This is a genomic window from Leucobacter aridicollis (genome assembly GCF_013409595.1).
GTDB classification, from domain to species: domain Bacteria; phylum Actinomycetota; class Actinomycetes; order Actinomycetales; family Microbacteriaceae; genus Leucobacter; species Leucobacter aridicollis.
On record NZ_JACCBD010000001.1, the window covers coordinates 3,017,906 to 3,132,409 of the forward strand.

Annotated in this window: 108 protein-coding genes (2 of these 108 only partly in view); 45 read left to right on the forward strand and 63 right to left on the reverse strand. The window is 68.1% G+C overall.

Annotated features, from left to right (window positions below; genetic code table 11):
• Positions 1-488: the beginning of a UDP-glucose 4-epimerase GalE gene (gene galE, locus BJ960_RS13935; RefSeq protein ID WP_185987730.1), read on the reverse strand. 526 nt of this gene lie to the left of the window's left edge; only the first 488 of its 1,014 coding nucleotides appear in the window; its start codon is at positions 486-488; its stop codon lies beyond the left edge, outside the window.
• A 142-nt stretch (positions 489-630) separates the two neighbouring features.
• On the opposite strand from galE, the gene BJ960_RS13940 reads away from it, so the two are divergent.
• A complete protein-coding gene (locus BJ960_RS13940; protein ID WP_121076787.1) occupies positions 631-1,764 on the forward strand; it encodes a glycosyltransferase family protein in 1,134 nt (377 codons plus the stop codon).
• A 38-nt stretch (positions 1,765-1,802) separates the two neighbouring features.
• Here the strand turns inward: BJ960_RS13940 and purE are convergent, their stop codons facing one another.
• Genes purE through BJ960_RS13960 form a run of 4 tightly spaced genes read right to left on the reverse strand, consistent with a single transcriptional unit; the run spans position 1,803 to position 10,856 of the window.
• Complete coding sequence (gene purE / locus BJ960_RS13945) at positions 1,803-2,315, reverse strand: 5-(carboxyamino)imidazole ribonucleotide mutase (RefSeq protein WP_185987731.1); 513 nt, start codon at positions 2,313-2,315, stop codon at positions 1,803-1,805.
• Between the two features lie 36 nt (positions 2,316-2,351).
• A complete protein-coding gene (locus BJ960_RS13950; RefSeq protein ID WP_185987732.1) occupies positions 2,352-3,533 on the reverse strand; it encodes a 5-(carboxyamino)imidazole ribonucleotide synthase in 1,182 nt (393 codons plus the stop codon).
• A 24-nt stretch (positions 3,534-3,557) separates the two neighbouring features.
• A complete protein-coding gene (locus BJ960_RS13955; RefSeq protein WP_121076781.1) occupies positions 3,558-4,508 on the reverse strand; it encodes a YihY/virulence factor BrkB family protein in 951 nt (316 codons plus the stop codon).
• A 60-nt stretch (positions 4,509-4,568) separates the two neighbouring features.
• Positions 4,569-10,856 carry a DUF5979 domain-containing protein gene (locus BJ960_RS13960; protein ID WP_185987733.1) on the reverse strand — a complete coding sequence of 2,096 codons (6,288 nt, stop codon included), beginning with the start codon at positions 10,854-10,856 and terminating at the stop codon, positions 4,569-4,571.
• A gap of 295 nt (positions 10,857-11,151) precedes the next feature.
• Here BJ960_RS13960 and BJ960_RS13965 point away from each other — a divergent pair, with 295 nt between their 5' ends.
• Entirely contained in the window at positions 11,152-12,846 is a 1,695-nt protein-coding gene (locus BJ960_RS13965) for a sigma-70 family RNA polymerase sigma factor (protein WP_185987734.1), read from the forward strand.
• 84 nt (positions 12,847-12,930) lie between these two features.
• Here BJ960_RS13965 and BJ960_RS13970 read toward each other — a convergent pair whose 3' ends face one another.
• From BJ960_RS13970 to sdhC, 4 genes are read right to left on the reverse strand one after another with little or no spacing between them, the layout of a single operon-like run.
• Positions 12,931-13,698 carry a succinate dehydrogenase iron-sulfur subunit gene (locus BJ960_RS13970; RefSeq protein ID WP_121076775.1) on the reverse strand — a complete coding sequence of 256 codons (768 nt, stop codon included), beginning with the start codon at positions 13,696-13,698 and terminating at the stop codon, positions 12,931-12,933.
• Positions 13,699-13,701: 3 nt separating this feature from the next.
• Entirely contained in the window at positions 13,702-15,534 is a 1,833-nt protein-coding gene (gene sdhA / locus BJ960_RS13975) for a succinate dehydrogenase flavoprotein subunit (protein ID WP_121076773.1), read from the reverse strand.
• A gap of 47 nt (positions 15,535-15,581) precedes the next feature.
• Positions 15,582-16,025: a succinate dehydrogenase hydrophobic membrane anchor subunit gene (locus tag BJ960_RS13980; RefSeq protein ID WP_119282765.1), complete on the reverse strand. Its 444-nt coding sequence runs from the start codon at positions 16,023-16,025 to the stop codon at positions 15,582-15,584.
• A gap of 19 nt (positions 16,026-16,044) precedes the next feature.
• Positions 16,045-16,461: a succinate dehydrogenase, cytochrome b556 subunit gene (sdhC, locus tag BJ960_RS13985; RefSeq protein ID WP_121076771.1), complete on the reverse strand. Its 417-nt coding sequence runs from the start codon at positions 16,459-16,461 to the stop codon at positions 16,045-16,047.
• A gap of 186 nt (positions 16,462-16,647) precedes the next feature.
• Between sdhC and BJ960_RS13990 the strand changes: the two genes are divergently transcribed.
• On the forward strand, positions 16,648-17,769 hold the full coding sequence (locus tag BJ960_RS13990) for a mannose-1-phosphate guanylyltransferase (RefSeq protein WP_185987735.1): 1,122 nt from the start codon (positions 16,648-16,650) through the stop codon (positions 17,767-17,769).
• Positions 17,770-17,984: 215 nt separating this feature from the next.
• Positions 17,985-19,328, forward strand: coding sequence for an aspartate--tRNA(Asn) ligase (gene aspS / locus BJ960_RS13995; RefSeq protein ID WP_220663779.1), 1,344 nt, complete (start codon positions 17,985-17,987; stop codon positions 19,326-19,328).
• A 41-nt stretch (positions 19,329-19,369) separates the two neighbouring features.
• Here the strand turns inward: aspS and BJ960_RS14000 are convergent, their stop codons facing one another.
• From BJ960_RS14000 to BJ960_RS16880, 6 genes are all read right to left on the reverse strand, one after another.
• A complete protein-coding gene (locus tag BJ960_RS14000) occupies positions 19,370-19,906 on the reverse strand; it encodes a hypothetical protein (RefSeq protein WP_185987736.1) in 537 nt (178 codons plus the stop codon).
• A complete protein-coding gene (locus BJ960_RS14005; RefSeq protein ID WP_185987737.1) occupies positions 19,903-21,141 on the reverse strand; it encodes a signal peptidase I in 1,239 nt (412 codons plus the stop codon). The genes BJ960_RS14000 and BJ960_RS14005 overlap by 4 nt, the downstream gene beginning before the upstream one ends.
• A gap of 58 nt (positions 21,142-21,199) precedes the next feature.
• Entirely contained in the window at positions 21,200-21,772 is a 573-nt protein-coding gene (locus tag BJ960_RS14010) for a SipW-dependent-type signal peptide-containing protein (RefSeq protein WP_307814549.1), read from the reverse strand.
• 71 nt (positions 21,773-21,843) lie between these two features.
• Positions 21,844-22,425, reverse strand: coding sequence for a SipW-dependent-type signal peptide-containing protein (locus BJ960_RS14015; RefSeq protein ID WP_185987739.1), 582 nt, complete (start codon positions 22,423-22,425; stop codon positions 21,844-21,846).
• A gap of 77 nt (positions 22,426-22,502) precedes the next feature.
• Positions 22,503-23,255 (reverse strand): class I SAM-dependent methyltransferase, encoded by a 753-nt coding sequence (locus BJ960_RS14020; protein WP_185987740.1) that lies wholly within the window; start codon positions 23,253-23,255, stop codon positions 22,503-22,505.
• Complete coding sequence (locus BJ960_RS16880; protein WP_185987741.1) at positions 23,252-24,241, reverse strand: NAD(P)/FAD-dependent oxidoreductase; 990 nt, start codon at positions 24,239-24,241, stop codon at positions 23,252-23,254. Before BJ960_RS16880 ends, BJ960_RS14020 begins: the two co-directional genes overlap by 4 nt.
• Before the next feature lie 86 nt (positions 24,242-24,327).
• Here BJ960_RS16880 and BJ960_RS14030 point away from each other — a divergent pair, with 86 nt between their 5' ends.
• On the forward strand, positions 24,328-24,957 hold the full coding sequence (locus BJ960_RS14030; protein ID WP_121076753.1) for a helix-turn-helix domain-containing protein: 630 nt from the start codon (positions 24,328-24,330) through the stop codon (positions 24,955-24,957).
• Positions 24,941-26,101, forward strand: a complete 1,161-nt coding sequence (locus tag BJ960_RS14035; RefSeq protein WP_121076751.1) for an FAD-dependent oxidoreductase — start codon at positions 24,941-24,943, stop codon at positions 26,099-26,101. The genes BJ960_RS14030 and BJ960_RS14035 overlap by 17 nt, the downstream gene beginning before the upstream one ends.
• On the opposite strand, the gene BJ960_RS14040 is transcribed toward BJ960_RS14035, so the two are convergent.
• On the reverse strand, positions 26,043-26,858 hold the full coding sequence (locus BJ960_RS14040; RefSeq protein ID WP_121076749.1) for a helix-turn-helix domain-containing protein: 816 nt from the start codon (positions 26,856-26,858) through the stop codon (positions 26,043-26,045). The two genes, BJ960_RS14035 and BJ960_RS14040, sit on opposite strands and share 59 nt — an antisense overlap.
• 76 nt (positions 26,859-26,934) lie before the next feature.
• Between BJ960_RS14040 and BJ960_RS14045 the strand changes: the two genes are divergently transcribed.
• Positions 26,935-27,438, forward strand: coding sequence for a VOC family protein (locus BJ960_RS14045; protein ID WP_121076747.1), 504 nt, complete (start codon positions 26,935-26,937; stop codon positions 27,436-27,438).
• 92 nt (positions 27,439-27,530) lie between these two features.
• Here the strand turns inward: BJ960_RS14045 and BJ960_RS14050 are convergent, their stop codons facing one another.
• From BJ960_RS14050 to BJ960_RS14065, 4 genes are read right to left on the reverse strand one after another with little or no spacing between them, the layout of a single operon-like run.
• Positions 27,531-28,916 carry an MFS transporter gene (locus BJ960_RS14050; RefSeq protein WP_237463441.1) on the reverse strand — a complete coding sequence of 462 codons (1,386 nt, stop codon included), beginning with the start codon at positions 28,914-28,916 and terminating at the stop codon, positions 27,531-27,533.
• 19 nt (positions 28,917-28,935) lie between these two features.
• Positions 28,936-30,090 (reverse strand): M20 family metallopeptidase, encoded by a 1,155-nt coding sequence (locus BJ960_RS14055; RefSeq protein ID WP_307814547.1) that lies wholly within the window; start codon positions 30,088-30,090, stop codon positions 28,936-28,938.
• Positions 30,080-30,757 (reverse strand): DUF1028 domain-containing protein, encoded by a 678-nt coding sequence (locus tag BJ960_RS14060; protein WP_185987742.1) that lies wholly within the window; start codon positions 30,755-30,757, stop codon positions 30,080-30,082. The genes BJ960_RS14055 and BJ960_RS14060 overlap by 11 nt, the downstream gene beginning before the upstream one ends.
• Complete coding sequence (locus tag BJ960_RS14065; RefSeq protein WP_259126124.1) at positions 30,754-31,185, reverse strand: RidA family protein; 432 nt, start codon at positions 31,183-31,185, stop codon at positions 30,754-30,756. Before BJ960_RS14065 ends, BJ960_RS14060 begins: the two co-directional genes overlap by 4 nt.
• 136 nt (positions 31,186-31,321) lie before the next feature.
• Here BJ960_RS14065 and BJ960_RS14070 point away from each other — a divergent pair, with 136 nt between their 5' ends.
• Positions 31,322-32,251 (forward strand): LysR substrate-binding domain-containing protein, encoded by a 930-nt coding sequence (locus tag BJ960_RS14070; protein ID WP_185987743.1) that lies wholly within the window; start codon positions 31,322-31,324, stop codon positions 32,249-32,251.
• A 230-nt stretch (positions 32,252-32,481) separates the two neighbouring features.
• Entirely contained in the window at positions 32,482-33,795 is a 1,314-nt protein-coding gene (locus tag BJ960_RS14075) for a flavin-containing monooxygenase (protein WP_185987744.1), read from the forward strand.
• A gap of 83 nt (positions 33,796-33,878) precedes the next feature.
• Here the strand turns inward: BJ960_RS14075 and BJ960_RS14080 are convergent, their stop codons facing one another.
• The 5 genes from BJ960_RS14080 to BJ960_RS14100 form a co-directional block, all read right to left on the reverse strand.
• Positions 33,879-35,234: a GntP family permease gene (locus tag BJ960_RS14080; RefSeq protein ID WP_185987745.1), complete on the reverse strand. Its 1,356-nt coding sequence runs from the start codon at positions 35,232-35,234 to the stop codon at positions 33,879-33,881.
• Positions 35,235-35,293: 59 nt separating this feature from the next.
• Positions 35,294-36,463, reverse strand: a complete 1,170-nt coding sequence (locus tag BJ960_RS14085) for a glycerate kinase (protein WP_185987746.1) — start codon at positions 36,461-36,463, stop codon at positions 35,294-35,296.
• 114 nt (positions 36,464-36,577) lie between these two features.
• Positions 36,578-37,723, reverse strand: a complete 1,146-nt coding sequence (locus tag BJ960_RS14090) for a CdaR family transcriptional regulator (protein ID WP_185987747.1) — start codon at positions 37,721-37,723, stop codon at positions 36,578-36,580.
• 3 nt (positions 37,724-37,726) lie between these two features.
• Positions 37,727-38,029, reverse strand: a complete 303-nt coding sequence (locus tag BJ960_RS14095; protein WP_121076731.1) for a Dabb family protein — start codon at positions 38,027-38,029, stop codon at positions 37,727-37,729.
• An 87-nt stretch (positions 38,030-38,116) separates the two neighbouring features.
• Positions 38,117-38,407, reverse strand: coding sequence for a glutaredoxin family protein (locus tag BJ960_RS14100; RefSeq protein ID WP_185987748.1), 291 nt, complete (start codon positions 38,405-38,407; stop codon positions 38,117-38,119).
• Positions 38,408-38,500: 93 nt separating this feature from the next.
• Here BJ960_RS14100 and BJ960_RS14105 point away from each other — a divergent pair, with 93 nt between their 5' ends.
• The gene (locus tag BJ960_RS14105; RefSeq protein ID WP_185987749.1) at positions 38,501-39,094 is read left to right on the forward strand and encodes a hypothetical protein; all 594 of its coding nucleotides are present in this window, start codon (positions 38,501-38,503) and stop codon (positions 39,092-39,094) included.
• Between the two features lie 68 nt (positions 39,095-39,162).
• Here BJ960_RS14105 and BJ960_RS14110 read toward each other — a convergent pair whose 3' ends face one another.
• Together BJ960_RS14110 and BJ960_RS14115 are read right to left on the reverse strand one after the other, a co-directional pair.
• On the reverse strand, positions 39,163-39,261 hold the full coding sequence (locus BJ960_RS14110) for a 30S ribosomal protein bS22 (protein WP_005504750.1): 99 nt from the start codon (positions 39,259-39,261) through the stop codon (positions 39,163-39,165).
• 100 nt (positions 39,262-39,361) lie between these two features.
• Positions 39,362-39,826, reverse strand: a complete 465-nt coding sequence (locus BJ960_RS14115; protein ID WP_121076725.1) for an ArsR/SmtB family transcription factor — start codon at positions 39,824-39,826, stop codon at positions 39,362-39,364.
• Positions 39,827-39,967: 141 nt separating this feature from the next.
• Here BJ960_RS14115 and BJ960_RS14120 point away from each other — a divergent pair, with 141 nt between their 5' ends.
• A complete protein-coding gene (locus tag BJ960_RS14120) occupies positions 39,968-41,335 on the forward strand; it encodes a TrkH family potassium uptake protein (RefSeq protein ID WP_220663775.1) in 1,368 nt (455 codons plus the stop codon).
• On the forward strand, positions 41,328-41,993 hold the full coding sequence (locus BJ960_RS14125; RefSeq protein WP_119282741.1) for a potassium channel family protein: 666 nt from the start codon (positions 41,328-41,330) through the stop codon (positions 41,991-41,993). The genes BJ960_RS14120 and BJ960_RS14125 overlap by 8 nt, the downstream gene beginning before the upstream one ends.
• Positions 41,994-42,121: 128 nt before the next feature.
• Here BJ960_RS14125 and proC read toward each other — a convergent pair whose 3' ends face one another.
• Positions 42,122-42,973, reverse strand: coding sequence for a pyrroline-5-carboxylate reductase (gene proC / locus BJ960_RS14130; RefSeq protein ID WP_237463440.1), 852 nt, complete (start codon positions 42,971-42,973; stop codon positions 42,122-42,124).
• Positions 42,974-43,178: 205 nt separating this feature from the next.
• Here proC and BJ960_RS14135 point away from each other — a divergent pair, with 205 nt between their 5' ends.
• Positions 43,179-44,141: a cation diffusion facilitator family transporter gene (locus BJ960_RS14135; RefSeq protein WP_185987750.1), complete on the forward strand. Its 963-nt coding sequence runs from the start codon at positions 43,179-43,181 to the stop codon at positions 44,139-44,141.
• Positions 44,142-44,145: 4 nt separating this feature from the next.
• Positions 44,146-44,415, forward strand: a complete 270-nt coding sequence (locus BJ960_RS14140; RefSeq protein WP_185987751.1) for a DUF4031 domain-containing protein — start codon at positions 44,146-44,148, stop codon at positions 44,413-44,415.
• Here BJ960_RS14140 and BJ960_RS14145 read toward each other — a convergent pair.
• Positions 44,412-45,140, reverse strand: coding sequence for an ArsR/SmtB family transcription factor (locus BJ960_RS14145; RefSeq protein WP_185987752.1), 729 nt, complete (start codon positions 45,138-45,140; stop codon positions 44,412-44,414). The genes BJ960_RS14140 and BJ960_RS14145 overlap by 4 nt on opposite strands.
• A 66-nt stretch (positions 45,141-45,206) precedes the next feature.
• On the opposite strand from BJ960_RS14145, the gene BJ960_RS14150 reads away from it, so the two are divergent.
• The 5 genes from BJ960_RS14150 (at position 45,207) to BJ960_RS17065 (ending at position 50,112) form a co-directional block, all read left to right on the forward strand.
• Positions 45,207-45,812 carry a flavin reductase family protein gene (locus BJ960_RS14150; protein ID WP_185987753.1) on the forward strand — a complete coding sequence of 202 codons (606 nt, stop codon included), beginning with the start codon at positions 45,207-45,209 and terminating at the stop codon, positions 45,810-45,812.
• A gap of 246 nt (positions 45,813-46,058) precedes the next feature.
• A complete protein-coding gene (locus BJ960_RS14155) occupies positions 46,059-47,201 on the forward strand; it encodes an ABC transporter substrate-binding protein (RefSeq protein WP_185987754.1) in 1,143 nt (380 codons plus the stop codon).
• Positions 47,202-47,262: 61 nt separating this feature from the next.
• A complete protein-coding gene (locus BJ960_RS14160) occupies positions 47,263-48,108 on the forward strand; it encodes an ABC transporter permease (protein ID WP_185987755.1) in 846 nt (281 codons plus the stop codon).
• A complete protein-coding gene (locus BJ960_RS14165) occupies positions 48,105-48,983 on the forward strand; it encodes an ABC transporter permease (protein ID WP_307814545.1) in 879 nt (292 codons plus the stop codon). The genes BJ960_RS14160 and BJ960_RS14165 overlap by 4 nt, the downstream gene beginning before the upstream one ends.
• Positions 48,973-50,112 (forward strand): ABC transporter ATP-binding protein, encoded by a 1,140-nt coding sequence (locus BJ960_RS17065; protein ID WP_185987756.1) that lies wholly within the window; start codon positions 48,973-48,975, stop codon positions 50,110-50,112. Before BJ960_RS14165 ends, BJ960_RS17065 begins: the two co-directional genes overlap by 11 nt.
• 175 nt (positions 50,113-50,287) lie before the next feature.
• Here BJ960_RS17065 and BJ960_RS14175 read toward each other — a convergent pair whose 3' ends face one another.
• Positions 50,288-50,752, reverse strand: coding sequence for a nucleoside deaminase (locus BJ960_RS14175; protein ID WP_483403579.1), 465 nt, complete (start codon positions 50,750-50,752; stop codon positions 50,288-50,290).
• Between the two features lie 26 nt (positions 50,753-50,778).
• Here BJ960_RS14175 and upp point away from each other — a divergent pair, with 26 nt between their 5' ends.
• Entirely contained in the window at positions 50,779-51,414 is a 636-nt protein-coding gene (upp, locus tag BJ960_RS14180; RefSeq protein ID WP_121076705.1) for a uracil phosphoribosyltransferase, read from the forward strand.
• A gap of 81 nt (positions 51,415-51,495) precedes the next feature.
• Here the strand turns inward: upp and BJ960_RS14185 are convergent, their stop codons facing one another.
• From BJ960_RS14185 to BJ960_RS14200, 4 genes are all read right to left on the reverse strand, one after another.
• Positions 51,496-52,449, reverse strand: a complete 954-nt coding sequence (locus BJ960_RS14185; protein ID WP_185987757.1) for an aldo/keto reductase — start codon at positions 52,447-52,449, stop codon at positions 51,496-51,498.
• Between the two features lie 43 nt (positions 52,450-52,492).
• Positions 52,493-53,410 carry a glycerophosphodiester phosphodiesterase gene (locus BJ960_RS14190; RefSeq protein ID WP_185988319.1) on the reverse strand — a complete coding sequence of 306 codons (918 nt, stop codon included), beginning with the start codon at positions 53,408-53,410 and terminating at the stop codon, positions 52,493-52,495.
• Between the two features lie 187 nt (positions 53,411-53,597).
• The gene (locus BJ960_RS14195) at positions 53,598-55,772 is read right to left on the reverse strand and encodes an ATP-dependent Clp protease ATP-binding subunit (protein WP_185987758.1); all 2,175 of its coding nucleotides are present in this window, start codon (positions 55,770-55,772) and stop codon (positions 53,598-53,600) included.
• Positions 55,773-55,899: 127 nt separating this feature from the next.
• The gene (locus BJ960_RS14200; protein WP_307814543.1) at positions 55,900-56,625 is read right to left on the reverse strand and encodes an AAA family ATPase; all 726 of its coding nucleotides are present in this window, start codon (positions 56,623-56,625) and stop codon (positions 55,900-55,902) included.
• Between the two features lie 263 nt (positions 56,626-56,888).
• Between BJ960_RS14200 and BJ960_RS14205 the strand changes: the two genes are divergently transcribed.
• Positions 56,889-57,932 (forward strand): threonine aldolase family protein, encoded by a 1,044-nt coding sequence (locus BJ960_RS14205; protein ID WP_307814542.1) that lies wholly within the window; start codon positions 56,889-56,891, stop codon positions 57,930-57,932.
• A gap of 59 nt (positions 57,933-57,991) precedes the next feature.
• On the opposite strand, the gene BJ960_RS14210 is transcribed toward BJ960_RS14205, so the two are convergent.
• Positions 57,992-58,603, reverse strand: a complete 612-nt coding sequence (locus BJ960_RS14210; RefSeq protein ID WP_185987759.1) for a LysE/ArgO family amino acid transporter — start codon at positions 58,601-58,603, stop codon at positions 57,992-57,994.
• Positions 58,604-58,694: 91 nt separating this feature from the next.
• Between BJ960_RS14210 and BJ960_RS14215 the strand changes: the two genes are divergently transcribed.
• On the forward strand, positions 58,695-59,600 hold the full coding sequence (locus BJ960_RS14215) for a LysR family transcriptional regulator ArgP (RefSeq protein ID WP_185987760.1): 906 nt from the start codon (positions 58,695-58,697) through the stop codon (positions 59,598-59,600).
• Positions 59,601-59,665: 65 nt separating this feature from the next.
• Positions 59,666-60,241: a nitroreductase family protein gene (locus tag BJ960_RS14220; RefSeq protein ID WP_185987761.1), complete on the forward strand. Its 576-nt coding sequence runs from the start codon at positions 59,666-59,668 to the stop codon at positions 60,239-60,241.
• Positions 60,242-60,279: 38 nt separating this feature from the next.
• On the opposite strand, the gene BJ960_RS14225 is transcribed toward BJ960_RS14220, so the two are convergent.
• From BJ960_RS14225 to BJ960_RS14285, 13 genes are all read right to left on the reverse strand, one after another.
• Positions 60,280-60,699 (reverse strand): hypothetical protein, encoded by a 420-nt coding sequence (locus tag BJ960_RS14225; protein WP_185987762.1) that lies wholly within the window; start codon positions 60,697-60,699, stop codon positions 60,280-60,282.
• Between the two features lie 2 nt (positions 60,700-60,701).
• Positions 60,702-61,484, reverse strand: a complete 783-nt coding sequence (locus BJ960_RS14230; RefSeq protein ID WP_121076689.1) for a uroporphyrinogen-III synthase — start codon at positions 61,482-61,484, stop codon at positions 60,702-60,704.
• Positions 61,485-61,687: 203 nt separating this feature from the next.
• Positions 61,688-61,954, reverse strand: coding sequence for a DUF3618 domain-containing protein (locus BJ960_RS14235; RefSeq protein ID WP_121076687.1), 267 nt, complete (start codon positions 61,952-61,954; stop codon positions 61,688-61,690).
• On the reverse strand, positions 61,951-62,412 hold the full coding sequence (locus BJ960_RS14240; RefSeq protein WP_121076685.1) for a phage holin family protein: 462 nt from the start codon (positions 62,410-62,412) through the stop codon (positions 61,951-61,953). The genes BJ960_RS14235 and BJ960_RS14240 overlap by 4 nt, the downstream gene beginning before the upstream one ends.
• A complete protein-coding gene (locus BJ960_RS14245; protein ID WP_185987763.1) occupies positions 62,409-62,714 on the reverse strand; it encodes a YtxH domain-containing protein in 306 nt (101 codons plus the stop codon). The genes BJ960_RS14240 and BJ960_RS14245 overlap by 4 nt, the downstream gene beginning before the upstream one ends.
• 112 nt (positions 62,715-62,826) lie before the next feature.
• Positions 62,827-64,200: a hypothetical protein gene (locus tag BJ960_RS14250; protein ID WP_185987764.1), complete on the reverse strand. Its 1,374-nt coding sequence runs from the start codon at positions 64,198-64,200 to the stop codon at positions 62,827-62,829.
• A complete protein-coding gene (locus BJ960_RS14255; protein ID WP_185987765.1) occupies positions 64,197-65,444 on the reverse strand; it encodes a CPBP family intramembrane glutamic endopeptidase in 1,248 nt (415 codons plus the stop codon). The genes BJ960_RS14250 and BJ960_RS14255 overlap by 4 nt, the downstream gene beginning before the upstream one ends.
• An 11-nt stretch (positions 65,445-65,455) precedes the next feature.
• Positions 65,456-66,841, reverse strand: coding sequence for a glycine--tRNA ligase (locus BJ960_RS14260; RefSeq protein ID WP_121076679.1), 1,386 nt, complete (start codon positions 66,839-66,841; stop codon positions 65,456-65,458).
• Between the two features lie 78 nt (positions 66,842-66,919).
• Positions 66,920-67,882, reverse strand: coding sequence for a class C sortase (locus BJ960_RS14265; protein WP_185987766.1), 963 nt, complete (start codon positions 67,880-67,882; stop codon positions 66,920-66,922).
• A 121-nt stretch (positions 67,883-68,003) separates the two neighbouring features.
• The gene (locus BJ960_RS14270) at positions 68,004-69,452 is read right to left on the reverse strand and encodes a SpaH/EbpB family LPXTG-anchored major pilin (RefSeq protein WP_237463496.1); all 1,449 of its coding nucleotides are present in this window, start codon (positions 69,450-69,452) and stop codon (positions 68,004-68,006) included.
• Positions 69,453-69,549: 97 nt separating this feature from the next.
• Entirely contained in the window at positions 69,550-73,740 is a 4,191-nt protein-coding gene (locus BJ960_RS17280) for an Ig-like domain-containing protein (protein WP_185987768.1), read from the reverse strand.
• A 410-nt stretch (positions 73,741-74,150) separates the two neighbouring features.
• Complete coding sequence (locus tag BJ960_RS14280; protein ID WP_185987769.1) at positions 74,151-75,086, reverse strand: 2-hydroxyacid dehydrogenase; 936 nt, start codon at positions 75,084-75,086, stop codon at positions 74,151-74,153.
• A 71-nt stretch (positions 75,087-75,157) separates the two neighbouring features.
• The gene (locus BJ960_RS14285; protein ID WP_237463439.1) at positions 75,158-76,114 is read right to left on the reverse strand and encodes an alpha/beta hydrolase; all 957 of its coding nucleotides are present in this window, start codon (positions 76,112-76,114) and stop codon (positions 75,158-75,160) included.
• A gap of 40 nt (positions 76,115-76,154) precedes the next feature.
• Here BJ960_RS14285 and BJ960_RS14290 point away from each other — a divergent pair, with 40 nt between their 5' ends.
• Positions 76,155-77,039 (forward strand): alpha/beta fold hydrolase, encoded by an 885-nt coding sequence (locus BJ960_RS14290; protein WP_185987770.1) that lies wholly within the window; start codon positions 76,155-76,157, stop codon positions 77,037-77,039.
• A gap of 38 nt (positions 77,040-77,077) precedes the next feature.
• Here BJ960_RS14290 and BJ960_RS14295 read toward each other — a convergent pair whose 3' ends face one another.
• Positions 77,078-77,764 (reverse strand): GntR family transcriptional regulator, encoded by a 687-nt coding sequence (locus tag BJ960_RS14295; protein WP_185987771.1) that lies wholly within the window; start codon positions 77,762-77,764, stop codon positions 77,078-77,080.
• 146 nt (positions 77,765-77,910) lie between these two features.
• On the opposite strand from BJ960_RS14295, the gene BJ960_RS14300 reads away from it, so the two are divergent.
• Genes BJ960_RS14300 through BJ960_RS14320 form a run of 5 tightly spaced genes read left to right on the forward strand, consistent with a single transcriptional unit; the run spans position 77,911 to position 84,254 of the window.
• On the forward strand, positions 77,911-79,203 hold the full coding sequence (locus tag BJ960_RS14300; protein WP_185987772.1) for an NRAMP family divalent metal transporter: 1,293 nt from the start codon (positions 77,911-77,913) through the stop codon (positions 79,201-79,203).
• Positions 79,204-79,228: 25 nt separating this feature from the next.
• Positions 79,229-80,002, forward strand: coding sequence for a LamB/YcsF family protein (locus BJ960_RS14305; protein WP_185987773.1), 774 nt, complete (start codon positions 79,229-79,231; stop codon positions 80,000-80,002).
• Positions 79,999-81,627 carry a 5-oxoprolinase subunit B/C family protein gene (locus BJ960_RS14310; RefSeq protein WP_185987774.1) on the forward strand — a complete coding sequence of 543 codons (1,629 nt, stop codon included), beginning with the start codon at positions 79,999-80,001 and terminating at the stop codon, positions 81,625-81,627. The genes BJ960_RS14305 and BJ960_RS14310 overlap by 4 nt, the downstream gene beginning before the upstream one ends.
• Positions 81,624-83,399 (forward strand): ATP-binding protein, encoded by a 1,776-nt coding sequence (locus BJ960_RS14315; RefSeq protein ID WP_185987775.1) that lies wholly within the window; start codon positions 81,624-81,626, stop codon positions 83,397-83,399. The genes BJ960_RS14310 and BJ960_RS14315 overlap by 4 nt, the downstream gene beginning before the upstream one ends.
• A gap of 51 nt (positions 83,400-83,450) precedes the next feature.
• Complete coding sequence (locus BJ960_RS14320; RefSeq protein ID WP_185987776.1) at positions 83,451-84,254, forward strand: putative hydro-lyase; 804 nt, start codon at positions 83,451-83,453, stop codon at positions 84,252-84,254.
• Positions 84,255-84,306: 52 nt separating this feature from the next.
• On the opposite strand, the gene BJ960_RS14325 is transcribed toward BJ960_RS14320, so the two are convergent.
• Complete coding sequence (locus BJ960_RS14325) at positions 84,307-85,515, reverse strand: MFS transporter (protein ID WP_185988323.1); 1,209 nt, start codon at positions 85,513-85,515, stop codon at positions 84,307-84,309.
• Positions 85,516-85,899: 384 nt separating this feature from the next.
• Between BJ960_RS14325 and lplAB the strand changes: the two genes are divergently transcribed.
• Both lplAB and BJ960_RS14335 read left to right on the forward strand, forming a co-directional pair.
• On the forward strand, positions 85,900-86,949 hold the full coding sequence (gene lplAB / locus BJ960_RS14330; protein WP_121076661.1) for a lipoate-protein ligase LplAB: 1,050 nt from the start codon (positions 85,900-85,902) through the stop codon (positions 86,947-86,949).
• A 36-nt stretch (positions 86,950-86,985) separates the two neighbouring features.
• Complete coding sequence (locus tag BJ960_RS14335) at positions 86,986-87,342, forward strand: VOC family protein (RefSeq protein WP_185987777.1); 357 nt, start codon at positions 86,986-86,988, stop codon at positions 87,340-87,342.
• A 197-nt stretch (positions 87,343-87,539) separates the two neighbouring features.
• Here BJ960_RS14335 and BJ960_RS14340 read toward each other — a convergent pair whose 3' ends face one another.
• Both BJ960_RS14340 and BJ960_RS14345 read right to left on the reverse strand, forming a co-directional pair.
• On the reverse strand, positions 87,540-88,742 hold the full coding sequence (locus tag BJ960_RS14340; protein WP_185987778.1) for a cobalamin-independent methionine synthase II family protein: 1,203 nt from the start codon (positions 88,740-88,742) through the stop codon (positions 87,540-87,542).
• Between the two features lie 82 nt (positions 88,743-88,824).
• Complete coding sequence (locus BJ960_RS14345; RefSeq protein ID WP_185987779.1) at positions 88,825-89,799, reverse strand: quinone oxidoreductase family protein; 975 nt, start codon at positions 89,797-89,799, stop codon at positions 88,825-88,827.
• Positions 89,800-89,889: 90 nt separating this feature from the next.
• Here BJ960_RS14345 and BJ960_RS14350 point away from each other — a divergent pair, with 90 nt between their 5' ends.
• Positions 89,890-91,218 (forward strand): MFS transporter, encoded by a 1,329-nt coding sequence (locus BJ960_RS14350; protein ID WP_185987780.1) that lies wholly within the window; start codon positions 89,890-89,892, stop codon positions 91,216-91,218.
• Here the strand turns inward: BJ960_RS14350 and BJ960_RS14355 are convergent.
• Positions 91,215-91,544 carry a hypothetical protein gene (locus BJ960_RS14355; RefSeq protein ID WP_185987781.1) on the reverse strand — a complete coding sequence of 110 codons (330 nt, stop codon included), beginning with the start codon at positions 91,542-91,544 and terminating at the stop codon, positions 91,215-91,217. The genes BJ960_RS14350 and BJ960_RS14355 overlap by 4 nt on opposite strands.
• A gap of 59 nt (positions 91,545-91,603) precedes the next feature.
• Here BJ960_RS14355 and BJ960_RS14360 point away from each other — a divergent pair, with 59 nt between their 5' ends.
• Positions 91,604-92,815, forward strand: coding sequence for an MFS transporter (locus BJ960_RS14360; RefSeq protein ID WP_185987782.1), 1,212 nt, complete (start codon positions 91,604-91,606; stop codon positions 92,813-92,815).
• Positions 92,816-92,893: 78 nt separating this feature from the next.
• On the opposite strand, the gene BJ960_RS14365 is transcribed toward BJ960_RS14360, so the two are convergent.
• Entirely contained in the window at positions 92,894-94,063 is a 1,170-nt protein-coding gene (locus BJ960_RS14365) for an acetyl-CoA C-acyltransferase (protein WP_185987783.1), read from the reverse strand.
• A 243-nt stretch (positions 94,064-94,306) separates the two neighbouring features.
• Between BJ960_RS14365 and BJ960_RS14370 the strand changes: the two genes are divergently transcribed.
• The gene (locus BJ960_RS14370; protein WP_185987784.1) at positions 94,307-95,527 is read left to right on the forward strand and encodes a D-alanyl-D-alanine carboxypeptidase family protein; all 1,221 of its coding nucleotides are present in this window, start codon (positions 94,307-94,309) and stop codon (positions 95,525-95,527) included.
• On the opposite strand, the gene BJ960_RS14375 is transcribed toward BJ960_RS14370, so the two are convergent.
• The 6 genes from BJ960_RS14375 to BJ960_RS14400 form a co-directional block, all read right to left on the reverse strand.
• The gene (locus BJ960_RS14375) at positions 95,520-96,581 is read right to left on the reverse strand and encodes an FUSC family protein (RefSeq protein ID WP_185987785.1); all 1,062 of its coding nucleotides are present in this window, start codon (positions 96,579-96,581) and stop codon (positions 95,520-95,522) included. The genes BJ960_RS14370 and BJ960_RS14375 overlap by 8 nt on opposite strands.
• Positions 96,582-96,728: 147 nt before the next feature.
• Positions 96,729-97,979: a M20 family metallo-hydrolase gene (locus BJ960_RS14380; RefSeq protein WP_185987786.1), complete on the reverse strand. Its 1,251-nt coding sequence runs from the start codon at positions 97,977-97,979 to the stop codon at positions 96,729-96,731.
• A gap of 20 nt (positions 97,980-97,999) precedes the next feature.
• Positions 98,000-99,694, reverse strand: coding sequence for a thiamine pyrophosphate-dependent enzyme (locus BJ960_RS14385; RefSeq protein WP_185987787.1), 1,695 nt, complete (start codon positions 99,692-99,694; stop codon positions 98,000-98,002).
• 91 nt (positions 99,695-99,785) lie between these two features.
• A complete protein-coding gene (locus BJ960_RS14390; protein ID WP_185987788.1) occupies positions 99,786-100,430 on the reverse strand; it encodes an RraA family protein in 645 nt (214 codons plus the stop codon).
• Between the two features lie 3 nt (positions 100,431-100,433).
• The gene (locus BJ960_RS14395) at positions 100,434-100,814 is read right to left on the reverse strand and encodes a RidA family protein (RefSeq protein ID WP_185987789.1); all 381 of its coding nucleotides are present in this window, start codon (positions 100,812-100,814) and stop codon (positions 100,434-100,436) included.
• Positions 100,811-102,163 carry an MFS transporter gene (locus BJ960_RS14400; RefSeq protein WP_220663757.1) on the reverse strand — a complete coding sequence of 451 codons (1,353 nt, stop codon included), beginning with the start codon at positions 102,161-102,163 and terminating at the stop codon, positions 100,811-100,813. The genes BJ960_RS14395 and BJ960_RS14400 overlap by 4 nt, the downstream gene beginning before the upstream one ends.
• Before the next feature lie 212 nt (positions 102,164-102,375).
• Between BJ960_RS14400 and BJ960_RS17285 the strand changes: the two genes are divergently transcribed.
• Together BJ960_RS17285 and BJ960_RS14410 are read left to right on the forward strand one after the other, a co-directional pair.
• Positions 102,376-103,551, forward strand: coding sequence for a PucR family transcriptional regulator (locus BJ960_RS17285; protein WP_185987790.1), 1,176 nt, complete (start codon positions 102,376-102,378; stop codon positions 103,549-103,551).
• 62 nt (positions 103,552-103,613) lie between these two features.
• Entirely contained in the window at positions 103,614-104,054 is a 441-nt protein-coding gene (locus BJ960_RS14410) for a TFIIB-type zinc ribbon-containing protein (RefSeq protein ID WP_121076622.1), read from the forward strand.
• 21 nt (positions 104,055-104,075) lie between these two features.
• Here BJ960_RS14410 and BJ960_RS14415 read toward each other — a convergent pair whose 3' ends face one another.
• Positions 104,076-104,957, reverse strand: a complete 882-nt coding sequence (locus tag BJ960_RS14415) for an SDR family oxidoreductase (protein ID WP_185987791.1) — start codon at positions 104,955-104,957, stop codon at positions 104,076-104,078.
• Positions 104,958-105,169: 212 nt separating this feature from the next.
• On the opposite strand from BJ960_RS14415, the gene BJ960_RS14420 reads away from it, so the two are divergent.
• On the forward strand, positions 105,170-105,439 hold the full coding sequence (locus BJ960_RS14420) for a GlsB/YeaQ/YmgE family stress response membrane protein (protein ID WP_121076618.1): 270 nt from the start codon (positions 105,170-105,172) through the stop codon (positions 105,437-105,439).
• Positions 105,440-105,441: 2 nt separating this feature from the next.
• Positions 105,442-105,693, forward strand: coding sequence for a hypothetical protein (locus BJ960_RS14425; protein WP_185987792.1), 252 nt, complete (start codon positions 105,442-105,444; stop codon positions 105,691-105,693).
• A 121-nt stretch (positions 105,694-105,814) separates the two neighbouring features.
• Here BJ960_RS14425 and BJ960_RS14430 read toward each other — a convergent pair whose 3' ends face one another.
• Complete coding sequence (locus tag BJ960_RS14430; protein WP_185987793.1) at positions 105,815-107,536, reverse strand: long-chain-fatty-acid--CoA ligase; 1,722 nt, start codon at positions 107,534-107,536, stop codon at positions 105,815-105,817.
• A gap of 78 nt (positions 107,537-107,614) precedes the next feature.
• Positions 107,615-108,559, reverse strand: a complete 945-nt coding sequence (locus tag BJ960_RS14435) for a DMT family transporter (protein ID WP_185987794.1) — start codon at positions 108,557-108,559, stop codon at positions 107,615-107,617.
• 382 nt (positions 108,560-108,941) lie between these two features.
• Between BJ960_RS14435 and BJ960_RS14440 the strand changes: the two genes are divergently transcribed.
• The 7 genes in view from BJ960_RS14440 to BJ960_RS14470 are tightly spaced (at most 57 nt apart) and all read left to right on the forward strand, a layout consistent with a single transcriptional unit that may run on beyond the window.
• Positions 108,942-109,838, forward strand: coding sequence for an ABC transporter substrate-binding protein (locus tag BJ960_RS14440; protein ID WP_185987795.1), 897 nt, complete (start codon positions 108,942-108,944; stop codon positions 109,836-109,838).
• Positions 109,839-109,895: 57 nt separating this feature from the next.
• The gene (locus BJ960_RS14445; RefSeq protein ID WP_185987796.1) at positions 109,896-110,639 is read left to right on the forward strand and encodes an amidohydrolase family protein; all 744 of its coding nucleotides are present in this window, start codon (positions 109,896-109,898) and stop codon (positions 110,637-110,639) included.
• A complete protein-coding gene (locus BJ960_RS14450) occupies positions 110,636-111,430 on the forward strand; it encodes an ABC transporter ATP-binding protein (RefSeq protein ID WP_202229108.1) in 795 nt (264 codons plus the stop codon). Before BJ960_RS14445 ends, BJ960_RS14450 begins: the two co-directional genes overlap by 4 nt.
• Entirely contained in the window at positions 111,423-112,193 is a 771-nt protein-coding gene (locus BJ960_RS14455) for an ABC transporter permease (RefSeq protein ID WP_185987797.1), read from the forward strand. Before BJ960_RS14450 ends, BJ960_RS14455 begins: the two co-directional genes overlap by 8 nt.
• Positions 112,190-112,978 carry an ABC transporter permease gene (locus BJ960_RS14460; protein WP_185987798.1) on the forward strand — a complete coding sequence of 263 codons (789 nt, stop codon included), beginning with the start codon at positions 112,190-112,192 and terminating at the stop codon, positions 112,976-112,978. The genes BJ960_RS14455 and BJ960_RS14460 overlap by 4 nt, the downstream gene beginning before the upstream one ends.
• Positions 112,975-114,357: an amidohydrolase family protein gene (locus tag BJ960_RS14465; protein WP_185987799.1), complete on the forward strand. Its 1,383-nt coding sequence runs from the start codon at positions 112,975-112,977 to the stop codon at positions 114,355-114,357. The genes BJ960_RS14460 and BJ960_RS14465 overlap by 4 nt, the downstream gene beginning before the upstream one ends.
• A gap of 5 nt (positions 114,358-114,362) precedes the next feature.
• Positions 114,363-114,504: the 5' end (the start) of an SMP-30/gluconolactonase/LRE family protein gene (locus BJ960_RS14470; RefSeq protein ID WP_185987800.1), read on the forward strand. 713 nt of this gene lie beyond the right edge of the window; only the first 142 of its 855 coding nucleotides appear in the window; its start codon is at positions 114,363-114,365; its stop codon lies beyond the right edge, outside the window.

Genomic DNA, 114,504 nt, shown 5'->3' on the forward strand with positions numbered 1-114,504 from the left:
TCGCGGATGATCTGCTCGATCATCGCCTTCGACCAGCCGTACGGGTTCGTCAGGCCGAGTCCCGCCGGGTGCTCCTCGTCCTGGGGAACGTACTGCGGGTCGCCGTACACCGTGGCGCTCGAGCTGAAGACGAGCCTGGCGATCCCGCGCTCGCGCATGAGATCAAGCAGGTTGAGCGTCGAGTCGATGTTGACGCGGTAGTAGCGCGTCGGCTGCGCCACCGACTCCCCCACGGCCTTGAGCCCGGCGAAGTGGACGACGGCGTCGACTTCGAGCCCATCGAACGCTGCCTCGGCCGCGGCGCGATCGGCCAGGTCGGCCTCGATCACTGGGATCTCCCGCCCCGTCAGCTCCTCGACCCGGCGCACCGCCTCGCGGCTACTGTTTGAGAAGTCGTCAAGCACGACGACATCGTGGCCGCGCTCGAGGAGCACAAGGGCAGTATGGGAGCCGATGTAGCCGGCCCCTCCGGTGAGCAGAACACGCATAGCAAGAGGCTACTTCACGTGATTGTGGAGAACCATGAGGCACTCCGTGAACTCTCAGGGCGCGCCGCACAGAAACTGCAATGACGGCCCCGTAGAATGGCTCAAGGCCAACAGTAAGTGAAGACACGTTTCGGAGGTGGGCATGGCGACTCTCAGCCTCATCGCCGAGCCCTTTCCCGATTGGGAAGCCCGCGTGCACTTCGCGGCAGCCGAGGATCTCGCGAACGCGCTCGCTGCGACAGCACCGCGCAGTTGCAGCGCACGTTTCCTGTCCGCCCGTGGGACGGTCCCGCCCGAGTTCAACTCGCCGCGGATCTCCTCGGAGCACCTGCCCATGGGCGCGAACGCGCTGCCCATCCTGTGGCAGTCGAGCACCACGGCTCGCCCGCTCGACGGGGAGATGACGCACTCGGTGACCCCGATGATCCCGCTGCGCTCCCGCGCAGAGGACGACGGCACGCAGACAACAGTGACGGTCCCGAACGGGCTTGCCTGGGAGGCCCCCGACCTGTTGACTCCGGCACAGGCTCGGCTCACCCGGTCGTTCGTGAAGCGGGCCGCGCGCTACGCAGACGTGCTCATCACGACCTCACACTCGACCGCGTCGCTGCTGCAGGAGCACTACGGGCACGACCTACCGGTGCAGGTCATCCCCCCGGTCGCGCCGTCCGCGTTTCTCGCGACCGACGAGTCCGCAGCGCGCCGCGAGCGCCTCGGCCTCCCCGAGCAGTACCTCGTGACGACGGCGAACCTTGACGACTACGGCAGGCTGCAGTGGGTGCTCGACGCCTACGAGTCCGACCCGTCGCTCCCGCATCTTGTCGTGATCTCCGGCCTCGACCCGGTGCTGCACGTGAAGGGCTCGCCGCAGCCCGGCGACGTCGTCGCCCAGCTGTCCGCGGCCATCCGTGAGCGCGTGACCGTCGTGCCAGTTGAAGATCTCTCCGATGTCGGGGCAGTTATCTCGGGGGCGACGATGCTCCTGCAGCCGCAGTCCTTCGCTGGCACCGGCTACACGATCGCCGCGGCGCTCATGGCGGGCGTTCCGGTCCTGCACGCCGGCTCGACCGCGTTCGACGAGCAGGTGCTCGACGCCGGGATCGCCGAGCCGGAGGCACAGGGGTTCATCACAGCGCTGTCGCGGCTCTGTATCGCGAGCTCCGGCGACGGCACGAGCGAGCTCGAGCGGTTGACCGTTCACGCGGCAGACCGCGGTCGGAGCTACTCATGGAACTCGGTCGCGTGGCAGCTCTGGGAGACCCACGCCTTGATCTAGCTGAGATCCGCGCGGGCGGATTACGGCCCTGCCTGAGGCTATGCCGTGCCCGCGACCCGCGCCTGCAGCGCCGCGTTCTTCTCCGCGACCATGTCAGTAAGCCCCTGGGCGTACTCGTCGAGCGTGGCCCGCAGCGCGTCGTCGCTCGTCGCGAGGATGCGGGCGGCGAGGATGCCGGCGTTCTTCGCCCCGCCAATCGAGACGGTGGCGACGGGGATCCCGCCCGGCATCTGCACGATCGAGAGCAGCGAGTCCATCCCATCGAGCCGCGCGAGCGGCACCGGGACGCCGATGACGGGCAAAGATGTCATCGAGGCGACCATTCCGGGGAGATGGGCGGCGCCGCCGGCACCCGCGATGATGACGCGCACGCCGCGACCGGCGGCCTCACGGGCGTAGCTCACCATCTTGTCGGGCGTCCGGTGCGCGCTCACGACCTCAACCTCGTGGGAAATGCCGAACTCGCGAAGCATCAGCACCGCGTCTTCCATCACGCTGAAGTCTGAATCGGAGCCCATGATGACGCCGACGAGGGGTGCAGATTCGCTCATGCCCCTATCGTACCGGGCCACCCGGCCCGCTTCCGTCTAGGCGAAGCCGTCAGCAGCGGCGCGCGCCTCGGCGAGCGCCGTGTCAAGCGAGTCGCCGACAACGGTGACGTGCCCGACCTTGCGACCGGGTCGCGGCAGCTTGCCGTAGCTGTGGATCTTCGCGGCGGGGTGAGCGGCGAGCACTGCCGGGTAGCGCACCGGCATCGGGCCTTCGGCTGGGCCGCCGAGCACGTTCACCATCACCGCGTACGGCGCGGCCATCGCCGGGTCCCCGAGCGGCAGATCGGTGACGGCGCGGAGGTGCTGCTCGAACTGGCTCGTGATCGATCCCTCGATTGAGAAGTGGCCCGAGTTGTGCGGGCGCATCGCGAGCTCATTCACGAGCACGCGCCCGTCGCGCGTCTCGAACATCTCGACGGCGAGCACGCCGGTCGCGTCAACGCCCTCGGCGACGATCGCGCCGATGCGCGCAGCCTCGGCCGCGGTTTCGGGGTCGGAGACCGGGGCGGGCGCGAGCACGACGTCGCAGACGCCGTCGCGCTGAATCGTTTCGACGAGCGGCCACGCACGGGCCTCTCCTGAGGGCCGCCGCGCAATGAGCTGGGCGAGCTCGCGCGTGAAGTCGACGAGTTCCTCGGCGAGCAGGAACCCGCCGCGCGCGTCCTCGGCCAGCGCCGCGAACCAGTCGCGTACTTCGTCGGCCTGCGACACGACACGCACGCCCTTGCCGTCGTAGCCGCCGCGGGCGGTCTTCACGACGGCGCGGCCGCCGTTCGCGTCGATGAAGGTCTGCAGCGCCGCCTCGTCGGCGACGGCGGCCCACGCGGGAATTGGCACGCCGAGCTCGGCGAGCTTCTCGCGCATCAGGATTTTGTCTTGCGCGTACTGCAGGGCGTGCGGGCGCGGGTGCACTGCGATGCCGCGGCGCTCGAGCTCGTTCAGGATCTCGTGCGGAACGTGCTCGTGGTCGAACGTGACAACGTCAACGGTCTCCGCGAACGCGTAGACAGTCTCCGGGTCGCGATAGTCGCCGACCATGTCCGCTGCCCGCTGAGCGCTCATGCCCTCGGTCTCTGCGAGCACAGAGATGTCGAGGCCGAGGTGGATCGCCGGCGGCACCATCATTCGGGCGAGCTGGCCGCCGCCGATGACGCCTACACGGATTGAGGTCTTCGCAGCAGGTTCCTGGTTCTCGCTCACCCCACCATTCTGCCGCATCCGCGCTGGGCGCGGAGCCACCCGCTACTCGAATAGCCGGAACGCGTCGCTTGGCTCCGCCGCCTCCGGCGTTCCGAGCTTGGAGTCCAGGCCGGTCGCGATCCAGGAGGAGGTCAGCAAGAGGGCCCGGCAGATGAAGTTGAACCACAACAGCAGGCCGACGAAAATGGCGAACGGCGCGAGCAGCGGGTTGCTCGTCGCTCCGCCAAGCAGTGCGGTGCCCAACAGCTTGAGTCCGAAGAGCGCGGCGGCGCCGACCATGCAGCCCGTCACGAGGTTCCACCAGCCGATCCGCACCTCGGCGAGGTACCGATGGATTGCGACGAGCACGAGCACGTCAAACACGTACATCGCGCCGTAGCGCACGACGGTGCCGACCCCGCCGAAGAACCAGTTGTCGGAGCTCACACCGAGCCACGAGAGCAGCAGGTCGGTGAGGTTCGAGCTCACGAGCACGAGCGCCGCGGAGACGATGATCGCGAGGAAGAAGCCGACGGCGAGCGCGAAGTCGCGCACCTTCAGCAGGATGGCGTTGCGGTACTCCTTCACCTCGAGGCCGAAGATAATCCGGATCGAGCGACGCGTGCCGGTGAACCAGTTGATCGCGACCCATACGAGAGAGAGGCCTGCGACGAGCGTCGTCCAGTCGAGCGCTCGGGTCTCCAGCAACGTTTGCACGGGCACCGCGGCATCGGCGCCGCCCTCGCCAAGCAGCCCAGGCACGAAGATGTTGATCTGTTCGATGATCGTCGCGAGCAGCTCCGGCTGGCCCCGGAGCACGATACCGAAGACGCTGAACCCGACGACGAGCCCGGCGAACACGGCGAACAGCGCCTGGTAGCTCATCCCGCCGGAGAGGACGCTGCCTCCGACGTCGGTGAAGTGGGAGAACGTTCGATACGGTCGGGTCCGTTGGACGCGTTGCCAGAGGCTCATCCCGCGGGCAATGACACCTGGCTGCGGGGTTGCATTCATGTGAGCGAGTGTAGCGCGGGCGGGAACACGTTGCGTGTCCCCGCCCGCGCGTCATCCGAGCTACACCGATTCTCGCGCGGCGCGCTTGGCTCGAGCGGTGCCCACGAGTGCGGCCCCCGCCCCGATAACCATCGCCAGTGCTGCCAGAGCGATGAACGCCGCGAGCCCCGCGCTGCCGGTCTCTGGCAGCTTCGGTGGCGCCGGGGTCACCGGCGGCGTCGGGTCGACGGGAGGCGTGGGATCAACCGGCGGCTCCGGATCGACCGGCGGCTCGGGCTCCACCGGGGTGTAGCCGTTCACGAACTGGACGCGCGTGGGCGACGCCTCGGCACGCTCACGGATCTGCACCTCAGCTCGCGAGCCGTCCGCGGTGGGGAACACGCCGTCGCCGACGTCGATCGCTCGCACGTTCTCCCCGAAAGCGCCGAGCGCTCCGGCCTCGGTCACCGAGCAGTTGGCACCAACCGGGATACCCTCGACGGTGACAGCGCCGTCGCGCGGCACCCAGACCCGCGCCTGGTCGCCCAGGTCGAGCGCGACCCGCTCGGGCCCGCCCGCGCCACCACTCGGCACGGTGCAGGCGAGGTCGATCGCGAAGCGCTCTGGCGCGCGGTCTGCGCCGAGCCCCGTGACAACCTTGCCGATCTCAAGCGTTCCCGTCTTCACGGTGACGCCGGCACGTTGCGGAGCGGCGGGGAGGTTCACCCGCACCCCGTTGGTGCCCCACCCGACGACGCCGTGCTGATTCCACGCGAACTGCGGTTCGGTGAACTGCTCGAGCGTCGGCTGGAGCGCGGCCTCAGACCCGCCAACGACCCGGTTGACAGTTTCGAATTCGACAAGCACTGTCTCACCAGGCTGCAGCGGCGTCTCGGTCATGTCGACCGCGATGCGCAGCCCGGCTACCTCAGCCGGGTCGCCCGAGAAGCCCTCAACCGGCGTCCACTCGTTCGCCGGGTTGGCCTCGGTATCGGCGCACTCGGGGTCGTTCCCCCAGAGCGACGTACCGGGCGTACTGCCGACGCAGGCGGTGGGGTTCGTCGTGACCTCGGTGGTGTAGCTCGCGCCTGCGGGCAACCCCGTCACTCGGATGTTCGACAGGTCGGCGAGCACCGGCGCAAACGTGCTGCCGCGCGTGCCGCCACCGGCGAGCATCGCGTCGCCCGGGGCGCTGAGCATGTCGACGATCGTCATCCGCGACAGCGCGTTCGTTCCCGAGTTGATGTTCTCAAGCTTCCAGGAGTCGGTCGCACCAACGGCGGTGTAGGACGCGCAGGGGCTGCGCGTGTAGTCGGAGCCGACGGGCAGGTAAGCGCCCGGAGCGCACTCCGTTCCCGCGGCGGTGTCGAGGGCGCCGGTCACGAGTTGGTCGCCGAGCGTCGGAACGGACTCGCCGCTGACGGTTTTCCGAGCGCCAACGACGGTGCCCACCCGCGGCTGCACGTAGTTCGTGTTCGAGCAGCTGTTCGGGGAGTCGCTCGCCGTCGGCGCCTGACCGTGGTCGGTCGGCTGCTCGCACACCGCGAGCGGCACGCCGGTCTCGACGGTGACCTCGTTAACGGCTCGAGTGCCTGCGGTGAGCGGCTCCATGATGAGCCCGAGCGCGATCTCCACCTTCTCGCCGGGCTGCATCCGCGCGTTCGCGCCCCAGTCGAAGACGAGGTTGCGCCCGTCGTCGGAGAGCGTCACCGTCGGCGCGGCGTCCAGGCCGCTCAGGCCGTTGGGGCCTGGCGTGCTCGTCACGGTCGGCGCGAGGCCGTCCCATGAGAGCGTGTCGGGCAGTGCGTCGGTCACCTGCGTGATCGGGAGGAGGCTCGAACCAACGTTCGTGAAGACGAGCTTCCACGGCGCGCTCGCGAGGGCCTCGACCTGGTGGGTGGACGTGTCGTTCGGCGCGCGCTTCTCGACACGCAGCCCGTTCTCGCCAGGCGAGAACCTGACGTCGTCGACGTCGTCCGCATCGGCCTCGCCGAACGTGGTGTTCGTCGCGGTCACGGTCGCGCGGTTCTTCACGCTGTCGGACCTCCAGTTCACCTCCGCCCCGGGGCGCAGCTTGACCGAGAACGACAGCTTGGTGCTGCCCCAAGAGGCGTTCCACGACTGCGCGCCGGCCGGGAAGACCGCGCCGTCTGCGCGGTCAAACACGACGGCGGCGCCACGCACCTCGCTGAGGTCGCCGGCGAAGTCGGCGTAGTTCACCCACTCGTCGCCGACGCGTACTTGCAGCCGCACGCGGTCAGCGCCGGTCGGCATGGTGGGGGTGTCGAACGAGACGAGCTGGAAGCGCTCCCAGAAAGCTGGCGTCGCGTCCTGAATGTTCAGCGTGTTGATGGGAGCCGTCGACCCGCGCGGATCGGCGGTGAGCTCCACCCGCACTGTGGCGCCGGGGTCGCTCTCGTACACGGTGTCGTTCGTCTGATCGGGGTGCACGACGGAGACTGACTTCTGCAGGCCGACCGCAACCGCCGCCTGAACGAGCGCGACGTTCGCGTCGTCCCGCTTGGTCGGCTGCGCCTCGGGGGCTACGACTGCGTCCCAGCCGCGCACGACCGCCTCGTTCGGCACGTCAACGACGCTGCCGAGCTCGCCACCGCGCACCGCCTTGCCCGAGAGCCGCTCGGTCTCCCTGAGCTGCACGTCGAGGCGCATCACGAGGTCGTCTCCGACCCCGATGCGGTTGCCGTTCGTCGCGGGGTCTGTCCCCGAGTAGGTCGCCGCGATCCCGATCGCGTTCGGGAGCTGGGCGAGGAACTCGGCGTCGCCGTCGAGCACCTGCTGCAGCGTCCACACAGAAGTTGTTCCTGCCGGCGTCCCGTCGTAGAGCCAGAGCTCAACGGTGCTTTCTGCGGTATCGATCGCCGCGGGAAGCGTTCCGAAGCTCACCCCGGTCAGCGTGAATTCGTTGAAGTGGTTGCCCGCCTGCGATGCGGCCTCCGCCTCGAAGTCGCGCCCTGTGAAGGGGCTCGCGTCGATGTCGAGGTCGTCCGTTGCGGCGGTGTTCGCTGTATCCGTGACCCTGATCTTTCCGAGGCGCATGCCGCCGTGGGATTCGGCGGGGGCCGTCGACGAGTTCCGTGCGGTGAGCGTGAACCGCGCGCGCGGGTAGTCCGCCTGGGCAACCTCGCCGGGGTTCGGCGCCACCATCTTGACGTTCTTCGACGCGTCGCCCTCGGGCAGCGGCTGCACGCGCTTCGTGAGGGTCACGTTCGTCGCGCCGTCGAGGATCTGGATCGTATCATTCGCACGCTCCGACACCGGCTGACCGGTCTCGGGGACGGCCGTGACGCTAAAGACGTTGTCGACGCACCCGTCGCCGCCGCCATCGCAGTTGAACGAGGTGTCCGCCTCCTTCACCCACTTCACGGATCCATCGGCCGTGCGGGCACGGTCGCGCAGCTGCCAATCGAGCAGGTACTCGCGGATCTCGCCGGAGGTGCTCACGCCGGTCCCGGGCGCGGGCGCGGTGAGATCAGGATCGGCGCCCGCGTGCGCGGCCTCGCGCGCCTCGCGGTTCTCGCCGAGCACGAGGCGGACGCCGAGCGTTGTCGCGCGTTCGTCGGCGGTGAGTGTGTAGCCGACGAAGCCCTTCTCGTTCATCCAGCCGGCGCCAGGCGCGGAGACGGTGAGCCACTCGCTCCCGTTCCACAGCTCGACCGCCGTGACCGCGTCCCAGCGCAGCATCGCGTCGCGCGCGACGCCGCCATCAGTTCCGGCGAAGTGGATCGGCCGGATGCGGGTCAGGTCGAACGCTTCGAATACCGTGCCGGCGCCCGACGCTGTCGGCGCCGCGGGGTCCTGCAACCGCACTGTCGGGTAGGTGCCGTCGGTGAGCGCCCACGACTGGGTCGTGACTGTCCTCGCGCCCGACTGCGACGTGAGCGAGCCGTGACCCCACTCCTTCTCCGCCCAGAGCGCGCCGTTTACGCCCGGTCCCGTGCCGGGCCGAGGCCGCACGCTCACGTTCACCTTGCTCGAATCGGTGCCCGTCACGACGCGGTCGTCGAGCTTGCCCTCGGCGGCAACCGTCGCGACATTCTCGTACTTGACCGGATGCGCAAAGTCGGTCGCCGTCGGCGCCTGCGTATCGCTGCGAAGCGTCTGCCGCGCCGTGAAGGAGATGTTCGGCTTCACGAGCGTCGTCTGTGAGAATCCCTCGGCATTCGTGTACACGAACCGGATGCCCGTCGCGCCCGCAGGAATATTGATCGGGGTCGACTCGTCGGGGTTTTTCGCGAGCGTCTGCCACGTGCCCTCCGCGTCCTGGTAGCGGATCGTCAGGTCGGCCTGCGTGATCGGGTCGCCGCTGTTCGCCGGGCGCGTGATCGGCGGAAGAATCTGCTTCGCGTCGAATGCGTCCCAGAAGGTGCCGTCGCCCGTGAGTGCGTCCTCGACAACGATCTCGGTCGGCTTCGTGCGCCCGCCCTCGGTCTTCACCTCGGTGTCGAGCTGCACGACGACGTCCTGGCCCGCGGCGACGACGGCTGGGCCGACGCGCTTCGTGATCTTCGTGTCGATGCGCGGCGCGACGTAGCCGACCGTCGCACTGTCGGTCGCGGTCTGGGGTTCGAGCCCGTCGCGCTCCCCCGTCACGGCGATGACGTTCTTCAGGTTCGCCGTCTGCTTGCCGGGCGCGACGAACGACTCGGCCGAGCTCGACCCGAGTTCGTAGCGGATCTCGCTCGATGCGCCGGGCGCGATCGCGCCGGTGAACGTGAGCTCGAAGCCGGCAACGGTCTTGCCAGCTGCAGGCGCCGGCAGCGCTGCCCCCGCGTCGAGGCGGACGCGCTGGGTGGAACCGTCGGCGTACGTCCAGGTGAGTGTCGCGCCCGTCGCGCCCGCCGGCCACGCCGCAGCAGCGTCGGCCGTCGCGAAGCCCTCGAAGCGCAGGTCGTCTCCGAAGAATGCCTCGTGCGATCCGGCCGCGGGTTCGGCGATGGTCAGCGAACCGAGCTCAGTGCTCGCGGGTGCGTCACGGTTGATCGCACGCAGCACGACGCCGACGGTGTCGCCCGCGGTGATGCCGGTGAGCTGGCCGGTCTCTGCACCATCGGGCAGCGAGAAGAAGCGCTTCTGCGCGTCGACCCCGATCACTTGGGGCGTGACGGCGAACGGCGCTTCGGCGTCCTTCGACACCGGCTCCTGACCGTCGACCACGACGGTCGCACGGACGTCGTTCGTGAGCTCGAAGCCTCCCGCGAGCTCGGCGCCCGTGGTGCGGTGCTCAGCGCGCTGCGCCACCGCGAACTGCTGCGACGCGACCGTGCCCGGCGGGATCGATCCCGCATAGCTCAGTCGCACTCCGGCGATGTCAGCGTTCGGGATCGCCGCGTCCCAGGCCACCCAGTTCCAGGCGCCGTCGGCGCACCGGTACACCTCGGCGGTCGCCGACGTGACGCCGTCAGGAAGGTTCGTGGTGGGGTCTACCGGAGCAGTGAAGCCGGCGAAGTCGACGGAATTGAAGGGGTTCCCGGCCGGCAGCTCGGTCGCACCATCCGGCGCGAGCTCGGGTGCTGCGGGGTCCTGCAACCGCAGCTGCGTCGCGTGCACGTTGGACGCTTGAGTTCCGCGAATCTCGAGTGTGGACTGCGCGCCCGGCTGGTAGGCCTGCGCATTCGGAGTCCAGGACTTCTCGGGGCTAACGTCGATCCTGATCGGGTTATCGACCGCGATCACCGCGCTGTCGGCAGCTTGGAGCTCCTTCGCCCCCGCCTTCGCCGTGAAGGTCGCTGTGTTTGTGAGATCGCGGCGGAGGAGCGGGTCGTCGGCGGCGAGGCCCTCCGGGACCGTGAGGGTGTACTCGAGCACGCCGGTGTCTCTCGTCGACATGCCGAGCCCATCTGGGTTCGTCGCCCCGGTCTGCACCGGACGTTCGACTCCCACGCTGATCGTCCGTTCCGCCGGGGTCTGCCCGACGGTTCCGGCGACCGGTCCGTCAGGCGCCTGGCCGTCGGTGATGCCCGGCAGCGCGAGCGTGACGCCTGACGTGCTGCCGCCAACGAGCGCGGTGAGGCCGCTGAGCTGCCATCCCGCGAACTCCTCGGGGAGCACATCGGTAACCCGCACCGGCGCGTCCGCGTCGGCGTCGTTGACCCGGAACTCGACCCAGTACGTCACCGAATCGCCGGGCCGCAGATCTCGCACGGCGTCGACGTACTCGCCGTCGCCCTGCTTGATCTTCTTCGCCAACATGATTGACGCGCCCTCGCTCGCGACCGCCGGAACGGCGCCACTACTTGCGACGACTGCTGTGCCGACGAGCAGGGCGGTCAGCCCGCCCGCGAGCACCTTCGCCAGCGCGCGTCGCGCCTGTTGCCTGGCGCGACGCACCCCGAATGTCCCCAAATTCATGCGTATTCTCCCCTTGTCCACCGTGTGTCCCCACACACGGAAAGACCCGGCTCCTGGCACTCGGATGCTCCTTGGGGGGATTCCTGACAGGAGCCGGGCATCTAGTAACACGGCGAATCGGCCGAATCGTGACGCTCGGATGAAAAATAGTTGTTCGCGGCTCCAGAAACTCGCGGATTCCCAGCATCGTGATGGATACTGTCTGCGGGGATTCACACGCGCACTCGGTTTGGGAGACCGGATGCGCTGCACTCACGCGCGTTGGCGCGTTACGGGTGCGTAAGAGGGGGACTACTTGCGCAAGGAAGCACTCCGGCAGCGCGATGCGATGTCGGACGAGGAACTACTCGGTGTCTGCAGAGCGGGCGACGCGGAGGCGTTTGCCGCGCTCTGGGAGCGGCATAGAAGGGCCGGCCTCACCGCCGCGCGGAGCATCGCCCCGACGCTGGATTCCGAGGATCTCGTGTCGGACTCGTATCTGCGTATCTTCGAGCTCGTGCGGGCGGGCCGTGGCCCGACCGGCGCGTTCCGGCCGTACCTGTATCAGGTCATCAGGTCGGCGGCCGCGGACCGTTTCCGGTCGGGCGAGCAAGCAAGCGTCGAGCTCCCCGACATTCCAGACCTGCACGAGGCCGCTCCGTGGGAGGACAACGCGTTCGACCTGAACGCCGTATCCGAGGCGTTCGCGACGCTCGGGCCGCGCTGGCAGGCGGTGCTCTGGTACACCGATGTCGAAGGCATGCCACCACGCGAGGCAGCGAAGCTGCTCGGCCTCTCGGCGAACAGCACCTCCGTGCTCGCTGGTCGCGCGCGCGACGCGCTGAAGTCGGCCTGGGTCGAGGCCCACGTGAACCGCGAGATTGCCGACGGCGCGTGCCGGTTCACCCTCGAGCACCTCCAACGCTTTCAGCGAGACAAGCTCACCGCGAAGCTCACCCGCCAGGTCGAGGCCCATCTTGAGGAGTGCGAGTCCTGCAGGCGGGCGGCTGCCGAGTACTCGACGCTGAACCGCCAGCTCGGGCTCGTGCTCGCCTGGGTCAGCCTCGGCGGGGCCGGTGCCGCGGCGCTCGCGAGCCAGCTTGGGCTCGCGGCCCACCTCGGGGCGTCCGGCGTCGGTGCGGCCGCGACCGCTGCGGCCGCGGGGCACGGTGGAGCCGTCGGTGGCACCGCGAGCGGGGCCGCCGCTGGCGGGACGGCCACGGGTGCCACGTCGGCCGCGTTCGCCTCCGGACTCAGCAGCGTCGTCGGCTCGATCGGGATTCCGGCGGCAGTGGGGGGCGCGAGCCTCCTCGCCGCGGCCGCAGTCGGTGTCGGCGTTGCCGCATTCGCGCTCCCGAGCGTCCTCCAGCCGGCCCCGGAGCCGGTGCCGCAGTCGGAGGTCGGCACAGTCAGTACGGTCGCCGACGCCGGTCGTCCCGACGTCACCGCAGGTTCCACGGCCTCCGGCTCGAAGCCCGCGCCCGCCGCCGAGGCTGCTGCGAACCCCGGGACGTCACTCACCGTCATACCGCCGGCCGAGGCAGAGCCCGGCGTGCCGGGCGAAGCACTCCCCGAGGTCGTTGAAGAACCGGGGAGCTCGCCGGTCTCGCCCCCAGCGCCTGGGCCCGCCGAACCTACACCGGCGGTGCCGCCGGTCACGAAGCCGCCGGTTACGGTTCCGCCAGAGGTGGATCCGCCGAAGGTCGACCCGCCCGAGGTCGACCCGCCAGAGGTCGACCCACCGGAAGTCGATCCGCCCGAGGTCGACCCACCCGAGGTCGATCCACCAGAGGTCGACCCGCCAGAGGTCGACCCACCAGAGGTCGACCCACCAGAGGTCGACCCACCGGAAGTCGATCCACCCGAGGTCGACCCGCCCGGCACCGAGTGCCCGACGTCGTGGTGGCACCCGTGCAACTGGCCCCCAATTACCTGGCCGCCACACGCGAAACCGGGGATCGACGTCTCGGCGTTGCCCGCCGAGACGCACGGGGCAGTCGAAGCCGGCTGAGCCCGCCCGACGGCGCCGCTCAACGCACAACGCCCCTCCTGTCAGCCGACAGGAGGGGCGTTGTGTAGTTGCGGGTGGCCGCAGTTAAACAGTCACACCGGTGCGGATCGCGGCCTTAACCTCGGCGATCGCCTTGGTGACCTGGATCCCCCGCGGGCACGCCTCCGAGCAATTGAAGGTGGTGCGGCAGCGCCACACGCCTTCCTTGTCGTTGAGGATGTCCAGGCGGACCTGCGCGTTATCGTCGCGCGAGTCGAAGATGAAGCGGTGCGCGTTCACGATCGCCGCGGGGCCGAAGTACTGGCCGTCGGTCCAGAACACGGGGCACGACGTGGTGCACGCTGCGCACAGGATGCACTTCGTGGTGTCGTCGAAACGCTCGCGCGAAGCGATGTCCTGGATGCGCTCCTTACCGGGCTCGGCAGGGGTGTTCGCGACGAGGAACGGCTGCACCTCGCGGAACGACGCGAAGAAGGGCTCCATGTCGACGATGAGGTCCTTCTCGAGCGGCAGGCCCTTGATCGCCTCAACGTAGATCGGCTTCGTGACGTCGAGATCCTTCACGAGCGTCTTGCAGGCGAGGCGGTTGCGGCCATTGATGCGCATCGCATCCGAGCCACAAATGCCGTGCGCGCAGGAGCGACGGAACGACAGGGTGCCGTCGACGTCCCACTTGATCTTGTGGAGCGCATCGAGAATACGGTCCGTCGGATACATCTCGACGTCGAAGTCTTCCCAGTACGCGTCGCGGCCCGATTCCGGGTCAAAGCGGCGGATGAGGAGCGTGACGTTGAACGGCTTGATTTCTTCCACGGCGTTCTGGCCGGGTGCCTCAGTCGTGACAGCACTCATGGTTTAGTACTTCCTCTCCAGCGGCGGGTAACGCAACTCGCCCTGCTCGTCCTTCACCACGGTGACCGGCTTCCAATCCAGGCGGATGTGGTCCTCGGGGTTCGCCGAATGCGGGTTGCCCGTCAGGTAGGCCATCGTGTGCTTCATGTAGTTCTCATCATCGCGATCCGGGTAATCGTCGCGCATGTGCCCGCCGCGGCTCTCCTTACGGTTACGCGCCGTGTAGGTGAGCACCTCTGCGAGATCAAGGAGGAACCCGAGCTCGATCGCCTCGAGCAGGTCCGTGTTGTAGCGCATGCCGCGATCCTGCACGCCGACGTTCTGGTAGCGCAGGCGAAGATCGTGGATCACGCCGAGCACCTCGGTGAGCGAGTCCTCGGTGCGGAACACCTGTGCACCGCGGTCCATGGCCTCCTGTAGCTCGCGACGGATGTCCGCGACGCGCTCGGTACCGGTGCCGGTGCGGAAGCCCTCAACGAGCTCGCGGATCTCCTTGGCAGGATCAGCCGGCAGGTCAACGAACGATGCCGTCTGCGCGTAGTCCGCAGCGGCGTTGCCCGAGCGCTTGCCGAACACGTTGATGTCGAGCAGCGAGTTCGTGCCCAGACGGTTCGAGCCGTGCACCGACACGCACGCGCACTCGCCGGCAGCGTAGAGGCCGGGAACGACGGTGTCGTTGTCCATGAGCACCTCGGCGTCGACGTTCGTCGGGATGCCGCCCATAGCGTAGTGCGCCGTCGGGAAGACGGGGACGGGCTCGACGACCGGATCGACGCCGAGGTAGGTACGCGCGAACTCGGTGATGTCCGGGAGCTTCGTCTCGAGCACCTCGGCGCCCAGGTGGGTGCAGTCGAGGTACACGTAGTCCTTGTTCGGGCCGGCGCCGCGGCCGTCGAGCACTTCCTGCACCATCGAGCGGGCGACGATGTCGCGCGGCGCGAGATCCTTAATCGTCGGTGCGTAGCGCTCCATGAAGCGCTCGCCGCTCGCGTTACGCAGGATCGCGCCCTCACCACGTGCGCCCTCGGTGAGGAGGATGCCGAGGCCGGCAAGGCCGGTCGGGTGGAACTGGTAGAACTCCATGTCCTCGAGCGGCAGGCCCTTACGCCAGATGATGCCGACGCCGTCACCGGTGAGGGTGTGCGCGTTCGACGTCGTCTTGAAGATCTTGCCGAACCCGCCGGTCGCGAACACGATCGACTTCGCCTGGAAGACGTGCAGCTGGCCGGTCGCGAGCTCGTAGGCGACAACGCCCGCGGGCTTGCGGTCCTTGCCCTCGCCGGTCATCACGAGGTCGAGCACGTAGAACTCGTTGTAGAAGTTGATGCCGAGCTTGACGCAGTTCTGGAACAGCGTCTGCAGAATCATGTGGCCGGTGCGGTCAGCGGCGTAGCAGGCACGGCGAACCGCGGCCTTACCGTGATCGCGTGTGTGCCCGCCGAAGCGGCGCTGGTCGATCTTGCCGTCCGCCGTACGGTTGAAGGGAAGGCCCATGTTCTCGAGGTCGATGACCGCGTCGATGGCTTCCTTCGCGAGGATCTCAGCCGCGTCCTGGTCGACGAGGTAATCGCCGCCCTTGACAGTGTCAAAGGTGTGCCACTCCCAGTTGTCTTCCTCAACGTTGGCGAGCGCGGCCGCCATGCCACCCTGGGCAGCACCGGTGTGCGAACGCGTCGGGTAGAGCTTCGAGATGACGGCGGTTTTCGCCTTCGGCCCGGCCTCGATCGCGGCGCGCATGCCCGCACCGCCAGCTCCGACGATAACTACGTCGAACTGGTGATAGGTCACGCCGTCCTTCACGGTGACGTCTTCGCCCTCATGAGTGTTCGTGGTCACTGGATTCCTAACTTTTCCGAATTCTGTACGTCTCGTTGCAGGGCCGGTTACTGGGCCGAGCAGAAGGAGGCTACGAGCGCGGGATCAGCCCCGGCCGGGCACGGATCGAACGTGAAGATCACGAGCGTGCCGAGGAGGATGAGGAGTGCAGCGGACAGCCACACGAGCGTGCGGAGCACCTTGTTCAGGCGCGGGCGAACGACGTAGTCGTTGACGATCGTGCGCATGCCGTTTGCACCGTGGATGAGCGCCAGCCACAGGAGCAGCAGGTCCCAGACCTTCCAGAACGGGTTCGCGAGCTTGCCGCCAACGAAGCCGAAGTCGATTGCGCTGATGCCGTCGCCGATCATCAGGTTCGAGAAGAGGTGTCCGAACACGAGCACGACGAGCAGAACGCCCGACACGCGCATGTAGATCCAGCCCCACTTCTCCCAGTTGGTGTTCTTCTTCGCAGGGGTCTTCGCGCGGGGCGCGTCAATTGTCATAGCCATGATTATTCTCCGCCCTCGCTTAGTGGCTGAACACGTTCATCAGGTGGCGCGGCAGGAAGCCGGCCATCGTCACTGCCCACATCGCGATGACAACCCAGAACATCACCTTGTGGTACTTGGCGCCCTTGCTCCAGTAGTCAACGAGGATGATGCGCAGGCCGTTGAACGCGTGGAACACGATCGCTGCGACAAGCGCCGACTCGCCAAGGCCCATGATCGGGGTCTTGTACGCGCTCATGACCGCGTTGTACGCCTCGGGGCTCACGCGGATGAGTGCGGTGTCGAGCACATGCACGAGCAGGAAGAAGAAGATCGCAACACCGGTGATGCGGTGCAGGACCCAGGACCACATGCCCTCGTTGCCGCGGTAGAGCGTACCGCCGCGTTGGGTTTTCTTCTTCGCCGCTGGAGCGGCTTCAGCGGGTAGGGCTGACACGAGCTTCCTCCTTGGTCGTCACGCTGCAAAGTCCAGATTCTTTGAGGAAGCGCCCGATATGCGGGCACGCCACATTGCTGAGAATTCTCTGCGACTTCCATTATGGCACTCTCTCGGGGTGTCTCGAACACCTCGGCGCGCGTCGGGGATACACGATCCCCAACGGGCGGTGATTAGGCTGGCATCATGACCTCTCCAAACCCCGCGCTCGACAGGCTCACCTGCGTCATCCCTGCAGGCGGAGTCGGCTCGCGCCTGTGGCCGCTTTCCCGCGCAAACGCGCCAAAGTTCCTCCTCGACCTGACAGGCGCGGGCGACTCGCTGCTGTCCGCGACGTGGTCTCGGCTGGCCCCGCTCGCGCCCCCCGAGCGGATGATGGTCGTCACCGGAAACGCGCACCGCGAATCGGTGATCGCACAGCTTCCCGACATCCTCCCCGAGAATCTCGTGACGGAGAGCGAGCCGAAGGACTCGTCCGCTGCGATCGGCCTTGCGGCCGCGATCCTCGAGCTGCGCGATCCTGACGCGATCCTCGGCTCGTTTGCAGCCGATCACGTGATCCGGGGTGACGTGCTGTTTCGGCGCGCGGTCGCGACTGCTGTGCGCGCCGCGGACCAGGGATACATCGCGACGATCGGTATCCACCCGACGCACGCGGCGACCGGCTTCGGCTACATCTCCTGCGGCGAGGCACGCACCGACCTGTCGCCGTTCGACCTCTACGACGTCACCGAGTTCGTCGAGAAGCCGGACTCCGCGACGGCCGAGGGGTATCTCAAGGCTGGCGGCTACCTGTGGAACGCCGGCATGTTCATTGCGAAGGCGTCCGTACTGCTTGAACAGATGGCACTCTCGGAGCCCGAGCTCGTCGACGCCTTGCGCGAGATCGCAGCGTCGTGGGGCAAAAAGCGCGGCGCGGAGGTGCGCGAACGCCTCTGGCCGACCCTGCCGAAGATCGCCATCGACTACTCCGTCGCCGAGCCAGCCGCCGCGGCAGGCAAGATGGTCTGCGTCGCCGCCCACTTCGAGTGGGACGACGTCGGAGACTTCGCCTCGGTCGCGAACCTCCTGACCCGCGGCCGGCCGTCCGACCTCGCCGTGCTCGGTGACGGCGCCCAGGTGCTGTCGGACGCGTCGAGCGGCATCGTTGTCTCAGAGAGCGACCGCCTCGTCGCGCTCGTCGGGATGGAAGACGTCGTCGTCGTCGACACAGCGGACGTGCTGCTCGTGACGACAAAGGATCGTGCACAGGACGTGAAGCGCCTCGTCGAGCGGATGAAGGTCTCAGGCGGCGGCCACCTGCTCTAGGGCAGGCGCCCTCCACCTGCCCTCCTCTTTCCACGTGGCCCTCCCCCTACCCCTCGCCGCAGAGCCCCTTCCTCGCAGAATGACCCGATTCCAGCAGTAGGAATGGGGTGCTCGTGCAGGGTTGGGGCTGTTCCGCGACCGACCGGTCAGGCGGCGCGCGGCCCCGATAGAACGGTGCACGCAGCACCCCCGCGGCGACCGAGTAGACTGTCGGGGTGACTGAGCGTGTATTGATTAAGGACCTGGCCGCACGCGTTGACGGCCCCGTACGCGTATCCGGCTGGGTTGAGAAGGTACGCGACCAGCGGTACGTGCAGTTTGTCGTGCTCCGCGACGAGTCGGGCGCAGTGCAGCTCGTCAATGGCGGCGTGCTTCGCGAGCCCGACCCCGAGAACCCGCGCTCCGACATCCTCGTGCCCCGCACGACCACGATCTCCGAACTCACACACGGCACCTTCGTGACCGTCGAGGGTGAGCTGCAGCACAACGAGCGCGTCAAGCTCGGCGGCGTCGAGATTCAGATCGAGACCATCGAGGTCGTCACGAAGGCGCTGCCCGACAACCCTGTCGCCGACGACTCGAACATCGACGTTCGCCTTGACTGGCGATTCCTCGACCTCCGCCGCCCCGAGCAGAACCTCGTGTTCCGCGTGCAGACGACGTTCCTGCATGCGCTGCGCAATGTCTGGGTTGAGCGCGGCTTCATCGAGATCCAGACCCCGAAGCTCATGGCGTCGGCGTCGGAGTCTCGCGCTGAGCTCTTCGAGGTCGAGTACTTCGAGGGCAAGGCGTTCCTCGCGCAGAGCCCGCAGTTCTTCAAGCAGATGGCGCAGGCTGCCGGCTTCGGCGGCATCTTCGAGGTCGGCCCAGCGTTCCGCGCCGACCACTCGTTCACCTCGCGCCACGCAACCGAGTTCACCTCGATCGACACCGAGCTCAGCTGGATCGACTCCCATGAGGACGTCATGGAGATCCATGAGGAGCTCATCGTTGCGGGCCTCACCGCGGTCAAGGAGAAGCACGGCGAAGAGATCCAGAAGCTCTTCAACGTCGATCTGCAGGTTCCCTCACGCCCGTTCCCGCGTATCCCCCTCGCCGAGGCGAAGGAGATCGTGAAGGCTCGCGGCTACGAGATTCCCCGCGCCGACGCCGACATGGACCCCGAGGGCGAGCGCCAGATCGCCGCTCACGTCAAGGAAGAGTTCGGCTCGGACTTCGTGTTCGTCACGGACTACGACGTCTCGATCCGCCCGTTCTACCACATGCGCAGCGAAGAGAACCCCGAGCTCACCAAGAGCTACGATCTCATCTACCGCGGCACCGAGATCTCGACGGGCGCGCAGCGCGAGCACCGCATCGAGGTGCTCGAGGCGCAGGCCCGCGACAAGGGGATGGACCCGGCGGAGCTCGGCTTCTACCTCGACTTCTTCCGCTACGGCATGCCCGCACACGGCGGGTTCGGCATGGGCCTGAACCGCGTGCTCATGCTCATGCTCGAGCAGCCGTCGATCCGCGAGACGACGTACCTGTTCCGCGGACCGAACCGCCTGCTTCCGTAGGCGATACCGAGCGGTAGCACCCCTGTTGAGGCCCCCATGCGCTACGCGCTGGGGGCCTCACTCAGTGTGCAGGTCGGGTTCGCGCCGGCGAGGCCCATGGTTGCGGTGGCGACGAGCCACGAGGATCGCCACCCGCCCGGACCGATGAAGCGGACAGCGACGGTGGAGGTGCCACCGAGCAGCCCCCCGAGGAGTCCGCCGCTCGCGACCGTCGAGTAGGCGGCCGGCGTCCCGGTGGTCGACACGTTGCCGAGCAGCGCGGAGGTGAGCGGCAGGAGGAGCCCGCCCGTCGAGTAGCCGAACTCGGCCTGGGCGAGCGTGTAGCCGGTCGCGGTGGCTGGCGCCCGCCAGTTCACGGTGACTGTGGGCGACAACCCGAGCGGTCCGGGCGTCGTGACGCACGCCGCCGTGCTGACCGGCGTGGGCACTTTCAGTGCGGTGAAGACCCCGCGCGCCGCCTCAACATCCGCCCACGCTGCCTCGGTCTCGTTTGCGCCAGGGGCGAGCCCGAGCAACAGGGCCAGTGGCAGCGCCGCCGCGAGCGCTCGGCGGAGGCCGGTCCGGGGCCGCGGTCTCACCGTTCAAACCTCCGTTGCCGCAGCGCGGCCACGCCTGAGGCTGTCGCAGCGGCGGCGAGACCGAGCGCGACCGCGCCGCCCGCGAGCAGCCACGCGGGCGGCGCCCCGCCGGTCTCCGGCAGCGCCGTCAGCGGCCCGGGCTCGGCGGTGACGACCTCGCTGCCGCCTGCCGCGCGGAGGGTGAGCGTGACCGTCCCGGCCGCGACCCGCGGAACCGTGGCCGCGATGAGGAACCACCGCTCGCTGTCGTTCGGGAGCACGGTGACGAGGCGCGGTGCGGCAACGGGGTCGATCGTGCCGTCGCCAGAGACCTGCGTCTCAGTGCCGGGGCACTCGCCGGCCAGCCACTCGGTGTCGCACTCGCGGACGTCGAGCCGAAGCCCCAGCGAGGCCGCCCCGGCGGCGTCGAGGGTGACCGACACTTCGCCGGGATCGGGCGAGTGCACCCGCACCCCCACCTGCCACAGCACCGGCACTGCCGGCCGCATCGTTCGCATCGCGACAGGATCGCCGATCGAGGTCAGCGTGATGTTGTTCCCCGCCGAAACGGCCCGCACCGCTGTCTCGCGGGGGTCGGGATCCAGCCCCGCTGCGAGGGCAGGAGCAGCGCCGAGCGGCCCGGCCGCGCCTCCGAGAGCGAGCGCTGCGGTGACGATGGCGACGCTCGCCACCGGAGCGGCGTGCCGCGGGCCCGACCGTTCGTCTTCGGGCTCGGTGGCCGACGCGCCACTCCCCCGCCCATCCCGTGGCTTCGGCCAGAAGGCCCACGTGACGAGTATCGCGGTTGCGACAGTCAGGAGCCCGAGGACCGCGGGGTTCGAGAACCAGACGATGAGCCGCGCGAGGTGCGGGATGGAGAACACGACGAGGCGCGCGGAGTTGAGGGTGTACGGCGCCGGATCATCCGTCTCGTTTGCGTCGCCTCGCATGGTGATCATCCGGGTTGCGCCCGTCCCCTCGACGCTTGTCACGCGGTGCGTCACCGGGAGCTGCCCCGGACGGTCGACGGTGAGCACGTCCCCCACGCGAATTTCGCTCGCCGGGATCTCGCGAACGAGCGCGGCGGAGCCGGCCGGGATTGTGGGCGACATCGACCCGGTCTTGAACATGATGATCGAGACGTTCATGAGCGTCCCGAGCAGCACGAGCAGCACGCAGAGCGCCCCGCCAAGCGCCGCGACGTTCAGCAGCGCGTTCGCTGCGACGCCGCGGACGCGCCGCCCGTTTCTCGTCATCCTGTGCCTGGTTCCTTTCCGCCTGCCGGCGCTCGCCCTCCTGGATCAGCCCCGTCGGCTAGCTCGTCGAGGTTCCCGTGAATGTCCAGGTCGCGGTCGCGTTCAGGCCCTGGGCCGCGTTGGGGGTGCCGTCGGGCAGGGTCACCGCGAAGCAGTAGGTCACTGGTGCGCCCGCGGCCGCCGCCAGCGCCTGCGTGTTGCCCGCTGCGGTCGAGAGCGCGCTGTCAGCGGCTACGACGACCGTCCCGGACGCGTAAGTTGCCGACGTGCACTGGCTCCCGGCGGGTACGGTGCGCACCCCGTACCTCAGGTACGCGCCGAGCCCGGTACCGGTGACCGTCGCGCCGCCGAGGGCGACGCTGCCGGGCACTGTGGTGTCGGCGGTCGTTCGCACGACGAATCGTGCGTACGTTGTCGTGCCCGGCGACATCGCGGTTGGCGAGATCGCGAACGAGAGCGCCGCGGGCGAAGCTGCCGGATGGTCGGCGAACGCCGTCGCATCCGTGGACCCCTGGATCCCGAACTTACTCGCGGCAAAGGTGCCCTGGGCGGTCTCGGTGTCGGTCCAGGCCGCGAGCGTCATGCTCCCGCCCACCCCGAGGACGAGCGCGCCAGCAAGGAGCGCACGCACTTTGGTGAATGTGCCGGTCGTGTCTCGTCCTCTCCGATGCGACCGCCGGCCGTCTCGCAGAGCCATGAGCGCTAGAGTGTCGCGCCAGACTCAGCGCTGAACGTCCAGGTGATCGACCCGTCCGCGCCCTGTGCAAGCGTGTCGTCCGCGACGACCCGGAAGCACAGGAATGCCGGTGCCGCGAGCGACGTGAGCTCGAACGTGGCCCCGTTAGCGTTGGTGCCCGCCGCGAAGGTGGTAGCGTCGCAGGTCGTGCTCGTCGTGTACACGTAGCTCGCGGTGGTGCCCGGAATCGCGTCGCTCACGTCCTGCGCGACGGTCACGTTCGCTTGGTAGGTCGAATCCTGGGTGAGGCGCACCGCGTAGCCGGCGTAGACCTGCGAGCCCGGTGCGAGGTTGTCAGCTCCGACGGCAAAGCTCAACTGTGCGGGATCCCCCGAGGTGGGATTGTCACTGAAGGCCGCCCCGTCAGTCGAGCCTTCGATACCAAACGTTCCGGTGCCGAAGACGCCACGTACCCACTCGTTGTCGGTCCACGCGGCGAGCGTAACTGCCGCGCCGACGCCGAGTACGAGGCCGCCAGCGAGCAGCGCCCGGGCTTTCGTCCAGCCGCGCCGCGACCGGACAGAATCTTCATTGTTTGCAGCAACCATGAGCAATACTCCCTTGTATCAATCACCCAGCCATCCCCATGATGGATTGCCCACATGCTACGTCAATCGATTGAATTTCAATAGTGTTCCTGAAGGGTCACTCCACCCACGCGCCGCGCGACAATCACCGTATCAATGGCCCGTACGCGGTCGCCTCGACCCGTCACCGCGTCACGCCTCTGGGCCTCGGCCAGCACGACAGTCCACGAGGCCGGGTCAAGGTCGAGGTCCGCGAGCTCACTGTCCGGCGTCGGGAACGAGCCTGGGGCGTGGTGATGCCCCGACTCTGAGCCTGCGGGTGAGGCATCCGGTGGCGCCCCGTGCGAGATCACCACGAGGTGACCGCCGGGCGTGACGTGGCGCGCGGCCGCGCGCAAAACGGCCGCGCGGGGCAGGTGCACGGGCGACTGCAGAAAGCTCGCCGTGACAAGGTCATACCGGTCGCCCGCGCCGGCACCCAGCGTCCGCTCGGCCCACTCCGCAAGGTCCGCGACCATGAACCGTGCGTCAACGCCGCGCGCCCCCGATTCCACTCGGGCGCGCGCTATCGCGGTTGGGGAGAGGTCGAGCCCGGTTGCATCCCAGCCACGCTCGGCGAGCCAGAGCACGTCGCCGCCCTCGCCGCAGCCGAGGTCGAGGGATCTCCGTCGCACGCGCGCAGCTCGCCCCTGCGAGCCAGCGCGCTCAGGCGCTTCGGTCGATCCTGATCCATCGATGTGCGCGGCGACGACCGCGGCCAGCGCGGCGTTGACTCGGCCCGACCACACCCGCTCGGTGCCGCCGTAGCGCTCCTCCCAGAACGCGACCGGATCCTGCTCGTGCCCGCTCACGCGCTCGCGCTCTCTGACGCGGCACCGGCGAGCGCGAAGTCCTCCTCGACGAGGGCGTAGTTCGCGGCTCCGCCCGCCCCGGCCCCCGCGCCCATCGCCATGGGGACGGTCGCCATGGGCGCGACGACGTTCCCGGCGGCCCAGACGCGCGGGTGGCTGGTGCGGCCGGTCACGTCGACGGTGATGAAGCTACCGAAGGGCGACTCGGTGCGCTCGAGGCCAAGCTCAGACAGGAAGCCGTCGTGCGGCCGCAGGCTGCCCGCAGTGAAGATCGCGTCGATGCTGTGCGAGGCGCCGCCCGACGTGGTGACGAGCAACTCGCCGGCTGACCCCGGGGCCACGGTAGCGACAGGGTCGCGCTCGACCCGCATGCCGCGGGCGGCGAGAGCGCGCTCGGTGCCGTCGTCGAGCCCTCCGAGTCCCGCGGCGAACACGGTGACGGTATCGCTCCACTGCCTGATGAGCTTCACCTGGTGCAGCGAGGCGGGCGAGGTCGCGAGCACGCCGAGGCGGCCGCCGCGCACCTCCCACCCGTGGCAGTAGGGGCAGTGCAGGACCGTGCGCCCCCAGCCGTCGGCGAGGCCTGGGATATCGGGGAGCCGATCACTGACCCCGGTCGCCACGATGAGGGCGCGGGCGGTGATCGCCATCGCCACGGGCGCGGGGTCGCCTTCCGCGGGAGCGCCTGCCCCATGCGGCAGTGCCTCGACGACGAGTGTATCGCCGGCGTCGCGCACGGTCACGACGTTCGCGGCGAGGAACTCCACCCCGTAGTCACTGGCCTCCGCGCGGCCGCGGTCGAGAAGTTCCAACGGGGGCGTGCCGTCAAGCCCGAGAACGTTGTGCATGTGCGTGGCGAAGCGGTTGCGCGGCGCGCCCGCGTCGATGACGAGGGTGCGCCGCAGCGACCTGCCGAGCGCCTGGGCGGCGCTGAGGCCGGCGGCGCCTCCGCCAATGACGATCGCATCGAAGTCCGTGGTGTTCATGCGTCCATGCTCCAACACGGTATGCGACAATGGCAATGAGTTTTGCACTATCGGCAAGATGTGTATCGTCGCGACGGGAGACAGCCATGGAAGAACTCGGTCAGCTCGGACCCCGCCTGCGCGCCGCACGCCAGGGCCGCGGCTGGACGCTCGACGACCTCGCCAGCCGGGCAGGCATGTCGGTGTCAACCCTGTCGCGCCTGGAATCGGGAAAGCGCCAGGCAAGCCTCGAACTGCTGCTGCCGCTCACCCGGCAGCTCGGCATCCGGGTGGACGACCTGCTTGCGCCGGCGACGCGCGACCCGCGAGTGCACCGCACCCCGGTCACCCGCGGCGGGATGACGATCGCCCCGCTCACCAGGACCGAGTCAGACGTGCGCGCGTTCAAGATCACGTACAGGCCCGATGCGCCGGCGCGCGAGCCGCAGGTGCACGACGGCCACGAGTGGCTCTACGTGCTCTCGGGCGAGCTCAGCCTCGAGCTCGGCGAGCAGCGGCTCACGCTGCTGCCTGGCGAGGCCGCAGAGTTCGACACGATCGTGCCGCATCGCATGCGCGCGGCGGGGCCCGGCCCGGCCGAGGTCATCAGCATCTTCAACGCCGCCGGCGAGCGCGTCCACGTGCACTCACCGGCGGACGAACAGGCCTCAACCGAGCGGGCTTCAGCCGAGCAGGCCGCGGGCGAGATACGCTCGGAGCATGGGCACACAGACTGACCACATCATCGTCGGCGGCGGCATTATGGGGCTCTCGGCAGCCTGGCAGCTCGCGCGACGCGGCGAGCGCGTCCATCTCATCGAGCAGTTTGACCCGCACCACGCGCGCGGCGCCTCGCACGGCTCGACGCGCAACATCAACAACGCGTACCACGAGGAGTTCTACCTCGACCTGTTCGACGAGGCGTTCGCGCTCTGGCGGGAGCTCGAGGCGGGCGCGGCAGAGCCACTCCTCGGGCTCCACGGGCTCGTGACCCAGGGTGACGAGGCCGTCGTGCTCGCGGCGCACGAGGCCCTCGTCGGCCGCGGCGCCGACGTTGCGCTCCTCACCCCGGCTGCGGCCGCCGAGCGCTGGGCGGGCATGCGGTTCGCGGGCCCCGTGCTCCTCGGCAGGCAGGCCGGTGTCGGGTACGCGGCCCGCGCCCTCGACGCGCTTGAGGCTGCCGCCGCGGGCGCCGGAGCGACGATCGAGCGGCGAGCGCGGGTGCGCGGCATCGACGCCTCGGCGGCCGGGGTGCGCGTCAAGGTCGAGGGAGCGGATGGTTCCGTGCGCACGCTCGCGGCGGGATCAGCGATTGTCGCGGCGGGCGCCTGGTCAGGATCCCTGCTCGATGGCCTCGTCGACCTGCCAACGCTCACCGTCACCGAGGAGCACCCCGCGCACTTCACCCCGCGCGACCCGGCGCACATCTGGCCGTCGTTCAACCACATGTTCACGCCCGCCCAGCTCGATGAGCGCGGCGGCAACGTGTACGGCATGCCAAGCCCGGGCGAGGGCGTCAAGGTCGGCCTGCACGCGGTCGGCCACGTCGTCGATCCGGATCAGCGCACGTTCGCCCCCACTCCCGAGGTACGGGCGGCGGTGCGCGAGCACGTCATCGAATGGTTCCCCGGCCTCGATCCCGACACCGGCGTCGAGATGAGCTGCACCTACACCTCGACCGCGTCAGGACGCTTCGTGCTCGACCGCGTCGGGCCGCTCACGATCGCCGCCGGCCTCTCGGGGCACGGGTACAAGTTCGCGCCGGCCATCGGTCGGGTTCTCGCCGACGCGGCGACCGGCGCCGCGCTCCCACCGGCGGAGTTCAGGCTCCCCGCGCACGGGATCGGTACGCCCGAGGCGTCATCCCCAGCACGGCCGTAAAGTCGCGCGTGAAGTGCGCGTGATCGGCATACCCGGTCGCCGCGGCGATCTCAGCGATACTCGCAACCGCTCCCCCGGCGGCATCGGCCGGCGCTTCAGCGCGCAGCCGCTCGGCAGCTTCCTGGAGGCGCCGCCGCTGGATCATCGCGTGCAGTGAGAGCCCAAACGCACGCACCGCGATCCGCTGCAGCGTGCGCGTCGACGCGTGGAGCTCGGCGGCGAGCTGATCGACGCGCGTGATCTCCGGCTGCTGGAGGAGCACGGCAAGCCGGTTAGCGAGCAGCCCGTCGGCATCGGGCTCGAGGAGCCTGTCTCGGAGCCACGCTGTCACTGCCGCGACGGCCGCGCCCCGACGGTCGTCTCCCGGCCTCGCCGACTCCATAGCACCCGCGACCGAGGCCAGCAGCGCCGGCTCGGCGAGAGTGCGCGCGCCGTCCCGCAGCCCGGCAGGATCCGGCGCGAGCGCGGGCACTGCCGCCGGCTTCAGCAGCGCGCCAACCGCCCACCCGGCTCCCTCAAGCACCCGGCTCGATCGCCGAGTCGGTGGCCCGACGAGCGTCACGCCCGTGGGCTCAACGACGAGGTTGCATGCGGGGAACGGCAGAATCTCCTGGGTGATCGTCACGCCGTCTGGCAGCCGCCACTCGGGAATCCAGAACCAGGTGACCCACTCGCTCACATCGGCTGGCGCAGCCACCCGATGAAACTCGGGGAGGCGCTCGGGGTAAAGCACTCCCCTGCCGCCGTCGACGTCCATCCTGGCCTCCCCTCCCGCGGCGCACCTGTCACAAATGTACAAGCCGGCGAAGCCTGCGCGACCCTACGCTTACTGCATGACCACCACCGAATTCCCCGCCGCGAACGGCGAGCACACCACCAACGGGCGCCCAAACGGCGCCACCAGCCTGACGCCGTTCATCGCGATCCCGGGGGCCCGCGAGGCGATCGAGTTCTACCGCGACGTCTTCGGCGCACGCGTGATCGACGTCACCGAGATGGGTGGGGCCGTCGTTCACGCCGAACTCGCCTTCGAGTCCGGCCACCTGCAGCTCGGCGAGCCCTCGCCCGACTATCGACTCGTCGCACCGCCAGTCGGAGACGACGACTGCTACTCGCTCGGGCTCTACGTCAGCGACGCCGACGCCGTCGTCGAGCGCGCCCTCGCCGCCGGGGCGACGCTGCGCGAACCACTCACGAACTTCGTATCGGGCGACCGATTCGCGAGCGTCCGGGACCCCTTCGGGGTGCGCTGGTCGGTGATGACCAGGATCGAGGACCTGTCGGACGAGGAGAGCGCGGCCAGGGTCCGCGAATGGAGCAAGTCGTTCGGGTCGTAGGCCGGTAAGGCGGTCTACAACTGCGGCGGGCGGGCCGCCGCAAGCAGGAAGGTCGGGTCTGGCCTTCCTTGCAGACCCGACCTTCGGCGCCGCTAGGCTCTCCCGTACACCTCGCCCGGAATCTCGACTGTTGCCGTCTCAAGGTCCTGCTCTTTCAGGAGCGCTACCCCGCGAGTTTCCGGTATCGAAATGACCGTTATGATTCCTACGACGCCGACGGCGGCCAAGAAGTACCCCGGTACGAGCATGTTTCCCGTGCTGTCGAGGAGCCAGGTCAACACGTATGGGGCCGTTCCGGCGAAGAGAGCCGCCGTCACCGCGTACGCAATCGAGAGTCCAGTCTGCCGCGTGCGCGTCGGGAACAGCTCAACGACGGTCACGGCATGTGTTCCGAGGATAATCGCAAGAATGAGCGCCAGCCCAAGTGTGGATACGAAGGACGCCCACGATGCCCCTGATTGCATGAGGAGGAAGAGCGGAACCGCGAGCAATGTGAGTGCCACGGCAGCAGTCATCAGCACGGGCTTTCGCCCGAGTTTGTCCGACGCGATGCCGGCGAGCGGAACCACAATGAGCCCGAGCGCCGAGGCAAGCGTCGACAGCAGGGCCGCACGGCCAGCGTCAAACCCGATATAGACCTCTTGGTAGGTCAGCAAATACACGAGCACAACGTAGAAGGTCACGTTCATGAAGATTTCCATGCCGCAGGTCTGAATGAACTCTCGCCTATTCCGCTGGAACACCTCGCGAACGGGAGCGTGAGAAACCGTTTCGAGTTCCTTGAGCTGTTCGAACTCTGGGGTGTCTTCGATCTTCCGACGAATGTACAACCCGATAAAGCCAAGTGGAACAGTGATGAGAAACGGTATCCGCCATGCCCAGTCGATGATTTGTTGAGGATCGAAGACGACGTTGAGCAGCACAACAGTGAAAGAGGCGAGGAGGAAGCCGAGTAGGCTGCCAAACTCGAGCCAACTTACCCCGAACCCCCTTCGATTTGCGGGTGAGAACTCGCCGAGGAACGCGGCGGCACTACCGAACTCACCGCCCGCGGCGAGCCCTTGCACGACTCGAGTAGCGATCAAAAGGATCGGCGCGGCGATCCCGATCGAGCTGTACCCCGGAAGCAAGCCCAGAACAAGTGTTGCAAGTGCCATCGACAGGATCACGATGGACAGTGTCTGCTTTCGTCCAAGCCGGTCTCCGAGTCGGCCAAAGATCACCGCTCCGATGGGACGGACTAGGAAGGACACCGCGAAGACCGCGAACGCCGCGAGTAGACCTGACGAACTATTACTCTCCGGGAAAAACACGACGGCAATTGTGCCTGCGAGGTACGCGTAGACAGCCCAGTCGAACCAGTGCACCAGCACACCAATCGATCCCGCTACGACGCTTTTTCGAAGACTCTTTTGGTCCACGAGATCGCTGATTTCATGGACAGGCGATTCTGTCGACATTGACTTCTCCTGCTTCATTTGTGGGTTGAGGGTTGTGTCAGATGGTGTGGGCGCGGGAGCGCGCCGCGTCGAGCGCAGTCCACGCGAGGGCCGTCGCCCCGTCCCGAAGTGTGCGTTCCGCTGTCTCGCCGACGCAGGCGTCGGCGAAGGCGGCCTGATGGTTGCTCGCGGTGCCGCCAACCCCGATGTACGGATGGATCGCATTCACGAGTTGGGAGACGTTCCCCATGTCAGTGGACGCACGGTTCATGGTGACGTCGGCGGGGTTGGCGTCGAAGTTTCGCCCGAGTGCGAGCGCGTTTTCCCGGTACCAGGCGAGCGCCTCGTCGTCGGTGCGCATCTCTGCGTAGCGCTTGCTCTCGGGCGTCACGGTGAGTTTCGCGCCCGTCGCGAGTGCACCGGCCTCAAAGCACTTCAACACGCGCTCCTCGAGCGCGATGAGCTCCGCGGTGGTCTCCGCGCGCACGTACCACCGGCCTTCGGTGCGCTCCGGGATCGCGTTCGGGGCCTCCCCACCTCGGGTCTGCACGCCGTGCACCCGAACGCTCGAAGGGAGCTGCTGCCGGAGCAGCGCGATCGCGAGCTGGGCCACGAGGAAGGCATCGTTCGCGTTCGTGCCGCGCTCGGGGTACGCCGCGGCGTGTGCGGCCTGGCCGACGTACTGCACGTGCCAGTGCGTCACGGCGAACGGCTTGGCCTCAGCGACGTCCACCGGGGCGGGGTGCGCCATAAGGGCGAGGTCGAGGTTGGCAAATGCGCCACGCTCGAGCAGCTCGATCTTGCCGCCCCCGCCCTCCTCCGCGGGGGTACCGACAACCTCGACCGCGATGCCGAGTTCATCGGCCACGGCGGCGAGCGCGATCGCGCCGCCTACCGACATCGCCGAGATGAGGTTGTGCCCACAGGCGTGCCCAAGCCCTGGGAGCGCGTCGTACTCGGCGAGAAACCCGACGGTGAACCGCGCGGCCCGCTCCGGCAACCGCACCGCGCGAAACGCGGTCGCAAGACCGAGGTAGGCGCGTTCAATCTCGAAGCCGTGGGCCTCTAGGACGCCGGAGACGGCCGCGGCCGAGCGATGCTCCTGCCAGCCGAGCTCGGGGTCGTCGTGCAACTGGTTCGATAGCACGACAAGTTCGGGTTCCACGGCTCCGACGGCCGCCGCGATCCCAGCTTTCAGCGCGTCACTCGTCACCGGGGACTCCGTACGACGGGGCAGCGGCCGGGTTGAGCCCGCGGTGGGTGTAGTCGTCGCGCTGCGGCAGCCACTCTGCCAAGACGCGGCCGAGCGTCTCGACCGGGGCGTCGTCCCAGTCAACGCGCAGATCGGTGACGCGCCATCCGGCGTCGCTCACCACCGCGAGGCCTGCCGAATGGATCGGGCCAGCCTCGCCGCCGGCCGCGAGCGCGGCTTGCAGCGCGGCGAACAGGCGCTCCTCAATCCGTCCCGTTGCCGCAACTGCAGTGTCGACGAGCGCGTCGAGCACCTCGAGCGAGGCAAGCATGTTGCCGCCGGCGACCGCGTTCTCACGGCTGGCGGCGCCGAAGATGCCGAGCGCCTTTCCCCCGGAGAAGACGGCGGGCCGGCCAGCGCTATCAAGCACGAGCAGTTGCCGGTAGTCGATGGTGGCCGGGTCGGCTGCGGAGACCACTGCATCGAGCGCTTCCTGCGCGCTCGCACCAGTGCGGAGTTCGGCGAGCAATGACTGCCCGAGTCTGGGATCGGTCACGTTCTGTGAGTGCGCACCGCCCACGCCGTCGGCGAGGTTGACGCAGCGCGCCGCGACAGCGGGAGACGACGAGGCGATGACCGAACCGAACTCGCCGGTCTCGGCGTCACGAAGAATCAGCGAGAGCGTCATGCCGCGTCCGCCTCCGAGATCACGGCGGTCGCGTCAATCTCAACGAGCCATTCTGGGCGTGCGAGGGCCTGAACGACAATGCCGGTCGACACCGGATAGACGCCCTTCAGCCACGTGCCCATGGTGCGATACACGTCTTCGCGGTACCGGGGGTCAATGATGTAGACGGTCACCTTGACGATGTCAGCGAGGCTGCTGCCTGCCTCTCGGAGGAGCATGTCGATGTTCGACATGGCCTTCTCGGTCTGGGCCACGACGTCGCCAATGCCGACGGACTCGCGAGTTTCGAGATCCTGACCGATTTGCCCGCGCAGGTACACGACCCCGTTCGCGACAACCGCCTGGCAGAGGTCATTGTCGAGGTTCTGCTCCGGATAGGTTTCCTTGGTGTTAAACATCCGCAGGCGCGTGTGCGTTGGCTCCGTCACAGGATCTCCTCGTTGAGTGGGGGTCTTCGTTCTCCAGCCAATTGTCGAGAGAATCCGAGTATCTGTAAAATACTCAAAACAAAGATAGGGTATCTGGAAAACAGATCGATCCGTCGACGCGAGAAGGAGACAGGCAATGGCGCAGCGTTTTCCGCTCACCCTCACGCAGCTGAGTTATTTCGCGGCGTGTGCGAAGGCGTTGAACATGACGGCAGCGAGCCAGGAGCTCCACGTTGCCCAATCAGCAGTATCCACGGCCGTCGCGCAGCTCGAACGGTCGCTCGGGGCGACGCTCTTCATCAGACAGCATTCCAAGGGGTTGATCCTCACCGCCGCGGGCGAGTCGCTGCTTCGCGATACCCAGCGGCTCTTCGGGATGCTGTCGGAGACAATCGACACGATCCAAGCAGATCGCGACGACCTCACTGGCCAGATCACCATCGCGAGCTTCCATACGCTCACCCCCTTCTTGATCCCACCCCTGCTGCACCGGCTGAGGGAGCGCCACCCAAACCTCGCCGTCTCCGTCAGGGAAGGCGACTACGAGCAAAACCTCGCGGACCTGCGCGGGGGCCGCGCAGAGGTCGCCATTACCTACGCGCTGAGCAACGCCGACGGCGTGGCCCAGGAGGTCGTCGGGCACGCGGCTCCGCATGCGGTGCTCTCCACCGATCACCCACTCGCCAGCCGCGCATCGGTCTCGCTCGCCGAACTCAGCAGCGAGCCCTTCGTATTGCTCGACCTGCCGGACAGCAACGACTACTTTCTGAGCCTGCTCGCGACGGCGGGTGTTTCCCCCGAGGTCCGCTACCGCACGAAGAACTACGAGGCGGTGCGGTCGTTCGTCGCCATGGGGCTCGGGTTCTCGATCCTCAACCAGCGCCCGCGCACCGCCGCGACCTACGCGGGCAACAGCATCGCAACCGTCGAACTCAGCGGCGACGTTCGCGGCCTCGACGTCACGATCGCCACCCTCGCTCAGGTCGAACAGACCGCGCGGTCCAAGGCCGTGAAGCAGGCGCTCGTAGATTTGCTCGCCGAAGACGGGGCGACCGCGACCGAGTAGCCGCCGGACAGCGGCTCATTCATGCGTTTTTCCGATAACTCGTCAGGGTTCAATCTATTTCCCTGATCCAATGCTCCGCGAATGTGTATTGGCTTCGCTCGCTACCCCTGCGGTTTGCTAGGTGCGTCGAAGGTCGCCGCCCGCGCGACCCGGCAGAGAGCAGCCGAACGGGAGTACGCCCCGATCCGGGCGCTCCGCACCCCACACTTCTACTCGAGCGGAGAGAAACTATGTCAAGCCCTGAACCCGAGGTCACCGAGGTCCTCGTCGTTGGCGGCGGCCAGGCCGGCGTGGCGATGAGCGAGCACCTCACCCAGCGCGGGATCGACCACATCGTCGTCGAACGAAACCGCGTCGCCGAGAACTGGCGCACCGCTCGATGGGACTCGCTCGTCGCAAATGGTCCGGCCTGGCACGACCGCTTCCCAAGCATGGCGTTTGAGGGCGTCGCAGCTGACGAGTTCGCGCCGAAAGACGCCGTCGCCGACTACCTCGAGGCCTACGCGAAGGCGTTCTGTTCCCCCATCCGCACGGGGGTGAGCGTGACCTCCGTACGCCGCAACGAGCACGGCGCTGGGTTTACCGCACACACCTCGGAGGGCACCATCACCGCCCGGTACGTCGTCGCCGCAACCGGCGCGTTCCAGAATCCAGCGATTCCGCCCCTCGTCCCAGACGACGCCCCGCTCACTCAGATCCATTCGAGCACCTACCGAAACCCCGACCAGCTTCCCGCCGGTGGCGTGCTCGTCGTCGGTGCGGGCTCCTCCGGCGTGCAGATCGCCGCGGAGCTGCGCCGCGCGGGCCGCGAGGTGACGTTGGCGGTCGGACCCCACGATCGCCCACCGCAGCGCTACCGCGGCCGCGCATTCGTCTGGTGGCTCGGCACCCTCGGCCTCTGGCAGGCGGCAGCCCCGGCAGCGGGATCCGAGCACGTCACCATCGCCGTGAGCGGCGCCGACGGAGGTCACACCGTCGACTTCCGCGACCTCGCCGCAGACGGCATCCGTCTCGTCGGGCGCGCGAGCGGCTACTCCAATGGAACGCTCACGTTCGACGATGATCTGGCCGCCAACATCGAACGCGGCGACAGCAACTACCTCGCCATCCTGCAGGCGGCCGACGCCTACATCGCGCGAAACGGACTCGATCTTCCCGAGGAGCCCGAGGCGCACAACCTCGGACCGCTCCCGGCCGATGCGCTCGACCCCATCCGCGAGCTCGACATTGCCGCCGCCGGCATCACCTCGATCGTCTGGGCGACGGGGTTCAAGAGTGACTACTCGTGGCTCCAAGTCGATGCGCTCGACGAGCGCGGCCTCCCACGCCACCAGCGCGGCGTGTCCTCAGAGCCCGGCGTCTACTTCCTTGGCCTCCCCTGGCAGTCGAGCCGCGGATCCACCTTCATCTGGGGCGTCTGGCACGATGCAAAATATCTCGCGGACCAGATCGAGATCCAGGACTCGTATCTCGGGTACGACGGCGACGGGGTGCCGTGGAACTTTGTGCCGAAGGCGCCAGCCGCCCGCGCCGTCAACGCGTAGCGGCACGCACCGAGCCCGGGCCCCTGTCTCAGCCAGTGACTGGCTGCCTCCGGGGCCCGGGCTCGGTGCGTATGGCGGGCGCGCTACAGCATGATGAGGCTGATGACCCAGACCGCGACGAACGCGGAAACACCCTGGATGAGCGTCGCCGGCGTGAGCGTGCGGTAGGCCGTCGCCGTCGGGATGCGACTGAACTGCGACACCACCCAGAAGTACGAGTCGTTTGCGTGCGAGACCACCATCGCGCCCGCGCCAATCGCGAGCACCGACAGCACCGCACCGATGTCGCTGCCGAGCCCGAGCGCCGGCAACAGCGGCAGCATCATCGCAGACGTGGTCACCATTGCAACGGTCGACGAGCCCTGCGCGGTCTTCAGCGCCGCGGACACGATGAACGGCACCGCGATGCCGATGCCGAGCGTCGCGAGGTTGTCGGCGAGGAACGTGGTGATGCTGCTCTTGCCGAGCACTCCACCGAACGCCGCACCTGCCGCGGTGATCATGAGGATCGGCGCCGAGATCGTGATACCGTCGGCGATCTGCGTGTTGAACCGCTCGAGCTTGCCGTTGCCGCGCAGCAGGAAGATCGCGGAGATGAGCCCGAGGGCGAGCGCCACGACGGGAGTGCCGATGAAGTTCAGGGTGGCCGCGAGGCCGCCCTCACCAAACGGCAGGCCGGGGAGCTTCGCGATCGACGCGAGGCAGATGAGCAGGATCGGGATCAGGATCGGCAGGAACGCGACGAAGCCATTCGGGAGCTTCCCGTAGGCGGCCTTGAGGTCCTCGTAGCTCTCCTCGACCTCGCCCTCGGGGAGCGGGAGCAGCTCGATGTCGCGCTTCAGGAAGGTGTTCGCGTAGAGGAGCGCGGCGAGCGCGGAAACTGCTGCGACGATGAGGCCGAGGCCGATGAGGAGGCCCAGGTGGGAATCGACCTCGAGGTTCGCGGCGGCCGCGAGCGGGCCGGGAGTCGGCGGGACGAGCGTGTGCGTGGCGTACAGACCCGTCATGAGCGCGATCGACATCGCGACGAGCGAGACGCCGGTTCGCTTGGCGATGGCCTTGCGCAGGGAGTTCAGGATCACGAACCCCGAGTCGCAGAACACGGGGATCGAGACGATGTATCCGATGACCGACATCGTGAGCGTCGGGAAGCGCGTTCCGATGAGCTTAATGAGCGCATCAGCCATCGCGATCGCCGCGCCAGATCGTTCGAGGATCACCCCGATCATCGTGCCGAACAGGATGACGAGGCCGATGTTGCCGAGGGTCTTCCCGAAGGATTCGGTGATCGTCGGAATGATCTCCTCGACGGGGAGCCCGAAGGCGAAGGCGCCGATGAACGCTGCGCCGAGCAGGGCGAGGAACGGAGATATCTTGAACTTGGCGGTGACCAGGACAATCCCGGCGACCAGCACCAGTAGCACGATGAGATCGAGCACGGTTTCTCTCTTTCTTGAATGACGACTGTGTCAGTGTGGTGGGTCGCCCGACGGCGGTGTCAGGCGGTGGGGTTGCGGGGCATCGCGAGCGCGACAACGTGTGCCGCCGTCTCGGAAATGCGGGCTTCGGTGTCGGCGACGAGCTCGGCGAGAGCTGCGGGTCCGGGGGCGATCGAGAACGCGGCGGTGATGCCCGCGGCCCGGCCCTCGGCTGCGGTGAGCGCAACAGAGCCGGCGATCACGACGAGCGGCACAGCGGTGGGCCGGGTGCGCGCGACAAGGTCGACGACCTTGCCGTTTGTCGATTGGCTATCGAGCTGCCCTTCGCCGGTGAGCACGAGCGTGGCGCGAGCAAGGAGGTCTGGAAGCCCGATTGCTTCGGACACGAGATCCGCGCCGGCGACGGTCTCTGCGCCGAGCAGCGCGACCGCGGTGAGGGCGATGCCGCCCGCGGCGCCAAAGCCTGGCCGCTCGGTGTAGGCGCTCGCGGGCAGGCCGTTACGCTCCGCGAGCACTGTCGCGAGCCGTGCGAGCCCGGCGTCGATCACCGCAATATCACTCGCCCGTGCGCCCTTTTGCGGGCCGAACACAGCGGCGGCGCCCTCGGGTCCGCAGAGCGGGAATCCGACGTCGACGGCGATCTTCCACGTCGCCGCGCTGGCCCTCGGATCGAGCCCCGACGTGTCGATCGTCGTGATCGAACCGAGCCCGGCCGCACCCGGCTGCACGTCAACACCAGCGGCGTCAAGGAACCTGACGCCGAGCGCCCGCAGGATGCCGGTGCCTCCCTCGCTCGTCGCCGAGCCGCCGACGGAGAGCAGGATCTCGGTCGCCCCGTAATCGAGCGCGTCGAGCACGAGCTGTCCGACGCCGAACGTGTCGGCGTCGAGCGGTCGCAGCGGCTCGTCGCTCACCCAGGGCAGCCCGTTGGCCTCAGCTGCCTCAATGATCGCGGTCGCCCCGTCTGTGCTCACGCCGTATCTGGCAGTGCGCGGTCGGCCGAGCGCGTCGAGCACGCGAGCATCACGAGCCCCGACACCCCAGGCGGTGAGCAGGGCGTCGAGCGTCCCCTCCCCGCCATCGGCGAGCGGAATCTCGACATACTCCGCTGCATCGCCCCAGACGTCGCGAGCCCCGGCAATCATCGCGCGCGCGGCCGCGTCGGCAGGGCAGCTCCCCTTGAACGAGTCAGGGGCTGCAACAATCACGGGGCGTTCTTTGCCGGGCATGCGTTTCAGCATAGGAGCGGCGACGACTCCCGAACAGGTGCGAAGCGCACCGTAACTCACACACCGTGGCGCAACAGGCAGTGCATTCTGCACCGCGCGCGTCGATGGAGTAGGTCAGCGCGCGCTGGCGCCCGTCTCCCCCACAGCCCGCTGGGCTGCAATCGCCAGTGCGAGCACCGCCGCCTGCTCCGGAACGCGCAGGTCAAACCCCGTCCGCTCGGCGATCGCCTGCAGGTGGCGGCGGACGGTGTTTCGATGCGTGAAGCCTGACCGCGAGAGCTCGGCAGCGTTCCCCACCGCGAGGTACGCGCCGAGTGTCTCGCGCTCGGCGGCGCTCAGCCCCCGCAGCACAGCCATGAGGCTCTCGGCGACCGGCGCGGGCAGGTGCGCCGCCGCAAGGTGCAAGAGATGGGAGCTCGCCGCCCGCACGCCGGGCGCGTTCCACAGCTTGCGCTGCGCCGACAGCGCAGCGAGTTGACTCGCCTCGAGCGCGAGCTGCGCATCGCTGCGACACACACTCCCGAAGACGAGCGCCGTATCCGGCAGGAGCTCACTGATTCGGCCGGCGAGCGCGGCGCCAGGGTCCGTCCGCCCGTCGGCAGCGCGCTCGGCGTCGCTCGCAAGCACCCACAGCACGCCCCGCAACGCACCGACGACAACGTGGGGGCCGAGGGCAGACCGCAGCCTTGCGACCCGCGCGGAGTCGAACGCCGCCACGCCGGCAGCCGTCGCCGCGGGCACCATCCCAGCGACGAGCGCCCACGGGCCCACCAGGGCGGGGCTGCGCTGGCGGAGCGCGCCGATCGCGTCGAGCGGACGCGAGCCGTGCACCAATCGCGCCAGCACGTCGCGGTCCGCCGCGTCCCTCCGGGACTCGCCCGCAAGCTCAGCCTCGCGCTCGAACAGCAGTGCAATGGTGAGCACGAGCACGGGGGCGAGCGACTGGACCTTGGCCGGGGTCCCGGTGACGCCGACGACCCCAATCACCGTGCCGCGGTATTCGAGGGGAAGGTTCACACCAGGCCGTTCCCCGGAGCGCACCGTGTCCGCGAACACGCTCACAGCCTCGTTCGTGGCGGCGGCCTCGCGTGCGCCAGGGTGCAGGGTGCCCACGCGCGCGACGTCGCTCGACGCGATAATGAAGCCGTGCGCGTCCATCAGGTTCAGGTTCTCTTGAATCGCCGGAGCGAGCTCGTCGACAATGCGCTGTGCGAGCGCCGAGCTCAGGTGAATCTGCTGCGGCCGCGACTCCGCGGTCACGGGCTAGACCTCGAAGTCGACCCCGGCACGACCCGCGGCGCGCTCCTTGACGAGCGCGACGACGGCGAGGTGGTCGGGGTGGGTTGCATAGACGTCGAGCGCAGCCTGGTCCTCGTGGTCACTGACGAGCACGAGATCCCAGTTCGCATCGACGTTGTACGCGTTGAGGTGCACCTCGAGCGACAGGATGCCTGGCACGGTCTGCGGGAGCGGGCGGAGCGCCTCCGCGATCTCCGTTGCCTGGCGCGCCCGGTCCTCCGGGGTCTCGCCATTCATCTTCCAGCTCACAATGTGGCGTACAGTCACGAGGTCTCCTTCAATCAGTGCGGTGTGCCGCGCGACCCGAGTGGTCGCGCGCGACGTGTGGTGGCAGGCGGCGGCCCGCCGGGCCAGTCAGCGACGCCAGAACGGCTTCTTGCTCCCGGCGGCCCGCCGAACCGCAGTCTCGAATTTCTCCGCGTCAACGTGCCAGATCGCATGGCGCTTGTCACCGATGCGCACCACGGGGATGTCCTCCGAGTGCAGGCGCGCCAGCTCGGCGTCCTCGAGAATATTCAGCTCTGCGAGCTCGGTCGCTACGCCGTCAGCAGCGAGTTCCGAGCGCACCCGTTCGACGACGTCCCGAGCGTCGTCGCAGAGGTGACAGCCGGGCTTCCCAATGAGAGTGATGCGAACTGGTTCCACGCTGCAAGTCTAGGCCGAACGGCCGGCCACCGGCTTCGCACTTCGCTCCAGGGGGCTCGTGTCGGGCGGACGACGTTCGCTAGCCTGGGTGACATGCGCAGACCCGTCCCGCTCTCCGTGACCGCCGCCGCCCTCATGCTCCTCACTGGCTGCGGTGCTGCACCCGGTGCCGGCGGAACGCCGACCGCTGACGCCACCAGCCCCGCAGACCCGAGCCCCTCGGACAGCGCCCAGCCGCAGTTCAGCTTTGCACAGGTCTCGTCATGCGCCGAGGTGGAGGCCGCCGTTCAGCCGTACATCGAGGGACTCGTCCCCAACGAGGCGAGCGTCGTCGACGAGTGGGGCGTCAGCTGTTCCTGGGAGCCCGCGGACGGCGAGCTCGACCCCGCAAACATCAGGGCAGTGTCGGTGCAACTCGCACCAGTGGAGCCTGACGCGGAGGCTCCCGACCCGAGTCTTGTTGCACAGTCCGATGGCGGTACCGTCATCGACAGCGACTGGGTGAGCGCACACGGGGGCGTCGCGTTCTCGCTCACGCTCGGCACCGCGGTCGCAGGGGCCACCGCCACGACCGTGTGGGTGCCAGGAGTCGAGGCGACTGTCGGGGGCGGCACGTGGGACGGGTATCCGGCGCTGGACGGCCCCGCGGCGGTCGACCTTGTGCGAGGCCTGATCTCCGCAAGCTAAGCAGGCCCCCACAAACACCACAGCGGCCGGCAACGATGTGATCGTTGCCGGCCGCTGTGGTGTAACAATTACTTCTTGTTGCGACGCTGGTGGCGAGTCTTCCGAAGCAGTTTGCGGTGCTTCTTCTTGGACATACGCTTGCGGCGCTTCTTGATTACTGAACCCATCAGTTACCTCACGTCTCTCGGGCCGTACGGGGCCTAACCGTAACGTGGCCCACAAGTTCAACAGTCTACAACGCCTGGCCCGCTCGCGCGAACTGACAGATTACTCTCGCAGCTTAAAGCGCGCCACAAGTTCCTTCACGCGGTGCTCGGCAACGGCGGCAGCGCGCCCGATACGCTCCGCAGCGCTCGCCGCTTCTTCGGGCAGCACGGGCTCCCCGTCCTGCAGCCCAGCGGGGCCAGTGAGCGACGAGCCATTGCCATCGAGGTACTCGACAGTCACCTCAGTCTCGAAGCCAGCGGACAGGAACGGGATCACGAAATCCTCGACCATCTCGAGCGGCTCGGCGTTCAGCGAGTAGAACCGGTGCTGGCCTTCCTCGCGAACAGTGACGAGCTCGGCGTCGCGGAGCACCTTCAAGTGCTTCGAAACTGTAGGCTGGCTGATCTCAAGCTGGTTGACGATTTCGGAGACGCTCATCTCGGCATCATCGACGTGACGGTCGAGCAGCACCTGCAAGATGTCACGTCTGGTCGCGTCCGCGATCACTCCGAAAATGTCTGGCATAGACACCAGGGTATCCCGACCAGTGTGTAGCATGACAACATTGACCCCCACCGTTCGCTGAAAGAAGGAGAAGTGAGCTCAAGCGCACTGACGAACAGGGCTCCCTTTCAGGGAAATAGGCCGTCGTGGTTCCATGCGCTCGTGCACACCACCCCCGCCCGGTTCGCGATCCTCGTCTTCACGAGCCTCGTAGCTATCTGGACGGCGCTGCTCGCACTCCCGATCTCGAGCGCATCCGGCGAACTCACGCCGCTCGCCGATGCGCTATTTACCGCGGTCTCCGCGATCTGCGTCACCGGTCTCTCAACCATCGACATGGCGACGCACTGGTCGCTCTTCGGGGAGATCGTGATCCTGCTCGGCATCCAGATCGGCGGCGTCGGCGTGCTGACGATCGCGAGCCTGCTCGGCCTGACCGTCACCCGAAGGCTCGGGCTCAGGCAGCGGCTGCTCGTCGCGAGCGACACGAACCCGAACCGGACGGCGCGTGGCGCCTCCGAGAGCCAGGCCGTCGGCCTCGGCGACATCGGCGGCCTGCTGTCGGCTGTGGCGATCAGCCTCCTGGTCATTGAGGCGGGTCTTACCCTGCTCATTACGCCGAGGCTCATGGCCGAGGGCATGGACTTCTGGCACGCACTGTGGAACGGGTTCTACCTCGCAGCGTCGGCCTTCACGAACACGGGGTTTGTGCCGCTCGCCGGCGGGCTCGAACCCTATCTCGGCGACTACTACCTGCTCACCGTGCTCGCCCTCGGCGTCTTCCTCGGCAGCATCGGCTTCCCGGTGATCTTCGCGCTCTACAGATACGTGATCAAGGGCTCCGAAAAGCGTCGCCACATCGGGCTGCACGCAAAGCTCACGCTCGCGACGACGCTCGTCTTCGTCGTGCTCGGCTGGCTCCTCATCACCTCCCTCGAGTGGAACAACCCGGCAACGCTCGGAGCCGAGCCCGTCGGCCGCACCCTGTACGACGCGTGGTACATGTCGATCATGACGCGCTCCGGCGGCCTCGGGATCATCGACCCCATGGAGATGAACGGCTCGACCAGGCTCGTCATCGACATGCTCATGTTCGTTGGCGGCGGGTCTGCCTCCACGGCCGGCGGCATCAAGGTCACCACAATCGCCGTGCTCTTCCTCGCCGCCTATGCGGAGGCGCGCGGCTACCAAGACATGCAGGCGTTCGGCCGGAGGATCCCGACCGAGGTGCTCCGCGTCGCCGTCTCCGTCCTCATCTGGGGCGCGACAATCGTGCTCATCTCGACGACGGCCATCATGCACATCGCTGGTACAACACTCGATGAGACCCTGTTTGAGGTGATCTCAGCCTTCGGCACGTGCGGGCTGAGCACCGGCCTGTCGGAGGCGCTGCCCGACGCCGGTAAATACGTTCTCGCGGCGACGATGTGGGCGGGCCGTGTCGGCACCGTCACCCTCGCCGCCGCCGTCGCCGCGACAAGCAGGTCGCGGCTGTTCAGGTTCCCGGAGGAAAGGCCGATCGTTGGTTGATATTCGAAGTGATGCGCCCGTCATCGTGATCGGGCTTGGGCGCTTTGGCGCCTCGACTGCCGGTCAGCTCGACCGGCAGGACCGCGAGGTCCTCGTCGTCGACAGCAACGCCGAGCTCGTGCAGAAGTGGTCCGACCGAGTCACGCACGCGGTGCAGGCCGACGCCCGCTCCATGGAGGCCCTGCAGCAGATCGGCGCGGACGAGTTTCAGATCGCCGTGGTCGCGACGGGCGCGTCGATCGAGTCGAGCGTGCTCATCGCCGCGAACCTCGTTGACCTCGGGGTGCCCCAGATCTGGGCGAAGGCGATCTCGCACTCCCACGGCAAGATTCTCGAGCGGATCGGCGTGAACCATGTCATCTACCCGGAGCGCGAGGCGGGCGAGCGCGTCGCGCACCTGCTCTCGGGCGCGATGCTCGACTTCATCCAGTTCGACGACAACTACGTCATCGCGAAGATGTACCCGCCCCGGTCGGTCCGCGGCCGCACGCTGCGGGAGAGCGGCGTGCGCACGCGCTATCGGGTGACTGTCGTCGGCGTGAAGACGCCCGGTGAACCGTTCACGCACGCGACGCAGGACACCATGATCTCGCGACACGATCTCATCATCGTGTCGGGAACGGCCGCCGACGTCGAGCGCTTCGCCACAATCGGCTAGCCCGGCCGCCCGCCGCGGCCGCACGGAATGGGATCTGCAGAAGATCTGCCACAGCCGACCAAATCGGCCTGATCTTGTGCGGATCCCATACGCAACTCCCTGGGAGCGGACGCCGCCCCGCGTGCGGGCTATTCGCCCCGCTGCAGTTCCTCCGAGCGGCGAACGTTTGCGGCGAGCGCCCGGTCGAACAGCTCCCCCCAGTTCGCGTCCTGCAGCACGAGCACGGCCTGCTCGGTCGTTCCCTTTGGGCTCGTCACGTTGCGGCGCAGCTGCGCAGGCTCCTCGCCGCTCTGGACGAGCAGCTCCGCGGAACCGGAGACTGTCCCGTTCACGAGCACACGCGCCTGCTCAGGCGTGAAGCCGCGCCGGAGTGCGGCGGCGGTCATCTCCTCGACGTACAGGAACAGGTAGGCGGGCCCGGACCCCGAGACCGCTGCGACGTCGTTGATCTGGTCCTCACGCACGACGATGACGTCTCCGACGGTTTCGAACAGCTGGCGCACCGTCTCGACCGCCTCAGCCGATGCAGACGTGCCACCCGCGACGCCCGTCACGCCCCTCCCGAGGTGTGATGGGGTGTTCGGCATCGCCCGCACGACCTGCGCTCCGGGGAGCTCGGCCTCGATCTGCTCGCATGAGACGCCTGCCGCGACGCTCACCACGATCGTTCCGGGGGCGATCTCGGCGGCGATCTCCTTCGCGACTCCCGCGATCATCCACGGCTTTACCGCGAGCATGACAAGCTCCGCGTCACGCACGGCGGTCTGGTTCGCGGCCGGGTCGGTCTCGGCCGCGTAGGCGACAACGTCGGAGGCACCGTCGAACTCGGCTGCGCTCGCCGCGGAGTTCGTAGTGACGGTGATCGGAAGCGCGATCCTCACGTCTGGGCTGCGGAGGCCCGCGAGGATCGCGCCTCCCATCGAGCCGACTCCGATCATTGCGGTGCGGGGAAGCGTTGCGGTCTCTGGCTGCGTCGTCATACGTCCAGTCTGCCCGACAACGGGCTCCGGTTGTGCAGCGAGTCTCCAGGAACCACACGCATCTCGATCTCACTGGCCGCTGAAAGCCAGCGCACGAGCACCTGAACATCACGCTCAACGTTCCCGGGGCATGCCGCGCGACTCCTGGCAAAGCATGTGGCTCCGCATACACTTGAGGCCGAGGGCATGAAACCCAGGAGGCACAATGAGCAGTGAAGGTGGCAAGCGCGCGATCATCGCGGCGCTCCTTGCAAATGTTGGCATCGCCATTACGAAGTTCATCGCGTGGGCGCTTTCGGGCTCATCGGCGATGCTCGCGGAGGGCGTGCACTCGCTCGCTGATTCCGGCAACCAGCTGCTCCTACTCATCGGCGGCCGCAAGGCGAAGCGCGCGCCCGACCGCGAGCACCCGTTCGGGTACGGCCGCGAGCGCTACGTGTACGCCTTCATCGTCGCGGTGGTGCTGTTCTCCGTCGGTGGTCTCTTCTCGATCTGGGAGGGCATCTCGAAGATCAGGGATCCGCACACCCTCGAAATGTGGTGGCTGCCCCTCGCCGTGCTCGCGATCGCAATCGTGCTTGAGAGCCTCTCGCTGCGCACCGCGATCAAGGAGAGCAAGCCGCTGAAGGGCAAGTCGACCTGGCTCTCGTTCATTCGCCGCTCGAAGTCGCCAGAGCTTCCGGTGATCCTGCTCGAGGACTTCGCGGCCCTCACCGGCCTGACGTTCGCCTTCATCGGCGTCGGCCTGACTGTCATCACGGGGAACACCTTCTTCGACGCTGCAGCCACGATCCTCATCGGTCTGCTGCTCATCGCGGTGGCCGTCATCATTGGCCTCGAAACCAAGAGCCTGCTCGTCGGTGAGGGAGCCACCGAGGAAGATGTGAAGAAGATCCAGTTCGCCCTCGCGGATGCGAAGGAAATCGACCGGATCATCCACATGAAGACCCTGTACCTCGGCCCCGACGAGATCATGGTCGCCGCGAAGGTCTCGCTGCCAGCCACGACCACCATGTCCGAGGTTTCCGTGATCATCAACATGGCCGAGCGCCGCGTGCGCGAGGCGGTCCCGGCGGCGCGCGTGATCTACATCGAACCCGACGTGTGGCTCGACCCGAATCTTCCCACACCGACGACGAGCTCGATCGTCATGCTCTCCTCCGACTAGCGCCATGGTGCTCATTGACGACCCCAGTTGGCCGGCACACGGCACGCTGTGGGCCCATCTGGTGAGCGACGACAACCTCGCGGAGATGCACGCATTCGCCGCGGCGAACGGCATCCCCGAGCGCGGGTTCGACCACGACCACTACGACGTCCCGGCCGAGCGTCACGCCGAACTCATCGCGGCCGGCGCCACGCACGTCAGCGGGCACGAGCTCGTGCGTCGCCTCATCGGCTCCGGCCTCCGGGTGACGATGCGGGAGCGCCGCGGCCGCTAGATCTCAGCGTTTCCTATGCGCGCAGTGGGCGCTGCGTCCCAGGGAGCTGGCGCGAGCAGACCAGAGAGCCCCAGTTGTCCTGCCGCGGTGAGCCGCACTGCTCGACTGCGAGGAGCTACGGGCTCGATCCATGCGCGCTCCCGGCACGTCTCGAGCAACAATTCCGCGGCCAGCCCAGCCACGTGCTCGCGGCGTTCGGTCCAGTCGAGGCACGGACGCGTGAGGGGGCGGTTCGGTCGCGTCGGCAACTCGATCCCGAGCCGCTCCAACCAGACTCGCCCCCGATCGGAGAGCGAGAAGTCAGACGCGATGAGGCCCTGCTCTCGCATACTGTCGGCGAGTGCGACGCCGAGTTTGCCCGCGAGGTGGCGGTAGCAGGTTCGAGCATCCCGGATAGCCCGATCACGGTGCTGGGCCCCAAGCGACTGAGGTGCCGGCCGGACACGGCCGGAAAACGCCGCGAGATGCTCGACCAATGCCGCGGCGCGGCTGCCGGCTATCCGGAGATACCGGTGCCGTCCCTGCCGCACTTCTTCGACGAGGCCCGCCGTCAGCAGTTTGTCGGCATGTTCGCTCGCGGACGACCTTGCGATGCTGGCGGCGTTGGACAGTTCCGTGAGCGTCCATGCCCTGCCGTCGAGCATGACCAGCAGCATCGTTGCGCGAGCTTCGTTGGCGAAGACAGCAGCCATTGCTGCCAGCTCCGGGCTGCTCGTCCCCTCCATGCCGAAGATCCTATCGCCGGCACGGTTCGGCCCAGGCCGAACAGTTCGCAAGCCAGGCTGGATCGCATGCACCCTACGCTTGCGATCGAACCCTCCGTCTTCTACTTCGGCACTCCAATCGCTCTGCTCACCACGGCGAAGCCCGGCGACGCGACCGCGAACATCACGCCCATTTCCTCCGCTTGGGCTTTGGATGACACGTACGTCCTGGGCTTGAGCAACCTCGGCCAAGCGATACACAACCTCCGGAGGCACGGAGAGCTTGTCATCAATCTGCCCGACGCGGGGCTCTCGGAATCGATCGAGCGGATCGCCAAGACAACTGGAGCTGCAGAGGTTCCGTTGGCCAAACGGGATCAGTACGGTTACGAACCGGACAAGTGGACGCTCGGGGGGTTTACCCCACGCCCCAGTGAGACCGTCACACCTCCACGAATCGCTGAGTGCCCGGTTCAGCTGGAAGCCCGCGTCGACGCCATGACGCCGCTCGACGAAGCAGGAAACGCCACCATCGTCCACGCGAAGGTCCTGCGCACTCACGTGCACCACGCCCTCGCGCTGCCGGGGACCTCCCACGTCGATGTGGATGCCTGGAAGCCGATCTACTACACGTTCAGACACTACTTCTCGCAAGGCGAGCGAGTCGGGGTCAACTTCCGAGCGGAACACTGAGCGCGCGTACCGCGCAGCAGGTGGCGACCCGCGGTGAGCCGCGGCGGGAGCGCCGCGGCCGCTAGCGCTGCCTCGACTCCGACGAGTTTCGAGAACGCTTGCCGCCCGTTTACCGAGCGTGCACGACCTGGTGGTCCGGCGTTCGCCGCGGCTTTCTATCGTTGACGCGTCAGATCGGGGAGCTCAGGATCGGGACGGCACACCCGCCGCCCGGGAGCGCCCCGCGACGCTAACGAAAGGCTCACTGTGACTTCACGTGTCTTCTACCGCCGTGCCGCGCTTGTCGCCGGCGTTCTCGCGCTCACGGGCAGCCTCGCGGCGTGCTCGACGGGTGCCTCGGCTGAGGGCGGTGACGCGGCCGGCTCGGTCGACGCGGCGACCGCAACGAGCGCGGCCGACTTCGGCGGGATGGACGGGCTCATCGAGGCCGCAAAGGCAGAGGGCGAGCTCAACGTCGTCGCGCTTCCGGAGGACTGGGCGAACTACGGCAAGATCATCGCAGGCTTCGAGGAGACGTACGGGATCACCGTGAACTCGGCGTCGCCCGACGCGTCGAGCGCCGAGGAGATCCAGGCCGCCGAGAACCTCAAGGGCCAGGACACCGCACCCGACGTGTTCGATCTCGGAGCCGCGGTCGCGCTCGCGAACACCGACAAGTTCGCCCCGTACAAGGTCGAGAAGTGGGACGAGATCCCGGCGGAGAACAAGGAAGCAACCGGCCTCTGGGTGAACAACTACTCGGGCATCATGTCGATCGGCTACGACGCGGACAAGCTCTCGGAGCCGAAGAAGCTCGACGACCTGCTCGGGTCCGGGTTCAAGGGTGCGGTCGCGCTCAACGGGGACCCGACACAGGCGGGCGCGGCGTTCGCCGCGGTGGGCTCGATCTCGGCGCTGAACGGCGGCGGCGTTGACGACTTCGGTCCGGGCATCGACTTCGCGCAGCAGCTTCGCGACGCGGGCAACTTCCTGACAGTCGACCCGACGCCAGCGACGATCGCCTCCGGCGAGACCCCGGCGGTCTTCGACTGGTCGTTCAACAACATCGCGGCAGCCGACGGCAAGCCGAGCTGGAAGACCACCGTGCTCGACGGCCCCGTCTACGTCTCGTTCTACAACGAGGCGATCAACGCCGACGCACCGCACCCCGCGGCTGCCCGGCTCTGGCAGGAGTGGATCTTCTCGGACGAGGCGCAGGCACTGTTCCTTGAGGGCAACGCGGTCCCGGTCAGGATCGACGCGCTCAAGGAGGCCGGCTCGGTCGACGAGTCGCTCATCGAGCAGGTGAGCTTCGGAACGAGCTCGGAGGACTGGGTCTCGCCCGACCAGGCGCAGACCGACGCCGCGAACGCGCTGCTCGCCGAGCGCTGGGCCGCGGTCGTCAAGTAGTGCCTCGGCCTGTCCGCCGCGCTCGGCGCGGCGGACAGGCCCTCGCGTTCTCGTCCTCCTCATGCGCAACTTCCTCGCGGCGCTCGGGCTCCTCCCGTTCGGCGCCTACGTTCTGCTGTTCCTCCTCGTCCCGACGCTCGTCGCCGTCGGATCGGGGTTCGTGACAGACGGCCACTTCTCACTCGGCAACCTGCCCGTCCTCTTCGCGCCCGAGACGCTGTCAGCCTTCTGGGCGAGCATCTGGCTGAGCGCGATCACCGCGGTCGTCGGCGCCGCCATCGGCGCGATCCTGTGCTGGGCGCTCGCGGCACTGCCCGAACAGGGCCCGCTCCGGCGCGTCGTCGACTCGGCAAGCTCCGTGCTCGCACAGTTTGGTGGCGTGATGCTCGCCTTCGCGTTTATCGCGACGATCGGCAGCCAGGGCCTCATCACCGTGCTCCTGCGAGAGCGGCTCGGCACCGACATCTACGCCGACGGCGTCTGGCTGTACGAGCTGCCGGGCCTCGTGCTCCCCTACCTCTACTTCCAGGTGCCGCTCATGGTCATCACCTTCCTCCCGGCGGTGCTCGCGCTCCGGCAGGGCTGGGCCGAGGCCGTCGCGACGCTCGGCGGTCGCGGTGGCAGCTACTGGGTGCGGGTCGGGATCCCGATCCTCACCCCCGCGTTCCTCGGCTCGCTGCTGCTCCTCTTCGCCAACGCGTTCTCGTCGTACGCGACGGCCGCGGCCCTCATCAGCCAGGGCTCGCAGATCGTGCCGCTGAAGATTCGCGCCGCGCTCATCGGCGAGACGGGCGCTTCGCTCGCATCGAACGCGGGCGTGCTTGCGCTCGGCATGATCGCCGTCATGACCATCGTGATGTTCGGGTACGGCCGCCTCATGGCCCGCACGGCGAGGTGGCAAGGGTGAGCGCGGGCATCCCCGGGCGTCCATCGCCCGCCGTCGCACGGCTGGTCGTCGCCGCCATCGGTCTCGTGTTTCTCGTCCCGCTCGTCGCGATGCTCGAGTTCACCCTGCGCAACACGGCCGGTGGGCATGACCTCTCCCACTGGGCGGCCCTGTTCGACCCCGACAAGGCGCGCGGCTACCGCGTGCTCGCGCAGGGGATCCAGAACTCGCTGCTGCTCGCCGTGATCTCGCTCGGGATCGTACTCGTGCTGTTCTTCCCGACCATCGTCCTCGTGCACCTGCGGTTCCCGCGCCTGCAGCGGGCGCTCGACCTCCTCACGGTGCTGCCGATCGCGATCCCCGCCATTGTGCTCGTCGTGGGCTTCGCGCCGATCTACCGGGTGATCGGCCAGGCCGTCGGCTCGGGGGTGTGGACGCTCGCCCTCGCCTACGGCGTGCTCGTGCTGCCGTTCGCGTACCGGGCGATCGCCTCCGACCTCACCGGGATGGACGCACGGGTCCGCGCCGAGGCAGCGCGCTCCCTCGGCGCCGGCTGGACGACCGTGCTCGTGCGCGTCATCGCCCCCGGAGTGCGGCGCGGGCTCCTCGCCGCCTCGCTCATCACAATCGCCATCGTGCTCGGCGAGTTCACCGTGTCGTCGCTGCTCAACCGGGTCACCCTGCAGACCGCGCTCCTGCAGATCTCAAAGTCAGATCCCTTCGTCGCGGTGGCGGTCGCACTCATCTCGCTCGTCGGCGCATTCGTGCTGCTGCTCATCGTGAGCGCGACGGGCGGCCCGCCCCGGCGGCGGCGCACGCGCGCCCTCCCCGCTCCCACCCCCGCGCACGCCGCACCGCGCGCGCCCCACCCCAAGGAGTCCGGCCGTGGCCGCTAACCCCACCGCTACCCCGTCACCAGTCCGGCTCGAGGGCGTGACGAAGTCCTACGGCGCGACCACCGTGCTGCACGGCGTCGACCTCGCGCTCGACCCAGGAGAGCTCGTCTGCCTGCTCGGCCCCTCGGGCTGCGGGAAGACGACGGCGCTGCGCTGCATCGCCGGGCTCGAGCAGGTCTCGGGCGGCCGGATCATGCTCGGCGACGACGACGTGACCAACGTCCCCGTCAGCCGTCGCGACATCGGCATGGTGTTTCAGCAGTACTCTCTGTTCCCGCACCTCTCGGTCGCGCGAAACGTCGAGTTCGGCCTGCGCATGCGACGCGTCGACCGGGCAGAACGCACGCGGCGCGTCGGGGAACTCCTCGAGATCGTGGGCCTCGACCATCTTGCCGAGCGGTTCCCGCACGAGCTGTCCGGTGGCCAGCAGCAGCGGGTCGCGCTCGCTCGGGCGCTCGTGACCCGGCCGCGCGCGCTGCTGCTCGACGAGCCGCTCTCGGCGCTCGACGCGAAGGTTCGTGTTCGGCTGCGCGAGCAGATCCGGGCGATCCAGACCGAACTCGGCATCAGCACCGTGTTCGTCACGCACGATCAGGAGGAGGCGCTCGCGATCTCCGACAGGGTCGCGGTGATGGAATCGGGCAGGATCGCGCAGCTCGGCACCCCAGAGGAGCTCTACCGGCGGCCAGCGTCTCCGTTCGTCGCCGACTTCGTTGGCCTATCGAACCGGGTGACGGGTGTGCTTGACCTGCACCCTGACGGCGCGGTCGTGCGCGTGCAGGGCGCGGTGATCCCTGTGCTCGGGCAGGTGGGTATGGGCGCCGGGGTGGGCGCCGAGGTGGGCGCCGGGGTGGGCGCCACCGTGACCGCGTATGTCCGGCCGGAGCACGTGCGGCTGGCGGCCACGCAGCCGGGGGCGGGCGCCGCTGGCGGTGCCGGTAGTGCCGGTGCTGGTGCTGGTGCTGGTGGCACAGTCGTCTCGAGCGGGTTTCTCGGGTCGATCAGGCGCACTGTTGTCGAGCTCCACGATGGCACGACGATCGCGGCGCAGCACGGGGCGGACACCGCGTACGCCGCGGGTGATCCCGTCTCGGTCTCGTTCGCCCCCGAGCCGGTCGCTATCGCGTAACCCCGCGCTCGCGCGCGGCCGTGCCCGAGCCCGCGCCCGCGCCCCCGTGCTCGCCCGCCCCCGCCCCCGTGCTCGCCCGCGCCCGCCACATCATCTTCTCGAGCACACATCAAAAACACGCGTAAAAGGATGTGCGCAGAAGAGATTGATGTGGTCGGGCGCGGGGCAGGCCCGCCTAGCGGCGCTCCGAGAAGAACGCCTCGAGAAGTGCAGCGCACTCCTCCGCCCGCACACCAGCGACGACCTCCGGGACCGCGTGCGGCAGCCTGCCGTCGCGCAGCAGGTCATACACGCTCCCGACCGCGCCGGCCTTCTCGTCCCACGCCCCGAATACGACGCGCGGCACCCGCGCGGCGAGGATCACCCCGGCGCACATCACGCAGGGTTCGAGGGTGACGACGAGCGTGCACCCTTCGAGGATGCGGTCTCCGACGGCCTCGGCGGCCCCACGAATCGCGACAATCTCGGCGTGCCCGGTGGGGTCAGTGCTCGTACGTCGCCGGTTGCGGCCTGTCGCGAGCACCTCGCCGTCCGGGCCAAGGATGACCGCGCCGACCGGGATCTCCCCCGCCGCTGCGGCCTCGCGAGCCGACTCGAGCGCACGGTCCATCGCGTGGAGCTCGTCTGGTGATGGAGGGATGGTGGTCACGGCAATAGAATAGGCGTATGCGAGTCTTCGTTGCAGATCATCCACTGATCACACACAAACTGACGGTGCTGCGCGACGCGAAAACGCCGCAGCCCACGTTCCGCCTCCTCGTCGAGGAAATCATGACGCTGCTTGCCTACGAGGCAACCCGTGAGGTGCGCGTCGATCCGCTCGAGATCCAGACCCCGGTTGCCAAGACCACCGGCGTCCGCTTGAGCGAGCCGCTGCCGCTCATCGTCCCGATCCTGCGCGCCGGCCTCGGCATGCTCGAGGGCATGGTGAAGCTGGTGCCGACCGCAGAGGTCGGGTTCCTCGGCATGGTCCGCGACGAGCAGACCCTCGAGCCAACAACCTACGCCGAGCGCCTCCCGGACTCGCTCGCCGGCCGCCAGTGCTTCGTGCTTGACCCGATGCTCGCCACCGGCGGCTCACTCGCGGCCGCGATTGACTTCCTGTTCGCGCGCGGCGCGGACGACATCACCGCGATCTGCATCCTCGGCACGCCCGAAGGCGTCGAGGCGATGCGCAAGGCCGCCGGCGACCGTAATGTCACCCTCGTGCTCGGCGCGCTCGACCAGGGCCTCGACGAAAACGCATACATCGTCCCCGGCCTCGGCGACGCGGGCGACCGCCTCTACGGCACGGCCGAGTAGCGCAGCGCGCGATCCGGATCCACGGAGACGAGCCGCCACCGCCCAGCCGGGCGATGGCGGCTCGTCTCAGTACGGCGGGAGTTAGGCGGCCGCGGCGCTCAGCGCGCTGAGGTCCTCGCCGCTCAGTTCGAGCCGCATAGACGCGAGGAGCGCCGAGAGCTGCTCCGTCGTGCGAGCGCTCGAGATCGGACCGCCGATGGTGGGCTGCTGCCGCAACCAAGCGAGCGAGACGCTCGCGACCTCGACGCCCTCGCGCTCAGCAATCCCGTCGAGCACGGCGAGCACGCTGCGGCCGCGGTCGTCGAGATAGCCGATCGCCTGGCCCGCGCGGGGGCTCGCGCCGGCCTGCTCGGCGGACGCCGGGTCGCGGTACTTGCCGGCAAGGAACCCCTTGGCGAGGCCGAAGTACGGGAAGACTGTGAGCCCCTCGGCTGCAGCGACGTCTCGCAGCCCATTGGTCTCGAAGTCACGTTCGAGCAGGTTGTAATGCGGCTGCAGCGCGACGGGCAGGTGATAGCCGCCCGCCCTAGCGATCTCGAACCACTCGGTGACACGCTCGGCGGTGTAGTTCGAGACGCCGATCGCGCGCACCTTGCCCGCGTCGACGAGTTCGGAGAACGCCGCGACGGTCTCCTCGAGCGGCGTGTCTGCGTCATCGAAGTGCGCGTAGTACAGGTCGATACGGTCGGTGCGGAGGCGCTGGAGCGAGGCGTCAGCGGCGGCGCGCACGTTCGCCGCGGCGAGTCCGGAGAACTCGGGGTGCGTTGATACCTTTGTCGCGATGGTCACGCCGTCGCGGGTGCCGCGGGCCTGCAGCCACTCCCCGATGACGGTCTCCGATTCACCGCCCGTGTTGCCGGGCACCCACGCCGAGTAGCCGTCGGCCGTGTCGATGAAGTCTCCCCCACCTTGTGTGAAGCCGTCGAGGACGTCGAATGACGCATCTCGGTCTGCGGTCCACCCGAACACGTTTGCACCGAGCGCGAGCGGCGCGACCTCGAGTGCTGATTGACCGATTTGGACTCTCGTAACCATGTTGCTCCTTCGTCAGCGGTGCAGGCGGGCACCGCCTTCGACGCTACACGGTCGCGCTTTGGTTGTGCCGCCACTGTTCAAGCGAGACTGGATCGTCGGTGATCACCAAGTCGATGCCGTGCGATCGGGCCTGCTTCCATTGCTTCACGGTGTTGAGCGTGTAGACCATGGTGCCGATGCCAAGCACCCGTGCGTCCTCGACGAGGGCGAAGTCGGCCTCGAAGACGCTGACGCGCGCGCCGACCGCAGAGATGTTGAGCGCGGCGGCGAGCTCGAGCGTCGGGCGGTTCCACTCCCGCGTGAGCATCACCCGCGCGTAGTTAGGGGCAAGCACCGCCAGTCGCTCGAGGTTGTCGATCTCGAACGACTCGAATGCGACCCTGTCCATGAGGTATCGCGCGTCGAGCAGCGCGACGGCGGCGGCCACCTGCTCGTCGTTCCAGCTCCCCTTCAACTCGATCAGCGCTCGGCTGTTGGTCGGCGCGAGCTCGTCAAGGAAAGCCTCGAGCGTCGGCACGCGCTCGCCAGCGAAGGCCCCGTCGAACCAGGATCCCGCGTCGAGCCCCTGGATCTGGGCGAGCGTGAGGTTCGCGACGGGGCCGGTTCCGGTCGTCGTGCGATCGACTGTCGGATCGTGCATGAGCACCGGCACCCCGTCGGCGGTGAGGTGCAGATCGGCCTCGACGAAGTCGACGCCCTGGTCGAACGCGATCCGCATCGCCGCCAGCGTATTCTCGGGCGCAAGCGCCGCGGCGCCTCGGTGCGAGATGATGCCAAACTCCTCGACGCGGCTGAGGGCGCCGTGGAGCTGGAGTACGCTCGCGCTCGCCGCGTATGGGTTCGTGCCGAGGCCAGTGACGAGCAGCACGACAAAGATTGCGGCGAGGAGCGCCGTCCGCGCTCCGCGTTGCCTGGCGGGCCCGGTTGGCGCCGGGAACAGGCCGCCCGGGGTGCTGAACATGCGATACACGAGGGGCTCCTGTCTCCGCGCTACGTTGCGCGTGCCACTCACCCTATCGAATCCCGTTACCGTTTTGTGATTTTTCTCCCCCGCGGCGTTGGGGGCGGGTGGCGCAGGCGCCTGGCGCGGGGTCGACACGCCGAGGGCCCGCCACAACAGGTGTCGTGGCGGGCCCTCGGCTGGATCGCTACTCGGCGCGGCTGGGCAGCAGCTCGAGCTCGTTGCCGCCTGGCGCGACATCGATCCGGGCGACATCGCCGTCACGGATCTCGCCGCCCAGGATCCCGCGCGCGAGCCGATCGTCAATTTCGCGCTGCACGAGTCGCCGCAGCGGCCGCGCGCCGTAGATCGGGTCGTAGCCGCGCTCAGCGAGCCAGGCCCTGGCGTCGGGAGTGACCGCGAGCGTGAGACGGCGCTCAGCGAGCCGCTCCTGCAACCGGTCAATCGTGATCTCGACGATCTGCGCGAGCGCGTCGACCGAGAGCGGGTGGAAGATCACCATCTCGTCGAGTCGGTTCACGAACTCTGGCTTGAACGCCCGCCGGACCGTCTCCTGGACCGCCTCGACCTTCTCGGGCCACGCCATCTCGGGATCGACCAGGTACTGGCTGCCGAGGTTCGAGGTGAGGATGAGGATCGTGTTGCGGAAGTCCACGGTGCGCCCCTGGCCGTCGGTGAGGCGGCCGTCATCGAGCACCTGCAGCAGCACGTCGAAGACCTCGGGGTGCGCCTTCTCGACCTCGTCAAGCAGCACGACGGAGTAGGGCCGCCGCCTGACGGCCTCAGTCAGCTGGCCCCCCTGCTCGTACCCAACGTACCCGGGAGGGGCACCGACGAGGCGCGAGACCGAGTGCTTCTCGCCGTATTCACTCATGTCGATCCGCACCATCGCGTGCTCGTCGTCGAAGAGGAATTCCGCGAGCGCCTTCGCGAGCTCGGTCTTACCAACACCCGTCGGCCCGAGGAACAGAAACGAACCGGTCGGCCGGTTGGGATCGGCGATACCAGCGCGCGTCCGGCGGACCGCGTCCGCGACGGCCCGGGCGGCCTCGTCCTGCCCGACCACGCGCTTCGAGAGCTCGTGTTCGAGGGCGAGGAGCTTCTCAGTCTCGCCCTGCATCAGGCGCCCGACCGGGATGCCAGTCCAGGCGGCCACGACCCCCGCGATGTCCTCGTCGGTGACCTGTTCGTTCACCATCCGCGGTTCGCCGTCGGGTCCGGCGGCCCCTTGCAGCTCCGCCCGCTCCGCCTCGGCAAGTTCCTTCTCAATGACGGGGATCTCGCCGTACAGCAGCTTCGAGGCGCGCTCAAGGTTACCCTCGCGCTGGGCGCGCTCTGCGTCCATGCGCTTCTGGTCGAGCTTCTCGCGCAGCTCGCCGACCCGGTTCAGGGTCGCCCGCTCGCGCTCCCACCGCGCCTCAAGCCCGGCAAGCTCGCCCTGCTTCTCTTCGAGGTCGGCGCGGAGCTTTGCGAGGCGCTCCTTCGAAGCCTCGTCCTTCTCCTTCTTCAGCGCGAGCTCCTCAAGCTTCAGGCGATCAACCGCGCGCCGGAGCTCGTCGATCTCGAGTGGCGCCGAGTCGATCTCCATGCGCAGCCGCGAGGCGGCCTCATCGATGAGATCGATCGCCTTGTCGGGCAGCTGCCGAGCGGTGATGTACCGATTCGAGAGCGACGCGGCCGCAACGAGCGCCGAGTCCGCGATGGTCACCTTGTGGTGCGCCTCGTAACGCTCCTTCAGGCCGCGCAGAATCGCAACGGTGTCTTCCACCGAGGGCTCGCCGACGTAGACCTGCTGGAAACGCCGCTCGAGGGCAGCGTCCTTCTCGATGTATTCGCGGTACTCGTCGAGCGTAGTCGCACCGATGAGGCGCAGCTCGCCGCGGGCGAGCATGGGCTTCAGCATCTGCGACGCCGCGACGGATGACTCGCCACCACCCGCACCCATGAGCGTGTGGAGCTCGTCGATGAAGGTGATGATCTGGCCGTCCGACTCCTTGATCTCCGCGAGCACCGCCTTCATGCGCTCCTCAAACTCGCCGCGGTACTTCGCGCCCGCGATGAGGGCGGAGATGTCGAGCGAGATGAGCTCCTTGCCCTTCAGCGACTCGGCGACGTCGCCCGCGACGATGCGCTGAGCGAGCCCCTCGACGACGGCGGTCTTGCCGACGCCGGGTTCGCCGATGAGCACGGGGTTGTTCTTCGTGCGGCGGGTGAGCACCTGGCTGACGCGGCGAATCTCGCTGTCGCGGCCGATAACCGGGTCAAGCTTGCCCGAGCGCGCCACCTCGGTGAGGTTCACGCCAAACTGCTCGAGGGCGCTCTCGTTGCCTTCGCCTTCGGCGGGCTGCCAATTTGCCTGCATGATGTCCTTTCGTGGTGTGCGGCTCGACCGGCAACGATTGCCGATCGGAAAACCTGAGTCGATATGACTCAAGTTTAATCCCTGTCGCCATTTCTCGCCAGTCCGCCACCTGAGACTCTGCTGAGGACTACTCGAGATGGCGCAGGTACCGCTCCGGTGCGGCCATGAACCGGCGCCAGTTGTCGACGATCTCGAGGTCGTCGTACCGCGAGCGGCGCATCCCCCACTCCCCGAGCTCGTAGATGTCGGCCCCTGGCACCGCCGCGAGTACGGGCGAATGCGTCGACAGGATGACCTGGGACCCGCTCGACGCTAGCTCACTCATGCGCGCAAGTAGCCCGAGCGAGTTCGTGAACGAGAGCGCAGACTCAGGCTCGTCAAAGACCCAGAGTCCGCGAATGCGGCCACGCGCGCCCAGATACTCGAGGAAGGACTCGCCGTGGCTCTGGAGGTTGTGTCGCCCCAGCGGCCCCTCGTCCTCCGACTCAATCTCGTGCAGATACTTGAAGTGGCCGTGCATCGTTTCTGCCCGAAGGAAGACCCCCTTTCGTGACGCACCAGCGCCCCGCGCCAGCTGCAGGTGAGACTCGAGCGGCGACTCGCTGGCGAAGGTTGAGTGCCTCGCGTTGTGCGTGCCGCCCTCGGGGTTCAGACCGTACGCCGCAGCGATGGCCTCAACGATCGTGGACTTTCCCGCACCGTTCTCGCCAACAAACACCGTGATGGGACCGAACTCGATTCCAGTCTCGAGGAGTTGCCGAACGGCCGGCACCTGCGCAAACCACGCCTCTGGGTCGACCGGTGCCTCCGGATGCTCCTCGATCCAGCGCAAGGGGAGTGAGTTCAGCGCCACGCGTGCCTCCTTCGTTTCTCGGCTTGCTCCGACCTTACGACGCCCGTCGGACATCGGCGCGGGTGGCACGGTCTGAATGCGCCAGGCCGGCGCTAACTCCTCGGATCTGCAAAAGATCTGCTGGAATCGCCCAGTCCTGGCATTTCTTCCGCCGATTACATTCGGTTCGGGTGTGGGGCGGCAGGACAGACAAGGGGCCTAATGCCAGGCGTGTGGGGCGGAGAAAAGCCCGAGTCGGCGGCCCCTGGGTTTAGGGTGAGTGGGTGACCGAATCCCTCTCAGCCCACCCACACGCGTTCGCCTCAGACAACTGGGCGGGCGTCCACCCCGAGGTCATGGAGGCGATCGCCGCCGCCAATGTCGGGCACGCCGTCGCCTACGGTGGTGACCCGTGGACGGCCGAACTGCAGGAGCACGCCCGCAGGCTGTTTGGGCCCGACGCCGAGATCTTTCCCGTGTTCAACGGCTCGGGCGCCAACGTGCTCGCGCTGCAGTCGGCGATCCCGAGGTGGGGCGCGGTCATCTGCGCCGCGACCGCGCACGTCAACACCGACGAGACGGGCGCCCCGGAGAAGACCGGCGGGCTGAAGCTGCTCCAGGTCGACACCGCCGACGGCAAGCTCACGCCCGAACTCGTGGAGCGCGAGGCGTGGGGATGGGGCTCGCAGCACCGCGCACAGCCGCTCGCCGTCACCATCTCCCAGACCACCGAGTTGGGCACAAGCTATACCCCGGCCGAGATTCGTGCGCTCGCCGACCACGCCCACGAGCGCGGGATGCTGCTCCACATCGACGGATCGCGGATTGGCGCGGCCGCCGCCCACCTCGGCACGAGCCTCGCGGAGATCTCGAGCGAGGCCGGCGCCGACCTGCTGAGCCTTGGGGCGACGAAGAGTGGCGGGCTGGGTGCGGAAGCCGTCGTCCTGCTCCGGCCGGGCACCGGTGCCGGCATCGAGTACCTGCGGAAGATCAACCTGCAGCTTGCCTCCAAGATGCGCTTCGCGTCGGCACAGCTCAACGCGCTCTATGGCGGTGATCTCTGGCTTCGGTCGGCGACCCATTCGAACGCGATGGCAGCGCGCCTCGCCGCGGGCATCGAGCGGTCCGGCGTCGACGGGGTTCGGGTCGCCTTCCCCGTGCAATCAAACGCCGTGTTCGTCGAGCTTCCCGAGGCTGTCGCACAGCGCGCCCAGCAGCGATTCGCGTTCGGCGCCTGGCCGACCCAGCGGGGCCTGTACCGGTTGATGTGCGCCTGGGACACGACCGCGGACGATGTCGACGAGCTGATCGGGCTGCTCGGGGCATAGGTTCTGTCCGGGCCCGGCGCGGGCCTCTTCGATCCTGATCCGGCGGCTGGCGCCTCGCCCTAGATTCCGCCGAATGCGAGCCGCGCGGCGATGACAAGCATGACTGCGGCGACGATGCCGTCGAGGATCTGCCAGGAACGCGGCGTCGCGAAGAACCGCGTGAGGGCCCGAGCACCGTATCCGAGCAGGAAGAACCAGCCGATACTCGCGACCGCGCCGCCGAGGGCGAACCACCACTTCCCCGGGTCGCCCTGGGCGTTGCCGATCGACCCCATGAGCACCATTGTGTCCAGGTACACGTGCGGGTTGAGGTACGTGATCGCCAGGCAGGCGAGCACCACGCTCTTCAGCGACCTGGCCTCCCCCGGGCCGCCCGCGACCAGCGCCTCGGGCTTCAGCGAGCGTCGCGCGGCGGACCAGGCGTACCAGAGCAGGAACGCCACGCCGCCCCAGCGCACGATCTCAAGCACGATCGGTGCGCGCTCGACGACGAGGCCGATGCCTGCGATGCCCAGGGTCTCGAGCAGCGCATCAGTCAGCCCGCAGATGAGCACGACGGGGAGCACGTGCTCCCGCCGGATCCCCTGCCGCAGCACGAACGCGTTCTGCGCGCCAATCGCCACGATGAGAGAAAGCCCGCTGCCGATGCCTGTAAGAAAGGGAAGGATCACGTAGACGACGCTAGGGCTTCTGACAGGCGACTCGCCAGTTCAGAGCAGTGAAAGATTCTGAAGTTACATTAGCGTTGCTTAATATAGACGCGTGGACTTGCCGATCGAACACCTCCGTACCCTCGCCGCCATCATCGACGAGGGCTCCCTCGAGGGCGCAGCTCGCTCACTGCACGTCTCCCCTTCGGCGATCAGCCAGCGCGTCCGAAGCATGGAGGAGCGCGTCGGCACGGTGGTGCTGTTGCGCACGCGGCCGGTCACCGCAACCGCCGCCGGCGCGACGCTACTGCGGGCCGCCAGGCAGGTCTCGCGCGTCATCGACGACGCGGCGACTGAGCTCGGCGAGGGGAGCGCGGCCGGTTCGCTCGTCAAGCTCGTCATCAACGCGGATTCGCTCGCGACATGGTTCGTGCCAGCGCTCGCCAAGGCTGCCGCCGCAACTGGCGCCCGGTTTGAGGTGCTCCGCGCCGACGAGACCGTCTCGACCGAGAAGCTTCGCAGCGGCGAGGTGATGGCTGCGCTCACCTCGACGGCCGAAGCCGTGCCCGGCTGCGTCTCCGAGCTCATCGGCGTCGACAAGTACCACGCGGTCGCATCGCCTGGCTTCGTCGCGGCGCACTTCCCCGACGGCCTCACGGCGGCGGCACTCGGCCGAGCCCCGATGGTCGAGTTCGATCGGCACGACATGTTCCAGCAGCGGTTCCTGGTGAACCTCGGCCACGGCACACGCACCCCGCCGCGCCACTACGTGCCCTCTTCCGCGGAGTTTGCGACCGCCGTCGAGCTTGGCATGGGGTGGGGAATGCTGCCGCGCCTCCAGTGCGCCCCGCTCCTCGCATCCGGGGCGCTCGTCGAGCTTGCGCCTGCTGAGCCCCTCGACCTTCCGCTGTACTGGCAGCGCTGGAACCTCAGGTCGCCCGTGCTCGACGAGCTCTCGGCAATCATTGCCGAGGAGGCCAAACGCGCGCTGAGCTTCGCAGGGCCGGAATACAGCTAGCACCTCGGGCGTTCATTCAATCTGGCGAGGGAATACCCTCGCGATTCGTTTCACCCAGGAGATTCATGTCTGCGAAGCACGCAACAACAAGCGCACCGATTCTGAGCACCCTCACGGAGCGTTGGAGCCCCCGCGCGTTCGATAGCGATCACTCGCTGCCCGAGAACGCACTGCTGAGCGCGTTCGAGGCCGCCCGGTGGTCGCCGAGCGCGAGCAACACTCAGCCCTGGCGCTTCATCGTTGCGCGCCGCGGCAGCGAGTCCTTCGCAAAGATTGAGGCGACCCTCGCCGGCTTCAACTCGGTCTGGGCCGGTGCGGCCTCGGCGCTCGTGGTGAACCTCGCAGTCGTCAAGAACGAGGCGGGCGAGCCGCAGCGTTGGGCGGAGTACGACCTCGGCCAGGCCGTCGCGCACCTCTCCGTGCAGGCACACAGCGAGGGCCTCTACGTGCACCAGATGGGCGGCTTTGACGCCGAGAAGATCAGCGAGGCGTTCGGCCTCGGCGATGAGCTGCGCGCCGTGTCCGTGATGACGATCGGCAAGCTGGGCCTCCCGGACCAGCTCGCCGAACCGCTGAAGGAGCGTGAGCTCGCACCCCGCTCGCGCCTCGAGGTCGACGACATCATCGTCGTCAACGACTAACTCCTGACGCGACGACGCCCCGGGCGGGGCCGGACCACCTACTCGGTGGTTTCGGCCTCGTAGCCCTCGCCGTCGAGCCGCAGCGCACGCACGAGATCTGCCGCGTGCACCGTCGAGACGATGACACGTGAGAACGTGTCGAACTCCCCAACCCAGCCGCGGTTCTCGTCGGCGCCCTCGGGCACATCGAGATCGATAACGACGGCCTCACGCCCGCGCCTGGCGAGCAAGAAGTCGCGGCCACCGCGCGTGCGCCACGTCCCGTAGGCAAACCCGCGCGGGAGCCCGGCACCCGGTGAACGAATTCCGCGGATCCACACCCAGGGGTCTCCCGTGATGACGGCGGATCGGATCGCGGCGCGATCAAGCACCACGTCGCGCTTGCGCAATGCAACGGTCTTCTCGGCAGTGGTGAGCCGAATGACGACGCGATCGGCGTGAACCTCAATGCGCGCCATGGCTAGTCCAGCATGTCGCTGTGATCGATTGCGGACTCGACGGCCTCGATGATCGCGTCGACCTCGGCCTGACGGTCTCCGCCGGCACCGGCGAGTTCAAGCTCTTCGGCGGCCGCGACCGTGCTCTCGCCGACGCAGACGACGAGCGTGTCCGCGGGAAGCTGCGGGAACTGCTTGCGGACTTCTTCGGCGATCTTCGCGGAGGCGACCAGGATCGCGTTGATGCGCCCCGAGTCAATATCCTCGCGGATGTGCACCGATGCCGGAACACCAATGGTGCGAAACGCGAGTACCTGGGTCACGTCGTGGCCGCGCTCGATGAGCCCGGTGGTCAGCACTGGGGTGGCGACATCGGATCGGAGGGTGAGCACACGCAGCACCTCGCCCGAATCGATCTCGGTCCACTCCTTCAGCAGCTGAAAGGTCGTGTTGTTGTCTTCGTCCGGTGTCAGTGTGACCGGGTAGCCGGCCTCCCGGAACGCCACGGCCGTGGCCTCTCCGACGATCGCAACCTTCGTTCGCTCGTGGAACGTTGCATTGTGGTGCTTGAGTACGTCGGCAACGGTCGCACTCGTCGCCGTCATCCAATCGAACTCACCGGCTTCGAGGTCCTTCAGGGCCTCAACAAGCTTGTCTTCCTCGCTGGTATGCGAGAAATCCACGAGCGGGGCGATAACAGTCTGGGCCCCGCGATCGCGCAGCGCCTGCGAGACGAGGTCACCCCAGATCCCACCGCGTGGTACAAGCACACGGAGGCCGCCGAGCAGCTTAGCCTGATCCGACATACACCCCACATCACTCGAAACGAACAAAGCCGCGCACTGGCGACTTCTCAAAAATACGACCCTGAAAGAGCCGTGTGTTCACCTATTCTCGCTCTGCGCCGGGCAAGACGCAAAACCGAGGGCCTCTTCTCCCCGATTGCAACCGAGCTGTTACGCACTGCCCCGCCACATCGGGTAGGCCGCACACCGCCGCGCGGTGGCAGCTACGCCCGGAAGTTGCGCCCGGCTCGCTTCGCGATCGCCCACACGATGACGCCGGCCGTTGCAGCGACGGCCACCACTCCCGCGACAAAGACGAGTGGCCGCTCCGTGCGCTCTTCACGAATGCGTAGCCCAACGCGCTGGGTCGCATCGTCGATGCGCTTCGCGTAGTTCAGGCGGTCGCTGAGCTGTCCGAGCGTGTCATAGAGCTCGGCACGAGCAGCGTCTGCCTCAGCAATGCCGAGCTGCTTGCGGTCCTGCGAATTCATCGCTGACCTCCCTGTGTGTGCGCGCCGTACGTGGGGTCCGTGGTCTGCCCTGGCTTGGTGTCCGCGTTGAAGCGCACCTCAGCCAGCGCGGTCACGTCGTTTCCGACGCGGTCGAGGGTCTGCTCGGGAACCGGGTTCCCTCGCTGGATGAGCTTGTACCCCGCGAAGAGCGCCGCTGCGGCGAGCAGGAGCAGCGCGGCGGCAACGACGAGGGCGGCAAGCCACCAGGGCCAGACCAGCGCGAGCGCGGCGATCGCCGCGATCACGAGTGCCTGCAGCATGAAGAAGACAAAGAAGAGCGCAACGACGACGCCGGCGGCTCCGATGCCGGCTTTCTTCGCGGCGCCAATCGCTTCCTGCTTCGCATTGTTGTACTCGATCTTTGCGAGCGAGACGATCTGCTGCGGCAGGCGGGCTAGCAGCTCGAAAGTGCCAGCCTCATCGCGCTTGCGGCTCATGCCGACGTCTCCCCCTGCGCGTCGACTGTGCGCGGCGTCGACGGCTGAGTCGAGTCCGCGTCGCGCTGTGGCTGGGTGGCGGCGACGAACGCGGACTTCGCGGCGCGCGAGGCCGCGGCCTTCACGCTCTGGACCTGGTCATTGACCGATCCCTTCACGGCGGTCACGCCCTGCTGCACCAGCGGCGTCTCCCAAACGGCGATCGCCCCGCGCTTGATCTGCTCGTAGCGCGCTCGGCCCGCGCGGGTGCCCAACACGTATCCGACTGCGGCTCCCAGAACGAAACCTACTTTGCCTCTCATGCACTGCCTCCCGAGCGTCGTGTTCCCAGCCTACTCGTCACAGCCAGGGCCCAATACATTCCTCTTTCGAGATATACAGCCTACGCTGCGAGTCTCTCAATGGCCACAGCCGCTATTCAGAGATGCCTGTCAGCTTTCTCCGAAGTTGTACGGCTGCGGGGCGGAGTTCAGCGAGCGCAGCGCCGAGGGCACCGCCATGCACGTCCTCCCCAGCCAGGATCAGCGTCGGATACTCCCGAGCAATCATCTCGCGGGCCTCGCGCTGCCTGTCTCGCGCAGCGTCCGTCGCAAACGGGGCCGCAACGGTGACGTGTGTGACGATCGCTCCTGACGCCTGCTGCACGCCGAGAGACGCGAGCGCCTCGGGTACTGGCGGTTGTCCGATCTCACCGTTCGGGCGCGCAGGGCCGGCGAGACGCAGGACGGCCTCGCTGCCAGCGTTCGAGACGATGCGCGCCGACCAGGACTCGCCGCCTCCTGTTTCGATGAGCGCCAGCGCGTCCGAGCCGTCAGCGACGTCCGCTGGGACGCCCTGAATGCCGAACTCGGCATATTGCCGCGTCAGTTCCGGTCGGAGCGCCGCCAGCCTCGCGTGGAGCGATAGCGGCGTGTTGTCGGCGTCCGCCTGCTCGTCACGCGGCCACGCGACCGGGGTCGCTTGGGCTGCGTGTGAGGCAGTTGCCTCGACGTTCTCGAGCTCCCCAATCAGGGCGTCGAATCGCTGCAGCGCACCGTCCGCGTCGGTGACGGCCCAGCGGCCGTCGGGCTCAAGCACGCACGACGCAACCTCCCCCGCGAAGACCTCAGCGCCGAAGAGGCGGAGTCGTTCGACAAGCAGTTCCCCGAACCGATCCCAGCCGCCCGCGGGCTCGATCACCTGTTCGCGCGCGGCGTGCTCCTCGAACTGGAGTTCGGCGGCGCCGCTCAGTGAGCCCGCCCGGGTCAGCGCTTCGTTGAGGCCAGCTTCGACGAGCGCGACCTCAGCCGCGTGCGACGGCACCCCAAACCCCTCGACAACAAACGGCTCCACCAGCGTGTCACGCACGTTTCGTCCGAGCCGCGAGTCCACGAGCGCGCCGAGATTGTGCTCCTTGCCGATCGTCAGCACCGGCTTCAACCTGTCAAGGTAGGCCCTGAACGCTCCGCCAGTGCCGAGCAGCGCCATGCACGACTTCGCGAGCGGCACCGGCGGAATCCCCCAGACCGAGCGCTCCGGGCTCGGCGCCCAACCACCGCGGGCCCGCAGCAGCACGTCGGCCGTCCGCACCGGGCGCGGCGCGGCCTCGGGGCTATCCGGGCCGTCGGCCGCAATCGGTGCGGCAACCTCGGCGAGCAGCGCGGCGATCTCTCCGCCTTCCCGTCGCACGGGAACCTGCGGCAGCCTGACGACCGGGTCAGCGATGAGCACCCGGACGCCGACCTCGGCGAGATCGAGCGCTGCGGCGAACGCCGAGATGCCGCCGCCAAGCAGCAGTACCTGACTCACGCGGCACCCGCCCCGCCGCTCGCGAGCGGCGCGGCGCGCCAGACACGGTCGATCCGCTCGCGACCGTAACCGTGCTTCGTGAAGATGCGCACGACAAGCCAAACGAAGAGCGCGAGGCCCGCGATCTCGCCAACGACGGATTCGATGCCACCCGAGCTCTCGACCTGCCCGGTGCTGCCACTCAGCCCCGCAGCCATAAAGCCGAACGCTGCGATGTTGTTGATGACGTGAATCGCGATCGCGGCCTCGAGGCCGCCGGTCTTCCATGTGAGCCAGGCAGCGGTGAGGCCCATGAGCCCGACCGCCACGAGACCCCAAATGTCATAAATGTGCATCGCGGCGAAGGCGAACGTGGACAACCCAATGGCGAGCCACGGCGACCGCATCCACGATCCGAGCACCTGCAGGAAGAGCCCACGGAACACGACTTCCTCTGCCGCGGCCTGGAACGGCACGAGCAGCAAGACGAGGATGAACGAGATGAGCGCGGCGGTGCCGTTGAACTCGGGCGCCTCGGCGGCGAGAGGCTCCGTCGCTGGTGACGCCGCAACGCTCTCCATCGCCATCCCGAAGAGGATCCCGACGCCGTTCATCACGATGACGGCAAGCACTGCCGCCGCGGTGGTCCGCCAGAGCAGTCCCCAGCGGATGCGTCCGGCAACCGACCACACGCGGCCGACCGGGCGGATGCCGAGCGCCAGCATTGCGAGCAGCACGGCCGGGATCATGAGCGCGACGGTGCCCAGGTTGAGCAGGATCGAGAGTGGGTGCTGCGTGTCGAGGATCGGCGCGATCTGCATGAAGAGCGCGTCATTCACATAGTCGGGATCGAATGCGAGCAGCACTGGCATCAGCGCGAGCGAGTACGCGATGTTCATCGCAAAGTAGATACTCGCGGCGAGCACGAGCACGACGAGTGGTTTCCACCACGCGTAGCGCGGCGCGCCGCGGTAGAGCCGGTGGTACTCGAGCGGTTCGGTCTCGACCTCAACGAACTGCGGTTGCTGCTGCGCCCAGGCCCACTGCGGCGCCACCGCGGGGGCGCTCTGCTGCTGCGGGTACGGCGTCTGCCCCTGGGGTGGCACCGGCGCGGGATGCGGTGTCTGCTCCGGGTACGGCGCGTATTGCGGGTGTTGCACGGGAACGTCAGGGTGGACCGGCGCCGGGTTCGGCGTCGGCCCACCCTGGGGCTCAGCCCCTCCGGTGCCTGGCGTGTGACCGTCGATCGGTGGGGGTTGCGTCATGGTGCTCCCTGTTACGCGCCGCGGAGACGCTCTGCGAGGTAGGCGTGGAGTTCGGCACGCGGCACGCGCTCCTGCTGCATGGTGTCGCGCTCACGCACGGTGACCGCGTCGTCCTCGAGCGAGTCGAAGTCGACCGTGACGCAGAACGGCGTGCCGATCTCGTCCTGGCGGCGGTAGCGACGGCCGATTGCGCCCGAATCGTCGAAGTCGATGTTCCAGTCCTCGCGCAGATCCTGTGCGATCTCACGCGCGAGCGGGGACAGCTTCTCGTTGCGGCTGAGAGGCAGCACGGCAGCCTTCACCGGCGCGAGGCGCGGGTCGAGCGCGAGCATCGTGCGGGTGTCGGTTCCGCCCTTCGCATTCGGGACCTCCTCCTCGCGGTAGGCGTCGACGAGGAACGCCATCAGCGAGCGGGTGAGGCCGGCAGCCGGCTCGATGACGTACGGCGTGTAGCGCTCGTTCTTCGTCTGGTCGAAGAAGCTGAGGTCCTTGCCCGAGTGCTCCGAGTGCGTCGTCAGGTCGAAGTTCGTGCGGTTCGCGATGCCCTCGAGCTCGCCCCACTCGCTGCCCTGGAAGCCGAACTTGTACTCGATGTCGGCGGTGCGCTTCGAGTAGTGCGACAGCTTCTCCTTCGGGTGGTCGTAGAACCGCAGGTTCTCAGGGTCGATGCCGAGGTCCACGTACCAGTTCATGCGCTCGTTCATCCAGTATTCCTGCCACTCGTCATCGGTGCCAGGCTCGACGAAGAACTCCATCTCCATCTGCTCGAACTCGCGGGTACGGAAGATGAAGTTTCCGGGAGTGATCTCGTTGCGGAAGCTCTTGCCGATCTGGCCGATGCCGAACGGGGGCTTCATGCGTGCGGACTGCAGCACGTTCGCGAAGTTCACGAAGATGCCCTGCGCGGTCTCGGGGCGCAGGTAGTGCAGGCCGGCCTCGTCGTCGACCGGGCCGAGGTAGGTCTTCAGGAGGCCGGAGAACGCGCGCGGCTCAGTGAACTGACCCCGGGTGCCGCAGGCGACGCAGACGATCTCCGAGAGGCCGTCCTTCGGCTCGCGGCCCTTCTTCTCCTCGAACTCCTCAATGAGGTGATCCTCGCGGTAACGCTTGTGGCAGTTCAGGCACTCGACGAGCGGGTCGCTGAAGACCTCGACGTGGCCCGAGGCCTCCCAGACGCGCTTGGGCAGGATCACGCTCGAGTCGATACCGACAACGTCATCGCGGCGCTGAACCATCGCCTTCCACCACTGGCGCTTGATGTTCTCCTTGAGCGCGGTGCCGAGCGGGCCGTAGTCCCACGCGGAACGCGAACCACCGTAAATCTCACCCGCCTGGAAGACGAAGCCGCGGTGGCGGGCGAGAGAGATGACCTTATCGAGGCGGGACTGTTCAGCCATGTGTGTATTCACTCCAAGGGGCAGACGGGGATCTTGGTTCGTGTCGGGCGCCGACTGGCGCGCACGGACCCCTCCATCCTAGCCCTCGGGGTGTGAGTTCGACTGGGCATCGCGCTTTCGCGGACGGGTTCGCCGGAGCACCGCCTCGCGATAGCCGGCGCGCCGGAACCAGTACCCCACGAGCAGGATCACGGCACAAGCGAAGACCGCCCACCACGGAAACCCTGGGACATCGGGGCCCTTGCCCATCGCGTCGATGTCCGAGCGCGGTGTCGGCGTGACCCGCTCGCCGGTGACGAGGATGCGCTGCGTGTTGATGCCGAGCGGCGTGCACGTCACGAGCGTCATGAGGTCTTTGCCCTTCACCACGCTGATCTCTTCCGTACTGTCGGGTTCGACGATCTGAATGAGATTCACGCGGTAGGTGAGGACTTTGCCCAGGACCTCAACGCTAAAGGTGTCTCCTTCTTTCACTCCGTCAAGGTGGGTGAACATTGCCGCGTTCGCGAGACCGCGGTGTCCGGTGATGACTGAGCGGGTGCCCTCGCCGCCGACGGGGAGCGAGGTGCCCTCGAGATGACCCAGCCCCTTCAGGAGGGTCGTGTCGCTCGTGCCGTGGAACACGGGAAGATCGAGGTCGATCGCGGGAATGCGCAGGCGGGTCATCATCTTGGACGGCTGCTGCGAAAGGATGTCCCAGTAGTCGAGCGCCCCCGTGATTCTGCCTGTGCCCTCGGCGACGTTGGCCCCTGCCTCGAGTAGGGCGCCCGAGTTCAAGGCGTCGTTATAGGCGACGGCTCTGTCCCACTCACGCTGCAGATCTTCTTTGGCGACCTTCGAGCTCGCCTCGGTCTGATCGGTGAGCAGTCGCGACTGGTTGTACTGTGACACCCAGGCCGCGACGGTCGGATACTCGACGAGCCCGAGCCCAACAAGTACAAGAAGCGCGATCGAGAAGTTCAGCCAGCTGAATCTCCACTCGCGCTTCGAGAATCGGTGGGCGCGAGTTCCGCGGTGGCGCGGCGGCGCGGTGGTCGTCATGTGTACCCCCAGGTGTGCGGAAAAGACATGGGTGTGCCGCCCCCACTGCGGTGCGTGGGGGCGGCACGGTGAGCGGACCGAGGATCAACGCACAGTGCGCGTCGCCTCGGAGGCTCGGAGGTTAGGCCTGCTCAGCGAGCTTGCGACGACGGGTCGCAACGAGGATGCCCGCGGTCGCGAGCACGAGCGCGCCACCGCCGAGCATGAGCACGTTGCCGGCCGCACCCGTGATGGGCAGCGCGGGCAGGTCGCCGGCGCCGAGGCTCATCTGGGTGTTGTCGACGGTCGTGTACGCGCCTGCGGCGTTCACGTTGAAGACAGCGCCCTTTGCGATGCCCTTGTAGCCGGCCGGTGCGACGGTCTCGTACGCGCAGTAGGTGCCCTCGGCGACGGTCACGGTGTTCGTCTTACCGTCGTTGCCGGAGACGAAGCTGCCCGCGACCTTCTTCGCGCCGGAAACCTCGGTGCCGGTCGCCTTGCAATCGGTCGTGGCGGCCGGAACCGAGTAGAGCTCGAAGGTCGCGCCCTTGAGGTTCACGGTGTCACCCGCGATGGTGGTGCCCGTCTTGAGGACGTGCACGCCAGCGAAGAACTTCTCGCTCTCCGGCTCCTTGATCTCGGGATCGGTCGGGCTCTTCTCGCCGTTAATGAAGACCTGAGCCTTGTTCTCGGTGGTGCCGGTGCCGACGAGCGAGACGTCGATGCGGAACACGAGGTCCTTGCCGACGGCGGCGTTCAGCTTTGTGAGGCCAGCCGGGGTGAGCGTCATCTTGACGGGGGGACCAGCGACGAGGGTGTAGTCGGTGCCAAGCGTGAGATCCTGACCGTCGATCGCGACCTTGCCGCCCTTGTACGCGACCGAAGACGCGAGGGCGTCCTCGATGCGGAACTCGGTGTAGGTGACGCCGTCGCCGAGCGGCTTGATCGGCACAGTGATGTCGAAGCCGAGCTGGTCGCCCTGCAGGTCAGCGGTCTTCGTCGAGCCCTGGCCACCCATGAGGTTCTTCGGGTAGATATGCGGGTGGTAGTTCCAGGTGGGGTCGCCCGAGACTGCGTCCTTGCCCGGGTACGGAACCGTGACGATCGCGGGCTGCGCGACGGCGACGGCGCCGGTGGCGCGCTTCGACTCGAAGACGACATACGCCTTATCCGCAACGAGATTGGTGAACTCGTAGGTGCCGTCCGCGGCGCTCGTCATCCGCTGCTGCGAGCAGTTGATGGTGTTGTAGCCCGGAACGTCAACGTCGTCCGAGACAGTCTGCACGGCCGTGAGGCCCTTCAGTGCGTCCCAGCCCGCCTGCGTCTTCAGATCGATGCCCTGAATCTCGCAGTACTTGAAGCCTGCAACAAGCGGCTTGACCTTGTCACCGTGGATCGACAGATCCAGCTTGGTGCCATCGGCGACACCAAAGTCAGCTGTCTCGGGCTTCTCGAGCTTGTGCACGGTGATCGATCCCGTGCCGGCGTCGCCGGGTGCGGCGAAGGCGGGGCTCGACGCTACGCCGAGCGAGCCAGCGAGGATCACAGCGGCACCCAGGAGGGCTGAGCTGCGACGAACGCGGTTCTTCATTTCAGTCACAACGTGTCCTTTCATATTTTCACGAAGTGTGGTGGAACTCAGGGTGCTTCTCGATTGCGCGAAAAGATCCAAGAGCTTGGGGGGACCGTTACCGAGCACCGGCCACGGCAAACCGCCGGGACCTGCGCCAGTAGGCAACGGAAGCTAGGAGGAGGAGACCGATCCCGCCGGCAGTGAACTGCCACGAACCGAGGCCTCCGGTGAGAGGAAGCGGCGGCGCCTGCGGCGCGTATTCGGCGACGATCCGGTAGACGGAGTGCTTACCCTGCGCGACCTCCGCGGCGGCGAGCGTCGGGCCGGAGCTCACTCGCTCCCAGCACATCTCAGTCGCGCCGGTAGCTGCGTTCGCCGCTGCTGCGCAATCGGGCGCCTCCGTGCGGAGCCTGTCGATCCCCGTCACGGTGTACCCAATCGGCGCCGACGCGGTGAGGTCGTAGCCCGAGGGCCGCGCCTCGCTCACGAAGTGCACGGAATCGAGGCGCACGTTGTAGGTCGAGTTGGCGTTCGCGAGTTCGAGGCCCCACTGCAGTGCCGGGGCCATGGTCTGGCCGCCCGCACGCTTCGTCACGAATGAGACGTTCGCCGTCTGGTTCGTCACGCCGCAGGTGATTGGCGCGCGCACCGGGGTCGCCGAGCCGCTGGCGTCGAGCTTCAGTGTGCCCGTTGCCGGGGTGAAGATGGACGCCGGCAGCGGAGCTCCCGCACCGTCAACGCACTCGACCTGGCCTCGCTGCGCGTAGAGCAGGGAGCTCACCGCTGGCACGGGCGTGATCCGCATCCGCTCGCCGACGGTATAGGTCTTGCCCGGCTCGAGCTGCTCCCGAGCGCCGCCACTGATCGGGCGAATGTTGCCGCCCTCGGTGACCGTGATCTCCCAGTTCGCGGGGTCTGCCTGTGCGAGCAAGCCCGACTGCTGCGCGACCGGCGCGATGCGCTTCTCGCCGACGACGTCGACGGGATAGACGACCGCCAGGTCACACTTCGGCGCGGAGTCCGCGGTCTCGGTGCCGCTCGCGTCGACGCCGCGCACCGTGAAGGTGTGCTTGCCCTGCTCGAGCGGATCGGTGATCTTGTAGCTCCAGGTTCTCGCGTCGCCCGTGCCGGCAATCGTCGCCTCGCCGAGGAGCTTCGCAGCTCCGCCGCCGGCCGGGTGCTGGTACACTCGGACCTTCTCAGCGCCGGCGGTCACCTTGCCGGTGAGCGTCGCCTTACCGTCGAGCGACGGCCCGGTCGGGCACTCCATGATGGGAGGTGTCGGCTCGAACACGGTGATCTTCTGATTCGGGCCGCACGCGGCCTGCCCGTTCGCCGAGCAGTACACCGTCTCAGACCGTACCTGAGTGATCTTCGACGTGTATGTACCGGCCTTCTTCGCCTTCAGTGTGAGGACGAGTTCGACCTCGGAGTTTGCCGAAACGTCCTTGTACCACGTTCCGCTATTCGCGAACCATCCGCTGGTGACGTTGACGTCAACGATCTCGAAGTCAGTGGTCAACTGATTCGTCGAACCAGTCGAGGTAAGAAACTTCAGGCCCGACCCCTGCTCATCGGCGTTGCCAGTGTTGCGCATAAAAATGCGGTACTCGAACGTCCCCCCGACAGGCACCGAGCTTGCGCTCACGGTGTGGTCGGCCGAGAGCGACGCGGCTGGCTTTGCAATGAACCGCGCGGTGCGGTTCACGGGTGCCTGGATCGAGGAGGTGTCTCCGGCGAGGCGCGCCTCAACCACGTAGTCTCCGGCCTTCGTCGAGGTGATCCTTGCGGTCGCGACGCCGTTCGAGTCCGTCACGTTCGTGCCCGTCGAGGTGAGGGTCACGCCAGTCACCGGGTTCGTCAGGGTGAACACGACCTGTTGGTCCTTGATCGGCACGCCGCCGGTCGCGGTGGTGCTCCGAATCGTCGCCGTCGCCACGTGGGTTGCGACGCCGTCGGCGAACCTGTTGTCCTGGCTCACGTAGAGCTCAGAGTTATTCAGGCCCGGCACCACTGGCTCGGGGACGAACAGCGCGAACACCTCGCGCGAGTTCTTGATGCCCTTACCGGCGACGGTCGCCTCGACCCAGTACTTGCCAGGTTTCGTGGCGGTGATGCTCACCGCGGCCTTCCCGTCGCTGCCCGTGGAACGTGTGCTCGTCGATAGCGTCGCCTGGGAGGCGGCGCTCCAATCCTCGTTGAAGAGTTTGAAGTTGACGCTCACGCCGTCCATCGGCGCGTTCGTGGTCGACATGACCGTCGCCGTCGCTGTGTGAGTCTCGACGCCATTGGCAATCTTCTCGCCTGGCGTCACCACGACGTTCGAGCTACCGTAATCGACCTCTGGCCCCGCTGGGATGAAGGTCGCAATGTGGTTCTCGCCGCCAGTGACCCGCTCGCTCGCTACCGTGGCGACGACGGTGTAATTCCCTGGGGTGGTCGCCGTGACCGTCGCGGACACCTTGCCAGAGCCGCCCGTCGTTGCACTGTTCGGCGACACCGCCGCGTTGAGCGCCGCCGTGCCGTCGGCGTTTCGCACGACGAGCTTCACAGGCTGGCCAGACATGACAGCCCCGGTCGTGTCACGCACAGTCACGACCGCATCATGCTCGTCGATCCCGTTGGCCCAACGGTTGCCCTTTGTCACCTCAAGCAGAGTGCGCGACATATCGGGCTTCGGATCAACAAACACGACGGTTTGAGGCGAACCCGCGATGACCCCACCGTCCGCATACGTCGCGACGACCTTATACGTTCCGGCAGCTGTGCCGCGGATCGTCGCGTGGGCCTTTCCGTCTGAACCCGTGAGCGCACTCTCGGTGATGCTTGCCCCGGTCGCGGGAGTGACTCCATCTTGGTTATAGATCTTGAAGATCACGGCCTTGCCCTGCGACACCACTCCGACGCTCTTGTATATCGTCGCCGTGGCGGTGTGGTCTTCGACGCCGACGACCTTCTCGCCCGGCGTCACCGTCAACTTCGACTGCGAGAAGTCGATGCCGTCCCCATTAACGAACTGGATCTTCAGCGCAAGCGAGTTGCGAATGGGGGTCGCCACACCGTCGATATTTGCGATTGCCTGCACGTAGTACGTGCCTGCAAGCCTCGAGGACACCGTCGATACTGCCAGACCTCCGCCCGTCGACGTGGGCGACACCGGATCCGGGACTGCCGTACTCGCGGCGACTGGGTACTTGCCAGCCGCGTCGGAGAAGAGCTTGTAGGTTACCGGCACGCCTGACTTGTGGTTGCCGTTCGCGTCAAAAATGTGCGCCGTGAGCGTGTGTTTGTCGGCCTGGTCCGCCCAGCGAGTCCCGGTTGAAACCTCAAGATATGAGGTCTCCTTCTGCGCTGGCTTGTTGACGAACTCAACCACCCTGTTGACATTGTTCGCGACCGGACTCGACCCGATCTTTGCCCGCACCGAGTAGAAGCCAGCCTTGCTCGCCGTAATCGTCGCAACCGCATACCCTTGGCCGTCCGACGTCTTCGTCACGGGCGCCACCGTCGACTCGCTCGTGATCGCTGAGCCATTGGCCGTGTACATCGTGAACGTGACATCCTGATTGCTCATCCATGAGCCGTCTGATCCTTTGACTCGAGCGGTGACCGTGTGCGATCCGCCGTCCCAATACACCTGCCCGTCGGAAACCGAGAGCGTTGAGCCGGCGTAGTCGGGGGTCACTGGCGCCGGTTCGAACCCGCCGTAGCTGAAGGAGCCGGTGCCCTCCTTCATGATGACCCCGGTACCATCGAGGCCTTCTGCTGGATTGTAGGTAAACGGGAATTGCACCAGGCGGCTCGTGTTGCCCTTGGGCCTGAGAGTAAACGAGTTGCCCGGGCTCTTGACGCGGTGCTCCCACATCAGCACCTCGGCGTTGCCCGAACACGTCGCAGGGTCAACGAACGAGACTCCGACGATGTCGGGACCGCCCCAGATATCCTGCAACCCCGTCGACATGCAGTATCCGTCGAACGGCCCGCCGACCTTGATCACCTTGCCGGTCTCGCCGGGCCCGGGAATGCTCCATTTCGCGTTCGGCTCAAGCGCCAAGACGCCCTCGACGGAGCTCGCCCAGTAGTCCGTTGCGATTCTGAGGTGCAGACCGGCCGGCCCCGTAGAGCCGACCTTGATCGGCCAGTAGTTGGCGTTCTGGTTGTAGATGAGTTGGCCGACCAGACGTGACTCTGCCTGCGCTGGCGCATCCGTCGCAACGACTGATCCCGAGATCAAGCCCAGGATGACTCCGACGCCCAACAGGAGACGAATGAGGCGCCCGGTGCGGGTGCGTCGCGTTGGAGACACGGTACTTCCTTCACATCTAGGGTGCGGGCTGGCCAGGCGCGTTGTTGTGAGCAAGAGCCCAAGGCACACACCTGTCGCAAGCGGCTCTTGCGGCCTGCAATAGGCTCGCAGGCTGACTCATCCGCGCCGCCAGGTTCGCCGCAACTGAGGTGACGTTCCCCACCGCATTAAGTACGTTCCAACCCGGTCCCCGAGCCCGTCAGCACCTCGTAAGCACTTCTGCAGAAAACGTGCAGTATGTGTCCCGGCCGCAGACGGCGGGCCCTCAGAATCGACGTGCAGCGTCGACGAGATGATGCAGCAGCAGCGTACGAACACAACAACGGCAGTCACCATTGGAGAGTTCCACTGGTGACTGCCGTTGACCTGTTGGGCGCGTGTCGGCAAGCGCCGACGAGGCAGTGTTGGCGCTAACCGCCCAGCACGATGTTCTCGGGCCGCTCGCCCGCACGGAGCGCCGCGATCTGCCGCTGGATCAGGGAGACCATGCGCGGCATCATCGCCGTCGAGTCGCCGCCAGCGTGCGGGGTGATGAGCGCGTTCGGCAGCGACCACAGCGGGTGGTCGGCCGGGAGCGGCTCGGGATCCGTGACGTCGAGGGCCGCGCGGAGACGCCCCGCGGTGAGCTCGGCGACAAGATCCTCGGTCACGACGAGCGGGCCGCGACCGACGTTCACGACGAGTGCGTCGTCGGGAAGCGCGGCAAAGGCGGCGGCGTCGAACAGTCCGCGGGTCTCGTCGCTGAGCGGGAGCCCAAGGATCAGCACCTCGGTTGCGGGCAGCAGCGCGTGCAACTCGTCGAGGCCGTGGACGTGCACGGTCTCGCCCGCGAGGTTCTGCTCGTCGCGCGCGGACCGGGCAAGCCTCGTGATCTTCGTCTCGAACCCGGCGAGGCGCGCCTCGATAGCCTTCCCCACGCCGCCATAGCCAACGATGAGCACGTTGCGGTCTGCGAGGCTCGGAAAGGTCTGCAGCTCCCACTTGCCTTCGAGACCGTCGCGGATGAACCGCGGCAGCCCGCGCTGCGACGCAATCGCGAGCCCGACGGCGAGCTCGGCGGTCGCTGCCTCGTGCACGGAGGTCGCGTTCGCGAGCGGGTAACCACTCGGCAGATACTTCTCGATTCCGTTGTAGCCGATCGACTGCCACTGGATGAGCTGCGCCGATACTTCCGAAACCTTGGCGAGTCGGCGGATCCCGCCCCAGTATGGGGGCACGATGATATCGATGTGGGATCGGGGCGCGGGTCCATCAAGATCCCACTCGACGATGTCGACGCCGTCGATCTCCCCAATCGCCGCTCGCAGTCCCGGATCAGTCGGCAGTGACAATACGAAATCGCTCATTGCCTCAGTCTAGGGCTGCCCGTGGCGCGGCGCGGTATGGCGATGCAGCTTGGCCGTCGTCCGCACAGGAGTTACAGCGAGAGTGTCCTCCGCAGCTCGCTCACGAAGTGCGCCATCGTCGCGGCCGACTGCTCTCGCGCGCTGGCGGATTCGTCCGGCCGGTTGAGGTAGCCGTGCACGGTTCCGAGCTCGATCCGCTCCGTCACGGGCACACCCGCGGCACGCAGCTGGTCAGCGAACTCCTCGCCGGACGCGCGCAGTTCGTCGGCGTCGGCGTTCACGATAATCGTCGGTGGCAGCAGCGCGAGCCGGTCGGCGGGCAGCTCACCCACGACCAGGGGCCCGCCATCAGTCAGCCCGCTGCCAAGGTAGAAGCTGTACATCTCGGCGATCCGGTCGGCGCGGAACCGACGCGCCTCCGGCAGCGCAGCAACGGCGTCGGCGAGCTGCGGATCGACTCGTTGGGTGCGATGCATCGTCGGGTATTCGAGCAGCAGCGCGGCCGCGGCACGTTCCGGGGCTCGCTCCGCCTGCGCGAGGGTCGCGAGGGTCGCCAGATGCGCGCCCGCGCTCGCCCCGCCGACGACGAGCGGCCCGCCGTACTCGGCCCCGGCCCACGCGACAACCGCCGCGACGTCGTTCGACGGCGCCGGCGCCTTCACGGTGTCGCTCGCGAGCACGTAGTCGACGGAGATCACCCGCAGTCCGGCCGCGGCGAAGCTGCGCGATACCCAGTCGGCCTCGGGCCAGTCGAGCGTGCCACGAATGAACGAGCCACCGTGCGCCCAGACGAGCGTGGCCCACGGCTGAACGTCACCGACAGGCTCGTAGCCGCGCACCGGCACTCGGGCCGATCCTGCGCGGTTGATGCCGCCCGTGGGGGCGGGCACCGGCCCGGCAACCTCGAACGACGTAACGCTCACGTGACCCACTAGTTCATCCCCCTCAGCCTCGCTCGGCACGCACGCCGAAAGTGCAAGCATCGCCGCCAGCGCGAGCGGTGCAGCTCGGAGCAACGATCGCCGCATTCCCACAGTATATTTGCGCCCGGTGCGCAAGAATGGAGCCATGAACGACCAGCACTCCCCCGGACGCCGCGACTTCACCTATACCGACGCGCACGGCATCGAGATCAGCGCCTACGCGTGGCTACCCGATCCTGATCGGCGGCCGGAGCCCGTCGGCGCCGTGCAGATCGCTCACGGCATCGGCGAGCACGCGCTGCGCTACGACGGCTTCGCGCGATTCCTCGCGCGGGCGGGTCTCGCCGTCTACGCGAACGACCACCGCGGTCACGGCGAAACGGGACGCCGGCAGCACGGCGGCGATCTCTCGCTCCTCGGCAAGCTCGGGCCCGGCGGCCTCCGCGCGGCCGAAGGGGTCATTCGGCAGCTCACCGAGATCATCCGGACCGAGCACCCGGGACTGCGCGTTGCGCAGCTCGGTCACTCCTGGGGCTCGCTGATGACCCAGCGGATCCTGAACGAGGCGCCGCGGCAGTGGGACGCCGTCGTGCTCTCAGGCAGCGCGTACCGGACGCCGCGGTTCATGGAGAGCGGCAACCTCAACGCGAACTGGGCGGGCGAGGACGGCGCGAACGGCTTCGAGTGGCTGAGCCGCGACCCGGAGACCGCGTCCGCGTTCATCGCTGATCCGCTGTGTTTCGAGGCGAACATCTTGAAGCTGTTCGGCGTGAGCGACGGGCTGCGACTGTTCGGAACCCCCGGGCCGGGGCTCGCGGTCGACGTCCCGCTGCTCATCGTCTCCGGGAGCGACGATCCGCTGAGCCGCGCAGACGGGCTGAAACGCCTCGCGGACGCGTACCGGGCGCGCGGCGTGCGCGACGTGGCGCTGAAGATCTACCCGGGCGCGCGTCACGAGCTGCTCCAGGAGACGAACCGCGACGCTGTCTACACGGACCTCGCGACCTGGCTGCTCGAGCACGTCGAGTAGCCGGTAGCCGGCCCGGGGCTGCGCGTGGGCGAGCCGGCTCAGTCGAGGTCGAGGCGCTCGTAACCCGCGAGCAGGATCCGCTCGGCGAGGAACAGGTAGTCCCTGAGCTGGCTCGCCGCGCGCTCGGTGTCGCCCGCTTCGAGGAGCTCGACGATCTCGAGGTTCCGCTCGAGGAACGGGGCGTGGAGGTACTCGGGGTCGTCAATGAGCCCGAACGCGAGCCGGAGCTCGGCAGTGAGCTGGGCGTAGAGCCGGTTCAGGCGAGGACTGTCTGCGAGCTCGAAGATTGCCTGGTGGAAGCGGATGTTCGCGCCAGCGATTGCCGGCCAGTCATCTCGCTTCCGATGCTCGAGCGCCTCCTCGACCGCGGCGCGCATCTTCGCGAGCGCCGGGTGCCGCGGGAGCGCCTCTGCGACGGCCTGGCATTCGACGAGCCGCCGCACGCGATACACATCGATAATCGTGTTGATGTTGGGGATCGCCACGCACGCCCCGCGATGCGGCACCTGCGTGATGAGACCTTCTTGACTGAGCGTGCGGAACGCCTCTCGCAGCGTGTTGCGCGAGATGCCGAGTGACTCCGCGAGCTTCGCCTCGGGGACGCGGTCACCGGGCTTGAGTTCGCCGTTCGCGATTCGGCCGCGGATCTCTGCCGCTGCCTCCATCGCCCTCGACACTGCCGCCGTGTCGCCCTCTGACGGCGCGGTTGTGCGTGGGGATGACATGCGTGAAGTGTAGCAAGCGCACAGTGCGCACCAAGGATTGTTGAGCAATCCATCTTGCATTGTTCAAACAACCGTGTACGCTGATGGAACGGATCACTCCACTCCCTGTCAAGCACGTGACGCAACGACGCGAAAGGCCCTCAGCGATGAGCACCTCACACTCCCCCGACCACGACGAGCCAGGCGGCAGCCAGGTCACCGTTCCCGGCCCGGCGACCGTCGCAAGCGGGGCCGTCGGCTTCGCGAAGGCCCGGCGATCCTCGCTCCTCGGCGCGATCTTCCTCATGGCGACCTCGGCGATCGGCCCGGGTTTCATCACCCAGACTGCGACGTTCACCGCGACGCTCGGCGCCGCTTTCGCGTTCGGCATCCTGGTCTCGATCGTCATCGACTTCATCGTCCAGGCGAACATCTGGCAGATCATCACGCTCTCCGGCAAGCGCGCGGCAGAGCTCGCGAACGCCGCCATCCCCTACTCGGGCTACCTGCTCTCGGTCCTCGTGATCCTCGGCGGCCTCGTGTTCAACATCGGCAATATTGCGGGCGCCGGGCTCGGCCTGAATGCGCTCCTCGGGCTCGACCCGCGCATCGGCGGGGCGATCAGCGCTGTCCTCGCGATTGCGATCTTCCTGTCACACCGCGCAGGGCTCATCATGGACCGCGCGATCATCGTGCTCGGCGTCATTATGATCGGCCTCACCGTCGCCGTCGCCGTCGTCGCGAACCCGCCGGTCGGCGACGCACTCCGGCAGACCGTGCTTCCCGACACCATCGACTTCGCCGCGATCACCACGATCGTCGGCGGCACCGTCGGCGGCTACATCACGTACGCGGGCGCCCACAAGCTCCTCGACTCGGGCACCACGGGGCCCGAGCACATCAAGCAGGTCACGCGCTCCGCGTTCTTCGGCATCGCGGTGACCGGCATCATGCGGTACGTGCTCTTTCTCGCGTTCCTCGGGGTCACCGCAAGCGGCGTGATGCTCGACCTCGCCGCGAACCCCGCGGCGCAGGCCTTCGAGGCCGCCGCCGGCCAGTGGGGCATGCGCGCGTTTGGCCTCGTGCTCTGGGCCGCGGCGATCTCAAGCGTCATCGGCGCGGCGTTCACGTCGGTGTCCTTCATGACGGTGTTCAGCACGAAGCTCAACATGCGGGCGCGGAGCTGGGCGACCGTGGTGTTCATCGCCGTCGGGCTCGTCGTGTTCCTCGTCATGGGCACGACCCCGGTCGCGCTGCTCGTCTTCGCCGGCGGATTCAACGGCCTCATCCTGCCGATCGGGTTCACCGTCTTCATGTACATCGCCTGGTTCAGGCGCGACCTGCTCGGTGGCCACCGCATTCAGTTGTGGCTGCTCGTGCTCGGTACGCTCATGACAGCGCTCACCTGGTACATGGGAGCCGTCTCCTTCAGCACCATCTTCAAGTTCCTCGGCGCATAGCCGCGCCATACAGAAAGGGGTATCGATGTTGCGGATCGACCTGAACAGCGACCTCGGCGAGCACTACGGGTCGTGGCGCATGGGCGACGACGAGAGCATGCTCGAGACAGTCACGAGCGCGAACATTGCCTGCGGCTTTCACGCCGGCGACCCGAAGACCGCGTTCACGACGGTGCGGAACGCGGTCGCGCGCGGCGTCACCGTCGGGGCGCACGTCGCCTACCCCGACCTCGCAGGCTTCGGGCGCCGCCCGATGACGCTTCCGGCCGACGAACTCGAGGCCGACGTGATCTACCAGATCGGGGCACTGCAGGCCCTCGCCGGGGCAGCGGGCACCAAGGTCCGCTACGTGAAGCCCCACGGAGCGCTGTACAACAGCATCGCGTTCAACGAGGCCGAGGCCGCGACGGTGATCTCGGCGATCAAGCGCGTCAGCCCAGAGCTCGCGCTCGTCTGCCTCGCGGGCTCACCGCTCGTCGAGCAGGCGCGCGCCGCCGGGCTGCGCGCCGTGCCCGAGGCGTTCGCCGACAGGGCCTACGAGCCGACCGGAGCGCTCGTCGCACGAAGCGAGCCCGGGGCGGTGCTGCACGAGCCGGAGCTCGTCTCCGCGCGCATGCTGCAGCTCGTCCAGCACGGGACCGTCACGGCGCGCGACGGTAGCACCGTCAACGTCGAGGCCGAGTCCATCTGCGTGCACGGAGACAGCCCAGACGCCGTCGGAATGGCGCGGGCGGTGCGGGAACGACTCCTCCAAGCGGGCGTCGAGCTCGCAAGCTTCAGCGGGCCGGCGCTCCCATGACGACCGACCGGCCGAGCGTCAAGCCGGCGGGAACGACAGCCGCGCTCATCGACTGCGGCTCCCTCGACGCTGCGCTCGACGTGTTCGCGGCACTCTCGGTCGCGCGCGAGCGGGGCGAATTCCACGCCGACGAGCTCGTTCCGGCGGCGCAGACGGTGCTCGTCCTCGGGGGCGACGGCCGCAATCCGCGAGGGATCGCAGCGAAGCTGCCTGCCCTGCTCGCCGCGTCACACGCCGCGGCGCGCGCCCAGGCTGCGGGCCCCGAGGTGAACATTCCGGTGCACTACTCGGGCCCTGACCTCACAGAGGTCGCCGCGCTCACCGGCATGAGCGAGGAGGCCGTCGTCGCGCGCCACACCGCCGCAAGCTACGCGGTCGCCTTTACGGGCTTCGCGCCGGGCTTCGCCTACCTCTCGGGCGGCGATCCCGCGCTCGCGGTCCCTCGGCGCGCGACCCCCAGGGCCCGCATCGAGCCGGGGTCCGTCGGACTCGCCGGCGAGTTCTCCGGGGTCTACCCCCGCGAGAGTCCCGGAGGTTGGCAGATCATCGGTTCGACGAGCGCGCGGATGTGGGACACCGAGCGGGAGCAGCCCGCGGCGCTCCTCGCCGGCGGCCTGGTCCGCTTCACGGCGGTCCGCGAGAAAACGGAAATCCACGCGACTCGGGCGACAGCGCCTCAGCGCAACACCGATCCGGATCGCCCCGGCGCTGTGCTCCGCGTCGTCGACGCCGGGCTGCAGACGCTCGTGCAGGATGCGGGGCGCCTCGGCGCCGCGGGGATGGGCGTCGGACGCGCAGGGACCGCGATTCGCGGCGCCTATCGAACCGCGAACGCGCTCGTCGGCAACGCCCCGGGTGCCGCGGCCCTCGAACTCGGCCACGGCGGCTTTGCCGCCGACGCCCTCGCGACCGTCGTGCTCGCGCTCACTGGCGCCGTACGGCAGGGCCGCATCACCGGCCCCTTCGGCTCGCGAAACGTCGCCCACGGAACGCCCTTCCGCCTCAGCGACGGCGAGCGCCTCACGCTCGGCCCCGCAGGGCGCGGGCTGCGCTCGATCCTCGCTCTCCGGGGTGGCGTGGGCGGCGATGCATTCCTCGGCAGCCGCTCCCGCGACACACTTGCGGGGCTGGGGCCAGCGCCGCTCACCGTCGGCGACGAGATCCGTCCGGCGGGCGCGGCGGCGTCTGCGGTCGGTGCGCCCGCCCCGCAGGATCCTGATCTTCCCTCGGAGGGCGACGTCGCGACGCTACGGGTCGTGCTTGGCCCGCGCGACGACTGGTTCGACGCCGACGCCGTCGCGCGCCTCACCACTCAGCAGTGGACGGTGGCGCCACAGAGCGACCGCGTTGGCGTGCGACTCACGGGCGAGCCACTCCGCAGAGACGCGGCTCACGCCGACGCCGAGCTTCCGAGCGAGGGCGTCGTGCTCGGGTCGCTCCAGGTTCCGCCCGACGGGCAGCCCGTGCTCTTTCTCGCAGACCACCCGCTCACCGGCGGCTATCCCGTCATTGCGGTCGTCCACGACGACGACATCGAGCTCGCCGCGCAGCTCGCACCCGGTACCACCGTGCGGTTCACCCTCTTCACGGACCAGCCGCACACACGAACGGAGACACGACAGTGACACTCACCAAGATCCTCATCGCGAACCGCGGGGAAATCGCCGTCCGCATCATCCGCGCCGCGAACGACGCTGGCATCGCAAGCGTCGCCGTCTACTCCGATGACGACGCCGACGCCCTGCACGTGCGCCTCGCGGACGAGGCATACGCGCTGCACGGAACCACCCCGGCCGAGAGCTACCTCAGCATCGAAAAGCTCCTCGCCGTCGCCGCCAGGGCCGGCGCCGACGCCGTGCATCCCGGCTACGGCTTCCTCTCCGAGCGCGCAGACTTCGCGACCGCGGTGCAGAACGCTGGCCTCACGTGGATCGGACCGGACCCCACCACGATCGAGACGCTGGGCGACAAGGCACGCGCCCGGGCGCTCGCCGCCGAGGTCGGAGCGCCGCTCGTTCCCGGCACCCCAGGGGCGGTGTCAGACGTCGAGGAGGTCCTCGCGTTCGCCGACGAGCACGGCCTCCCCCTCGCGATCAAGGCCGTCTTCGGCGGCGGCGGTCGCGGCATGCGCGTCGTGCGGGAGCGCGCCGAGATCGCAGACGCCTACGACGCCGCCGTCCGCGAGGCGACCACGGCCTTCGGCAGAGGCGACTGCCTCGTCGAACGCTTCCTCGACAGGCCGCGGCACATCGAGGCGCAGGTACTCGGCGACCGCCACGGCCGGATCGCGGTACTCGGCACCCGGGACTGCTCGCTACAGCGCCGCAACCAGAAGCTCGTCGAGGAGGCACCAGCACCCTTCATCTCGGACGAGTTGCGCGCGCGGATCCACGACGCTGCCGCCGCGGTGTGCGCCGCCGCAGGCTACGTCGGCGCCGGCACCGTCGAGTTTCTGCTCGGTGACGACGGCACGCTGTCATTCCTTGAGGTCAATACCCGGCTCCAGGTCGAGCACCCGATCACCGAGGTAGTCACGGGCATCGACCTCGTGCAACAGCAGTTCATCATCGCCTCGGGCGAGCCGATGACCGTGCCCACCGAGATCCCCACGTTCGGGCACGCGTTCGAGTTCAGGATCAACGCGGAAGACCCCGGCCTCGGCTACCTGCCGACCCCGGGTACCGTCGCCAGGCTCGAGCTGCCCGCCGGCCCAGGCGTTCGCGTGGACTCCGGCGTGTACCAGGGCTACACCGTTCCCGGCAGCTTCGACTCGATGCTCGCGAAGCTCATCGTGTGGGGCGCGGACCGCGACGAGGCGCTGCGCAGGTCGCGGCGCGCGCTCGCCGAGTTCGTCGTCGAGGGCGTCGCGACGGTGCTGCCGTTCCACAGGTCTGTCGTCGCGGACGACGCGTTCGCCGCGCCGGGCGGCGCGTTCGGCGTCCACACCCGCTGGATCGAGGAGGAATCCACTGCTGAGTTCGAGCCCGCGACCGCCGTCGCAGCCCCTGGCGTGCCGCGGCTCACGCGCCTGCCAATCGAGCTCGACGGCAAGTTCGTCGAGCTCGGGCTGCCCGAGAGCCTGCTCGCTCGGCTTGAGACTGGGGCCGTGACGCAGGGAGCTGGTGCGAGTGCTGTTGGTGTTGGTGTTACCGGTGTCGGTGCTGCCGGCCCGGACTCCGGTTCGCCTGCCGGGGCGCTCACCGCGCCGTTCGCGTCGACCCTCGCGTCGTGGTCGGTCGCAGACGGCGCCGTCGTTCAGGCCGGCGACACCGTGGCACTGCTCGAAGCGATGAAAATGGAGGTGCCTGTCAAGGCGCCCGTCGCAGGCACGCTTCGGCACGGCGCCGAGCGCGGGGCCGTCCTCGCAGCCGGTGCCGCAATCGGAAGCATTGACTAGCGGCCGTACCCGCACAACGTACGACTCACCAACGACGGCAGGAGGAGCGCTATGACACGCATACTTACGACCCCAGCACAACTGGCAGAAGCCAGAGCGGCGCGGGCGGAATACCGCGCGGGCGCCGTCGCCCCGACCAGCGGCGTCGCCCACGGAATCGTCCAGGCGAACCTCATCTCGGTGCCAGCTGACTGGGCGTACGACGTGCTGCTGTACGCGCAGCGCAACCCTCAGGCGTGCCCGGTGCTCGAGGTGCTCGATGCGGGGACGACCGAGTCGCTGCTTGCGCCCGGCTCGGACCTGCGAACCGACATCCCGAAGTACCGGGTATGGCGCGACGGTGAGCTTGCGGAGGAACCGACCGACGCCTCCGCCGCGTGGGAGGAGCATCCCGATCTCGTGTCGTTCCTCATCGGCTGCAGCTTCACGTTCGAGGCCGGCCTCGTGGATGCGGGCATCGAAATCAGGCATCAAACCCTCGGACGCAACGTGCCCATGTATCGCACGAACCGTGCCTGCGCCCCAGCGGGCCGGCTGACCGGGGAACTTGTGGTCTCGATGCGCCCGATCCCCGGCGACCGGGTAGCCGAGGCCGTGCAGATCTCTGGCCGATACCCGGCCGTGCACGGCGCTCCGGTGCACGTCGGCGACGCCGCCAGTCTCGGTATCGCCGACGTGCAGGCGCCCGACTTCGGTGACGCCCCCGAGATTCGTGCCGGCGAGGTTCCAGTCTTCTGGGCCTGCGGCGTCACACCGCAGGCGGCCATCATGGCGTCGAAGCCACCGTTCGCGCTCACGCACGCCCCCGGCTACATGTTCGTCACCGACGTGCCCGACGCGAACTACCTGGTGTGAGAGGGCCGCTCGAGGGCCGGCGGACTGCCGTACCAGGCCCGCGCCGGTCGGGTTAGGCCCGGCCACCCTTCCGTGGCATCCAGCGGAGGAACGCCCAGGTGCCGAACAGCCCGATCACCCCCATCGCAGCCGTCGCAACCCCAATTGGGGCGACGGCCGCCATGCCTGAGAACAGCAGGGGCGCGGCCGCTGCGCCCGCGCTGGTGAGCGTGCGCCACGAGCCGAGGAAGGGTGCCGGGTTCTGCTTCGGAGCAAGGTCGGCGCCGAGCGTGAGCAGCAGCCCGCTCGAGAGCCCGTTGGCGACCCCGATGACTGCGGCGAGCGCGACGAACCAGACGGTCGCCGAGTCCCAGCCGCCCGTGAATGACAGCGTGAGGAATGCGAAGCTCATCATGAGCATCGACGGCACGACGGCCCATAACCGACCGAAGCGATCCATCACCTGGCCACTCGCGTAGAACAGCGCGAAGTCAAGGGCGCCTGAGATGCCGACGACCAGCGAGATCGTCTGGGCGTCGAGGCCGATCGCGACGCCCCAAATCGGGAGCACAACCTGTCGCGCCGCCCGCAGCGCCGAGAGTGTCGACGCCGCGAGCCCGAGCCTGGCGAGCACGGCGCGGAACCGCACCATCGTGCTGAACACGCCCTCCTTCGCATCGGGCGAGTCCGGCAGACTCACGCCCGCAGTCGCTTCTCCTGTGACGGGCTCGCGCGCGCCAGCCTCGAATTCACGCTCAGGGTCCGGGCCGAACCAGACGAGCAGCACGGTTGCTGCGAGGCACGCGATGAGAAACCAGATGACGGCGCTCTCGTGGCCGCTCGCCCCAAGCAGCAGCGCACCGACGAACGGGCCAAGAAACATGCCGAAGCGATAGCTTCCTCCGAGGAGCGCGAGCGCCCGTGCACGGAAGTGGAACGGCACGTGGGTGGCCATGAACGAGTGCCGGGCGAGCCCGAAGGCCGCCGCGCAGAAGCCGTTGATGAAGATCGCGAGCGCGAGCACGCCGATGTTCGTGGCGAACGGGAGCATGAGGGCGCCCGCGAGCGCGAGGAACCCCGAGATCACCATCGCCATGCGCTCGCCGACCTTCGCGACGAGCCAACCCGCCGGAATGTTGCCGCACAGCTGGCCGACGACCAGGGCAGACGCGACGAGGCCGGAGGTTGCAAGGTCGGCGCCGGCCCGTGTCGCCATTGTCGGGATCAGCGGGATCAGCGCGCCCTGACCGAGGGCAAACAGCAGTGTCGGCCCGTAGATCATCGGGGCGAGCCGCAGCAGAAACTTCGCGATCGGTTCAGCCACGACAGTTCCTGTTCATTCTGTTCACCTTACTCCTGCGCTGTTCTTGTGCCGGCCCTGCCTGGGCCCGAGCCATCCCTGCCCCGGCCCAGCCCGCACTGCCCGCCCCAGCTCGCGCACCGAGTTGGCACTTGTTGTCGTTGTGGGACGATCAGAACGACAACAAGCGCCAACTCTCGAGCGGCCGGGGCCGGGGTCCTGCGGGCGGACCCGGTGGGAGGGCCGGGGCCGAGGCCGGGAGCCAGCCGGGCCGGGGCCGGGAGCCAGCCTGGGCCGGGGCCGCGCCCGCATAGCCCTCGCGACCCCCGAGGAGTACCCTGGGGAGTACGGCACAAGGAGGGTGACATGCACGGCGAATACAAGGTTCCCGGAGGCAAGCTCGTGGTCGTCGACTTCGAGGTCGACGACGGCAAGATCGTTGACTTCAGGCTCTCCGGAGACTTCTTCCTCGAACCCGACGAGGCGCTCCTCGACATCAATGCTGCGATCGAGGGCATGAACCCGAACTCGACGATCGAGGAGTTCGCGAACGCGATCAGGCAGGCGCTCCCGAGCGAGGTGCACCTGCTTGGATTCACGCCCGACTCGGTCGGTGTCGCCATCCGCCGCGGCGTCACCGGTGCCGCCCACTGGCGCGACTACGACTGGCAGATCGTGCGCGAACCGGCAGTCACCCCGATGCTCAACGCCGCGCTCGACGAGGTCCTCACCACCGCCGTCGGCGAGGGCCTTCGCGGCCCGACCCTGCGCATCTGGGAGTGGAACGAACCCGCCGTCATCATCGGCTCATTCCAGTCCGTGAAGAACGAGGTCGACGAGGAGGCCGCCGCCGAGCACAACGCGACGCTCGTTCGCCGCATCTCGGGCGGCGGGGCGATGTATATGGAGCCCGAGGCGAGCATCACCTACGCGCTCTACATTCCGGGCGAGCTGGTGCGCGGTATGTCGTTCGCCGACTCCTACGCCTACCTCGACGACTGGGTGCTCGAGGCGCTGAAGTCGCTCGGCATCGACGCCGTCTACAAGCCGCTCAACGACATCACGAGCCCGCTCGGCAAGATCGGCGGCGCGGCGCAGAAGCGGCTCGGTTCCGGCGCGATCCTGCACCACGTGACGATGGCCTACGACATGGATCCCACGGCGATGACCTCCGTGCTCAGGATCGGGCGCGAGAAACTCTCCGACAAGGGCACCGCGAGCGCGCAGAAGCGCGTCGACCCGCTGAAGAGCCAGACCGGCAAGACCCGCGAAGAGATCGTCGAGCGCATGATCGAGGTCTTCCAGCGGCGCCACGGCGGAGTGATGGGCGAGGTCACCGAGGGCGAGTGGGACGCGGCGGAGCGGCTCGTCGAGCAGAAGTTCTCATCCGAGGAGTGGCTGCGGCGCGTGCCGTAGTCCCGCCCACCGCCACAGCACCACGAGGAGCCCCACATGATCCGACTCGGCATGGTCACGATTGACACCGCAGACCCCCGGCCGCTCGCCGCGTGGTGGGCCGAGCGTCTGGGCGGCGAGATCGTCCACGACGCCGACGGCTGGTTCTGCATGGTGCGCGCGTCAGAGGTGCCGGTCGCGCTCGGCTTCCAGAAGGTCGAGGACCCGACTCCCGGCAAGAACCGGGTACACCTCGACTTTGACCGCACCCCCGACGTCGACCGTGACGCGATGGTCGCCGAGTGGACCGCCGCCGGCGCGACCCACCTCGGCAGGCGCGGCGAGTCCGACTTCTCCTGGGACACGTTCACCGACCCCGACGGCAACGAGTTCTGCATCGGCGACCCTCACTAGGGACACAGTGCCCCGAGGGGCAACGCCGAAGTGGGTCCCTTGATAGAGCCCAGCGCGGCGCAAGATCTGTGTTCTGCAGTTCCTATGTCGGACACGCTGGGCGGGCGGCATAGGAACTGCAGATCACATGCGCTGTGAGAGAGCGGGTACAGGGCTGGCGGTGTGAGTGAGCGCCCGAGTGCCGGGCGGCCAACCCCCTAGACCCGTGCGCGGCGCGCGCCCTCGCCCAGCGACTCGAGCTTCGCCCAGGCGATCTGCGGGTGCACTCGCCCGCCGAGGCCGCAGTCGGTCGCGGCGATGACCCGCTCGGGCCCGACAATCTTCGCGAACCGCTCGATGCGCTGCGCGACGAGGTCGGGGTGCTCGACGAGGTTCGTCGCGTGGCTCACGACGCCGGGCACGAGGATCAGGTCGTCAGGGATGAGGTCACGCTGCTCGTCCCAGACCGCCCACTCGTGCTCGTGGCGCGCATTCGCCGCCTCGAACGAGATCTGCCCGACGTTCGCCCCGAGCACGGTCTTCAGGATGTGCTTCAGCTCAATGTCGGTCGTGTGCGGCCCGTGCCACGAGCCCCAGCACAGGTGCAGCCGGATCTGCTCTTTCGGGAGCCCTTCGATGGCGCGGTTGATGGCGTCGATCCTGATCTGCGTGAACGCGAGGTAGTCCTCGACGCTCGGCTCCGGGTTGATCTGATCCCAGTTCTCGGCAAGCGAGGGATCGTCGAGCTGCAGAATGAGGCCCGCGTCGGTCACGGCGCGGTACTCCTCGCGCAGCGCGTCCACCCATGCGTCGATGTGCTCCTGCTCGGTCGCGTAGAACTCGTTCTCGATGCGCGCCGCCGAGCCCGGGGCGATCGCGGTGAGGAAGCCGCGCTCCCCCGGCTTGAGCGCCGCGACGAGGTTGCGGGTGTCGGCGGCGATCGCGTCCTGGCCGGTGTAGCTGATGGGGCCGGTCGTCGCCGGGAAGGCCGTCGCGTTCTTGCCGACGCTGATGCCGCCCTCCGGATCCTGGTATGCGGCGGCGAACGCGGTCCAGTCGCGGCGGTCGGGGAACGTCGTGAGGCGCACGTTGCCCGGCTCCGAGCGGACGGGCTCCTGGCTGAAGATGTCCTTACCCGTGATCTCGAGGCCAGCGGTGCGCTGGAACGAGTACGTCCACCACGCGCCGTAATCCACGGCGTTCGACATCGCCTTGCCGAACTCGCCGTCGCCGGGCTGCGTGATGCCCGCCTCGCGCTGCCTGTCGACAACGTCGCGGGTCGCCTCGGCGACGAGCGCCTCGAACTCTGGGGTCGACTTGAGCGTGAACCCGTCGTCCTCGAAGGTGCGTGCGGCGTTCGCTGCGATGAGCGCCTCGGTGCGGGGAAGGCTGCCGGCTGTGGTGGTCTCGATCCGTGTCATACCTTGACGCTATCCGGCGTTCGCGGCGCGGCCCAGTTGCGTGACGCCAGATGACATTGCACGAGCACCGGGCCAGCCCCAACTAGACGGTGAGCACGACCTTGCCGGTGGTCGCGCGACCCTCGAGCGCGCGGTGGGCGTCTGCGGCCTCCGCGAGCGGGAAGGTGGCCCCCACGCGCAGGTCGAGCGTGCCAGCCTTCAGCGCGCCGAACAGCTCGCCGTAGCGCCACGCGCGCTCCTCCGGGCTGCGGAGGAAGTACGCGAGCGACGGCCGGGTCACGCTGAGCGCCCCGCCCGCGTTCAGCCGCTGCAGGTCGAACGGCGGCACCGGGCCGCTCGCGCCGCCGAAGAGCACCATGTTGCCGCGTACCTTGAGCGCGCGCAGCGAATCGTCGAAGGTGTCCTTGCCGACGCCGTCGTACACGACCGAGACGCCGTCGCCGTCGGTGAGCTCGCGGGCGCGGTCGGCGAAGCCCTCGTACGGGATCGCCTCGAAGGCGCCGGCGGCGCGGCTGAGTTCACGCTTCTCCTCGGTGGAGGCAGTGGCGATGACGCGCACGTCGCGTGCGGCGAGCAGCTGGGTGAGCAGCAGGCCGACGCCGCCGGCCCCTGCGTGCAGGAGCACGGTCTCGCCGGCCTCAGGGCGCGACGACGAGGTCCCGAGGTAGTGTGCGGTGAGCCCCTGGAGCGGCAGGGCCGCCGCCCGGTCGTCCGTCAAGACCTCGGCGAGCGAGTCGGGCACGCGCACGGCCGCCTCAGCTGCGACAACGAACTGCTCGGCGTACGTGCCGCGTGCCTCGGCGGTGACGATGCGGTCGCCGATCTCGAAGCCCTCGACGCCCTCGCCGATCGCCGCGATCCGGCCGGTGGCCTCAGCGCCCGGGGTGAACGGGTACTGCACCGGGTAGAGCCCCGATCGCTGGTACGTCTCGATGAAGTTCACGCCGATGGCGGCGGTGTCGACGAGTAGCTCGCCCTCCCCCGCTTGCGGCGCTGCCACATCCGCAATCTCGAGTACCTCTGGTCCGCCTGACTGGTTCGCAATGATCGCACGCATACTCCCACCATACGCGCGGACGGGCGTAAACTTCATCCAGCAAATTCAGCCCGGCGCAGCGGTCGCGGCTCTCATGCACAAAGGATAAAGATGTCCGAAACACAGATCACGCGGGCCAGAGTCGGCCGCGCCTGGTTCACCCTGTTCACGCTCGCGTGGATCGTGCTCTGGACGGCGCAGCTCACGCCGCTGCAGCTGCTCCTCCCGCTCCAGCTCGACACCCCGGACAACGAGGCTGGGTGGGTGCGGGGAGTCGTGTCGTCGGGCATCGTGCTCGGCGTCGGCGGGCTCGCCGGCGTGCTCGCCGGCCCGGTCGCCGGTGCGCTGTCAGACAGGCAATCAGGATCGCGGCCCAAGCGCCGCCCCTGGGCGCTCGCCGGGGTGTGGATCGCGGCGGCCTGTCTGCTCTGCACGGGAGCGAGCACGACCGCGCTCGGGATCGGCGCCGCCTGGGTCGGCGTGTGCATCGGCACCGCCATCGCCTCCGCGGCGTTCGCGGCGATGATCGCAGACCAGCTCCCGCCCGAGCAGCGCGGCGCGGCGTCGTCCGCGGCGTCGTCGGCGCAGGCCCTCGGCATTGTGCTCGGCGTCGGGGCCGTTGTGCTGCTCGGGCTGAGCATCGCGGCTGGCTACGTCATGCTCGCGATCGGGGTCGCGGTGATCGGCACGCTCACCGCGATCCTGCTCCCCGATCCGTCGGGCTCGACCGCCCCTTCGCACGCGATGCCCGCCGGCGCAGCATCGGCGGCGCGCGCTCCAGAGGGGCACCGCTTCGGGTCCATCCGCGACCGCGACTTCCGGTGGGTGCTCATCGGCAGGCTCGTAGTGAACATCGGAAACGCGCTCGGAACCTCGCTGTTCCTGTTCTTTCTGCTGTATGGCCTCGGCCAGGAACACGCCGCCGCCGAGGACAACCTACTCATCGTCGTTGTCGTCTACACCGTGTTCGTCGTCGTGGCATCGGTCGCCGCGGGACTCGTCTCGGACAGGCTGGGCCGCAGGCGCGGTCTCGCGTTCGCGGCGACGGTCGTGCAGGCGCTGTCTGGGGTGCTGCTCGTCGTCTCGCCGACGTTCGGCACGACGATCGTTGCCGCGGGCGTGATGGGCGTCGGCTACGGCGCGTTCTCGACGGTTGGCCTCGCGTTCGCGACCGACGTGCTCCCCAGCGAGCGCGACCACGGCCGCGACCTCGGGCTCGTGAACACCGCGGCGGCCCTCGGTCAGCTCCTCGGCCCCGTGATCGGCGCGCTGCTCGTCGCCCTTGTCGGCGACTTCTGGCTCGTCTTCTCGGTCGCGGCGGTGCTCTCGGTGGCCGGCGGGGCGCTCACCGTGCTCGCCCGTGAGCGCGCCACGGCCACCGCCACCGCCGCCGCGGCTGTCGACCCCGCGGCCGCCGCAGGGGGCGGCACTCTGCGCTAAGAGATGAGTTCCCAGCGCTCGCCGCTCAGCTCGCCCGCCGCAATGTCGGTCATGGCGGCGAGCGCCTCGTCGCGGGTGAGGACGTACTCCCAGGGGTAGTCGATGCCTTGGCCTCCGACAGTCAGGTCGACGGTCTCCTCCTCATCAAAGTCCTCGCGGAGCGTACGCGCGTTCGCAATACGCGTCCCGCCGCCCGCCGATGCCGTCACGACGAACCGGTCTGGCCCGCCCCCGAGCATCGCTTCCCATTCGCCCAGCGGCACCGTGAGCAGGGTGTGCTCTCCACCGTCGAGCGCATCGATGTTCCAGGTCTCAGGCTGCGTCATACCGCCAGTCTCCCTGATTCGGCGGCCGCCCGCACGCCCCGAGCGGGTAGCATCAGGGAGTGAGTACCCCTTCGAAGCGCCTGCTCTGGCAGTTCGTCGCCGTCTTCCTCGTCGCACTGAACATGCGCATGACGATCGCCGGCGTCGGCCCGCTGCTGAACGACATCGCGGACAGCCGCGGCGTGAGCGCGGGCACGCTGGGGCTGCTCGCATCGATCCCGCTGCTCACGTGGGCCGCGGTCTCGCCGTTCGCGCAGACACTCTCGGCGCGGTTCGGCATGGACCGGACGGTGACGCTGTCGCTCGTCGTACTCGCCCTCGGCACGGTCTGGCGTTCACTCGACTTCTCAACCGCGAACCTCTGGCTCGGCACCGTGCTCATCGGGGCGGCCCTCGCTGTCGCGAACGTGCTCATGCCCGCGATCGTGAAGCGTGACTTCGGCCCCCGCACGCCAGCGGTGATGGGCGTCTACTCAGCGGCGCTCGGGGGCGCGGCCGGCATCGGCACGGCGATCGCGATCCCGGTGTCGCGGGCTGAGGTCGCCGGGCGGCCGCTCGGGTGGGAGGCCGGGCTGCTGGCTACCGGGCTGACGATCCCGATCGCGCTCCTCGCCTGGATCCTCATCGCCGAGCGCGGCGCCAGGCGCGCCGCCCGTACCGCGCCCGCGGCTCCCGCCCCCGCGCCGCGCGTCGGCCGCGCGGTCTGGCGCTCGAAGACCGCGTGGCTCCTCGCGTGCTACATGGGCGCGCAGTCGACGTCGTTCTACATCTTCGCGACCTGGATCGCGCCGATCATGTTCTCCCGCGGCGCGAGCGCGGCGATGACGAGTACGGGCATCACGCTGTTCCACATCTGCGGCATGCTCGGCTCCCTGCTGGCGCCACTGCTGCTCCGCTTCGACGGGAGATCGCTGCTGCAGGTCGCGCTCCCCGTGATCCAGCTCGTCGGCGTCGTCGGGCTCGTCCTCGCGCCCGGCGCGACGTTCGTGTGGATCGTCGCCCTCGGCCTCTGCTGCGGCGCGGCGCTCAGCGTGTCGCTCACGCTCATCGCGCAGCGCTCACCCGACGCGCACACCGCCGCGGCGGTGTCGGGAATGTCGCAGGCCGTCGGCTACAGCATCGCCGCGCTCGGCCCCGTGCTGTTTGGCTGGGCGCACGACCTCAGTGGCGGCTGGACGCTACCGCTCGTCGTGTCGGTGGCGGCGCTCACGCTGCACGTCAGCGCCGGCTGGATCCTCCGCGACGGGCGGACCGTGCGGCTCGCGAACTAGCCGCCCTCCGGGGAGATACGAGCGCGGGGCGGGCGTCCGGTCTGGACGCCCGCCCCGCTCACGCGATACCCGCTGGTGTTACAGCGCGCGGAGCACAACCGCCGAGCCCTGGCCGCCGCCGCCGCAGATGCCGACCGCGCCGAGGGATCCTGAGCCCGCCTCGGCGAGCTGGCGCGCGAGCGTCCCGACGATGCGGGCGCCCGAGGCGCCGATCGGGTGGCCGAGCGCGATCGCGCCGCCGTGCTGGTTCACGATCGCGGGGTCGATGCCGAGCTCGCGGGTCGACTGGATGCCGACGGCCGCGAACGCCTCGTTGATCTCGACGGCGGCGAGCTCGCTCGCCTCGTGGCCAGCCTTCGCGAGCGCCGCCGCGATCGCGCGCGACGGCTGCGAGTGCAGCTGCGAGTCGGGGCCGGCGACGAACGCGGTGGCCTCGACGCTCGCGATGGGCTTCAGACCGAGCCGTTCGGCAGCCGCCTCGCTCACGAGGACGAGGGCCGCCGCGCCGTCGGTGATCTGCGAGGCGTTGCCCGCGGTGATCGTGCCGTCCTTCGCGAACGCGGGCCGCAGCCCCGCGAGGCCCTCAGCGGTCGTGTCGGCGCGGACGCCGTCATCGGCCGAGACCACGGTCTCGCCGCGGCGGGTCTTGACGGTGTAGGGCGCGATCTCGGCCGCGAGGAAGTCGGCCGAGGCCGCGGCGCGCTGGTGCGACGCAGCCGCGAACGCGTCCTGCTCCTCACGGGTGAGCTGCAGCGGCGCGTTGCCTGTTTCCGTGAGCGCGCCCATCGCGACCTGGTCGAAGGCGTCGGTGAGGCCGTCGTGGTCGACGGTGTCGATGAGGGTCGCCGGACCGTACTTGGTGCCCGCGCGCAGCGGCATCACGTGCGGCGCGAGGGTCATCGACTCCTGGCCGACGGCGAGCACAACGTCGGCTTCACCCGAGTTGATGAGCCGCACGGCCTGCGAGACGGCTTCGGTGCCCGACAGGCACACGGCGTTCAGGGTGATCGCTGGCACGCCCATCGGCACCCCGGCGGCGACGGCGGTCTGCCGCGCCGGGTTCTGGCCGGCGCCGCCCTGCAGCACCTGCCCGGCTACGACAGTGTCGACCGTGTCGGCAGCGACGCCGGCGCGCTCAAGCGCGGCCTTCGCCGCGTGCGCTCCAAGCGCGACCGCCGTCTCCCCGGCGAACTGCCCGGTAAACTTCGTGAACGGCGTACGTGCGTAGCCCGCGATGAGTGCGGTCATGGAAATCCTCCTCGATTACGACGGTCGTCTCTCTCCCCTCATTGTGCCCGGTCTTGCCTGAAGATGCACGCATTCCTTGCCCAGGGAAGGCCAGCGGCACTGGGCAAAAGTGGCACGCTCGCGCCGGTTTGTCCTGGCCCACATTCGTGCCGCTCGAAGGCTAGGCTATTCGACATGCGAACGACCCGGCCGGCACTCTGGTCGCGGCCCGAGCGCCCCGCCACACTCCCCGGATAGCGAGCTATGCCCACGCCACACCCCACACGCGCCACCCGCATGCGCCGCGTCTCGCTCACCCTGCTCGCCGTCGTCGTCGCGCTCTGCGGGGGCTATGTCGCGGCCTGCGCGCTCGTTCCGGTTCCCGCGCCGACGGTGCAGCTCGAGGCCGAGTCGCCGCGGGTGTTCTCCGTCGACGAGTCGCAGGTGCAGGACGCCGTCGACGGCTACGGCCGGCCGAGCGCGGTCGGGTGGCTCGACGGCGAGGAGGTGTGGGCGAACGACGACGAGGCGCATCCGCTCGCGAGCATCACGAAGCTCGTCACCGTGCTCGTCGGGCAGGAAGCGGAGCCGCTCGCGCCGGGAGCGGACGGCCCCACGCACACGTGGAGCGCCGCCGACACCGAGATCCAGGCCGCGCTGCAGGAGATCGATGGGATCGCATTCCCCATCCCCGAGGGCACCGAGGTCACCCGCAAACAAATGCTGTCGCTCGCGCTCATCCCGTCCGCGAACGACTTCGCGACGGCGTACGCGCACTCGGTGTTCGGCGACAACGCCGGGTTCGTCGCGGCGGTCTCCGACTGGGCGGAGCGCCAGGGGCTCGACTCGCTCGTGGTTCGCGAGCCGAGCGGCATGGACGACGGCAACGTCGCGAGCGCCGCCGACGTCGTCAGGATCGCGCGGCTCGCACTCGCCGACCCTGTGCTCGCCGAGATCGTCTCGACCGAGCGGGTGACGATGCCGTGGGGCATCGGCGAGGTCGAGAACACGAACCCGCTGCTCGGCGCGATGACCGGCGCAGTCGGGGTGAAGACGGGCCACACCGACGTCGCCGGGTACAACCTCGCGGCCGCCGCCACGGGATCGTTCGCCGACCGCGAGCTCACCCGGATCGCGGTCGTGCTCGGCCGCGACAGTCAGGAGGGCCGCGCGCGAGACGCCCGCGCCCTGCTGAACCAACTCGGAGATGCGCCGGAGCGCCTGGCGGTCGCAAGCGCCGGCGAGCACCTCGGACAGATCACCTCCATCGACGGGCAGCTCATCGAGCTCAGCGCGGACGAGACCGTCGACGCCGTGCTCGTGCCGGGCGAGGAGCTCACCCGCAGCATCGACGCGGCCGCCGCGGACATCACCCTCACCGGTCCCGCCGGCGAGCAGAGCGTCGCCGTGCATCGCGACGGGTCGATCGAGGATCCCACGCTGCTCTGGCGCCTCACGCACCCGCGCGAGCTGTTCCTCAGGTAGCGCGGCGCTCGCGGAGCAGCCCCGAGGCCATCGCGAGAGCCGACCCGAACGCGGTGTCGACGAAGCGTTCGACGGCGGCCGCGGCGTGGTCGGCGCTGCCGGTCGCGGCGCCCACGATGAACAGCACGAGCGGCGTGATGAAGATCAGCGCGAGGCCGTAGTTGCGCACGACGACGAGCTCGATCACGAACTGCAGCGCGGGCAGGAGCAGCACAAACGCCCACGGCACGTCGGCGAGTGGGGCAATCACGAGGTAGACGGCCGCGCCGACGAGAGTACCGAGGGTGCGGTGCAGTCCGCGGGCGAACGAGTGATTCGGCACGGTACTCAGGCCGATGACGGCGACGCCAGCGGCGACCGTCCAGTACGCGCGCGCGGGATCGAGCCAGAGCACGCTCACCGCCGTACCGATCGCGGCCACGAGGAAGACGCGCAGCACCAGGAACCACTCCCCGCGCCCGAGCCACGGGCCGGGCAGGATCTCGCGCAGCGGGCGCGGATGCACCCGTCGCTCGGCGGCCCGCGCGAGCGGGGTGAGGGCGACAATGTAGGAGAACGCGAGGCCGCAGCTGAGCGCGGCGAGCAGCCCGAGCGGTTCGACGGCCCGCGCGCCGTCGCGCACGGCCGTGATCTGGCCGGCGAGCCCGTACACGAGCACGAAGAAGACCGGGCCCGGCGGGCCGACGCGGTACGCGAACGCGAACGTGCTCGCGAGCACCGCGACGACGACGAGGCCCGTCGCACTCAGCCACGGCACCGGCGCCACCAGGGCCCCGGCGCCGGCGCACGCGAGCAGCACTGCCCCGATCACCGGGAGCGCCCGCGCCCGCTCGGTCGCCGGGCTGCCAGCAAAGAACAGCGCGAGGAAGGCGCCGGCGCTCACCTGCAGGCCGAGGTCCGGCCGGCCGAGGAGCGTGAGCAGCGCGAGCGGAACGCCCATCGACAGTGCGGCGCGCAGCGCGATCCAGTGCCGCCGTCCCGGGCCGGGCGCGAGCACCACGAGGCTGCGGAGCGCGTCGACAAGGACCTGCCATGCGCCGCGCGGCTCGCCCATTCGTCCCTCTCAGAAGTGTCCGCCGCGGGCGCATGCGCGGCCGAACAGTGCTGAAACGCGGAAGCGGCCCGGCGCCCGAGGTCTCTCCCCTCAGTCTAGCCGGGCCGCATCACGCTGGCCGAGCGTGCACTCGGCCGGACGCTCAGGTCAGTCGACGAGCGCGCCCGCGGCGAGCCTGCCGATCACTCCCGTGAGGTGGTCGACGCCGGCGACGAGGTCTTCGTCGCGGGTGTACTCGTTGAGGTTGTGCGAGACGCCGTCGACGCTCGGCACGAACAGCATCACGGTCGGCACGCGATCCTTCATGTTCGTCGAATCGTGCCCGGCGACTGTCATCACGCGGTCGTGCGTGAGCCCGAGCTCCTCCGCGACCTCGCGGGCGAGCGCCACGCCGTCCTCGGGGTACGGGTTCTGGTCCCAGCTGTGCTCGGCGACGATCTCGATCTCGACGCGATCCTCGCGCTGCACGCGCTCGATGACGGCCATGAGCCGCTCGTGCGCGGCGCGGATGACCTCGGCGCTCGGCGATCGGAGGTCGAGCAGCAGCCGCACGTCGCTCGCAACGACGACGGGCGAGTTCGGATACACCGTGAGCTCGCCGCAGGCGGTGTGCAGCGCCTCGGGCTCGAACTCGTCGACGAGCTCGCGCGCGGCGACGACGAGGCGTGCCGCTCCGAGCAGCGCATCGCGGCGGTCGGCCATGAGCGTCGAGCCCGAATGCGCCTGTTCGCCCTTCACGCGGAAGTCGTACTTGTGGGCGGCCCAGGTGGCGTTCACGAGACCGATGGTGACCCCGTCCTCCTCCATGCTGCGGCCCTGCTGCACGTGGATCTCCGCGTACGAGGCGACGTCGAGGCCCGCGAGGTCGCCGCGCTCCCCGATCGCGTCGAGCGCGTCGCGCACCGTGATCCCCGCCGGATCCTCGGTCGCGAGCGCCTCCTCGAGCGCGAGCTTGTCGGTGAAGACGCTCGAGCCCATCATCGAGGGCTTGAAGCGCGATCCCTCCTCATTGAACCAGTTCACGACCGCGAGGTTGAACTTCGCCTGCTCGGGGTGTGCGCGCAGCTCGTCCGCGACGCGGAAGCAGGCGTGGGCGGAGGCCATCACGCCGTACGCGCCGTCGAAGCGGCCCGCGGTCGGCTGCGAGTCCATGTGGGAACCCGTCAGCACGTACGGCGCCCCCGGCACGAGCTCGAGAAGCCCGAACTGGTTGCCGATCGCGTCGCGCCGCACGGTGAAGCCGCCCGACTCGAGCAGCTCGGCGAACCACTTGCGCTGCTCGCCGTCGGCGGCGCTCGCGGCCTGTCGCTCGACGCCGTTCGTGCCCTCGACCGCGCCGAAGCGCGAGTGGATCGCCCAGTCGGCGAGGAACGACTCGCTTGCAGTCTGTTCAGTCACTGTCTGTCCTTTCGAATCGCTCAGTCGCGGGCGAGGCCGGTGGCGGGGACGTCGCTCGACGCGGGCGGCATCACGGTGTCGGGGATGAGCACGTGGATGAGCGCGGGGGCGTCGGCCGCGAGCGCGCGGTCAAGCGCGGGCCCGAATTCCTCGGTTCGCTCGACGCGCTCGCCGTGCCCGCCGAAGGAGCGCATCCAGTCGGCGAAGTCGGGGTTCGCCATCCGGGTGCCCGAGCGGCGGCCGGGGTAGTGGTTCTCCTGGTGCTGCACGATCGTGCCGTAGATCTCGTTGTCGACGACGATCACGAGGGGCTTCGCGCCGTGCGCGACGGCGGTCGCGATCTCCTGGCCGTTCATCAGGAAGTCGCCGTCGCCGCACACCGCGACGACGTTGCGCTCCGGGAAGATGAGCGAGCCGGCGACGGCCGCGGGAACCGCGAGGCCCATTGCGCCGTTGCGGGCACCGACGAGGCTCGCCGGGGCGAGGTGCTTCACGAAGCGGTGCGCCCAGATCGTCGCGTTGCCCGCGCCAAACGTGAGCACGGCCTGGCCCGCGAGGCGGTCGTCGAGCTCGCCGAACGCGACGCCGAGGTCCATCTGCTGGGCGACGCCGTCGATCGACGCGTCGGGACGGTGTGCCTCGGTCGCGAGCTGCGCCTTTGCGCGGCCGGCCATCCAGGCGTCGTCGCGGCCGCCGCGGGCGGCGCTCGCGTCGACGCCCGTGAGCGCCGCCACGAACGTCGCGGGCGTCGCGAGCACGTACTGGTCGGTGCGGCCGGAGTGCATGGTCGCGTCCGGGTCGGCGGTGACGAGCACCGTCTCCGCTTCGAAGCCCTGGGTGTAGCCGTCGCTCAGCACGTCGGCGCGGCCGCAGCCGACGAAGACGAGCACGTCGGCGTTGATGTAGCCCTCGGCGACGGCGTCGGTGCGGCCGTAGCCGAGCCAGCCGGCCCATGCCCCACCCGCGTGCGGCACGGCGTCGTATGCGCGCCAGTCACAGAAGACGGGAACACCGGCGGCCTCGGCGAACGCCATGAGGTCGGCGCCCTGGCCGTCGTGCCAGCCGTCGCCGCCGACGACGATCGCGGGGCGCTCAGCCTGCGCGAGCCGCTCGAGGAGCGCGTCGATGTCCGCGGGGTGCGGGGCCGGTGCGGGGGGAGCAACCGGGAGCGCGACTGAGGGAGCCGCCGGCAGCACGAGCACGTCCTCCGGGAGGCCGACCACGACGGGGCCGGGGCGGCCCGAGGCAGCGATCCGCATCGCCTCGGCGACGAGCTCGCCTGCGCGGTCCGGGTTGTCGATCGTCATGACGCGCTTCGCGGTCGAGCCGAACCAGCCGGTGAGCGAGAACTCCTGGAACGCATCGCGCTCGCGGTCGTTCACGGGCACGAGGCCGACGAACAGCACGAGCGGCGTCGCGTCCTGGTACGCCGTGTGCACGGCGATCATCGCGTTCGCGGCGCCCGGGCCGCGCGTGACCATCGCGATGCCGGGCCGCCCGGTGAGGCGGCCCTCGGCGAGCGCCATGAAACCGGCGCCGCCCTCCTGGCGGCAGACGACGGTCTCGACGCCCGAGTCGTGCAGGCCGTCGAGCACGTCGAGGTAGCTCTCGCCCGGCACCGCGTACACGCGCTCGATGCCGTGCGCCTCGAGCGTGCGGACGATGAGGTGCCCGGCCGAGTGCGGTGCTGCGTCAGGTGCGTGCTGCGTGGTCATGGTCTCTCCTTGTGAAGCGGTGCGACGCGTCGTCGCGGAATTCGAAGTGTCGGTCGGCGGGGCCGGGCGCGGGGCTAGGCGTCGGCGCGGATCAGTCGGTGCCCGTGGCGAGGATCGCCGAGAGCGGCTCGCCCGAGGCGATGCGCGCGACGAGCGCGGGCTCCGCGGCGTCGGACGCGAGGGCGGCGTCAAGGACGTCGTCGCCCGGGCCATCGGGCGGCAGGATCAGGATCCCCTGGGCATCCCCCAGCACGAGGTCTCCCGGGCGCACAGACACGCCGGCGACCTCGACCACCCGATCCAGCGCTTCGTCGGTCTCCCCCGAGAGGGCGCCCGAGCGCTTGGTCGTGCGCGCGGTGAGGCCCGTCGCGAAGACGGGGAGCCGGTCCTGCAGCTCGCGCAGCGCGGCCTGGTCGGTGACCGGGCCGTCGACGACGATGCCCGCCGCGCCCTGCGCGATCGCGGCGTGGGCGGTGACCGCGCCGACCGGGGCGTGCCCGCGACCCGCCACGCGGATCACGAGCACGTCGCCCGGTGCGAGCGCGAGCAGCGCGCGGTTCACGGCGAACGCGTCGGGCTCGGTGAGATCGAGCGTGCGGGCCCGCCCCACGAGCTGGGGGCCGCTGTTCACCGGGCGGAGATCCTGATCGCAGAATCCCTCCTCGAGGAAGTGCCCAAGCGTCGGGATCTCGACGCGTCGAAGCGCCGCGATCAGTTCATCGGTGGATCGACTCATTGGTTAGGCCTCCTCGCGCACGACGGCGACGCACTCGATCTCGAACGGAATGTCCCAGATGTCGACGCACACTGTCGTGCGCGCCGGCTTCGCGTCGCCGAAGTACTCAGCGTAGATCCGGTTGAACGGGTCTCGTTGTTCGGGGGCCGTGAGGTAGGCGTTCACCTTCACCACGAGATCGAGGCCGGAACCGGCGGTCTCGAGCACGGAGCGGAGGTTCTCGATGCACACACGCACCTGATCCTCGAACGCCGCGGGCGCGGTGCCGTCCGCGTGGAACGGCACCTGCCCGGTGGTGAACACGAACCCGTTCGCGACGACCGCCTGCGAGTAGGGTCCGATCGCCGGGGCGAGCCCCGGCGCCGAGTCGATCCGCCGAATCAATGGTCGACCGAGATCGCCGTCGTCGCGCCGACGCGGTCGATGTCGCGCTTGTGGTTGTCGCTCAGCAGGAACAGCGCGACGAACGACAGCGCGGCAGCGGCGGCGATGTACCAGGCGATCGAGTCGCTCTGGCCGGTGAGGTCGAGCAGCCACACGGTGATCGCGGGGGTGATCGCCGAGCCGAGCAGGCCGGAGAGCATGTACGCGATCGAGAGCCCCGAGTAGCGCACCTTCGAGCCGAACAGCTCAGCGAGGAACGTCGCGATCGGGCCGTAGTTCGCCGAGAACGCGACCATCATCAGGCCGTACGCGAGGAACACGGCGCCCGTGTTGCCGGTGTTGATGAGCCAGAAGAACGGGAACGCGAGGAGCGCCTCGGCGGCGATGCCCGCAGCGATGATCGGCTTGCGGCCGTACTTGTCGGAGAGCTTGCCGAAGAACGGGATGAGGAACAGGCCGAGGAGGCAGGCGACGAGCACAACCCACAGCATGAGGTTCGCCGAGAAGCCCTTCTCGCTCGTGCCGTAGTTCATGCCCGAGGCGACCATGAGGGTGAAGGTGGAGCCTGTCGAGAGGGTCGCGATGCCGCCGAGCACAACCTGCTTCCAGTAGTGCTTCATGAGGTACGCAAACGGCAGCTTGGCCTTTGCGCCCTGCTCGCGGACCTGCTGGAAGCTCGGGGTCTCTTCGATGTTCAGGCGGATGTAGATGCCGACAGCGACGAGCAGGATCGAGGCGATGAACGGCACGCGCCAGCCCCACGAGATCAGCGCCTCCTGCGACACCGAAGCGGTGACGATGAGGAACGCGACGTTCGCGAGCAGCGTGCCGAACGGAACGCCGACCTGCACGAGCGAGCCGTACCAGCCGCGCTTGTTCTCGGGTGCGTGCTCGACGGTCATGAGCACCGCGCCGCCCCACTCGCCGCCGAGCGCGAGGCCCTGGATGATGCGGAGCGTCAGCAGGATGAACGGCGCCGCGATGCCGATGGTGTTGTAGTCGGGAACGAGGCCGATCGCGAGGGTCGCCGCGCCCATCGTGAGGAGCGAGACGAGCAGCATCGACTTGCGGCCGAGGCGGTCGCCGAAGTGGCCGAACAGGATCGCGCCGACGGTACGCGCGACGTACGCGGCGGCGAACGTCAGGAACGACAGGATCGTGCCGACGGCCGGGGGCAGGTCGGGGAAGAAGACCTGGTTGAAGACGAGGGCCGAGGCCGTTCCGAACAGGAACAGGTCGTACCATTCGACAGTCGTTCCGATGACGCTCGCCGTGGCGATCTTTCGCATCTTGGACTGGTCAAGGCGTGCGTTTGGGACAGCCTCGTCCGTAGCTAGCTGTGCAGTCATTGTTTCCTCCATGGAATACGTGTTGGGCACGTCACTGGCCCACCTATTAACGTTCGCCTGTTCTCGTGGACGCGGCAATCGACATTCGCACACGGTTGACCCCGCAGATTATGCATCTGCACACCCTCAATCAGGTATCCACCCGAAATTGGCGTTTCGAGTGTGTAAAAATTCAATACTATGGAACCGGCCAGCGACGACGGAGGAGCGCAGTGACGAGCACAGCACCGAGCGCAGCGACGGACGACGCACCCCACGACGAGTGGTGGATCGCGACCCTCGCACACCTTCGCGACGACATGGACGCGCTCGTCGACGATTTCGTGGCCCGCCTGCAGGCCGTCGGGAGCGGCTACGAGGATATCTCAGCGGGCGACATCCGCGCGACCGCGCGGGAGACGCTGACGCTGCTCATCACCGAGCTCCGCGGCGAACCGCTCCCCGAGCACCTGCGTGATCTCCCACACAGGCTCGGCGTGCGGCGCGCTCGGCAGGGCGTCGATCGCGACCGGCTCCTCGAAGCCGTGCGCCTCGACTACCGGGTGCTCTGGGCGGGGCTCACCCGCGTCGTCGCGGCAAGCGATGCGGCCCTGCTCGTCGCGCACGCGGAGGTAGTGCTCTCCACGGTCGAGGATTACATCAGCGAGGTGCAGGTCGCGTTCCTGAACGAGCTCGAGACGCTGGCGCTTGACACCCGCGCGGCCGAAACCCGCGCGATGGCGCGCCTCCTCGCGGCCGAGCGCCCGGACGAGGTCGCCGCCGAGGTCGCCGCGGAGCTCGGCACACCGCTCGACGCGGAATACGAGGTGGTGCTCGTCCCGTCGGCCGACGCGGCCAGCGCCCACCGACTCGTCGCAGACCTCCAGCACACGCGCGCCCGGTTCCTCATCTGGGATTTTGATGACGGCGTCCTCTTCGTGCGACCACGCGCCGATGTGCTCGGGCGCCACCCGCTCGCCACCACGCGCGGGGTCGTCGTCGACGAAATCGCAGGCCTCGCCGGGGTCGCCGAAGCGGCACGCCTCGCGCACCTGCTCGCCCCGTACGCCCCCGAGGGGCGACTCAGCGACGAGCACGAGCTCTGGCCTCCCGTCGCCGCCGACGCGCTCGCGCCCATCCTCCCCGGGCTCAGCGCGGCGGCCATCTCCGGGCTCCGGGCGGTGCCCGCCGGCGACCGCGGCCGCATTGTCGAGACGTTCCTCGCGTACTGCGAAACGGGCTCCGTGAAGCACACCGCCGAGGCCGGGTTCGTGCACCGCAACACCGTCGTGAACCGCCTCCGCGCTTTCCACGATCTCACCGGGATGGACCCGACGGTGCCGCGGGACGCCGCCCGGGCGCTCATCGCGCTGTCGGGCGCGCGCGATCCTGATCTCGGGTCCCTTTGAATCGGCTCTGAGAGTGGCCCCGTCCCAGGTATTTCGCGGCCCGCTTTCTCTACGCTGAAGCCATGAACTGCCCTAGTGACGGAACAACCCTGCTCATGAGCGAGCGCCAGGGAATCGAGATCGACTACTGCCCCCAGTGCCGCGGCATCTGGCTCGACCGCGGAGAGCTCGACAAGATCCTCGAACGCGCCCAGGCCGAGGCCGAGGCTTTCGCCGCGCAGCAGGCACCGCAGCCGCCCGTGACCCCGGCGGCTCCTGCGGCGCCGCAGACCGCGCCGCCGCTCGGGGATCACTACTCGCAGCCGGTGCCGCCGCAGCCCGCAGGGTACGGCGACCGCGGCTACGGCGACCGGGACTACGATCGGCGCGACCGAGGCTACGACCGCGACCGCGACGACCGGAAGCCCCGCTACGACGACCGCGGCCGTGGCGGCTACGGTGACCCGCGCTACCGCAAGAAGAAGAGCCCGTTCGAGTTCCTCGGCGACATCTTCGACTCCTAGGCGCTCGCGCCGCTGGGGGCGCTAGGGGTGCCGCCCGCCCGTGACCGGCAGCACGGCACCGGACACGTACGACGCCTCCTCAGACGCGAGATACACGTACGCGCCTGCGAGTTCCGCGGGCTGGGCGGGTCGCCCGAGCGGTGTGTTGTCGCCGAAGTGCTCCTGCTTTTCGTCCCACCCCGTCGCGGGAATCAGCGGCGTCCAGACCGGTCCGGGCGCGACGGCGTTCACCCGCACGCCGCGCTCGCCCTGCTGCTCCGCGAGGGCGCGCGTGAACCCCACGAGCGCGGCCTTCGTCATCGCGTAGTCGAGCAGGTCGGGGCTCGGCTCAAACGACTGGATCGATGCGGTCACAATGATGCTCGCGCCGGGCGTGAGGTGCGGCGCCGCTTCGCGGACGAGCAGCAGCGGCGCAACGAGGTTGGTCTCGAACACGGTGAGCACCGCTTCACGGTCGATCTGCGCGTCCTCGTCCCGCCGACGCTGCGTGCCCGCGTTGAGCACGAGAATGTCCAAGCCGCCAAGCTCGACGACGGTGTCGCGCACGGTCGCCACGCAGGTCGACTCGTCGCGCAGATCGCCGGGGAGCAGCACGCACCGGGAGCCCTCGGCCTCAACGAGCCGCCGCGTCTCGAGCGCATCGACCTCCTCCTCCGGCAGATACCCGATCGCAACGTTGGCCCCCTCACGGGCGTAGGCGAGCGCGACCGCCCGGCCGATGCCGGAGTCTCCACCAGTGATGAGCGCTCGCGCCCCCGCCAGCCGGGCGCTGCCCCGGTAGCTGTGTTCGCCGTGGTCGGGCTGCGGAATCATCGGTCCCGTCATGCCGGGCTGCGACTCCTGTGGCTGCTTCGCCCACGGTGGCCTCGGGTACTTCGTTCGCGGGTCTACGTGCGGTGTCATGATTGCCTCCCTCGCTCTCGATAACGTGTGCCTCGAGCCTTCCTTTCAGAGCGGGACTCCCCAACCCCTTGAATTCCCAGGATTCAGCCCCGACGACGCCCGAAATACCACAGGCGCATCGGGAAAAACAACCCCCTCGTCGCGCCGCGCAGCCGGGCGTACCGTAGTTCTCACGCCTCAACGAAAGTCGTTCGGCGGGAAGGAGCAGCACCATGAGCTTCATCGCATTTCTTATCCTCGGCCTCATCGCGGGCGCTATCGCGAAGGCGCTACTGCCAGGCGAGCACGGCGGCGGCTGGTTCATGACGCTACTGCTCGGCGTTGTCGGAGCGATGGTCGGAGGCTGGCTCGGCGGCATGCTGTTCGGCGCGAACCTCGGAGAGTTCTGGTCGATTGAATCGTGGCTGGTTGCCATTGGCGGCTCGGTCGTCGTACTGCTCATCTTCGGGATGATCACGGGCGGCCGCAGGCGGGAGGCGTAACCATGACGACCCCCGCCTCCGAGACGCACGCCGGCTCCGCCCATCGGGCGTCCGACGAGCCCAGCACCGTCACCGTTGAGACAGGCAAGGGGCCAGATCGCGCACTGAACGACGTCGCGAGCGACCCTGCGCACGACACCCGCGTCGGCTCAGACTGGACTGCCGAGGGCGGCGCTGCCCCGTCCGGCCCGGCAACGGCAGCGCCCGAGCACGGACGCGAAGCCGACCGCGGCGACGAGACCAGCGGAGGGTAACCCCGCCCGTCACCCCAGCGGGTCCCCCTAGGCGTTCAGCTCTCCGCTGGCCAGTATGCCCCGCCCGATACGGGCGGGGCATACTCATGCGCGCTGGATCCGGTGCGGACGAGGACCCGGGCTATGCCTCCGGGTCGACCTTGGCGCGCACGGCGTTGCGGTCGGCGACGAGCGTGTCACGGACAGTCCGGCGGAGCACCTTCCCGATAAGGGACTTCGGCAGCTCCTCCCAGACGATGTACGTACTCGGGCGCTTGAACTCGGCGAGGTGCTCGCGGGCGGTCTCGCGGGCGGCGTCCTCATCGAACGTCGCACCCTCGTCGAGCACGACCACCGCAGTGACGATCTCGGCTCCGCTGCCACGCGCGACACCGACGACGGCGCTCTCAGCAACGCCCGGCACCGTGTTCACGACGCGCTCCACCTCGCTCGGCGAGACGTTGAAGCCGCCGGTGATAATGAGCTCCTTCTTGCGGTCGACGACGGTGACGAAGCCGTCCTCGTCCTGCACGACAAGATCCCCCGTGCGGAGCCAGCCGCCGTCGAGCAGGGTTGCGGCCGTCTCCTCCGGCCGGTTCCAGTAGCCCTGGAAGACCTGCGGGCCGGCGATGAGCAGCTCCCCAACCTCGCCGAGCGCAACCTGCTCCGTCGGCTGGTCGGGGTTCACGACACGAATGTCGGTTGAGGGGAAGGGGATGCCGATGGCGCCGATCCTGCGCGCGTCGCTGAAGGGGTTCGCGAGCGCGACCGGGCTCGTCTCGGTGAGCCCGTAGCCCTCGTTAAGCATGCTGCCCGCGAGCGCCTCCCAGCGGTTCACGACCGCGGGGGTGAGCGTCATCGCGCCCGAGATCGCGTAGACGACGCCCGAGAGATCGAGCTTGCCGTCGCGCGCGACGCGAGCGAGCCTGTCAAACATCGGCGGCACGGCAGGGACGAACGTCGGCGGGAAGCGCTTCGCCGCCTGCGAGACGAGCTCGGGGTCGAACGTCGGGAACAGCACCGCGCGGGAGCCGGTCTCGATCGAGTAGATGATCGACAGCAGCACGCCGAACGAGTGGAACATCGGCAGGAGGCCGTAGATCGAGCCCTCGCCGCGGGTAAAGTCGGGCATCCACGCGGCGCCCTGGCGGGCGTTCGCCCACAGGTTGCCGTGCGAGATCATCGCGCCCTTCGGCGTGCCCGTCGTGCCCGAGGTGTACTGCAGGCAGGCGATGTCGTCGCGGCTCGGGCGGGGGTGGCTCGCGGGGAGCTGCTGCGCGCGCTCGAGGGTCGCGAACGGCACGGTCCCGGTGGTGTCGGCCCAGAGCTTCGCCCGGCCCTCACGCGCCTTCGCGATCGGGAGGCGCAGCGCCGCACGGGTCGCGAACGGCATCGCGCGCGTGACGTCGACCGCGACGATGGTTTCGATGCCGAGGTCCGTCGGCAGCGACTGCACCGTCTCGACGACGTTCGTCCAGGCGATGACGACGCTCGCGCGGTGATCGCGGAACTGCGTCTCGAGCTCGTCCCGGGTGTACAGCGGGTTGTGCTCGACGACGATCGCGCCGAGCCTGAGCACCGCGTAGAACGCGATCACGTGCTGCGGGGCGTTCGGCATGATGAGCGCGACGCGATCGCCCGCGCCAACGCCGAGGTCCGCGAGGCCCTGGGCGACGCGGGAGACCCGCTCGCCGAGCTCGCGGTAGGTGACGGTGCGGCCGAAGAAGCTGATCGCGTCGCGATCGGCCCACTGCGCGCAGCGCTCGTCGAGCAGGTCAGCGAGGGATCCCGTGACGGGCTCGATGTCGATCGGCGTGCCCTTGGCATAGAACCGATTCCACTCGCGTGTTTCATTCAGGTGCATGAATACTAGGGTACTGGGACGAGTCGCAAGACGGGAAGCAGCGTTCACCAGACGCCTCGGACCCGCATACCCTCGCTCCTATGCGCCAGATCTTCGATTGGGCCACGCAACCATTATTGCCGCGAGGGCGGCAATAAATACACCACCTATTGCGAACATTGACGGAGTTGGAGCCTCCGTCAAGACCGAATCAATTACTACAGAAGCGACCATCTGGCCGACAACGGTCGCCACACCAAGAACCAACGCCCCCAGCACCCGAAGGAGCGCCGCACACGCGGCAATGAAGACCACTCCAAACACGCCACCCACGTAATATGCCAAGCCGCCTGGCCAAGCCCCCGGCCAGCCTCCCAGCGCAAGCGAGACGGCAGCGGCGAAGGCTAGGATCATCCACCCAAAAGCGAAGTTTACGATGGCTGCCGCCAGCACGCTTCGAGCTGTGTTTGCCAGAGCGCCATTGGCAGTTGCCTGCCAGCTCACCCCAACCCCTGCAAGTACTGGCAGAAGGAGCACCCAGGTGAGTGGTCTCGGGGTGTCTGTGGAGATCGCCGAGATCCCAACCGCACACACAGTGGTTGCTGCGCCCGCTACGCGTAGACCAGTGACCGGGACGCCTCCGGCGGGGCCAACCCCAATACGGTCGAGCAGAAGACCTCCAATCGACTGACCACCCACGACCCCGATGGTGAAGAGAGCGACACCGAGCGTGCCGCCTGAAGCGCTTTGCGCAAAGACAAAATAGGCTCCGGCGATACCGCCTGACCAACACCACCATGGCACGGTGCGGGACCGCGCAATGCGCAGAAGCGGGATCAACCGTTCCCGCCACTGTCCGTTGAGCAACGCAACAAGGCTCACGATCAACAAGCCGACCGTGAATGAAAGAAACGCCGCAAGAACGGGGTTTCCCAACGCCTCACTAAGGCCGCCGTTCACAGCCGTTTGAAGTGCCAATGAGGTGCCTGCTAAGACCGCGCCAACGAGCGCGGTCACGTACTCAACTTGCTGTCGTCGGTTCATGCCATCCCACCTCCGTCAGGGCCAGACTGGCGCGAATTCCGTCTGCGGATCGGCAAACATCGGAGCCACTTACACTCTGTCAATCGTTGGCAGTTTCCCGATACAGACTGTCCATTGTGGCCGGACCTTCAGTCCACAAAGATCTATAAAAGATGGCAACACTGAGTCGGCGAGTCCACGTCCATAGCCATCCACTATCACCCCATCAACGATGACGCAATCAACGGTGACTTCGAAATCAAAGAGGGACGGAACGACGATGTTTCACAATAACAAGATTACTCGCAGAACCGTAGTCACAGCGCTAGTCAGCGCGGCACTAATTGGGATTGTCGGATGCGCCCCTGCCAACGACGGCAGCACAGCGACCGGCGAGGCCCGGGTGAACTACCAGCTAGGCTGGCTCAAGCTCACCCAGTTTGGCGGCTTCTTCGCCGCCGACGTAGAGGGCTTCTACGCCGACGAGGGCATCGCCGCAGAATTTACCGCAGGCGGGTCCAATATTCTCTCGTGGCAGCAGGTCGCCACAGGCAAAGCGCTGCTAGGCGATGAGGACAACACCAACGCGCTCGTCGCTATCGAAGACGGCCAAGAACTCGTCATCCTCGGAACCGTGTTCCAGACCTCTCCGTTCTCAATCATCAGCCTCGCGGAGGACCCCATCGAGTCCGTCGAGGACTTCAAGGGCCGCACCATCGCCGTGTCAGACGCCTCACTCGCGCAGTTCGAGGCGATCTCGAAGTCCGCTGGCCTATCGGAGGGCGACGTCACCTTCGTTTCCGCCGGCACCGACCCATCGCAGCTCACCACCAAGCAAGTCTCGGGCTACGCCGGATACGCGACATCCCAGGGTGCATCATTGGAGCTGCAGGGGGTGAAGACCCACGCGCTGCTCCTCGAAGACCTCGGAGTCCCGAGCTACGGAAACGTAATCATCACGACTAGAGACAACCTCGAGAAGAATCGCAACACCATTGTGGGCTTCATGCGGGCCAGCATCAAAGGCTTCGAGTACATGAACGCAAACCCGGAGGAGATTGCTGGCCTCGTGGTGAACAAAGTCAATCCCGCGGGTGGCCTCGATCTCGCCACTGAGACCGAGACGGCCAAGATCCAGAAAGATCTCATCGAGTCACCCGACGGAGTGCTCAGCGTCGATGTCACGAAGATGCAGGCAATCATCGACGCGCTCGTCGAGGCAGGCACACTCAAGGACACCCTCAACGCTGCGGACTTCGTCGACACCTCCGTGCTCGAAGACGCCCAGTCGGGCACCTAGTTCCGCAGCTCGCTGCCGCCAAGTTTCAGCCACATTCAACGACGAAGGAAGTGCTCCGTGATTATTGACGCCTACAACAACACTTGGAAGGCCGGCGGCACGTCTGATTATCTGACGGCTGAATCGTACACCCCGGAGACGATGATCACCCACATGGACCTCGCGGGGGTCGACATGGCTGTCGGGTGCTCGCTCGGGCAGATGATCGACAACGAGTTCATCGCACAGACCGTCGCCGAATCACGCGGCCGCATCATCGGATTCGGGCAGGTAAACCCGCGCGAGGCTGACGCGGTGCAGACCGTGCACCGGGTCGGGCAGCTCGGGCTCAAGGGACTCAAGCTACACCCCACCATGCACGGTTACCACTTCGCGGATCACGGACTGCTCGACCCGATTTTTCAGGCAGCTGCTGAGGCCGGACTCGTCATCCTGGTGAACGCGCTCGACGACCCCTTCTGTGCACCGCTATCGATCGAGGAGATCGCGAAGGGGTTTCCCAGCGTCCCAGTGATCATCGCCCACATGGGAACGATCTGGAACGTGACGGAAGCCATGATCGTGGCCGAGCGCAATGACCACATTTTTCTCGAGACCTCCGGCACGCAACTCATCGAGGTGCAGATGGCCTACCGCAGGGTCGGCGCCGAGAAGCTCATCATGGGCACCGACTGGCCTGGCAACCACTTCGATCTCGAGCGCGCCAAGATCAAACGGGCCATCTCCGATGAGGCAGACCGCGCCCTGGTGGAAGGGCTTAACCTCGCACGTCTCCTGCGCATCGAGGGCGTGACCCCGTGAGTGCAGCTACGGCGCCAGCCCTCCTGGTTGAAGACGTCGCCGTCGAATTCAAGACCGCGAGCGGCACCTATCTCGCGCTCCAGGGAATAGACATTGAGATCCCACAGGGCGGGTTCACCACCTTGCTCGGGCCCTCGGGGTGTGGGAAGTCGACACTGCTGCGCACAATTGCCGACATCATTGCACCGACACGGGGCACGCTGAATCTCTTCGGCCAAACACCCCGTGAAGCAAGGCTCGACGGTGCGTTCGGTTTTGTTTTTCAAGACCCGGTGCTACTGCCGTGGCGCACTTGCCTGGAGAACGTAGCCCTTCCACTGCAGGTTGCGAAGGTGCCTCGGGTAGAGCGCACCGAACGGGCCCGAGCAATGCTCGCACTCGTCGGCCTTGAGGGATTCGAAGACCGCATGCCCTCACAGATCTCGGGGGGCATGGCCAGACGCGTAGCCATCGCTCGCGCGCTCGTACTCTCACCCCGAATCCTGTTTCTCGATGAGCCCTTCAACGGTCTCGATGAGTTGCGGCGCAGGCAGCTGAACGAGGAGTTGCAGCGAATCTGGCTCGAGTCAGGCACCACCGCGATCCTCGTCACCCACAACGTGAGCGAAGCGGTCTTCATGTCGGATCGCGTGCTCGTGATGGGCCGAAACCCGGGCAGGATCATTGCGGACGAGACGATCAGCCTGCCGCGGCCACGCACCCAGGACCTCACCAGAGCATCCGAATTCCTCGAGTACGAGGACCGCCTCACTTCGCTGCTGACCGATGCCTATCGGGGTCTCGATGACTAAGGTGAAAAAGTACCTCGTCCCGGTGATGGTGTACCTATCGATTTTCGTCGCGTGGGAACTGCTGGGGCGGGGCCGCACCGACCCGACATCGCCGCTCATCGCGCCCTCGGAGATCCTCACGACGATCTGGGACAAGCGCGTGGCGTTGAGCATCAACACGCTCACCACCCTGGGTGAGACCGTTGCGGGCCTCGGGCTGGCGATCGCTCTCGGCACCGTGCTCGCTCTTATGATCGACCGATTTCGCCTGCTTGGCGAGGGCATCTACCGGTTTGCGCTCATCATCTATTCCATCCCACTCATCGCGCTGGCGCCTGCACTTGTCGCAGCACTGGGTCTCGGCGTCTGGAGCAAGATCGCCATCGCCATGCTGGGTGCTTACTTCCCCATTGTGGTGAACATCACTACCGCGCTCCGCACACAGGACCCGCGGATACTCGAGCTCGGGAAGGTACTCAACCAGAACTACGTGAGCACTCTCGTGAATTTGCGCGCTCCGGCGGTGGCCCCCGACTTTCTCGCCTCGTTGAAAATCGCTGCCCCCGCAGCCTTCATCGCCGCGATCATCGCCGAATGGATCGGCGCGGAATCGGGGCTCGGACTGGCGATGATGCATGCAATGTTCGGTTACAAGATGGCGGACCTCTGGGCGATCGTGGTCCTCGCGACCGCGATCAACGGACTCATCATCTTGCTGTTCGGAGTGATCGCGCGAGTGGCAACACCCTGGCACGAAAGCTCACAGCGGAGGGCTGAAGTATGACACTGACGCGAAACATTCTCGTTCCCAAGCGCACTCGGAAGCGCGTGAACTGGGACGACCTGCGCTCCACCCTGCTGGTACTCGTCTCGGTGATAGTGGTGTGGCAGGGCGCCGTCACGGTGTTCGGGGTCCCCAGCTTTATTCTCCCTGCCCCGCTCGACATCATCACGCACGCGGACTGGCCGGACACGCTACGGGCCCTCGGCCAGACAAGCGTTTCGACTGCACTCGGGTTCGTCGCCGGCAACGCGGTCGGCTACATCGGCGCTCTGCTCATCTCGGCATCGCCTACGCTGTCGCGCATTATCTTTCCCGGAGCCATCGTGTTCCGATCAATTCCGGTCGTGGCACTGGCCCCGTTCATCACGCTCGCTGTCGGGCGTGGTGCCGCCGCCACTGTGGTCGTCGCTGCACTCATCGTATTCTTCCCCACGCTCATCAACTCTCTGCAGGGTCTGCGCTCGGTGCGCACGGAATCGCTCGAACTCATGCGCATCCTGAATGCCTCCCGCCTGACGACCTACCTCCGCGTACGCATTCCGGCGTCGATGCCCTCATTCTTCAGCGCCCTCAGGATCGCGGCGCCGAACGCGGTCCTCGGTGTCATGACCGCCGAGTGGATTGTGGGCGGTGGTCTCGGAAACCTCGTGATCACCTCCTGGCTGGCGTTGAGGATGCCGACAATGTGGTCGGCAGTGCTCGCGTCGGCAGTGCTCGCCGCGGTGCTGTTCTCAGTCGTCTCCCTGTGCGAGCGTTCTGTCGTGAGATGGGCGCGATCACAATGACGAGCACTCTCTTCCGCTGCGAAGCGCTCTACCCGCGAGCCGGCGAGGACATCGGCTTCGATCGGGGCGTTGCAGTCCGCGACAATCGAGTCATAGAGGTCAGCGGATTCTCCTCGATGCGGGAGAGACACATGTCGGCAGAGATTATCGACCTACCGGGGCTCACGCTGCCAGGCTTCGTCGACGCGCACAGTCATCTACGTAGCCGAGCAGCAGTGCAGCAGGCCACCATGCCTGATCGCAGGCTCGAAGCATGGATCTACTCATTGCCTGAGCTCACCCCTCTGCCTGGAGCAGAAGACTCGCTTGCGGCTAGCGCAGAGCTGTTGCGTGCTGGCGTGACCTCGGTGCAAATCATGCTGCACAGCTGGTCAGACATGGCCGGACGTCTACAAGAACTCAGTGATGTGGTGCAAGCCGTCAGTCACGTCGGTCTGCGGGCACTGCTGGTACTGGGTCTCACCGATCAGGACGAGTTTGTTCCGGATACGGTCACGCTGCACCAGAGACTCGGCGAGCCGCAGCGCGGTCTCGCGCCTCATGAGTGGCGGAAATTCGTGGCAGCGGCGGAGGAACTGATCGCTCCGCACGCACCACTCATCCAGCTGGGCGTAGGGCCGGTGGCACCCCAATGGTGCTCCGACGAGGCACTGCGGGTCATCGCCGAATCGCGCGGCGCCAAACGCGTGCACGCACACGCGCTCGAGAGCAGCGCACAGCGGGGCTGGTCAAGAAAAGGACACGACCAGATACGGCGACTCGCGGAGGCCGGACTTCTCGGCCCTTTCACCTCCCTCGCGCACGCCGCTTTCGCAACGCGGGAGCAGCTCACGGTGATCGCTCGCGCGGGCGCCAGCCTCGTGCACTGTCACACGTCGAATGCCTCGCTGACGACCGGGCATGCCACCGTCGAGGAATGGGTGCTGAATGGGATCCCCACCGCAATGGGGCTCGACAGTCAAGTGTCAGCGCCGATTGACTTCCCGGGTGAGGTGCGCGCGTGCGCGGATACGCACTTCGAATTCTCGGCTGCATTCGCAGCAGCCACGCTCGGTGGCGCGGAAGCCCTCGGCGAGCCAGTCGGACAGATCTCCAGGGGCGCATGGGCCGACCTCATCAGCATCGACTGCGATGTGAGCGCGGTGACCGCGGGAATCGAGGCGCTGCTCGACGGCACCGTGCCATTCGCTCCGTACTCGGTGGTGGTCGCTGGGAGGCAGCGGTTCCCCCTCGGCACAGAGCTTGACCGAAAGATCACGAGGGCAGAGGAGCGTCTCACGCATCTCGTCGCCGCGGACGCAGCCGCTCGACGTGCTCGCCTGCTGGCTCTGACTCCCGAACTACGCACTCTTGGATTCATAAGTGGTGATGACAAATGATCCGCATGGAAGCGCGACAGGTATTCGCGGCAGGCGCTGAGCTCGGCGAGGGACCGGTATGGCACGATGGCTCCCTCTACTGGGTCGACATACCCAACGGCCGATTGCACCGCAGCGATGCGGAGGGAACCGCGCTCGTGCACGAGG

Coding starts and splice junctions, on each gene's coding strand:
- BJ960_RS14220 (WP_185987761.1), top strand. CDS start 59,666: ATGTCTGCGAAGCACGCAACAACAAGCGCACCGATTCTGAGCACCCTC.
- lplAB (WP_121076661.1), top strand. CDS start 85,900: ATGCACGGCGAATACAAGGTTCCCGGAGGCAAGCTCGTGGTCGTCGAC.
- BJ960_RS14230 (WP_121076689.1), bottom strand. CDS start 61,484: ATGTCGGATCAGGCTAAGCTGCTCGGCGGCCTCCGTGTGCTTGTACCA.
- BJ960_RS14015 (WP_185987739.1), bottom strand. CDS start 22,425: ATGGTTGCTGCAAACAATGAAGATTCTGTCCGGTCGCGGCGCGGCTGG.
- BJ960_RS14355 (WP_185987781.1), bottom strand. CDS start 91,544: ATGACGCAGCCTGAGACCTGGAACATCGATGCGCTCGACGGTGGAGAG.
- BJ960_RS14420 (WP_121076618.1), top strand. CDS start 105,170: ATGAGCTTCATCGCATTTCTTATCCTCGGCCTCATCGCGGGCGCTATC.
- BJ960_RS14005 (WP_185987737.1), bottom strand. CDS start 21,141: ATGACGAGAAACGGGCGGCGCGTCCGCGGCGTCGCAGCGAACGCGCTG.
- BJ960_RS14040 (WP_121076749.1), bottom strand. CDS start 26,858: ATGGACGTCGACGGCGGCAGGGGAGTGCTTTACCCCGAGCGCCTCCCC.
- BJ960_RS14460 (WP_185987798.1), top strand. CDS start 112,190: ATGACACTGACGCGAAACATTCTCGTTCCCAAGCGCACTCGGAAGCGC.
- BJ960_RS14240 (WP_121076685.1), bottom strand. CDS start 62,412: ATGAGCCGCAAGCGCGATGAGGCTGGCACTTTCGAGCTGCTAGCCCGC.
- BJ960_RS14110 (WP_005504750.1), bottom strand. CDS start 39,261: ATGGGTTCAGTAATCAAGAAGCGCCGCAAGCGTATGTCCAAGAAGAAG.
- BJ960_RS14390 (WP_185987788.1), bottom strand. CDS start 100,430: ATGAGTCGATCCACCGATGAACTGATCGCGGCGCTTCGACGCGTCGAG.
- BJ960_RS14050 (WP_237463441.1), bottom strand. CDS start 28,916: ATGAAGCAGGAGAAGTCAATGTCGACAGAATCGCCTGTCCATGAAATC.
- BJ960_RS14245 (WP_185987763.1), bottom strand. CDS start 62,714: ATGAGAGGCAAAGTAGGTTTCGTTCTGGGAGCCGCAGTCGGATACGTG.
- BJ960_RS14465 (WP_185987799.1), top strand. CDS start 112,975: ATGACGAGCACTCTCTTCCGCTGCGAAGCGCTCTACCCGCGAGCCGGC.
- BJ960_RS14300 (WP_185987772.1), top strand. CDS start 77,911: ATGAGCACCTCACACTCCCCCGACCACGACGAGCCAGGCGGCAGCCAG.
- BJ960_RS14370 (WP_185987784.1), top strand. CDS start 94,307: ATGCCCACGCCACACCCCACACGCGCCACCCGCATGCGCCGCGTCTCG.
- BJ960_RS14430 (WP_185987793.1), bottom strand. CDS start 107,536: ATGCACCTGAATGAAACACGCGAGTGGAATCGGTTCTATGCCAAGGGC.
- BJ960_RS14335 (WP_185987777.1), top strand. CDS start 86,986: ATGATCCGACTCGGCATGGTCACGATTGACACCGCAGACCCCCGGCCG.
- BJ960_RS13950 (WP_185987732.1), bottom strand. CDS start 3,533: ATGCGGCAGAATGGTGGGGTGAGCGAGAACCAGGAACCTGCTGCGAAG.
- BJ960_RS14255 (WP_185987765.1), bottom strand. CDS start 65,444: ATGACGCAACCCCCACCGATCGACGGTCACACGCCAGGCACCGGAGGG.
- BJ960_RS13940 (WP_121076787.1), top strand. CDS start 631: ATGGCGACTCTCAGCCTCATCGCCGAGCCCTTTCCCGATTGGGAAGCC.
- BJ960_RS14305 (WP_185987773.1), top strand. CDS start 79,229: ATGTTGCGGATCGACCTGAACAGCGACCTCGGCGAGCACTACGGGTCG.
- BJ960_RS14320 (WP_185987776.1), top strand. CDS start 83,451: ATGACACGCATACTTACGACCCCAGCACAACTGGCAGAAGCCAGAGCG.
- BJ960_RS14410 (WP_121076622.1), top strand. CDS start 103,614: ATGAACTGCCCTAGTGACGGAACAACCCTGCTCATGAGCGAGCGCCAG.
- BJ960_RS14325 (WP_185988323.1), bottom strand. CDS start 85,515: ATGATCTACGGGCCGACACTGCTGTTTGCCCTCGGTCAGGGCGCGCTG.
- BJ960_RS14270 (WP_237463496.1), bottom strand. CDS start 69,452: ATGAAGAACCGCGTTCGTCGCAGCTCAGCCCTCCTGGGTGCCGCTGTG.
- BJ960_RS14060 (WP_185987742.1), bottom strand. CDS start 30,757: ATGACGCTCTCGCTGATTCTTCGTGACGCCGAGACCGGCGAGTTCGGT.
- BJ960_RS14190 (WP_185988319.1), bottom strand. CDS start 53,410: ATGTTCAGCACCCCGGGCGGCCTGTTCCCGGCGCCAACCGGGCCCGCC.
- BJ960_RS14310 (WP_185987774.1), top strand. CDS start 79,999: ATGACGACCGACCGGCCGAGCGTCAAGCCGGCGGGAACGACAGCCGCG.
- BJ960_RS14295 (WP_185987771.1), bottom strand. CDS start 77,764: ATGTCATCCCCACGCACAACCGCGCCGTCAGAGGGCGACACGGCGGCA.
- BJ960_RS13960 (WP_185987733.1), bottom strand. CDS start 10,856: ATGAATTTGGGGACATTCGGGGTGCGTCGCGCCAGGCAACAGGCGCGA.
- BJ960_RS14105 (WP_185987749.1), top strand. CDS start 38,501: ATGCGCAGACCCGTCCCGCTCTCCGTGACCGCCGCCGCCCTCATGCTC.
- BJ960_RS14140 (WP_185987751.1), top strand. CDS start 44,146: ATGGTGCTCATTGACGACCCCAGTTGGCCGGCACACGGCACGCTGTGG.
- BJ960_RS14365 (WP_185987783.1), bottom strand. CDS start 94,063: ATGACCGCACTCATCGCGGGCTACGCACGTACGCCGTTCACGAAGTTT.
- BJ960_RS14030 (WP_121076753.1), top strand. CDS start 24,328: ATGGAAGAACTCGGTCAGCTCGGACCCCGCCTGCGCGCCGCACGCCAG.
- upp (WP_121076705.1), top strand. CDS start 50,779: ATGCGAGTCTTCGTTGCAGATCATCCACTGATCACACACAAACTGACG.
- BJ960_RS14135 (WP_185987750.1), top strand. CDS start 43,179: ATGAGCAGTGAAGGTGGCAAGCGCGCGATCATCGCGGCGCTCCTTGCA.
- BJ960_RS14425 (WP_185987792.1), top strand. CDS start 105,442: ATGACGACCCCCGCCTCCGAGACGCACGCCGGCTCCGCCCATCGGGCG.
- BJ960_RS14340 (WP_185987778.1), bottom strand. CDS start 88,742: ATGACACGGATCGAGACCACCACAGCCGGCAGCCTTCCCCGCACCGAG.
- BJ960_RS14085 (WP_185987746.1), bottom strand. CDS start 36,463: ATGCCCGGCAAAGAACGCCCCGTGATTGTTGCAGCCCCTGACTCGTTC.
- BJ960_RS14435 (WP_185987794.1), bottom strand. CDS start 108,559: ATGAACCGACGACAGCAAGTTGAGTACGTGACCGCGCTCGTTGGCGCG.
- BJ960_RS13980 (WP_119282765.1), bottom strand. CDS start 16,025: ATGGCTATGACAATTGACGCGCCCCGCGCGAAGACCCCTGCGAAGAAG.
- purE (WP_185987731.1), bottom strand. CDS start 2,315: ATGAGCGAATCTGCACCCCTCGTCGGCGTCATCATGGGCTCCGATTCA.
- BJ960_RS14070 (WP_185987743.1), top strand. CDS start 31,322: ATGGCGCAGCGTTTTCCGCTCACCCTCACGCAGCTGAGTTATTTCGCG.
- BJ960_RS14280 (WP_185987769.1), bottom strand. CDS start 75,086: ATGAGCGATTTCGTATTGTCACTGCCGACTGATCCGGGACTGCGAGCG.
- BJ960_RS14285 (WP_237463439.1), bottom strand. CDS start 76,114: ATGCGGCGATCGTTGCTCCGAGCTGCACCGCTCGCGCTGGCGGCGATG.
- BJ960_RS13990 (WP_185987735.1), top strand. CDS start 16,648: ATGACCTCTCCAAACCCCGCGCTCGACAGGCTCACCTGCGTCATCCCT.
- BJ960_RS14145 (WP_185987752.1), bottom strand. CDS start 45,140: ATGGAGGGGACGAGCAGCCCGGAGCTGGCAGCAATGGCTGCTGTCTTC.
- BJ960_RS14235 (WP_121076687.1), bottom strand. CDS start 61,954: ATGAATTCGCAGGACCGCAAGCAGCTCGGCATTGCTGAGGCAGACGCT.
- BJ960_RS14415 (WP_185987791.1), bottom strand. CDS start 104,957: ATGACACCGCACGTAGACCCGCGAACGAAGTACCCGAGGCCACCGTGG.
- BJ960_RS14265 (WP_185987766.1), bottom strand. CDS start 67,882: ATGACGACCACCGCGCCGCCGCGCCACCGCGGAACTCGCGCCCACCGA.
- BJ960_RS14345 (WP_185987779.1), bottom strand. CDS start 89,799: ATGCGTGCGATCATTGCGAACCAGTCAGGCGGACCAGAGGTACTCGAG.
- BJ960_RS13970 (WP_121076775.1), bottom strand. CDS start 13,698: ATGAGTGCTGTCACGACTGAGGCACCCGGCCAGAACGCCGTGGAAGAA.
- BJ960_RS14225 (WP_185987762.1), bottom strand. CDS start 60,699: ATGGCGCGCATTGAGGTTCACGCCGATCGCGTCGTCATTCGGCTCACC.
- BJ960_RS16880 (WP_185987741.1), bottom strand. CDS start 24,241: ATGAACACCACGGACTTCGATGCGATCGTCATTGGCGGAGGCGCCGCC.
- BJ960_RS14150 (WP_185987753.1), top strand. CDS start 45,207: ATGCACCCTACGCTTGCGATCGAACCCTCCGTCTTCTACTTCGGCACT.
- BJ960_RS14185 (WP_185987757.1), bottom strand. CDS start 52,449: ATGGTTACGAGAGTCCAAATCGGTCAATCAGCACTCGAGGTCGCGCCG.
- BJ960_RS13955 (WP_121076781.1), bottom strand. CDS start 4,508: ATGAATGCAACCCCGCAGCCAGGTGTCATTGCCCGCGGGATGAGCCTC.
- BJ960_RS14290 (WP_185987770.1), top strand. CDS start 76,155: ATGAACGACCAGCACTCCCCCGGACGCCGCGACTTCACCTATACCGAC.
- BJ960_RS14160 (WP_185987755.1), top strand. CDS start 47,263: ATGCGCAACTTCCTCGCGGCGCTCGGGCTCCTCCCGTTCGGCGCCTAC.
- BJ960_RS14400 (WP_220663757.1), bottom strand. CDS start 102,163: ATGACTGCACAGCTAGCTACGGACGAGGCTGTCCCAAACGCACGCCTT.
- BJ960_RS14045 (WP_121076747.1), top strand. CDS start 26,935: ATGACCACCACCGAATTCCCCGCCGCGAACGGCGAGCACACCACCAAC.
- BJ960_RS14350 (WP_185987780.1), top strand. CDS start 89,890: ATGTCCGAAACACAGATCACGCGGGCCAGAGTCGGCCGCGCCTGGTTC.
- BJ960_RS14115 (WP_121076725.1), bottom strand. CDS start 39,826: ATGCCAGACATTTTCGGAGTGATCGCGGACGCGACCAGACGTGACATC.
- BJ960_RS14375 (WP_185987785.1), bottom strand. CDS start 96,581: ATGGGCGAGCCGCGCGGCGCATGGCAGGTCCTTGTCGACGCGCTCCGC.
- proC (WP_237463440.1), bottom strand. CDS start 42,973: ATGACGACGCAGCCAGAGACCGCAACGCTTCCCCGCACCGCAATGATC.
- BJ960_RS14385 (WP_185987787.1), bottom strand. CDS start 99,694: ATGACCACGCAGCACGCACCTGACGCAGCACCGCACTCGGCCGGGCAC.
- BJ960_RS14035 (WP_121076751.1), top strand. CDS start 24,941: ATGGGCACACAGACTGACCACATCATCGTCGGCGGCGGCATTATGGGG.
- BJ960_RS14260 (WP_121076679.1), bottom strand. CDS start 66,841: ATGGCTGAACAGTCCCGCCTCGATAAGGTCATCTCTCTCGCCCGCCAC.
- BJ960_RS14195 (WP_185987758.1), bottom strand. CDS start 55,772: ATGCAGGCAAATTGGCAGCCCGCCGAAGGCGAAGGCAACGAGAGCGCC.
- BJ960_RS14455 (WP_185987797.1), top strand. CDS start 111,423: ATGACTAAGGTGAAAAAGTACCTCGTCCCGGTGATGGTGTACCTATCG.
- BJ960_RS14075 (WP_185987744.1), top strand. CDS start 32,482: ATGTCAAGCCCTGAACCCGAGGTCACCGAGGTCCTCGTCGTTGGCGGC.